This window comes from Bacillus sp. ISL-35 (assembly GCF_018613355.1).
GTDB lineage: Bacteria > Bacillota > Bacilli > Bacillales > Cytobacillaceae > Mesobacillus.
In genome coordinates this window covers 173,015-288,357 of record NZ_JAGGQK010000007.1, presented here as the reverse complement: position 1 = coordinate 288,357, position 115,343 = coordinate 173,015, and the positions used below count along the sequence as shown (strand labels likewise).

At 41.8% G+C, this 115,343-nt stretch carries 118 protein-coding genes, 1 pseudogene and 1 riboswitch (2 of these 120 running past the window's edge); of the genes and pseudogenes, 105 read left to right on the top strand and 14 right to left on the bottom strand.

The genetic code is table 11. The annotated features are described in order from the left end of the window. A protein-coding gene (locus tag J7E38_RS12825) for a response regulator transcription factor (RefSeq protein WP_214707920.1) crosses the window boundary here: on the top strand, positions 1-255 show its end. 432 nt of this gene lie to the left of the window's left edge; the window shows 255 of its 687 coding nt (coding positions 433-687); its start codon lies beyond the left edge, outside the window; it ends in the stop codon at positions 253-255. Next, complete coding sequence (locus tag J7E38_RS12820) at positions 239-1,648, top strand: HAMP domain-containing sensor histidine kinase (RefSeq protein ID WP_214707918.1); 1,410 nt, start codon at positions 239-241, stop codon at positions 1,646-1,648. The genes J7E38_RS12825 and J7E38_RS12820 overlap by 17 nt, the downstream gene beginning before the upstream one ends. 31 nt (positions 1,649-1,679) lie before the next feature. Here the strand turns inward: J7E38_RS12820 and J7E38_RS12815 are convergent, their stop codons facing one another. After that, on the bottom strand, positions 1,680-2,693 hold the full coding sequence (locus J7E38_RS12815; RefSeq protein WP_214707916.1) for a UvrB/UvrC motif-containing protein: 1,014 nt from the start codon (positions 2,691-2,693) through the stop codon (positions 1,680-1,682). 294 nt (positions 2,694-2,987) lie between these two features. On the opposite strand from J7E38_RS12815, the gene proC reads away from it, so the two are divergent. Continuing rightward, entirely contained in the window at positions 2,988-3,836 is an 849-nt protein-coding gene (gene proC, locus J7E38_RS12810; protein WP_215038516.1) for a pyrroline-5-carboxylate reductase, read from the top strand. 42 nt (positions 3,837-3,878) lie between these two features. Here the strand turns inward: proC and J7E38_RS12805 are convergent, their stop codons facing one another. Beyond that, on the bottom strand, positions 3,879-4,313 hold the full coding sequence (locus tag J7E38_RS12805) for a hypothetical protein (RefSeq protein WP_353049951.1): 435 nt from the start codon (positions 4,311-4,313) through the stop codon (positions 3,879-3,881). A 212-nt stretch (positions 4,314-4,525) separates the two neighbouring features. On the opposite strand from J7E38_RS12805, the gene J7E38_RS12800 reads away from it, so the two are divergent. The 15 genes from J7E38_RS12800 to J7E38_RS12730 all read left to right on the top strand — a co-directional run bounded on the left by J7E38_RS12800 (position 4,526) and on the right by J7E38_RS12730 (position 18,623). After that, on the top strand, positions 4,526-6,247 hold the full coding sequence (locus tag J7E38_RS12800) for an ABC transporter ATP-binding protein (RefSeq protein ID WP_214707909.1): 1,722 nt from the start codon (positions 4,526-4,528) through the stop codon (positions 6,245-6,247). Positions 6,248-6,314: 67 nt separating this feature from the next. Then, positions 6,315-6,545 (top strand): hypothetical protein, encoded by a 231-nt coding sequence (locus J7E38_RS12795; RefSeq protein WP_214707907.1) that lies wholly within the window; start codon positions 6,315-6,317, stop codon positions 6,543-6,545. A gap of 168 nt (positions 6,546-6,713) precedes the next feature. Then, positions 6,714-7,097, top strand: coding sequence for a GntR family transcriptional regulator (locus J7E38_RS12790; protein WP_214707905.1), 384 nt, complete (start codon positions 6,714-6,716; stop codon positions 7,095-7,097). After that, positions 7,097-7,999 carry an ABC transporter ATP-binding protein gene (locus tag J7E38_RS12785; protein WP_215038514.1) on the top strand — a complete coding sequence of 301 codons (903 nt, stop codon included), beginning with the start codon at positions 7,097-7,099 and terminating at the stop codon, positions 7,997-7,999. Before J7E38_RS12790 ends, J7E38_RS12785 begins: the two co-directional genes overlap by 1 nt. Next, positions 7,980-8,726 carry a hypothetical protein gene (locus tag J7E38_RS12780; RefSeq protein ID WP_214707901.1) on the top strand — a complete coding sequence of 249 codons (747 nt, stop codon included), beginning with the start codon at positions 7,980-7,982 and terminating at the stop codon, positions 8,724-8,726. Before J7E38_RS12785 ends, J7E38_RS12780 begins: the two co-directional genes overlap by 20 nt. Further along, positions 8,723-9,415: a hypothetical protein gene (locus J7E38_RS12775; protein WP_214707899.1), complete on the top strand. Its 693-nt coding sequence runs from the start codon at positions 8,723-8,725 to the stop codon at positions 9,413-9,415. Before J7E38_RS12780 ends, J7E38_RS12775 begins: the two co-directional genes overlap by 4 nt. 106 nt (positions 9,416-9,521) lie before the next feature. Then, positions 9,522-10,580 (top strand): aromatic acid exporter family protein, encoded by a 1,059-nt coding sequence (locus J7E38_RS12770; protein WP_214707897.1) that lies wholly within the window; start codon positions 9,522-9,524, stop codon positions 10,578-10,580. A 201-nt stretch (positions 10,581-10,781) separates the two neighbouring features. Next, complete coding sequence (locus tag J7E38_RS12765) at positions 10,782-11,732, top strand: ABC transporter permease (RefSeq protein WP_214707895.1); 951 nt, start codon at positions 10,782-10,784, stop codon at positions 11,730-11,732. Then, a complete protein-coding gene (locus J7E38_RS12760; RefSeq protein WP_214707893.1) occupies positions 11,725-12,675 on the top strand; it encodes an iron chelate uptake ABC transporter family permease subunit in 951 nt (316 codons plus the stop codon). The genes J7E38_RS12765 and J7E38_RS12760 overlap by 8 nt, the downstream gene beginning before the upstream one ends. Next, positions 12,672-13,433 (top strand): iron ABC transporter ATP-binding protein, encoded by a 762-nt coding sequence (locus tag J7E38_RS12755; RefSeq protein WP_214707891.1) that lies wholly within the window; start codon positions 12,672-12,674, stop codon positions 13,431-13,433. Before J7E38_RS12760 ends, J7E38_RS12755 begins: the two co-directional genes overlap by 4 nt. 18 nt (positions 13,434-13,451) lie before the next feature. After that, a complete protein-coding gene (locus J7E38_RS12750; protein WP_214707890.1) occupies positions 13,452-14,387 on the top strand; it encodes a siderophore ABC transporter substrate-binding protein in 936 nt (311 codons plus the stop codon). Next, positions 14,387-14,689, top strand: coding sequence for an antibiotic biosynthesis monooxygenase family protein (locus J7E38_RS12745; protein WP_214707889.1), 303 nt, complete (start codon positions 14,387-14,389; stop codon positions 14,687-14,689). Before J7E38_RS12750 ends, J7E38_RS12745 begins: the two co-directional genes overlap by 1 nt. A 428-nt stretch (positions 14,690-15,117) precedes the next feature. Then, positions 15,118-16,716, top strand: a complete 1,599-nt coding sequence (locus J7E38_RS12740; RefSeq protein WP_214707887.1) for an aspartate:alanine exchanger family transporter — start codon at positions 15,118-15,120, stop codon at positions 16,714-16,716. Positions 16,717-17,113: 397 nt separating this feature from the next. After that, on the top strand, positions 17,114-17,686 hold the full coding sequence (locus J7E38_RS12735; protein ID WP_214707885.1) for a helix-turn-helix domain-containing protein: 573 nt from the start codon (positions 17,114-17,116) through the stop codon (positions 17,684-17,686). Beyond that, complete coding sequence (locus tag J7E38_RS12730) at positions 17,664-18,623, top strand: alpha/beta hydrolase (protein WP_214707883.1); 960 nt, start codon at positions 17,664-17,666, stop codon at positions 18,621-18,623. The genes J7E38_RS12735 and J7E38_RS12730 overlap by 23 nt, the downstream gene beginning before the upstream one ends. An 80-nt stretch (positions 18,624-18,703) precedes the next feature. On the opposite strand, the gene J7E38_RS12725 is transcribed toward J7E38_RS12730, so the two are convergent. After that, positions 18,704-19,558: an amidohydrolase family protein gene (locus tag J7E38_RS12725; RefSeq protein ID WP_214707881.1), complete on the bottom strand. Its 855-nt coding sequence runs from the start codon at positions 19,556-19,558 to the stop codon at positions 18,704-18,706. An 11-nt stretch (positions 19,559-19,569) separates the two neighbouring features. Next, complete coding sequence (locus tag J7E38_RS12720) at positions 19,570-22,608, bottom strand: GNAT family N-acetyltransferase (RefSeq protein WP_214707879.1); 3,039 nt, start codon at positions 22,606-22,608, stop codon at positions 19,570-19,572. Between the two features lie 220 nt (positions 22,609-22,828). On the opposite strand from J7E38_RS12720, the gene J7E38_RS12715 reads away from it, so the two are divergent. From J7E38_RS12715 to J7E38_RS12705, 3 genes are all read left to right on the top strand, one after another. Further along, positions 22,829-23,332 (top strand): methylated-DNA--[protein]-cysteine S-methyltransferase, encoded by a 504-nt coding sequence (locus J7E38_RS12715; RefSeq protein ID WP_214707876.1) that lies wholly within the window; start codon positions 22,829-22,831, stop codon positions 23,330-23,332. A 360-nt stretch (positions 23,333-23,692) separates the two neighbouring features. Continuing rightward, positions 23,693-24,193 (top strand): flavodoxin domain-containing protein, encoded by a 501-nt coding sequence (locus tag J7E38_RS12710; protein WP_214707874.1) that lies wholly within the window; start codon positions 23,693-23,695, stop codon positions 24,191-24,193. A 299-nt stretch (positions 24,194-24,492) separates the two neighbouring features. Next, a complete protein-coding gene (locus J7E38_RS12705; protein WP_214707872.1) occupies positions 24,493-25,758 on the top strand; it encodes a hemolysin family protein in 1,266 nt (421 codons plus the stop codon). A gap of 61 nt (positions 25,759-25,819) precedes the next feature. On the opposite strand, the gene J7E38_RS24115 is transcribed toward J7E38_RS12705, so the two are convergent. The 4 genes from J7E38_RS24115 to J7E38_RS12690 form a co-directional block, all read right to left on the bottom strand. Next, a complete protein-coding gene (locus J7E38_RS24115) occupies positions 25,820-25,951 on the bottom strand; it encodes a hypothetical protein (protein WP_285291729.1) in 132 nt (43 codons plus the stop codon). A 36-nt stretch (positions 25,952-25,987) separates the two neighbouring features. After that, positions 25,988-26,851 carry a permease gene (locus J7E38_RS12700; protein WP_214707870.1) on the bottom strand — a complete coding sequence of 288 codons (864 nt, stop codon included), beginning with the start codon at positions 26,849-26,851 and terminating at the stop codon, positions 25,988-25,990. Positions 26,852-26,878: 27 nt separating this feature from the next. Then, positions 26,879-27,049, bottom strand: a complete 171-nt coding sequence (locus J7E38_RS12695; protein ID WP_214707868.1) for a hypothetical protein — start codon at positions 27,047-27,049, stop codon at positions 26,879-26,881. Between the two features lie 74 nt (positions 27,050-27,123). Then, positions 27,124-27,456, bottom strand: a complete 333-nt coding sequence (locus tag J7E38_RS12690) for an ArsR/SmtB family transcription factor (RefSeq protein ID WP_214707970.1) — start codon at positions 27,454-27,456, stop codon at positions 27,124-27,126. A gap of 202 nt (positions 27,457-27,658) precedes the next feature. Here J7E38_RS12690 and J7E38_RS12685 point away from each other — a divergent pair, with 202 nt between their 5' ends. The 7 genes from J7E38_RS12685 to J7E38_RS12655 all read left to right on the top strand — a co-directional run bounded on the left by J7E38_RS12685 (position 27,659) and on the right by J7E38_RS12655 (position 32,044). Next, entirely contained in the window at positions 27,659-28,030 is a 372-nt protein-coding gene (locus tag J7E38_RS12685; RefSeq protein ID WP_214707866.1) for an ArsR/SmtB family transcription factor, read from the top strand. After that, positions 28,023-29,024, top strand: coding sequence for a permease (locus tag J7E38_RS12680; RefSeq protein ID WP_214707864.1), 1,002 nt, complete (start codon positions 28,023-28,025; stop codon positions 29,022-29,024). Before J7E38_RS12685 ends, J7E38_RS12680 begins: the two co-directional genes overlap by 8 nt. Before the next feature lie 19 nt (positions 29,025-29,043). Next, the gene (locus J7E38_RS12675; RefSeq protein ID WP_214707862.1) at positions 29,044-29,274 is read left to right on the top strand and encodes a thioredoxin family protein; all 231 of its coding nucleotides are present in this window, start codon (positions 29,044-29,046) and stop codon (positions 29,272-29,274) included. Positions 29,275-29,472: 198 nt separating this feature from the next. Beyond that, positions 29,473-29,817 (top strand): ArsR/SmtB family transcription factor, encoded by a 345-nt coding sequence (locus J7E38_RS12670; RefSeq protein ID WP_214707860.1) that lies wholly within the window; start codon positions 29,473-29,475, stop codon positions 29,815-29,817. 15 nt (positions 29,818-29,832) lie between these two features. Further along, the gene (locus tag J7E38_RS12665) at positions 29,833-31,128 is read left to right on the top strand and encodes an arsenic transporter (protein ID WP_215038507.1); all 1,296 of its coding nucleotides are present in this window, start codon (positions 29,833-29,835) and stop codon (positions 31,126-31,128) included. An 18-nt stretch (positions 31,129-31,146) separates the two neighbouring features. Continuing rightward, the gene (arsC, locus tag J7E38_RS12660) at positions 31,147-31,566 is read left to right on the top strand and encodes an arsenate reductase (thioredoxin) (protein WP_214707858.1); all 420 of its coding nucleotides are present in this window, start codon (positions 31,147-31,149) and stop codon (positions 31,564-31,566) included. A gap of 49 nt (positions 31,567-31,615) precedes the next feature. Then, positions 31,616-32,044: a protein-tyrosine phosphatase family protein gene (locus tag J7E38_RS12655; protein ID WP_214707856.1), complete on the top strand. Its 429-nt coding sequence runs from the start codon at positions 31,616-31,618 to the stop codon at positions 32,042-32,044. 482 nt (positions 32,045-32,526) lie between these two features. Here J7E38_RS12655 and J7E38_RS12650 read toward each other — a convergent pair whose 3' ends face one another. Then, on the bottom strand, positions 32,527-32,967 hold the full coding sequence (locus J7E38_RS12650) for a hypothetical protein (protein WP_214707854.1): 441 nt from the start codon (positions 32,965-32,967) through the stop codon (positions 32,527-32,529). A 3-nt stretch (positions 32,968-32,970) separates the two neighbouring features. Beyond that, a complete protein-coding gene (locus tag J7E38_RS12645) occupies positions 32,971-33,315 on the bottom strand; it encodes an ASCH domain-containing protein (RefSeq protein WP_214707852.1) in 345 nt (114 codons plus the stop codon). 181 nt (positions 33,316-33,496) lie between these two features. On the opposite strand from J7E38_RS12645, the gene J7E38_RS12640 reads away from it, so the two are divergent. From J7E38_RS12640 to J7E38_RS12355, 58 genes are all read left to right on the top strand, one after another. Next, on the top strand, positions 33,497-34,042 hold the full coding sequence (locus J7E38_RS12640) for a sigma-70 family RNA polymerase sigma factor (RefSeq protein WP_214707850.1): 546 nt from the start codon (positions 33,497-33,499) through the stop codon (positions 34,040-34,042). Continuing rightward, complete coding sequence (locus J7E38_RS12635; RefSeq protein WP_214707848.1) at positions 34,023-35,024, top strand: anti-sigma factor; 1,002 nt, start codon at positions 34,023-34,025, stop codon at positions 35,022-35,024. Before J7E38_RS12640 ends, J7E38_RS12635 begins: the two co-directional genes overlap by 20 nt. 260 nt (positions 35,025-35,284) lie before the next feature. After that, the gene (locus J7E38_RS12630) at positions 35,285-36,319 is read left to right on the top strand and encodes a GGDEF domain-containing protein (RefSeq protein WP_214707846.1); all 1,035 of its coding nucleotides are present in this window, start codon (positions 35,285-35,287) and stop codon (positions 36,317-36,319) included. Positions 36,320-36,461: 142 nt separating this feature from the next. Next, positions 36,462-37,127, top strand: a complete 666-nt coding sequence (gene sdaAB, locus J7E38_RS12625) for an L-serine ammonia-lyase, iron-sulfur-dependent subunit beta (protein ID WP_214707844.1) — start codon at positions 36,462-36,464, stop codon at positions 37,125-37,127. Positions 37,128-37,154: 27 nt separating this feature from the next. Next, the gene (gene sdaAA, locus J7E38_RS12620) at positions 37,155-38,060 is read left to right on the top strand and encodes an L-serine ammonia-lyase, iron-sulfur-dependent, subunit alpha (RefSeq protein WP_214707842.1); all 906 of its coding nucleotides are present in this window, start codon (positions 37,155-37,157) and stop codon (positions 38,058-38,060) included. A 135-nt stretch (positions 38,061-38,195) separates the two neighbouring features. Further along, positions 38,196-39,356, top strand: coding sequence for a murein hydrolase activator EnvC family protein (locus J7E38_RS24310; protein WP_214707840.1), 1,161 nt, complete (start codon positions 38,196-38,198; stop codon positions 39,354-39,356). 96 nt (positions 39,357-39,452) lie between these two features. Beyond that, the gene (locus tag J7E38_RS12610) at positions 39,453-39,818 is read left to right on the top strand and encodes a MerR family transcriptional regulator (RefSeq protein WP_214707838.1); all 366 of its coding nucleotides are present in this window, start codon (positions 39,453-39,455) and stop codon (positions 39,816-39,818) included. After that, complete coding sequence (locus J7E38_RS12605; protein WP_214707836.1) at positions 39,815-41,482, top strand: acyl-CoA dehydrogenase family protein; 1,668 nt, start codon at positions 39,815-39,817, stop codon at positions 41,480-41,482. Before J7E38_RS12610 ends, J7E38_RS12605 begins: the two co-directional genes overlap by 4 nt. A gap of 264 nt (positions 41,483-41,746) precedes the next feature. Next, the gene (locus J7E38_RS12600) at positions 41,747-44,137 is read left to right on the top strand and encodes an immune inhibitor A domain-containing protein (RefSeq protein ID WP_214707834.1); all 2,391 of its coding nucleotides are present in this window, start codon (positions 41,747-41,749) and stop codon (positions 44,135-44,137) included. A 223-nt stretch (positions 44,138-44,360) separates the two neighbouring features. Next, a complete protein-coding gene (locus J7E38_RS12595; protein ID WP_214707832.1) occupies positions 44,361-46,289 on the top strand; it encodes an asparagine synthase-related protein in 1,929 nt (642 codons plus the stop codon). An 18-nt stretch (positions 46,290-46,307) separates the two neighbouring features. After that, positions 46,308-46,451, top strand: coding sequence for a paeninodin family lasso peptide (locus J7E38_RS12590; protein WP_215038505.1), 144 nt, complete (start codon positions 46,308-46,310; stop codon positions 46,449-46,451). 136 nt (positions 46,452-46,587) lie between these two features. Further along, complete coding sequence (locus J7E38_RS12585; protein WP_214707829.1) at positions 46,588-47,529, top strand: hypothetical protein; 942 nt, start codon at positions 46,588-46,590, stop codon at positions 47,527-47,529. After that, positions 47,513-47,806 carry a lasso peptide biosynthesis PqqD family chaperone gene (locus J7E38_RS12580; RefSeq protein ID WP_214707827.1) on the top strand — a complete coding sequence of 98 codons (294 nt, stop codon included), beginning with the start codon at positions 47,513-47,515 and terminating at the stop codon, positions 47,804-47,806. Before J7E38_RS12585 ends, J7E38_RS12580 begins: the two co-directional genes overlap by 17 nt. Before the next feature lie 29 nt (positions 47,807-47,835). After that, positions 47,836-48,294 carry a lasso peptide biosynthesis B2 protein gene (locus J7E38_RS12575; protein ID WP_214707825.1) on the top strand — a complete coding sequence of 153 codons (459 nt, stop codon included), beginning with the start codon at positions 47,836-47,838 and terminating at the stop codon, positions 48,292-48,294. Between the two features lie 16 nt (positions 48,295-48,310). After that, positions 48,311-49,489, top strand: coding sequence for a nucleotidyltransferase domain-containing protein (locus J7E38_RS12570; protein WP_214707823.1), 1,179 nt, complete (start codon positions 48,311-48,313; stop codon positions 49,487-49,489). Between the two features lie 10 nt (positions 49,490-49,499). Then, positions 49,500-51,293: an ABC transporter ATP-binding protein gene (locus J7E38_RS12565; RefSeq protein ID WP_214707821.1), complete on the top strand. Its 1,794-nt coding sequence runs from the start codon at positions 49,500-49,502 to the stop codon at positions 51,291-51,293. 158 nt (positions 51,294-51,451) lie between these two features. Beyond that, positions 51,452-52,162, top strand: a complete 711-nt coding sequence (locus J7E38_RS12560) for a YveK family protein (RefSeq protein ID WP_214707819.1) — start codon at positions 51,452-51,454, stop codon at positions 52,160-52,162. Next, the gene (locus J7E38_RS12555) at positions 52,149-52,805 is read left to right on the top strand and encodes a CpsD/CapB family tyrosine-protein kinase (protein ID WP_214707818.1); all 657 of its coding nucleotides are present in this window, start codon (positions 52,149-52,151) and stop codon (positions 52,803-52,805) included. Before J7E38_RS12560 ends, J7E38_RS12555 begins: the two co-directional genes overlap by 14 nt. A 248-nt stretch (positions 52,806-53,053) precedes the next feature. Further along, the gene (locus tag J7E38_RS12550) at positions 53,054-53,194 is read left to right on the top strand and encodes a hypothetical protein (RefSeq protein WP_214707816.1); all 141 of its coding nucleotides are present in this window, start codon (positions 53,054-53,056) and stop codon (positions 53,192-53,194) included. Positions 53,195-53,214: 20 nt separating this feature from the next. After that, on the top strand, positions 53,215-55,041 hold the full coding sequence (locus tag J7E38_RS12545) for a polysaccharide biosynthesis protein (RefSeq protein WP_214707814.1): 1,827 nt from the start codon (positions 53,215-53,217) through the stop codon (positions 55,039-55,041). A gap of 12 nt (positions 55,042-55,053) precedes the next feature. Then, entirely contained in the window at positions 55,054-55,938 is an 885-nt protein-coding gene (gene galU, locus J7E38_RS12540) for a UTP--glucose-1-phosphate uridylyltransferase GalU (RefSeq protein ID WP_214707812.1), read from the top strand. Between the two features lie 4 nt (positions 55,939-55,942). Then, a complete protein-coding gene (locus tag J7E38_RS12535) occupies positions 55,943-57,103 on the top strand; it encodes a glycosyltransferase family 4 protein (protein ID WP_214707810.1) in 1,161 nt (386 codons plus the stop codon). Further along, positions 57,088-58,191, top strand: coding sequence for a glycosyltransferase family 1 protein (locus tag J7E38_RS12530; protein ID WP_214707808.1), 1,104 nt, complete (start codon positions 57,088-57,090; stop codon positions 58,189-58,191). Before J7E38_RS12535 ends, J7E38_RS12530 begins: the two co-directional genes overlap by 16 nt. A gap of 13 nt (positions 58,192-58,204) precedes the next feature. After that, positions 58,205-59,089 carry a glycosyltransferase family 2 protein gene (locus J7E38_RS12525; protein WP_214707806.1) on the top strand — a complete coding sequence of 295 codons (885 nt, stop codon included), beginning with the start codon at positions 58,205-58,207 and terminating at the stop codon, positions 59,087-59,089. 16 nt (positions 59,090-59,105) lie between these two features. Next, entirely contained in the window at positions 59,106-60,179 is a 1,074-nt protein-coding gene (locus J7E38_RS12520; RefSeq protein WP_214707804.1) for an EpsG family protein, read from the top strand. 72 nt (positions 60,180-60,251) lie between these two features. Next, complete coding sequence (locus J7E38_RS12515; RefSeq protein ID WP_215038553.1) at positions 60,252-61,340, top strand: glycosyltransferase family 1 protein; 1,089 nt, start codon at positions 60,252-60,254, stop codon at positions 61,338-61,340. Positions 61,341-61,368: 28 nt separating this feature from the next. Continuing rightward, the gene (locus J7E38_RS12510) at positions 61,369-62,568 is read left to right on the top strand and encodes a glycosyltransferase (RefSeq protein ID WP_214707800.1); all 1,200 of its coding nucleotides are present in this window, start codon (positions 61,369-61,371) and stop codon (positions 62,566-62,568) included. 14 nt (positions 62,569-62,582) lie between these two features. Then, on the top strand, positions 62,583-63,668 hold the full coding sequence (galE, locus tag J7E38_RS12505) for a UDP-glucose 4-epimerase GalE (RefSeq protein ID WP_214707798.1): 1,086 nt from the start codon (positions 62,583-62,585) through the stop codon (positions 63,666-63,668). A 15-nt stretch (positions 63,669-63,683) separates the two neighbouring features. After that, on the top strand, positions 63,684-63,830 hold the full coding sequence (locus tag J7E38_RS12500; RefSeq protein WP_214707796.1) for a YwzD family small protein: 147 nt from the start codon (positions 63,684-63,686) through the stop codon (positions 63,828-63,830). A 27-nt stretch (positions 63,831-63,857) separates the two neighbouring features. Further along, positions 63,858-64,472, top strand: a complete 615-nt coding sequence (locus J7E38_RS12495) for a sugar transferase (protein ID WP_214707794.1) — start codon at positions 63,858-63,860, stop codon at positions 64,470-64,472. Continuing rightward, positions 64,469-65,113 (top strand): acetyltransferase, encoded by a 645-nt coding sequence (locus J7E38_RS12490; protein ID WP_214707792.1) that lies wholly within the window; start codon positions 64,469-64,471, stop codon positions 65,111-65,113. Before J7E38_RS12495 ends, J7E38_RS12490 begins: the two co-directional genes overlap by 4 nt. Further along, complete coding sequence (locus J7E38_RS12485) at positions 65,114-66,295, top strand: aminotransferase class I/II-fold pyridoxal phosphate-dependent enzyme (protein ID WP_214707790.1); 1,182 nt, start codon at positions 65,114-65,116, stop codon at positions 66,293-66,295. It begins immediately after the preceding gene. A gap of 26 nt (positions 66,296-66,321) precedes the next feature. Beyond that, the gene (locus J7E38_RS12480) at positions 66,322-66,669 is read left to right on the top strand and encodes a helix-turn-helix domain-containing protein (protein WP_214707789.1); all 348 of its coding nucleotides are present in this window, start codon (positions 66,322-66,324) and stop codon (positions 66,667-66,669) included. Positions 66,670-66,741: 72 nt separating this feature from the next. Beyond that, on the top strand, positions 66,742-67,944 hold the full coding sequence (locus tag J7E38_RS12475) for a glycosyltransferase (protein WP_214707787.1): 1,203 nt from the start codon (positions 66,742-66,744) through the stop codon (positions 67,942-67,944). 3 nt (positions 67,945-67,947) lie between these two features. After that, on the top strand, positions 67,948-69,138 hold the full coding sequence (locus J7E38_RS12470) for a glycosyltransferase (protein ID WP_214707785.1): 1,191 nt from the start codon (positions 67,948-67,950) through the stop codon (positions 69,136-69,138). A gap of 31 nt (positions 69,139-69,169) precedes the next feature. After that, positions 69,170-70,345: a glycosyltransferase gene (locus tag J7E38_RS12465; protein ID WP_214707783.1), complete on the top strand. Its 1,176-nt coding sequence runs from the start codon at positions 69,170-69,172 to the stop codon at positions 70,343-70,345. Positions 70,346-70,364: 19 nt separating this feature from the next. After that, positions 70,365-71,339 carry a glycosyltransferase family 2 protein gene (locus J7E38_RS12460; protein WP_214707780.1) on the top strand — a complete coding sequence of 325 codons (975 nt, stop codon included), beginning with the start codon at positions 70,365-70,367 and terminating at the stop codon, positions 71,337-71,339. Beyond that, positions 71,336-72,235, top strand: coding sequence for an SP_1767 family glycosyltransferase (locus J7E38_RS12455; RefSeq protein ID WP_214707778.1), 900 nt, complete (start codon positions 71,336-71,338; stop codon positions 72,233-72,235). Before J7E38_RS12460 ends, J7E38_RS12455 begins: the two co-directional genes overlap by 4 nt. Positions 72,236-72,254: 19 nt before the next feature. Further along, positions 72,255-73,796: a lipopolysaccharide biosynthesis protein gene (locus J7E38_RS12450; RefSeq protein WP_214707775.1), complete on the top strand. Its 1,542-nt coding sequence runs from the start codon at positions 72,255-72,257 to the stop codon at positions 73,794-73,796. Positions 73,797-73,846: 50 nt separating this feature from the next. After that, positions 73,847-74,947: an acyltransferase family protein gene (locus J7E38_RS12445; protein WP_214707773.1), complete on the top strand. Its 1,101-nt coding sequence runs from the start codon at positions 73,847-73,849 to the stop codon at positions 74,945-74,947. A 373-nt stretch (positions 74,948-75,320) separates the two neighbouring features. Further along, positions 75,321-75,785 (top strand): metallophosphoesterase family protein, encoded by a 465-nt coding sequence (locus J7E38_RS24110; RefSeq protein ID WP_214707771.1) that lies wholly within the window; start codon positions 75,321-75,323, stop codon positions 75,783-75,785. A 65-nt stretch (positions 75,786-75,850) separates the two neighbouring features. After that, positions 75,851-76,264 (top strand): hypothetical protein, encoded by a 414-nt coding sequence (locus J7E38_RS12435; protein WP_214707769.1) that lies wholly within the window; start codon positions 75,851-75,853, stop codon positions 76,262-76,264. A gap of 76 nt (positions 76,265-76,340) precedes the next feature. Then, positions 76,341-76,796: a VanZ family protein gene (locus J7E38_RS12430; RefSeq protein WP_214707767.1), complete on the top strand. Its 456-nt coding sequence runs from the start codon at positions 76,341-76,343 to the stop codon at positions 76,794-76,796. A 149-nt stretch (positions 76,797-76,945) separates the two neighbouring features. Next, entirely contained in the window at positions 76,946-77,128 is a 183-nt protein-coding gene (locus tag J7E38_RS12425; RefSeq protein WP_214707765.1) for a hypothetical protein, read from the top strand. 43 nt (positions 77,129-77,171) lie between these two features. Next, positions 77,172-77,951, top strand: a complete 780-nt coding sequence (locus tag J7E38_RS12420; RefSeq protein ID WP_214707762.1) for a hypothetical protein — start codon at positions 77,172-77,174, stop codon at positions 77,949-77,951. After that, entirely contained in the window at positions 77,951-78,211 is a 261-nt protein-coding gene (locus J7E38_RS12415) for a PqqD family protein (RefSeq protein ID WP_214707761.1), read from the top strand. Before J7E38_RS12420 ends, J7E38_RS12415 begins: the two co-directional genes overlap by 1 nt. Beyond that, complete coding sequence (locus J7E38_RS12410; RefSeq protein WP_214707759.1) at positions 78,201-78,680, top strand: S24/S26 family peptidase; 480 nt, start codon at positions 78,201-78,203, stop codon at positions 78,678-78,680. The genes J7E38_RS12415 and J7E38_RS12410 overlap by 11 nt, the downstream gene beginning before the upstream one ends. Then, positions 78,656-80,467, top strand: a complete 1,812-nt coding sequence (locus tag J7E38_RS12405) for an ABC transporter ATP-binding protein (RefSeq protein WP_214707757.1) — start codon at positions 78,656-78,658, stop codon at positions 80,465-80,467. Before J7E38_RS12410 ends, J7E38_RS12405 begins: the two co-directional genes overlap by 25 nt. An 18-nt stretch (positions 80,468-80,485) precedes the next feature. After that, a complete protein-coding gene (locus tag J7E38_RS12400) occupies positions 80,486-81,475 on the top strand; it encodes a nucleotidyltransferase family protein (protein WP_251030315.1) in 990 nt (329 codons plus the stop codon). A 32-nt stretch (positions 81,476-81,507) separates the two neighbouring features. After that, the gene (locus tag J7E38_RS12395; protein WP_214707753.1) at positions 81,508-81,825 is read left to right on the top strand and encodes a DUF5658 family protein; all 318 of its coding nucleotides are present in this window, start codon (positions 81,508-81,510) and stop codon (positions 81,823-81,825) included. 138 nt (positions 81,826-81,963) lie between these two features. Further along, complete coding sequence (locus J7E38_RS12390; RefSeq protein WP_214707751.1) at positions 81,964-83,499, top strand: SulP family inorganic anion transporter; 1,536 nt, start codon at positions 81,964-81,966, stop codon at positions 83,497-83,499. Positions 83,500-83,773: 274 nt separating this feature from the next. Next, entirely contained in the window at positions 83,774-84,799 is a 1,026-nt protein-coding gene (locus tag J7E38_RS12385) for an ABC transporter ATP-binding protein (protein WP_214707749.1), read from the top strand. Further along, positions 84,774-85,562: an ABC transporter permease gene (locus tag J7E38_RS12380; protein WP_214707747.1), complete on the top strand. Its 789-nt coding sequence runs from the start codon at positions 84,774-84,776 to the stop codon at positions 85,560-85,562. The genes J7E38_RS12385 and J7E38_RS12380 overlap by 26 nt, the downstream gene beginning before the upstream one ends. An 11-nt stretch (positions 85,563-85,573) precedes the next feature. After that, entirely contained in the window at positions 85,574-86,365 is a 792-nt protein-coding gene (locus tag J7E38_RS12375) for an ABC transporter permease (protein ID WP_214707745.1), read from the top strand. Between the two features lie 117 nt (positions 86,366-86,482). Continuing rightward, entirely contained in the window at positions 86,483-86,839 is a 357-nt protein-coding gene (locus J7E38_RS12370) for an SCP2 sterol-binding domain-containing protein (protein WP_214707743.1), read from the top strand. A 176-nt stretch (positions 86,840-87,015) separates the two neighbouring features. Further along, a complete protein-coding gene (locus J7E38_RS12365) occupies positions 87,016-88,242 on the top strand; it encodes an ATP-binding protein (protein ID WP_214707740.1) in 1,227 nt (408 codons plus the stop codon). A 226-nt stretch (positions 88,243-88,468) separates the two neighbouring features. Then, positions 88,469-89,671, top strand: coding sequence for an HD-GYP domain-containing protein (locus tag J7E38_RS12360; RefSeq protein WP_214707738.1), 1,203 nt, complete (start codon positions 88,469-88,471; stop codon positions 89,669-89,671). A 127-nt stretch (positions 89,672-89,798) separates the two neighbouring features. Continuing rightward, complete coding sequence (locus J7E38_RS12355) at positions 89,799-90,977, top strand: hypothetical protein (protein WP_214707736.1); 1,179 nt, start codon at positions 89,799-89,801, stop codon at positions 90,975-90,977. A gap of 25 nt (positions 90,978-91,002) precedes the next feature. Here J7E38_RS12355 and J7E38_RS12350 read toward each other — a convergent pair whose 3' ends face one another. Then, positions 91,003-92,055, bottom strand: a complete 1,053-nt coding sequence (locus J7E38_RS12350) for a M20 family metallopeptidase (protein ID WP_214707734.1) — start codon at positions 92,053-92,055, stop codon at positions 91,003-91,005. 293 nt (positions 92,056-92,348) lie between these two features. On the opposite strand from J7E38_RS12350, the gene J7E38_RS12345 reads away from it, so the two are divergent. The 5 genes from J7E38_RS12345 to J7E38_RS24105 all read left to right on the top strand — a co-directional run bounded on the left by J7E38_RS12345 (position 92,349) and on the right by J7E38_RS24105 (position 101,891). Beyond that, a complete protein-coding gene (locus tag J7E38_RS12345) occupies positions 92,349-95,819 on the top strand; it encodes a bifunctional 2',3'-cyclic-nucleotide 2'-phosphodiesterase/3'-nucleotidase (protein WP_214707732.1) in 3,471 nt (1,156 codons plus the stop codon). Positions 95,820-96,151: 332 nt separating this feature from the next. After that, positions 96,152-98,542 (top strand): immune inhibitor A domain-containing protein, encoded by a 2,391-nt coding sequence (locus J7E38_RS12340; protein ID WP_214707730.1) that lies wholly within the window; start codon positions 96,152-96,154, stop codon positions 98,540-98,542. A 442-nt stretch (positions 98,543-98,984) separates the two neighbouring features. Beyond that, a complete protein-coding gene (locus J7E38_RS12335) occupies positions 98,985-100,127 on the top strand; it encodes a DEAD/DEAH box helicase (RefSeq protein WP_214707728.1) in 1,143 nt (380 codons plus the stop codon). Positions 100,128-100,244: 117 nt separating this feature from the next. After that, positions 100,245-101,732 (top strand): amidase family protein, encoded by a 1,488-nt coding sequence (locus J7E38_RS12330; RefSeq protein ID WP_214707727.1) that lies wholly within the window; start codon positions 100,245-100,247, stop codon positions 101,730-101,732. 24 nt (positions 101,733-101,756) lie between these two features. After that, the gene (locus J7E38_RS24105; protein WP_260983522.1) at positions 101,757-101,891 is read left to right on the top strand and encodes a hypothetical protein; all 135 of its coding nucleotides are present in this window, start codon (positions 101,757-101,759) and stop codon (positions 101,889-101,891) included. Positions 101,892-102,070: 179 nt separating this feature from the next. Here J7E38_RS24105 and J7E38_RS12325 read toward each other — a convergent pair whose 3' ends face one another. Next, positions 102,071-102,937 carry a YitT family protein gene (locus J7E38_RS12325; protein WP_214707725.1) on the bottom strand — a complete coding sequence of 289 codons (867 nt, stop codon included), beginning with the start codon at positions 102,935-102,937 and terminating at the stop codon, positions 102,071-102,073. A gap of 175 nt (positions 102,938-103,112) precedes the next feature. On the opposite strand from J7E38_RS12325, the gene J7E38_RS23895 reads away from it, so the two are divergent. From J7E38_RS23895 to J7E38_RS12305, 5 genes and pseudogenes are all read left to right on the top strand, one after another. Next, a complete protein-coding gene (locus J7E38_RS23895; RefSeq protein WP_214707723.1) occupies positions 103,113-104,399 on the top strand; it encodes a CBS domain-containing protein in 1,287 nt (428 codons plus the stop codon). 88 nt (positions 104,400-104,487) lie between these two features. Continuing rightward, a riboswitch (SAM riboswitch) is annotated at positions 104,488-104,589 on the top strand. A gap of 68 nt (positions 104,590-104,657) precedes the next feature. After that, positions 104,658-105,800, top strand: a complete 1,143-nt coding sequence (locus J7E38_RS12315; RefSeq protein WP_214707721.1) for a trans-sulfuration enzyme family protein — start codon at positions 104,658-104,660, stop codon at positions 105,798-105,800. 90 nt (positions 105,801-105,890) lie between these two features. Next, positions 105,891-106,238: pseudogene (locus J7E38_RS24470) on the top strand (HAMP domain-containing protein); the annotation flags it as partial. Then, complete coding sequence (locus J7E38_RS12310; protein WP_483297170.1) at positions 106,233-107,186, top strand: methyl-accepting chemotaxis protein; 954 nt, start codon at positions 106,233-106,235, stop codon at positions 107,184-107,186. The pseudogene J7E38_RS24470 and the gene J7E38_RS12310, both read left to right, overlap by 6 nt. 76 nt (positions 107,187-107,262) lie before the next feature. Continuing rightward, positions 107,263-107,841: a YflT domain-containing protein gene (locus tag J7E38_RS12305; RefSeq protein ID WP_214707717.1), complete on the top strand. Its 579-nt coding sequence runs from the start codon at positions 107,263-107,265 to the stop codon at positions 107,839-107,841. 85 nt (positions 107,842-107,926) lie between these two features. Here J7E38_RS12305 and J7E38_RS12300 read toward each other — a convergent pair whose 3' ends face one another. Next, positions 107,927-108,070, bottom strand: a complete 144-nt coding sequence (locus J7E38_RS12300) for a hypothetical protein (protein WP_214707715.1) — start codon at positions 108,068-108,070, stop codon at positions 107,927-107,929. Positions 108,071-108,193: 123 nt separating this feature from the next. Between J7E38_RS12300 and safA the strand changes: the two genes are divergently transcribed. From safA to J7E38_RS12265, 7 genes are all read left to right on the top strand, one after another. Further along, complete coding sequence (gene safA / locus J7E38_RS12295; protein ID WP_214707713.1) at positions 108,194-108,802, top strand: SafA/ExsA family spore coat assembly protein; 609 nt, start codon at positions 108,194-108,196, stop codon at positions 108,800-108,802. 186 nt (positions 108,803-108,988) lie between these two features. Next, the gene (locus J7E38_RS12290) at positions 108,989-109,333 is read left to right on the top strand and encodes a lmo0954 family membrane protein (RefSeq protein WP_214707711.1); all 345 of its coding nucleotides are present in this window, start codon (positions 108,989-108,991) and stop codon (positions 109,331-109,333) included. 44 nt (positions 109,334-109,377) lie between these two features. Continuing rightward, on the top strand, positions 109,378-110,022 hold the full coding sequence (locus J7E38_RS12285; protein ID WP_214707709.1) for a PspA/IM30 family protein: 645 nt from the start codon (positions 109,378-109,380) through the stop codon (positions 110,020-110,022). 127 nt (positions 110,023-110,149) lie between these two features. Beyond that, positions 110,150-110,884 carry a cell wall-active antibiotics response protein LiaF gene (gene liaF, locus J7E38_RS12280; RefSeq protein WP_214707708.1) on the top strand — a complete coding sequence of 245 codons (735 nt, stop codon included), beginning with the start codon at positions 110,150-110,152 and terminating at the stop codon, positions 110,882-110,884. Next, entirely contained in the window at positions 110,881-111,927 is a 1,047-nt protein-coding gene (locus J7E38_RS12275; RefSeq protein WP_214707706.1) for a sensor histidine kinase, read from the top strand. Before liaF ends, J7E38_RS12275 begins: the two co-directional genes overlap by 4 nt. Then, complete coding sequence (locus J7E38_RS12270) at positions 111,920-112,552, top strand: response regulator transcription factor (protein WP_214707704.1); 633 nt, start codon at positions 111,920-111,922, stop codon at positions 112,550-112,552. Before J7E38_RS12275 ends, J7E38_RS12270 begins: the two co-directional genes overlap by 8 nt. Before the next feature lie 83 nt (positions 112,553-112,635). Next, complete coding sequence (locus J7E38_RS12265) at positions 112,636-112,818, top strand: hypothetical protein (protein ID WP_214707702.1); 183 nt, start codon at positions 112,636-112,638, stop codon at positions 112,816-112,818. A gap of 59 nt (positions 112,819-112,877) precedes the next feature. Here J7E38_RS12265 and J7E38_RS12260 read toward each other — a convergent pair whose 3' ends face one another. Then, positions 112,878-113,072, bottom strand: a complete 195-nt coding sequence (locus J7E38_RS12260) for a hypothetical protein (RefSeq protein ID WP_214707700.1) — start codon at positions 113,070-113,072, stop codon at positions 112,878-112,880. Between the two features lie 249 nt (positions 113,073-113,321). Between J7E38_RS12260 and J7E38_RS24100 the strand changes: the two genes are divergently transcribed. Then, positions 113,322-113,477, top strand: a complete 156-nt coding sequence (locus J7E38_RS24100; RefSeq protein ID WP_283904851.1) for an RAxF-45 family protein — start codon at positions 113,322-113,324, stop codon at positions 113,475-113,477. 143 nt (positions 113,478-113,620) lie between these two features. Continuing rightward, on the top strand, positions 113,621-115,343 hold the 5' portion of the coding sequence (gene abc-f / locus J7E38_RS12255) for a ribosomal protection-like ABC-F family protein (RefSeq protein WP_214707698.1). It continues 176 nt past the right edge of the window; 1,723 of the gene's 1,899 nt are visible here — the first part of the coding sequence; its start codon is at positions 113,621-113,623; its stop codon lies off the right edge, out of view.

Here is a 115,343-nt window from a genome sequence, read left to right as displayed (position 1 = left end):
GTAAATGGAGAAAAAGTGGTGCTGACGCCAAAAGATCTCAGTCTGCTGATTTTCCTTGCTGAGAGGCCTAACCGGACATTCACGAGGGAAGATTTGATCGAAAACGTCTGGGGAATGGATTACGACGGGAGCGACCGGGCGGTGGACCTGTCCGTCAAACGGATTCGCCAATCACTGGCGGCTTGGCCTGCAGCACAGGGGGAAATCAGGACATTACGAGGATTGGGGTATCAGTTCAGTGTTTACGACAAATAACAAACCAACAACTCTTCTGAGATATTGGACAACGAGGTATCTTCTTACCCTGGTTGTCGGACTTCTGTTGCTCGGAGCCGGATCGATGTGGTGGATCAGGCAAACTACGCTGGAGAACCGGTTGAATTTAATGGAGTATCTGGCGGTCGAAACAGCGGATCGATACGGACAGTCCACTTCAAATAATGATTATGGCCGTCTTGATCGCAGGCTGCAGGACAGGGCCAGGATCCTTCAAATGGAAAATCAGCCTCAGCTATTCATTACCGATTTGGAAGGCAATATCCTGAATTCGGGGCCGATGAAGGGCGGAGGGGGTCCTCACCACGCATCCGGAGAAGTTCCTGCCTCGGTGTTTGAAAATGAAGATACGATCAACAAGCTGAAATTAAATGGTCAGCAAATCTACACTGTTAAAACTCCAATCATAATGAATGAAGTTCAAACCGGATGGGTAGTTGTGATGCAAAGTGGTGACGAGTTGGCCGATGTCAATCAGGAATACCGGCTGTTGATTGTTTTGTTGCTTGGGCTGGGTTTACTTGGCTGGATTGTCATTTATCTTCTTACCAAAAAAATCCTCAAGCCCATCCAGGATGTCGCACAGGCTGCTGCACAGGTTAGGGAAGGCAATTATGAGATTAAATTGGATTCCAATCCAAAGGAACTAGAAATACACCAACTCGTCACTTCTTTTAAGGAAATGACGAAACGCCTGACACAGCTGGAGCAAATGCGAGCCGAGCTGCTGGCTGGTGTGACGCATGATCTGAAAACGCCTGTTACCTCGATCAGCGGCCTTGTCCAGGCGGTTCGGGATGGAATCGTCACAGGGGAGGAGCGCCAGGAATTCCTGGAAATCACGCTAAAAGAAATCCAGAGATTGCAGAGCATGATTTCCGATTTGCTCGACTTCAATTCCCTGGCTGCCGGTGCCGTTACCATCCGTCCGGAAAACTGCAATCTGAACAAGCTGGTCGAGGATATCGGGCGGCAATGGCAGTTGACACAAAATAAACCTGTTGACCTAAATGTGATCACACCGGAATCAACGGTACACAGAATGACCGATCCACTGCGGCTGCAGCAAATCCTCATCAACCTGTTGAATAACTCATATCATGCTATGGGCGATTCAGGCTCAATCTCCATTATCCTTTCAGAGGAAAGAATAGATGTAAAAGATACAGGTATAGGAATACCAGAGGAAGAGCAGACGCTAGTATTTGAACGTTTCTTCCGTGGTGAGAAGAAAAAACTCAAGGTCAGGGGACTTGGCCTTGGGCTTCCTTTCAGTAAAATGCTTGCCCGGTCGCTCGGGGCAGACTTGATTTTAAAGGAGAGCAATTCAAGCGGCACGACCTTTTCACTACGGTGGCCAAAAGAAACATAAGAAAAGGGCTGCATCTATCTTTGCAGCCCTCTTAAGCGTTTAGTAATTGATTAATAGATTCATCAAGCTTTTCAGATTCACTGTCATCCAGCCATTCTTCTGGAATGACGATGAATCTGGCATTTCCTCCATTTAAATAACTATAGATGATTTGGGCTTCATCAAGTTCCTCCTTGCCAATGACGACAGGTTTCCTTTTATCATTCTCCTGGAAGAAGTAAAGGATGGTGTCCTTTATCTTCTCTGACAGGTGCCTGAACTTCTCTGGGTGGTATTGTTTGCTAAAAATAACGTTATGCCCTTTGATCAGGAAAACCTTCAATGTGCGGTCATTGATCCTTTCAACCACAACAATGTTTTTATTTCCTCCAGTGAATTGAATCATATTTTCCTTATACAAAAGGATGGAGAGTGATTTCATGTAATTCCTGTATTTTGCTGCTTCTTCAAATTGATATTCTTCGGAGGCCTGATTCATTTTCTTCTCTATTTCATCCAAAATCTCTGTATCAAATCCCTGTAGAAAAGATATGAATTTCTCCACGATCCTATTGTATTCCTCAACTCTTGATCCACCTAAACACAATCCATTGCACTTACCAAGCGTATAGTTTAGGCAAGGAGAACCCTTGAGTGGATGAAGGCAGTTAATTTTAAAATACTCCTTCAAGTTCTCGATTGCTTTTTTTACATAAATCATGCTGGTATAGGGTCCAAAATAAATCGTGCCGCCAGCTTCGGATATTTCAGAAGCAATTGAAATTTTCCGGAAAGGTCCGTCCATTTTAATTGCAATATAAGAGTACGGAAGGTGGCTCTTCATTTTCTTGTTAAAAAGAGGCTGTAATTCTTTAATTAGCTTACATTCAAGCAAGAATGCCTCGAATTCCGTATCAGTATGCAAAACATGAAAATCATTTATGTTAGCAACCATCTTTTTGATTTTTTGTGGATGGGCTGCAGAGTTTTGAAAATATGTTTGGACCCGTTTTTTGAGGCTTTTCGCTTTCCCGACATAAATCACTGTGCCCTTTTGATCTTTCATAAGGTAAACACCAGGAGTCAAAGGAAGGTTTTTGACCTTTTCTTTTATATTCATATCCGCTCCCTCAATTGTCTCTTATTTTTAAAACCTTATATTTCTTCATATTTTAGCATAATAGGTGATTAAAACTCTTTATAAGCAAATAAAGGTGTCATTCTTTAGAATGTTCCCGCTTTCATTCACTATCTCGGCCGAATGCTCGCGAATCACCTCGTATCCCTTGAAACTCATCCTCAGGATGTTACGATAAGTAAAGTTGACAAAAAGCAAACGGAAATAAAAATGATGAGGTGAATGCGGTTGTTAAAACATAAAAAAGTAGCATTTTTAGGTGCTGGATCCATGGCGGAAGCGATGATTTCAGGTCTGGTCAAGTCAGGGAAAATGCATGAAAATCAAGTTTATGTTACGAACAAGAGCAATGCAGCGAGACTGGAACGTCTGGAATCCAGATATGGAATCAATGCGATGCCTCAGGCTGAATTGCCATACGAAGAAATAGATATGTTTATTTTAGCGATGAAGCCAAAAGGAGCAGCGGGTGCTCTTGCGGATTTGAAGGATAAAGTAGTTCCTGGCCAGGTGGTTGTTTCGGTTCTGGCAGGCATTTCAACCGGTTTTATGGAAGAAAACCTGAACAGTGGCCAGCAGGTGGTCCGCGTCATGCCGAACACATCTAGCATGATCCAGGAATCAGCCACTGCGATGTCTCCTGGCAGGCATACAACGAACGAAAATATAGAGGATGCAAAAGAATTGTTAAGCAGTATGGGTAAGGTATTCTTGATTGAAGAGGAACAAATGGATATCTTCACTGGATTGGCCGGCAGCGGCCCTGCTTACTTTTACTATTTGATGGAGCACATGGAGCGTGTTGGCAAAGAAAACGGCATGGACGAAAAAATGGCCCGTGAAATCATTGCCCAGACCATCCTCGGTGCGGCGAAAATGATCATCGAAAAGGATGAAACACCAGAGGTCCTCAGGAAAAATGTAACCTCTCCGAATGGAACGACAGCCTCCGGACTGAACGCTTTGAGAAAATACAATGGCGGTACGGCAATTTCCCAGGCGGTCAACCATGCCACGAATCGGTCAAGAGAAATCAATAAGGAACTCGAAGGCGTCCTCGTTCCGTCTTAAGAAAGTGAAAGCTCCCGGCAGATACAGCCGGGAGCTTTCTTTCTACATATACACTCGATAACCACGCCATTTTTCAAATACATACTGGAACCCATACAATAAGTATGCTTTGTAATGCAGATAGAAGAAAAATTGAATATGGCTCAATTTGTTCAGTCTGATGATTTTAATTTTCTTTAGTACATCAATCAAAAAGAACGCAAAGGCGCCGTCGGCAATCGCATTGAGTGTGATGAATTTTTTGAAGTTCCCATCTGAGATCTTCAGAAGCCACATCGACAGCGGCATATAAGGTCCGATGCTAAAAGGAAGCTCATCACGAAGGAATGATTTTCGTTTGTTGTAAAACTTCCACCAGTTTCGCTTGTGACCATACAAATGGTTGATGATCTCAAAAATTACGATAAAAACTCCTGCAACAGAGTAGCGCTTGAAGCTTCTTTTGCCGATGAACAGTAACGAAAGCCATGGAACAATAATCACTACAAGATTAAAAACGAAATGCCTCTTCGCAATCTTCAGATGTCTTCACCTCAAATCCATTTCATTCCTTCTATAAACTAGCCATAAATTAGAAACTTTAATCAGGTATTAAAAGAAGAAATTCATTCAGTTTATTTTTCATAATTATTGAAAAAGTGGCACTCCTTGACATATAATCACTTGAAGATATTAAAGGAGAACAGATTATGATAAGAAGATTTTTTACCTATTACAGGCCGCATCGCAGGCTTTTCATCATTGATTTCAGCAGTGCCGTCATTGTCGCTTTACTGGAGCTCGCATTCCCGCTCGCTGTCCAGTGGTTCATTGATACCTTGCTGCCTGGCGGGAACTGGAACATGATTGTCAGCGTGAGCATCGGATTGCTGCTGCTGTACATCATCAGCACCTTGCTTCAATTCATTGTCAATTACTGGGGCCATAAGCTTGGCATCAATATTGAGACGGACATGAGGCAGCAGCTTTTCCAGCATGTCCAGAAGCAGTCCTTCCGCTTTTTCGATAATACGAAAACCGGCCATATCATGAGCCGGATCACCAATGACCTGTTTGATCTGGGGGAACTGGCACACCACGGACCGGAGGACTTATTCATTGCCGTGATGACCTTCGTCGGAGCGTTTTGGATCATGCTGACCATCAATGTAAAGCTGGCACTTATTACGATGATCATCGTGCCATTCCTTATTTGGCTAATTACGTATTCCAACCTGAAAATGAACGCTGCCTGGAAAAACATGTACACAGATATTGCCGACGTTAATGCCAGGGTCGAAGATAGCGTCTCAGGAATTCGGGTGGTTCAGTCTTTTACAAATGAAGAGTATGAGATTGAGAGATTCACAAAGAACAACCGCAAGTTCCGCCGTGCCAAGTTGACCGCCTATAAGGTGATGTCGTTCAGCTCGTCCGGTATTTATATGCTGACAAGGCTGATTGTCCTCGTTGTCCTGGTTTATGGTGCATGGCTAAGTTTTCAGGGCAGCCTGAGCTATGGGGAACTCGTCGGGTTTGTCCTCTATGTGAATGTCCTGTTTAAACCAATTGATAAAATCAGTGCGATACTTGAATTGTATCCAAAGGGGATGGCAGGCTTTAAGCGGTTTACCGAGCTGATGGACCAGAATCCGGACGTCGTGGATCGCGAGGACGCGATTGAGGTTCCGCATTTGAAAGGGGATATCGAATTCAGGAATGTCATCTTCAGCTATGAAAAGAACAAACCCGTCTTGGACGGAATCGACCTGGAAATCAACCATGGAGAGACAGTTGCGTTCGTTGGTCCGTCGGGTGCAGGGAAGACGACGATTTGCTCGTTGATCCCACGTTTCTATGATGTGAACAGCGGCAGTATCACGGTCGATGGTATCGACCTCAGGGACATGACGAAAAAATCGCTGCGCTCGCAAATCGGGATCGTCCAGCAGGATGTGTTCCTTTTTACGGGGACGCTGCGAGAAAATATTGCATATGGTTCATTGGGGGCCACCCATGAGGATATTGTCAGAGCTGCAAAGCAGGCACATCTCGAGGACTTTATCGCTGCCCTGCCTGATGGCTATGAAACGCAAATTGGGGAACGGGGCTTGAAGTTATCAGGCGGGCAAAAGCAGCGAATCGCCATCGCCCGCATGTTCTTGAAAAATCCGCCCATCCTGATTCTCGATGAAGCGACATCAGCGCTTGATACCGAGACGGAAAGAATCATTCAAAAGGCACTCGCCGAATTATCGAAGAATCGGACGACGCTGGTCATCGCCCACAGACTGGCGACCATCAGAAGTGCCGATCGAATCGTCGTTGTTACCGAGGATGGGATTGCCGAACAAGGCACTCATGATGAATTGATCGAGCAAGGCGGCATTTTTGCCAACCTCCACAGGGTTCAATTCGAAACTTCCATTTAGGGTTGGTTTATTTTACCTATTTTGCTATGATAGAAATAAAATCATGATAGATTTGGAGTGAAGTTCCATGACCGGAGCTTTAACAGGGGCTTTAGGTATCATTATGGTGTTTTCGATTCCGCTTGTCGCCATTGTTACAAGCCATTATCAAAAAGTAGCCAAAATCAAACACAACATGATTAAAGACGAAATCGAGCTTGAAAGACTGAAACATGAAAACTACCTGCTGGAAACAGAAAAAATGAAGCTTGAACTAACGAAGCTGGAAAGCCCTCTTGATAAGATGAATGTATTATAGCAGCTGCCCTCTCGTGTAATGCGAGGGGGTTTTTTATATGGGGAGAAATCCTTGTAATTAAGAAATTTTTATAAAAATGGTTAAATATCCCTTGAGTAAATGCATAATATGCTATATAGTACATTACAACAGTAATGCACTATGTGACCTGTTAGAGGAGGTGCGGGGTTGATCCTTAATTCAGATAGCATGAAACCGATTTACGTCCAGATTGCTGAGTGGCTGGAAACGGAGATTCTCAGCGAAAGTATCAAGAAGGATGAGAAGGTCCATTCACAATATCAGCTGGCGGAAATGCTGAATATCAATCCGGCGACAGCGGCAAAGGGCCTGAATATTTTAGCGGATGAAAACATTCTTTATAAAAAGCGCGGTCTCGGTATGTTTGTATCGGAGGATGCGAAAAAGATTATCAGTGCGAAACGGAGGAACCAGACATTGAAGTCATTGGTGCTAGAGTTGGTGCGGGAGGCGGAGCATCTCCAGGTGACTGAGGATGAATTGATCGCGATGATCCAGGAAGCCAAACGGGACTTGAAGGGGGATACATGATGAGTGTGCTGGAATTCGAAAATGTAACAAAGACATATGGGAAGAAAAAAGCATTGGATGAGCTGACGTTTTCAATCGGGGAAAACAAGATCACAGGCCTGATTGGCAGGAACGGAGCCGGCAAGACGACGATGCTAAAAATCGCTGCTGGTTTCATGCGCGAGAGTTCAGGTGAAGTAAGGGTATTTGGGGAAAATCCGTTCAATAACCTGTCTGTGTCAGCGAACATGATCATGGTGGATAATGATATGAATCTGCCAGCCGCGCTGAGTCTTGACGAACTATTAGAGTCGGCAGCGAGTTTTTATCCTAACTGGGATATGAAACTGGCCAGGAATTTAATGGACTATTTCCGTCTCGACCTGAAGCAGCACCATACCGGACTTTCTAAGGGGATGAAGAATACCTTCAATGCAATTTTGGGGCTGGCTTCCCGCTGTCTCCTGACAATCTTTGATGAGCCGACAAACGGGATGGATGCTGGTGTCAGGAAGGATTTTTACCGAGCGCTGCTAAAAGACTACATTGCCAACCCACGAACCATTATCATTTCAAGCCATCATCTCAATGAAGTAGAGGACATTCTTGAAGACATCCTGCTGTTAAAGGATGGAAAGCAATTTTTGCATATGACGGTTGAAGACCTGCGAGAGTATGCGGTCGTTGTCAGCGGAAAAGAAGAAATGCTGATCGACTGGATTAGTGGACATGAGATATTCCACCGGAGCAATGCCGGTTTTGGCAGGAGTTATGCGGTAATCCGCAACAACTTGTCAGAAGATCAGATTACGGCAGCCATGAAAAACGGCCTGGAGTTCTCGACGATTTCAAACGAAGATCTCTGTCTGTACTTGACCAGCCAGGAGAAAGGCGGGATTGATGATGTCTTTAACAAAAATTAACCTCTGGGATATTGTAAAAAAGCAATTCCGATTCAAATTGAAATCCTACCGGGGAATGTTCACTTCGCTGATGATCCTGCAAATCATCGGGATCCTGTTTTCGCTTGCCGGAGAAGGAGGCGGGGGCGGAGGCTCTGATACTTTCAGTTATGACATGAAATATTATTCAGGGAATATCATCCTTGCCTTCATGATGATCTGGGCGTTCATTTCGGCGATTGTCGTAACGACCCAGGCGTATCGGTTTGATGATTATGCATTTGTGGCCAACAGGCTGAGCAGCCATTTAGCGAATATCCTGTTCCTCGGCTGGGCAAGTATCGTCGGCGGAGTAACATTTTTGCTGGCGAGCCAGTCGCTAAAGCTGTCCGTCTTGTTCCTGCAGGAGCGGGAGCTCATCGAAAGCCAGCGATTATCAACGCTGCAGATGGCAGAGGGCCTGGCCGGGACCATCCTGTATTTGTTCCTTTTCACGGCACTTGGCTATCTGGTCGGGATGCTCGTCCAAAGAAACAGGATTTTTATCATTCTTCTTCCTGCTTTATTCTTCGGAAGCATTTTCATCAATGTGGTAGCTGGCAGCGAATCCACCCTGGTCATTGATATTGGACAAATTTTTGTGAAGGAAACCTCCCTACTGCTGTTCCTGTTAAAGGTTCTATTAACAACAACCATTGCATTTGGATCTGCGATATTGATCTCGGACAGCCTGGAGGTGAGGAAATGAGTCTCGTTTTATTGTTCTTAATTATCATATTGGCCATGATTAGTTTCGTAAGTTTCTCCAATAAGTTCATCAGTCCGAGGTTTATGAACGGGAGTGGCACCACAAAAGTTTTTACAGGCTATCTAATTGTTTTGCTTTGCGCTGGAATTATTTCCTTCATTGTTCCAAAGGGGGAATCCTATCAGGGAGATTATTTGACAGATCAAGAAATTCAGCAAAATGAACGATATAACGGCGATATTTATTCGATTGTTGAGTCCGGAAAAATTGAGGAAGCAGAAGGGCTTACGAAGATGAAATCATGGGAATTTCCGTTGGAAGGAAAGTCTTTGAATATCAATGCGTTGAGCATCAATGCCTCGGTATTCATCGAGAAGGTAAATTCTCTCGAAAATCAGGTCAAAGTGACCCATTACACCACTTTTTCATATATAGATAACATCGATATCACGGATCGTTTCACTTCACCGGAAATCCAACTGACTGAGACAACTCTGAAAGTCTTCCCTCAAAAACCCGTGAACGTCAAACTTGTAAAGTACGCGAACGCCTTTCCTTTTAACCAGTTCGCTGAAGATGGGGAGCAGTTCAACGGCGGGTATGGGATGATGCAGGGACTGGACTTCATCTATATCAAGGTTCCAATGGAGACCGAAGTCTCTGGCAATGGATATGTGATCAACGAATAGGAAACTCCTCTTTGAGGGTTTTCTTTTTTTATATGTTGTTTTCTTATCTCCTGATCCTTACGTTATAATGATACAGTATAAGGTTTTTTAAATGAGGAATGAGAAAATGGCTTTTTTGAAAAAATTCAACTTTGTTGGGGGCAGGGTCCTTAAAACGGGGATTGCTGTCTTCATTACTGCACTGATTTGTGACCTGCTCGGCTGGCCGCCTATGTTCGCAGTCATCACGGCCATTGTGACCATCGAACCAACAGCGGCTGATTCCATTCGAAAAGCATATGTCCGATTCCCGGCATCGGCGATCGGCGCAGGGTTTTCCGTCGTGTTCAATTTTGCATTCGGGCACAGCCCGCTTACCTATATGCTCGTTGCTGTCGCGACCATCATTGCCTGTCACCGGCTGAAGCTTCATGATGGGGCTTTGGTGGCGGTATTGACAGGAGTGGCGATGGTTTCAACCGTCAATGACCACTATTTGTCGAGCTTTTTCATCCGCCTAGGGACGACATTGACAGGGCTGACGGTCTCGACACTTGTGAACCTTCTGGTGATCCGGCCGGATTACTCCAGATCCATCAAGGCAAAAATCCAGCAACTGGTTCATGAGACAGGGAATCTGATTGCCAGCAGAGGAACAGAAATCACCAAGCATCAGCCTCTGCACCGGGAAACAAAATCAGACTTCCAGAGAATTATCAAAGAGATGGAAAGCATTGAAACATTGTGCAAATACCAAAAGAAAGAATGGAAGCTGCATCAATTCGACCGGAAGAATATGCGGAATATCCACTATGATTTCAAAAAGCTGACGATTTTGAGGCAAATCCATTACCACGTCGGAAATCTTTTTTCGCTGCCTTCGATTCATCTAACTGAGTCAAAAGCGAGTGTAGTAGAAGCGATGGTAAAATCAATCAAGGCCGCACTCCATCATCCAGATTTCTTGCTGGACGAGGAGCATGATGCCATCGTCAATGAATTGCTCAGCTTATTAAGACATGAAGTAGATGAGAGGGAGGCAGACGCCGACCGGTTCTCCGAAGAAACGATCATCTACTATGAACTGGTATCGATCCATGACCTGCTTGAAGAATTGAACCATATCCACCAATTCGAAATCAGGCATCAAAAATTGATCGAAAAATCATTGGAAGTAAGCTCCTGACAGGGGCTTTTTTTCGTTCCAGACACTAGTTAACTACTAATCAAATGCCTGCTTTTAAGTGACACCTCCTCCATACTATTCCAATCTAATTGAAAAAAATTCTCATTTAGTTATTGACTTTTATTAAACAGAGCATTTAATATTTAAATAGGTTAACTGATAATGATTATCATTATCTATCGATGAATTAGGAGCATGGCCATGAAAAAGCGTTATTTGATTGCCTCTTTGATAGTTCTTTCATTGCTTTCTCTCTTTGTTGGAGTCAGCAGCATCACGCCAATTGAGCTTCTGGATTTCCAATCTGAAGCAACGGAAATCTTCCTAATCAGCAGGGTTCCGCGGCTGATTGCCATTCTGCTTGCCGGAGCAGGGATGAGCATCGCCGGATTGATCATGCAGCAGCTAAGCCGGAATAAGTTTGTGTCGCCAACAACGGCAGGTACACTCGATGCGACGAGACTGGGAATCCTCGTTTCGATGCTGTTTTTTGCAAATGCTTCCACGATCGAGAAAATGCTGGTGGCGTTTGTGTTCGCACTTGCCGGAACATTTTTGTTCATGCAAATCCTTGACCGGATCAAGTTCAAAGATGCAATTTTCATTCCGCTCGTCGGGATGATGCTGGGTAATATCCTATCATCCATATCGACATTCTTTGCTTACAAAGCAGATGTCATCCAGAACATGTCGGCATGGCTGCAGGGAGACTTTTCGATGATCATGATGGGCCGTTACGAGCTTTTGTACATAAGTATTCCGATTCTGGTGATTGCCTACTTGTTCGCCAATCGCTTCACGGTGGCGGGAATGGGTGAAGATTTTTCGAAGAATCTCGGACTCGCCTACAAGCGTGTCGTCAATACGGGATTAATCCTGGTGGCACTGATTACAGCCACCGTCGTGCTGACGGTCGGAATGATTCCGTTCCTCGGCTTGATCATCCCAAACATCATCTCGATTTTCAAAGGCGACCATCTGCAAAAAACATTGCCGCACACAGCACTGCTGGGGGCGAATTTTCTGCTCGTCACAGATATCCTCGGTCGAGTACTGATTTATCCTTATGAGATTTCCATCTCCTTGATGGTCGGCGTCATCGGCAGCGGAATCTTCCTGTACCTGCTGTTTAGGAGGAAGGCCTATGCGTAATTCCGTAAAATTAATCATCCTTGCTTTGTTCGCTGTTGGTGCCAGTGCCTTGTACTTATTCCATGACCTCAATGGCAGCTTTGATTATGCTCTGCCAAGGCGGGCTTACAAGGTGGCGGCGATGTTGATCACCGGAATTGCGATTGCCTACTCAACGGTCGTATTCCAGACGATCAGCCACAACCTCATCCTGACACCAAGCATCATCGGACTGGATTCGCTTTATATGCTGCTGCAGACTGTGCTGATTTTCTTCCTTGGTTCCGGTCATGTCACAGTCGTCAATAAACAGGTGAACTTCATTCTGACAGTGGCCATCATGGTTGTGTTCGCCCTGCTGCTCTACAGGCTTCTTTTTAAAAAAGGAAATCAGCCAATCTACTTCTTGCTGCTGGTGGGTATCATCGTCGGAACGTTTTTCTCAAGCATAACGACCTTCCTGCAGGTGCTGATTGACCCGAACGAGTTTCAGATTGTGCAAGACCGGATGTTTGCGAGCTTCAATAATATCAACACGGATCTGGTATGGTTGGCGGTTGCCTTGATCATCCTGCTGATCCTATATGCATGGAGGTTCACGCCCTATCTCGATGTGCTGTCACTTGGCAGGGAGAACGCGATTAACCTTGGAGTCCCCTATGACTCTATCGTAAAAAAAATGCTAGTGCTCGTTGCCGTATTCATTTCGGTGTCCACCGCCCTAGTCGGACCGCTGACGTTTTTGGGCTTGATTGTTGCGAATCTATCCTATCAAGCTTTTAAAACTTATAAACACAGCGTCCTCATCAGCGGTGCGATTTTAATCAGTGTGATTGCCCTGGTTGGCGGCCAGTGGATCGTGGAAAGAGTGTTCACGTTTTCCACCACGCTTAGTGTCATCATCAATTTCATCGGAGGCGTGTATTTCATTTACTTACTGCTGAAGGAGAGTCGATCAACATGATTTCAATTCGTTCACTGTCCAAATTTTACGGAAAGAAGAGTGTCGTCGAGGATGTGACGGTCACCATCCAAAGAGGCCAGATCACTTCGTTCATCGGTCCGAATGGCGCCGGGAAATCGACGCTGCTTTCAATGGTCAGCCGGCTGCTTGATGCTGATTCCGGAGAGGTGCTCATCGACCAGACCGATGTTAGGAAAATGAAGTCGAATGAATTCTCGAAGGTTGTCTCGATCCTGAAACAGTCCAATTACATGAATGTCCGCCTGACCATCCGTGAACTCGTTTCTTTCGGAAGGTTTCCCTATTCAAAGGGAAGGCTGACCGATGAGGATGAGCGGTTCGTTGACCAGGCGATCGACTATATGCACCTTAGGGATATGCAGGACCGTTACCTGGATGAATTATCTGGTGGGCAAAAACAGCGAGCATTCATCGCGATGGTCATCGCCCAGGATACCGAGTATATCCTGCTTGATGAACCGCTGAACAACCTGGACATGAAGCACTCCGTCCAGATTATGAAAATCCTGCGCCAGCTGGTCGATGATCTCGGAAAAACGGTCGTCATCGTCCTCCATGACATCAATTTTGCTTCCGTATATTCAGACCGGATTGTTGCCTTGAAGGATGGCAAAGTCATCAAGGATGGCCCAACAAGGGAAGTCATCCAGTCAGACGCATTAAAAGAAATTTACGATATGGATATCCCAATCCAAGAAATGAACAATTGCCGGATTTGCGTTTATTTTAATTCTTAGTAAAAGGGGAGAAATACCATGAAAAAAATCTATCAATTTGCTTTAGTTTTATCGATGTTATTCGCATTGGCAGCTTGTGGCTCTGAGGAAAAAGCAGAAACAGCATCAGCTGGAGAAACAAAGGAAATGACCATCAAGCATGAGTACGGGGAAGCTACAGTCAAAAAGAATCCAGAAAAAGTAGTCGTTTTCGATTTCGGTGTGCTGGATACACTTGATGAGCTGGATGTGAAGGTGACCGGTGTTCCACAGGCAATCGTTCCTGAGTACCTAGAGAAATATGCAGGCAAGGAATATACGAATGTCGGCAGCCTGAAGGAGCCTGATTTTGAAGCCATACATGCCATGAAGCCTGACGTCATCTTCATTTCCGCAAGACAGGCGGAACTGTATGATCAGTTCGCAGAAATCGCTCCAACCGTATTTGTCGGCATGGACTACACGAATTACATGTTCTCTTTTGAAAAGAACATGAAGCTGATCGGCGAAATTTTTGATAAAGATGATGTTGTTGCTGATAAATTGGCGGTCATTAATGCAAGTGTCGATGAAATCAATAAAGAAGCATCCGCTGCAGATGAAAAAGCATTGCTCGTGCTCGCGAATGAAGGAAAGGTAAGTGCATATGGCTCCGGGTCACGTTACGGATTCATCCACGATGAGTTCGGCTTCAAGGCAGCAGATGAAAAAATCGAAGCATCCACCCACGGCCAGAGCATCACATTCGAATACATCCTTGAGAAAAACCCAGGAATTTTGTTCGTCATCGACCGCACCGCAGCTGTAGGAGGCGAAGTCGGCGCGAAGGAAACCATCGAAAACGAGCTCGTGAAAAAGACAGACGCTTTTAAAAATGGAAAGGTCATTTACCTGGACGGAACCAACTGGTACCTAAGCGGCGGCGGTTTGCAGTCACTAAAGTCAATGATCGAAGAAGTGAGGTCGGCATTGTAATGTTTTATCAAATGAAGAGGTTGCTTGTGAAAGAGGGACATTCCGGCCAGGTGGTTGAACGCTTTTCGAAAAAGGGCATGCTGATTGAAAAGCAGCCCGGCTTCCTTGATAAACAGGTTCTCGTAAAAAAAAGCCGCCGAGGCGATGAAGAAGTCCTGGTGATGATCAGCTGGCAAGCAGAACAGGACTGGAAAAATTGGGAGAAGCATCCCGACCATATCGCCGGACACAAAGCTAAAATGGTCCAGCCAAAGCCAGACTATATCCTCGAATCCTCCCAGGATGTTTATGAAGTGATGTAAGAGACTCAATTTAGAGTCTCTTTTTTAATTGGAAAAAATCCGCATTTTTTTCCAATTCGCTATATAAATGAAAAAGTCGCTATAAAAATGAAAAAGTCGCTATAAAAGTGGAAAAGTCGCTATATAAATAGAAAACTCGCTATAAAAGACAAAAAGTCGCTATATAAATTAAACTTCCGCTATAAAAAGTTCGGCAGCACGAAAAATCGGCTTTTAAAAGAGAAGGTTCCTCGCAATTTTAAACTCAAACTTCAATAATTTTCGTTTATGTTACACTCCCTGGAGGAAAATGCAAAGAAAAACGTTTTCACCAAAGGGATGTTGTTTTTGTAATAAATTCGTCAATGTCTTGGTTAGGAAATGGCCATTTGTCGTGCTATTCTATGTTGTGTAGATTTTCACAAACGTACTATTTGGAGGAATCATCTGTGGACGGCATAAAAGGTTTGCTTGAGGAACCGTTAATTTTATTATTTGTGATCTTATTTCTCGGCTCTGCACTAGGGGAAATTAAAATACGAGGACTTAGTCTCGGAACGTCTGGTGTATTGCTGGCAGCTATGGTGTTCGGACATTTCGGCTATCAGGTGTCAGCGGTCATCCAGCAGCTGGGACTTGGCTTATTCATCGTGGCAGTGGGCTTGTCAGCAGGACCGCGCTTTTTCCGGATGATGAAAACGAGTGGAATTGTGTTTGGCATCATCAGCTTGCTGATCGTTCTGGTTGCTTCGATTACGACGATTATTGTGTCCAAGCTGTTCCATCTGTCGCCGGCATTGAGCATCGGCATCATGACCGGTGCGCTGACAAGTACACCAGGTCTTGCTGCCGCACTTCAGGCCACTGGCGATCCGCTTGCGTCTGTCGGCTACGGGATTGCCTACCCATTTGGCGTCCTGGCAGTGGTGCTGTTCGTGCAGCTATTGCCGCGCGTGCTGAAGGCCGATCTGGCGGAGGATCTGAAAAAGAAATCAGGCCCTGTCCGCAATGATGAGTCGCCCGAGGTCATGACGATAGAGGTGACCAGCCCTTCTATTAACAAACGAACGCTAAAAGAGCTCAAGTTTAATCGGAACAATTCGGTCGTCATCAGCCGGGTCATCCGCGGCGACCGGAATATCATTGCTCTTAATGATACCGTTATTCTGGTGGGGGACAGGCTAGTCGCTGTCGGATTGCCAAACGATTTGAAAAAGCTTTGCGAAGATATCGGCCGTGAAGTGGAGACGAACACGGTAAACCATGACAATGTAGAGCTTCGCAAAGTGACCGTGGATGCGCTTGAATTGATTGGGAAGACGATCAAGGAACTTGAATTAAGACGCAAATACGGTGTCACAGTCACAAGAGTTGAACGAGGCGGTTTCGAATTCAACCAGAATCCAAAATGGCGCCTTGAACGCGGCGATGTCCTGACGCTGGTCAGCAGCAAAGACCGGTTGGATGACGTCGAAAAACTGTTCAGCAGAAAAAAACTGACAGTGACCAATATCCATATTTTATCGTTGAGTCTCGTACTGCTGCTCGGCGTACTTGCCGGGATGGTGCCGATTCACTTCCCGAAACTAGGGACCATCACATTCGGCGTCGCCGGTGGACCTTTATTCATTGCCCTGATCATCGGCCACTTCGGAAGACTGGGACCAATCCATGCCCGCTATTACCAGCCGTCGAATCAGGTCATCCGTGATATTGGTCTAGTCCTATTCCTTGCAGGAGCAGGTACAACCGCCGGAAAAGGTATCGTCCAGGTCATCCAGCAGGAAGGCTTCAATCTCGTCATCGGCGGTGCAATCATCACAATCCTGCCAGTAGTCGCCGGCTTTTTCATCGCAAGAAAGCTTTTCCGGCTCAGCATCATTCACTCATTAGGCGCATTATGCGGCGGAATGACAAGCACACCCGGACTTGGCGCAGCCAACCAGCTGATGGACTCCGAAGACCCATCCATCGCCTATGCCGCCGCCTATCCATTCGCGCTGATTTCAGTCGCGATTGCATCACAGGTTTTGATTTTCTTTTTATAAATAATTGAAAACTCCTTCCGGATTGAAATCTAGTGGGAGTTTTTTTTATTGGGCTATGGCGTGGTGGACACACCAGTTGCAGCTTATGACGGACAAAAATAAGAGAAAAAACGAAGAAAGTGTCCATCATCGACGTCATGACGGACAAAAATCAGGGAAACGACGAAAAAAGTGTCCATCATCGAAGCCATGAAGGACAAAAATCAGGGAAACGACGAAAAAAATGTCTATCATCCAAATCATGACAAACAATCATATAGAAAAAATCCGTCCATCTCGAACCAAATAAATTTTTATTGAATTTACTAAACAATATTGACAATATTTTCAAAAGGAATTATATTATCATTATTGATAATGATAATAATCGCAATCTATAATACAGCAGGTGATCACGATGAAGGAAACGAAAGCAGATTTGATTTTACATCCAGTACGAATGAAGGTTCTTCACACGCTATCAAGCGGGAGGAGGAAAACAGTCCAGCAGATTGCCGAGAAGCTGCCGGAGGTGCCACAGGCGACTTTGTACCGCCATTTGAAAAAGCTGCTTGATGGAAAAATCATTGAAGTAGTAGAGGAAAACCAGGTAAGAGGAACGCTTGAGAAAGTGTATGCCTTGCCTAAAAATAATGAAGTTGTTTCAAGGGAAGAGGTGCTTAAAGCCGGACCGGATGAGCATCTGGACTATTTCATTAAGTTCATGGCGAATGTATTGATGGATTTCGAGTCCTATATCCGCCAGCCAAATTACGATTTCCAAAAGGACATGGCGAGCTTCAGGACGGCAAGTCTATATGCGAGCGATGAGGAATATAGTGAGTTTATCAGGAAGTACGTCGAATTGATCACGCCGCTACTCCACAATGAAGAAACACCAGACAGGAAGAAACGGACCGTGACCAATATTTTAACAACCCATAATCCAATTGAAGAGGGGAAAAAGGATGATGAACGTCCAGATGGTTAAAGAGGAAATCGCATTTAAGAGTGATGTGATGTTAAAAGGAACATTATTAGTGCCAGATTCGGGGAAGGAAACTTATCCAACCATTATGTTTCTTCCGGGGTCAGGCAAATTGAATCGTGATGGCAGCACACCGAATGGGAAATTCAAATTCAACCTTTATAAGGATTTGGCGGAGTTGTGCACTTCACTTGGCTTTGCCACGTTCCGCTATGATAAAAGAGGGGTTGGCGAAAGTGAAGGGAATTACCATGCTGCCGGGCTCTCTGATGCACTGAAGGATGGGGAAGCAGCGCTGGATATGCTGGCGGCTCACCCGAAGGTCGACGGAAGCAAGTTCATCATCATGGGACATAGCGAAGGATGCATGGTGGGTACGGCCCTGAACGCAATCAGGCCTGCAGCAGGACTTGTCCTCCTTTCCGGCGGCGGTGAAACGCTTAAGGAAGCGCTGGATCGGCAAAGACAGCTGCTTTTCGAAGAGATGAGAGAAAAGAAGGGTATCCAGGGCTTCATCATCAAAACGTTCAACACCCTCGATAAAGCTGAAAAGCAAGCACAGGGAACCTACCAAAAAATGATTCAATCCGATAAAGATGTGACGAAAACACTGGGCTTCATCAAGATGCCGGCCAAGTATTTCAGGGAGCATTTTGCGCTTGATATCGAAGCGGCTTTGGCGAAAGTGACGTGTCCTGTACTGGCGATCAATGGCGCAAAAGATTTCCAGGCCAATCCTGAAAAGTTGAAGCGCATTGAGCAATTTGTCCAGGGTGAACATGAAATCCATGTTGTCGAAAACATGGACCATGGCCTGAAGGAGCAGCTAACACCAATGACTCCATCAACCTATAAGAAAGATTATTTAAAAACAATCGGCAAACCGATCCACCCAGAGGCAGTTAAACATCTGACTTCCTGGCTTCAAAGATATCTTTAATCATAAAAGTCCCATTACCATAGCGGTAACGGGACTTTTTCGTGTTTTATAGGAAATAATCTACTTACTGAACGATTTCTCTACTCAACAAACGGCTTGATTTTCGGAAACACCTTGAGGGCGTTATTGTAAAATACATCCTCATGATGCTCCGGCGGGATCAGGTCCTTGATAAAATCGATGTACGGTCCAATCGGGATGAGCGGCCAGTCTGTGCCGAACAGAAGTTTATCGTAGGAATCGGCGAATTCCAGTGCGTGGCGCAGGTGGTCGAGGAAACGCCCCTGGCTTCGCTTATCCAAAGCCTCCTTCGTCCCGACGATCAATCCTGACAGATCGGCAAAAACATTCGGATTCTTATAGATGATTTCCGCACCTGTCAGCGTCCATGGATCCCCGAAATGGGCCATCATGAAATTGATATCACGATTATTGACCGCAACCTCGTCAATGGCCATCGGATGGGAATACTTCAGATAGCCGCGTTCAGAATACGTATCGCCAGTATGGAAAACGACCGGGAGCTGGTATTTTGCTGCCAGCTTATAGACGGGTTCGTACACATCGTCATAGGCATAAAACGGATAGTATCCAAGATAAATCTTGATCCCGACTGTCTTCGGATTCTGCAATTCAGCCTCAAGTCGGGTGAGGGCTGTCTCATCAAGGTCGTATGGATTCACCCCGGCACACCAGAAGATATTAGCTGGGACCTCATCCTCCAAATCCAAGCCCATCGGCGTCCGGGCTTCATAATCCGGAAACCCCATCTTGTCGGTTTCGGTCAGCCCCATGCCAATCCCGAGAACCACATTGGCCTCATTGAACTCCTGAAGGATGCCGGAAGCGGAATAGTCGACGAACGACAGCTTCTCGGCTGTTTCATAAAAGGATTTTATTTTTGATAGATGGATATGGGCATCGATGATTTTCATATTTTCTCCTTTTAAAATTGAACTCTTCTCAGCTTTTTCAACAGATTTGCTGACAGTTTACGATCATCAAACAGCAGGAACAGCGGAGCGCTTTTTTCAAAATGGCCCTGGTGTTTGGAAGCGAGCTGGAGCACTTCTTTATTCGTATAAGCCTCGGTAATTCCTGCATCGTTGTTTGGGATAAGATAAAGCTTTTCAGGCGAATGAATTGATTCGAAATAGGAGTCGCCATCAAGCAGAAGCGGAATCTCCTCACTGCCAGCTTGGTAGGAGCGCATGGTTTTACCCTCATCAACGGAAATGCTGAAATCCGCGAGATTATCGGCCCCAGCAAAGATGTCCGTCATCCACACTTCCTTGGAAATATTTTTGCCGCCATCATTCACGACCTCGGCAAAAGAAGCGACTACCGGCACGCCTGGAAGCAGTAAATAGTATTGGACATACTGAACGCCATTCCAGTCTTTATGCTCCTTGAATTCGGTGGTAATCGCAAGGCCGATCCACTTGTTGCCGTCATTGTCCTTCCGTTCGACCACGGAAGCGGTGCTGCTTTCTTTTAACAATGAGAAGGTGTTGATTCCGTATGGAGCTGTCTTCATGCCGCCAGCCCATGGATTCCACCAGCTCTTCGCCTTCGGTTCAGGATAAGAATGGGCGAGCCATTCCTGGCCGTTCACCTGGAGGGAGAAGATTCCTGGATAAAAATCCGGGTCTGCCTTCATCTTAATGACACCATTATCAACAGTGAAACCACCGCCTTCAATGCCAGAAGAAACCGTGCCAGCAGGGGACAGCAGCATTTCTAAGAATCTTGCCTCCGTTCCGTTTCCTTCATACGAAGCATCGATGATGGAAATGGGATTCCATTGCAGTTGGGAGGTAAGGGAATAAGCCGTCTTCTCCAAATCAGAGGTGATGGCATGACTTTCATTTCCCACGGCAAGTGTGCCATCCAGGTAGCTGTTTCGGTATGTTTTTAACGTAAAAGTTGGCTCGGCATCAGGCCGGACGACAAGTTGCTCCGCCTGGAATCCGAATTCAGCCGTCGTCTCCGGCTTTTTAATTATTGGAGTCTGCTTTGCATAGGCAATAAATTCCTCGAAATTCTGAAAAGCCCCAAGTGAGAGCGTGATTGTTTCTGAAACAGCCTTCGCACCTGGTTCCATTTTGCCGAATTGATCTTCAATGACAAACTGCCAGCCCTCAGGAGCAGCGTTGCTTTTTTCAGACCAGCTCAACCCGATTGGACCTGAAGAACCTTCAGAAAAATACCAGTTTCCTGTAATCATCTTTGAATCCAAGTCGCCGAACTCGATGATCCGGTTCCCGGAAAAATGGACAACCTGATTGTCGAGCGGGAAATAGGCCTCTTCGATTTCCTGATAGACTGGTTGGCTGAAAGCTACGTTCTCGTGAACCACTGTCCCGCGATTTTCGATTTCCGCCCATGTATGGACGAGACCATCTCCAAACAAACGGTATGTCTGATTTAAAATAAGGCCTTCCATTTCACCTGATTCCAGCTTGATTTTCAGATCGATGGAATCATCATTTGCTTCCCAGGTGACAGATTCCGGACTTTTTTTCGTGAACTCGAGTGAATAGGGTTTCCCTAGCTTTGGTGTCAGAAATGCAAATGGCTGCTGTCTTTTGGCATTTCTGGCAGCGGTCGTCAACAGGTCCCGCTTGCGGACGTTGATTTGCCCGAGACCATTGAAGATATGCCAGAAATCCTTCGCTTCACCGCCGAATTTTTCACCTAGTCCTTTGAAGGGAACAGAAATGTTTTGTTCGAATATCAGTTGATCACCGTTTTCTTTTATAGCGGTAATCTTCAGTTCAGGATTGTAATAACCGTGTTCTTTTACCGTTAGAGGAATTGTGATGGTTTTACGTCCACTCGCAGGCACATTTACGCGGTACGTATCATGCTCTAAAACTACCTGTTTTGTATCAGGGAATTGTAAAAGGAACGCCGCGTCATCCCGCAGATTGTTTTTTACTTCTACTTGAATAGTAGTTTCTTTGTTTAGAAAACTGAGATTGCCGGAATAGCTGGCTTCGATTTTTGCCGGATCGATCGGGAAGACTCCCAGCTTCAGCTCACATGCAAGCCCATTCACCAAAACCGTTGCATTGACGCTTGGATGTGTCCGCCAATTGCTCGGTTCTTCTCCTTTTCTAACGGTAAAGGCTGCCGAAATGGTAGATTCATCGTGTACTACTAAATCTGAATCGAGTTGATAAGAGATGCGATCTTCGGCGCCGCCGCTTGCTTTAAAGCTAAGTGGCTCACCGCTCTTATTCACAATCCTGATTTCAAATTTTCGTTCTTCTTCCTGGATGATTTCATGGTCGGCCATCTTCATTTCAAGAAGGAAGTCATCCGTTTCAACCAGCGACATGCCACGGCTCGTTCTCTCGAATTGAACCCGGGCATTGGTGTTTCCGTTCTGCCAGCTATATTCATAGAAGGTAAAACCATTTTCTTTGATTCCGTCCGGCTTCACGTCTATCATTCTCGTACTGTCCTCATACCAATTCAGCTTTTCGAACACTGGCTGCAACAGCGGTGTATTCAGCACTTGCGGTATGAAATTCATCAAATGAGTCGAGTCATCCCGGTCTTCCCAGAAAAAGCCGCATTTTTTATAGAGCGGTACAGCCTTCGTATTCCCGGCCCATGTGTAAAGATCAAGCCGAGGCCAGCCAAGTTCCACGGTTTTTTCCAGCGCCTGGAGCACCAGCTTCTTGCCGATCTTGTGCCCTTGATAATCCGGGCGGACATTGAGCAGGGGAATATACAGCGAACCTGTATCCTCCTTATACTCCGACAGACCGCAGTAACCGACGACTTCTTCTCCGTCCAGCGCCAGGTACAGCTCGATATTGTCCGAGTTCGCTTCCTTCTTTTTGACCTGCTCCTCCGTCATGACGCGCGTATCGCCGCCCCAGCCATCACGGCTCAGGTTCCACATCTTCGCGACCCCTGCCGCCAATCCTTCGTGGTACTTCTCAATTTGAATCACCTTGTTCAATTGTGTCACGTCCATTCTCCTCTCTTAACTACGGGCCGTCTTCCTTTTTAGATAAAATAATAAGCTGCTTTGTTGCATTGTCCATGTTTATAACCTCCTTCGATTTGATGGGAGTGTACAAAGCACTCCATCTCCATCGTAAAGGGAAATTTTACTAGTGTAAAGAAAATTCAATCTATTTAGTTTACAAGATTTTTCGATATAATGAAGAAAAAAGGAGTGAGGCTTCATGGAGCAAACGATTCATTGGGGAATCCTTGAATTTGAGCAAGGCCAAATTTATATTGCAGCAACGCCTAACGGCTTATGCTATGTCGGATCGCCAGAGGAAGACTTCGATTATATGGTAAAACGGTTTCCAGCGGCGGACTTCGCAGAGAATGCAGAAGCACTGGAACCATACGCACGTGAATTAAAGGAATATCTGGAGGGAGCACGCACTGATTTTTCCCTGCCGGTAGATGTAAAAGGAACCCCATTCCAGGAAGCCGTCTGGACAGCATTGAGGGAAATTCCCTATGGTGCGACGTATACATACTCCGACATCGCCGAAAAAATCGGCAAGCCTGCCGCAGTAAGAGCAGTCGGAACCGCAATCGGCGCAAACCCGATTCTGATCACGGTACCCTGCCATCGAGTGATTGGAAAAAATGGGTCGATTACTGGATATCGTGGCGGGATTGCCATGAAGCAGCATTTGTTGGAGCTGGAGAACGTACAAAGTAAGGGTTAAGGTGCCGAAGTTGCAGGGTTATAAGGATTTAGTCACCGGTGAAGCCAACATGTGCCCGAAAAAAGGGGAAGTCATGAATTTCGGTCACAAGTGAAGGCAACATATGCCCGAAAAGAGGGGAAGTCGCAGATTTCGGTCACAAGTGAAGGCAACATGTGCCCGAAAAGAGGGAGAGTCGCAAATCTCGGTGATAAGTAGAGCCCGCTGGACCTGCGTAGGTAAACTATTAATAACTTCATAATGATAAATATGAATTGTAAGAAATCTGCCATACATCTCTCACACTTTTTCTGCAGCCAAAAGCTATAATGAATCCAAATGGACGGTTGCAGAATACCAGAGAGTGATGGGGGCGATCTAATGAAGAGTTTGATTGTTTACTGCTCAACACATGGTACGACAGCAAAGGCGGTGCATGGTTTACGAAAGCGGATTGAGGGGGATGTCATTGCCATCAATCTTGATAAAACGAAGCTTCACTCGGATTTGGAGCTGTTTGATTCGGTGATGATTGGCGGGTCCATCCATGGAGGCAGCATCCAGGGGAGGGTCAAGAAATTCATGAAGGAGTATGAGGATGTGCTCCTGAGGAAGAATCTAGGATTATTTCTCTGCTGCATGAGGGAAGGGAAGGAAGCGCAGGAACAGTTTGAAGCCGCATTTCCGGCAAAACTGAGGGAAGCGGCAATCGCTAAGGGGATATTCGGCGGCGAGTTTATTTTTTCGAAAATGAATTTCTTTGAAAAAATCATCGCGAAAAGTGTGACCGGCGAGACGGAGGATTTATCAAGGTTCGATGTGGAAGCAATCCATGAGTTTGCCGATGCTTTCAATCGGAACCATAAATATTTACCTGTTTAGAATCGGGGGCTTTCATTGAAGCCTTCGGTTTTTTTATTAGAGTCAGTCTGCATATTCGTGCGGATACCCCTATCTGGCCGTGGTTCGGCATTTGCCATATCTCGGCAACCGCCTGATACCAGTGATCAAATTGGTGAATAAGAATAAATTGACAGGCGAAGAAATGAAGAATCTCGGATTATGAAACCTTTGTGCCGGGTAAACCGTATATGAATTATGCTGAGTTGGAGTATTTGATTTATTTGTGCCAGACAAGTAAAATATATTCTGACAAATTTTTTTTCGGAGAGTGAATTTTTTTGGAAGTTCCCATAGGTTTAGTCATTTTATTAGGTGTTTTAATTCTTTTGTCTGCCTTCTTTTCATCGGCAGAAACCGCTTTTTCCAGCGTCAACAGAATCAGGCTGCGAAACTATGAGTCTGAGGGCCGCGCTGGCAGCAAGAATGCTTTGTATATTTCCGAGAACTTCGATGACGCGCTGTCTACAATTCTAGTAGGTAACAATATCGTGAACATTGCGGCGGCGAGTATTTCATCTAAGGTAGCTGTCGATCTGTTCGGAGCAAGCACTGGTCTTATCATCAGTACTTTTGGTATGACAATCTTGATCCTGATTTTTGGTGAAATTTTGCCAAAGTCGATTGCGAAGGAACATGCAGAAGTGTATTCGTTAAGAATTTCCGGTATCCTGCTGTTGCTGATAAAAGTCCTGACGCCGATCAATTTCTTGTTCAGTAAATTGAAGGCATTCGTTTCACGGATGTTCTCGAAGGATGGAGAAGTCCAGCCATCTGTCACTGAAGAAGAAATCAAAGTGATGGTGGACATCAGTGAAGAAGAAGGCGTCATCAACAACGAGGAGAGGGAGCTTGTACACCGTTCCCTGGAATTCAACGATGTTCTTGTCGGCGAAATTTTAACACATCGAATGGATATGATTACAATCGAAGTAAACCAGTCCATCGAGGAAATCAAGCAGATTTTCCTTGAAGAACGCTTCTCACGGATTCCGGTTTATGAAGATAATATAGATAATATCATCGGCTTCTTGTCCGAACGGGAGTTTTTTGCCGAGTTGATCCAGAATAAAGAAGTCAATGTGCGTGAAATGCTGCGCCAGCCGATGTTCGTGGTGAAGTCGATGAAAATCGCCACGCTGCTGCCTGAGCTGCAGAGAACGAAGAGCCATATGGCCATTGCTGTCGATGAGTTTGGCGGCACGAGCGGCTTGATCACCCTCGAAGACATCCTTGAAGAACTGGTCGGCGAAATCTGGGATGAGCATGATGAGAAGGTCAACATCATGACGAAGATCGATGAAAACACATATGAATTCGATGCGGCTTATGATCTTGATGATTTTGCCGAATTGTTCCATGTACCGATGCCGGAAACGTCGTATCATAACCTCGGCGGCTGGATTTTTGAAACATTGGAAAGCATTCCGGTAAACGGTGATACATTTGTTTACGAAAATCTGCGGATCATCGTCAAGGAAGTAGAAAATCATCGCATTCGTAAAATAAAAGTGGATATCATGCCCGTTTTAGAGGTGGAAGAGTAAAAAAGAAGGTGGAATCAGGCTGTTTGATGCCTGGCTCCACCTTTTTGTTACTGTATAAAAGTTAGCAGCAAGCAGTATTCCCGCCGCAGCAAGCTTCGTTTTTCTCTTCTGTTTCCTGGACTTCCTTGATTTCTACGCCGCAGCAATCAGACTTTGAGTTATTCCCCATTAGGATTTTGATAAAATTAGCCATTGATTTCACCTCCTTTCATCAATAAATTTTGATTAATTAAACGAAGTAGAACACAAACCCAGAGATGGTGGACATCGTGATCACGGATGCAATGAATGCTATGACAAGCTGTTTTTTAAAGATTGATTTTAGCAGGATGACTTCCGGCAGGCTGGCGCCAGCTGAGCTGATCATCATCGCCATCACCGGGCCAAGCGCCATTCCTTTTAAAATCAGCATTTGCGAGATAGGAATCATGCTTGATAAGCGGATGTACAATGGGATTCCGGCGATGGCAGCTACCGGGATAAGCCACCAGGCGTCGTGACCGAACCATTGAGTAATGAACTCCGTTGGAACGAGTCCGTGGATGACCGCGCCGATTGCAGCACCAATCAGCAAGTAGGGATATACGCTTTTCATCAGCGACCAGGTTTCATTTAGAGCGAACCGCCAGTTGAATTTTTGGTTGCTTTCTTCATATCCAGACATGATGACATTTTTGACGTAACGTTGGAATCCGAGCTTATCAAGGGTGAATCCGATTGCAATAGAGAAGACGCTCGTAATGACTGTGTAAATGATGGTAACCTTCCAGCCCATCACGACACCCATGATCGTTAAAATCGTCGGATCTAGCACCGGAGAAGCGAAGAGGAAAACCATGACGATTGAGAACGGGATTTTCTTTTTCAGCATATTAACGACTACTGGTATCGTGGAGCAAGAGCAAAACGGTGTGATAAACGCAAACAGGATGGCAGCAATGCTGGCAATCATTTTACTGCTGCCGGTTAGCTTCTTCTCGATTTTTTCGTAGGGGATGTATCCCTGGAGCAGGCTGATCAAGAAGGATATCCCGATAAAAAGCACAGTCAATTCAAGGGCGATCCAGAAAAAGCTTTTAAGAAATTCAATCATCTTCCTCTACCTTCTTCCTTTGTCATTTTATGCGTTAGCTGGAACGGGGCAGCATTTTGGCTGCTTTTTTGAAGTTCGTGCTGGCCAAGAGAATCGCTTAGTTTCCGGCTGTTCAAAAAACTTCCATGCATGTCGGGCTTTCCTTTCAACTTCCCGCTGTTTTAACTGCGCCATTGTTTGATAATCTTGATAAAACATGTATATCCTCTCCTTAATCAAAATATGTTGATTTATTTATCGAAAAAAATTGATTAAACATTTGAAAAGTAAACCTAACAACAGTTGCTAGGTCTGAAAAGGCAACAAAGCTCTGGAGATAGCAGGTGGTTGATCTCTGTGGTGTTTACTGTGTAGTAGCTCCAGGTTCCCTTCGTTTCTTTTTGGATCAGATTGGCATCAAGCAAAATTTTCAAATGGTACGATAATTTTGATTGGGGCATGTCAATCAGTTCACTTAGATCACAAACGCAGCTGGAGTCTTGCTGGCAAAGAAGATTGAGGATGTGCAGGCGTTTTTGGTCGGCAAGGGCTTTGAATTTCTTCTCGTATTTTTCAAAGGTGCTTTGTAGCGGCGGTTCCTTAGGTGCTTTAGTGTCCGCTGTCAGGTCTGTTAAAGGAATGAATTTTTCCACTTTCAGCTCTCCTTAATCAAAATCTCTTGATATATTGTATTATATTTCCTTCCAAACCATTTTGCAACCGTTAAATCAAAATTTTTTGATTAATCTTTTTGAGTCAAAAAAATTTCATGAATAAAACTATAAACCTAGAAAAATAGTTATATAATACAAATGGGAGGTGCAGTGGATGGGTTGCAGAACAGGATGGGACATTAAATCGTCAGAAACCATGCAAGGAATTATTTCTAAAGCCGAGAAAGAATTCCCTAAAGTAAATGAATCGGAAGAGCTTGAAAGCACGGCAGCATTTTTCAAGGCGCTCGGAGATGAGACACGGCTAAAAATCATGACTTTATTATGGTTTGAGGATTTATGCATGTGCGAGATAGTCGATGGGTTATCTGGAGCGGCATCGACGGTCAGCCACCATTTGAAGATCATGGAAAAGGGCAGGCTCATCCAATCAAGGAGAGAAGGCAAATTCACCGTCTTCAGTCTGAATAAAGAAAGGCTTGCACCTCTGATTCCATTTATAAAAGAAGGCGATCTAAATGTTTAATGAATTGGCCAACTGGCTTGTCGTCGATGTTTTCAACATGGAGTTATCCTCAAGACTTGGAGGTGCACTCCACTTTTTCATCTATGACACGACCAAAATTTTATTTTTACTTGCTGTGATGATTTTCACGATTTCATTCATCAGGAGCTTTTTCCCGCCCGAAAAAGTCAAAGAATGGCTTGAAGGCAGAAGAAAGGGAACTGCCAGTGTCATGGCAGCCTTCCTTGGTGTCCTGTCACCATTTTGCTCTTGCTCAACCGTGCCATTATTTATTGGCTTTGTCGAAGCCGGAATCCCATTAGGCATCACCTTCACATTTCTGATATCATCGCCAATCGTCAATGAAATCTCGCTGGTCATGCTGTTTTCCATGTTCGGCTGGAAGGTTGCACTGATTTATGTACTTGCCGGTATGATTCTGGCGATTGTGGCGGGAGCTATCATTGGCAAGCTGAAGATGGAAAAACAAGTGGAATCATATGTATATGAAATCGCGGCTGGCCAAGAACGAATCCATATGCTTGAGGGAGACTCCAGAACGTTCGCTGAAAAAATCAAGGCGCTATTCACCCGGGAGGAGCTTAAGGAAAGAACTACTTTTGCAGCCCGGAATGTTGTGGAGACAGTTCAGAAGATTTGGCTGTATCTCTTGATTGGGATTGGGATTGGCGCGTTTATCCATGGTTATGCCCCGCAGGAACTGCTCGTCAAATATGCTGGAGAAGGCAATTTCTTCGCGGTGCCGATTGCGACGATTTTAGGTGTACCGTTGTATTCGAACGCTGTGGGTTCTTTGCCAATTGTTGAAGCATTATTGAACAAAGGGGTAGGTGCGGGTACGGCGCTGGCCTTTATGATGGCCATCACAGCATTGTCCCTGCCAGAAATAATTTTGCTCAGGAAAGTAATCAAACCAAAGCTGATTGCTGTATTCACCGTCGTCGTGGCAACAGGGATCATCATCATTGGCTATGGTTTCAATGCAATTTTATAATGACAAGGAGGAAATGAAGATGAATATCAAAATACTAGGTACAGGATGCAAGAAATGCCAGGAACTTGAAAAAAATACCCGCACGGCTGTCGAAGAGTTGCAGCTTGACGCACAGGTAGAAAAAGTTGAAGACATCAAGGAAATCATGAAATACAAAGTCATGAGTACACCGGCCCTGGTCATTGATGAAAAGCTGGTCTCCACAGGCAAACTGCTTTCTGTAAATGAATTGAAGGCTATGCTGGCTTAAACAGATCATTGCAGTGTGTGAAACGCTTTGGGTAGACCCAGGGCGTTTTTATATTGAGTTAAATAGGTTCCGTTGCATTAGACTGCAATAACAGAAATGGAGATCTTTACAAAACCTTAATATTTGCTTATATGAAATAACATTGACCATATAAGCAAATCATTATATGATGATACAGTAATTGGAGGTGGAGAGTAATTGACCAAACAAAGTATTGAGATGGATCAGGCTGCTGCAGTGTTGAAGCTGCTTGGTGACAAGACTCGTTTGACAATCATGAGGATTCTGGCTGATCAGGATTGTTGCGTCTGTGAGTTCGTAGCGATATTCGAGGCGAGCCAACCGGCCATAAGCCAGCATATCCGCAAGCTGAAGGACGCAGGTCTGGTAAAAGAAAGCAGGAGGGGGCAGTGGATATTTTACTCACTGAACCGGCAATATGAACATTTCGAATTTGTTCAATTGCTCTTGGATGCACTGCCAAGCCAAGAAGAAAAATTATTGGATCTTGAAAAACAGGGAAAACGGATTTCCTGTGAATGATGGAGGGTATGAAAATTGTCAACAGCAATCATTGCATCACTGATCTTTCTCGTGACGCTGACATTGGTCATCTGGCAGCCTAAAGGGCTGAGCATCGGCTGGTCTGCTATCGGTGGAGCGTTAATCGCGTTATTATTCGGCGTTGTTACTTTCCAGGATGTGATCGACGTAACAGGAATCGTCTGGAATGCAACTCTTACATTTATCGCACTAATTATTATTTCACTAATCCTAGATGAAATTGGATTCTTTGAGTGGGCGGCTTTACATATGGCGCGGACTGCAAAAGGAAATGGAGTCAGGATGTTTGTCTACGTTACCCTGCTGGGCGCAGGTGTGGCCGCGTTATTTGCCAATGACGGAGCTGCACTGATTTTGACTCCGATTGTCCTGGCGATGGTACGGAACCTGAAATTTGAAGAAAAAATGGTGTTCCCATTCATCATGGCGAGCGGGTTCATTGCCGATACGACTTCATTGCCGCTTATCGTCAGCAACCTGGTGAATATCGTCTCTGCTGACTATTTTGATATTGGATTCGTTGAATACGCATCACGCATGATCGTGCCGAACTTCTTCTCGTTGGGCGCAAGTATTTTGGTTTTGTATTTATTTTTCCGAAAAAGCATCCCGAAGAACTACGAGATGTCACATTTGAAAAAGCCTGCGGAAGCAATTAAGGATCTGAAAATGTTCCGCTTATCATGGATTGTGTTAGGAGTCCTGCTTGTCGGCTACTTCGCAAGCGAATTCCTGAATATCCCGGTATCGTTCATTGCCGGCATCGTCGCGATTTTCTTCTTGATGATGGCGAGAAGGAGTCCGGCTGTCCACACGGCTACGGTTGTAAAAGGGGCTCCGTGGGCAATCGTGTTCTTCTCGATTGGCATGTATGTTGTCGTTTACGGTTTGCGTAATGCCGGATTGACAACTATTCTGGCTGATGTCATCCAGGCGGCGGCCGATCAAGGCTTATTTGTCGCAACGATCGGCATGGGCTTCATCGCGGCGATTCTTTCTTCGGTCATGAACAATATGCCAACCGTCATGATTGATGCGCTGGCAATTGCGGATACTAACACAACAGGAGTGGTCCGCGAAGCTTTGATCTATGCAAATGTCATTGGATCTGATTTAGGACCGAAGATCACGCCAATCGGATCGCTGGCAACCTTGCTGTGGCTACACGTCCTTTCATTAAAAGGCGTCAAAATCTCTTGGGGCACTTATTTTAAAACCGGAATTATCTTAACCATTCCTACTTTGTTCATCACATTGGTAGGTCTATATATTTGGTTGCTAATTATCTAACAAGGGAGCGAATCTACTATGGCTAAAAAAACAATCTACTTTTTATGTACAGGAAACTCTTGCAGAAGCCAGATGGCTGAAGGCTGGGCAAAAAAATATCTTAGTGACGAGTGGGAAGTGAAGAGTGCGGGTCTTGAAGCGCACGGATTGAATCCCAACGCCGTTAAGGCAATGAAGGAAGTTGGAATCGACATCACAAGCCACACATCAGATGTAATCGATCCAGAAATCCTCAACAATTCAGAGCTTGTCGTCACACTTTGTGGCCATGCAGACGAGCATTGCCCTGTTACACCGCCGCACGTAAGACGCGAACACTGGGGCTTTGATGACCCGGCAAAAGCTGAGGGAACCGACGAAGAAAAGTGGGCCGTGTTCCAACGTGTTCGCGACCAAATCAGCGACAGAATCAAAACATTTGCAGAAACAGGAAAATAATATGAAGCCAGGGGGAAACTCCTGGCCTTTTTCAAAGGAGGAAATGTGAATGAGCAAGAATTATCAAGCGCTAGTCCCCGGTCGGATCTTTATTGGCGGGGCAGATGCAATCCCTGAACTGCTTGAAAATGAAAAAGTCGATATGGTGTATGATTTGCGTGCAGAAAATAAAGAGGGGAATTATGATTATCCACGCACTCATCTGCCAATGTATGATAACGACTCACAGCAGGATGAGTCGGTCAAAAAGGCGTTGGATGAGATTGAAGCGGCTTACGAGTCCGGGAAAAATATTTACTTCCACTGCTCAACTGGCAGAACAAGGACAGGCACGCTTGCCGCAGGTACTTTGCTTAAGTTGAATCGAGCAGACAGCATCGAGGAAGCAAAGTCGAAGGCACGAGAAGTCCGCGAAGTACTGAATCTGGATTCCCAATTGATTTCATCCCTTGAAAGAATCTTCCCTGAGAAAAAATGAAGATAACTGACAAAGCACGTGAGCAATTAATGAAGAAACAGGTGTCTTGCATCCGACTGTACTTCGCCGGCATCAGCTGAAGGAGCTCAAAAATTGGACTGGCTCTGGATGAGTCGGACGAAGATGACGAGATCATGCTCGTCGATGGAATCAAGGTCGCCGTGGACCCTTCAATCGAATATGAAGCAAAAACGGTGACAATTGATTATGTAAAAGGTGATTTTGTACTGACAAATAAGAATTTTTGCTGACAGCCCCTTTAAAATTGGTGGCTGTTTTTTCATTTTGTATTGAAAATTGCCTAGCTTAAAGTTTATTTGGCGAAAATCAAAATATATCGACCACATTTTTCATATCAGCGGATTTTGGATTTTATCGACCACATTTTGAATTATATCGACCACATTTCCAATTATATCAACCAAGTCGCTTCATTCCGCTAAAAAAAGCCCAGGCACGCAGCCCGGGCTTCCACATTTCTACTACCACAAATTCGGTTTCACAACCATGAACCAGAGCATCGACATCAAAAGAAAAATGTAGGTCCAGATGGTGCGTTTCAGTTTTGCGGCTAGTTCAATTTTGTTCGCGCCTTCTTCGGCAAATTTCCGAAGTGTTGGCGAGAATGCCCGTGCCAGGAAAAACAGGGAGGCGAACAGAAGCGCCAGAGTTCCGACGATCCACGGTGTTTTCCATGTCCAAGGGCCGAGGATGACAAGCAGCACTCCAGATCCAATCAGCACATGGCCGGCGTGCTTGGACAGCCGCACGACTGACTTCAGCAATGCCAAGTGGGCTTCGAGCTCTCTCCCCACGGCATCAGGCAGTTTTTTTACAATCGGCATCAAAATGAAGAATGGCCCGATTGATGCAATCACGCTTGCGACGTGAAGATAAATGATGATTCGGTACAATAAATCCATTTTTTATTCTTCGACAGGGCTGAATTCATGCACCCATACGCGCATTTGCGGAAGCCATGGCATTCCCGGGTGATAAGATAGGATCGACTGCTTGTACGCCTCGACATTTTCGAAACCTTCGCGCTGTGCATCGGCATCTGTCAATTCGCCAAGTGATTGAGAGTAGACATTGTCCACGACGAATTTCTTTCCTTTTAACTCCATGATTTCGCCTACATCGGCATAGCGGCCGTTACGGCGAGTTGCTGTTTTCTTGCCTTCCAGCACTAAATTAATATCGTCTTCCATTGTGATCAGACGCTCGATCTCACATGTTTTTGGCGGTAAAGCATTGTTTTGTTCAGTCATTGAAAAAACTCCCTTCCGTATGTTCCTATCTAATGTACCATATTTTTAAAAAAGAAAGCCAAGCCATACAACGTGAAAATAGTGTTTTTCGAAGTTTTTCCCAAAACACCGGAAATAGAGTGTAACATTTTACATAGTTCATCGTTTTAGTAGCGAGATTTTAAAAATAAGGGGCAGTTGTATGGACGAAAGCAGAAGGAATGAACTCGAAAATTTGTATAGGAAGTACACGAAGCCCCTGTATTATTTTTTGCTGAAGCTTTCAGGGTCGCCGCACCTTGCCGAGGATTTGACGCAGGAAACATTTGTCCGGGCAACGATTTCGCTTTCTTTTTACGAGAATGAGGATGTAAGGGCCTGGCTGTTCAAGGTAGCGCGCAATGCTTATCTGGATGAATGGCGCAAGAGACAGCGAAGGAAATGGGTGCCATTTGCCGATTACCTTTTTGCAAAGGATGAGATGGCAAGTCCTTATGGGCTTCCGGAGGATGAGGCGATCCAGGCAGAGACTTCCGATGACCTGCAGCAGCTAATGGCTTTTTTGCCGGAACAGTACCGGTCGATCCTCTATTTGCGCGAGGTCGAAATGTTCAGTTACCAGGAAATACAGGAAGCGCTCGACCTGTCGGAGAACCAGGTGAAGGTGACACTGCACAGGGCCCGGAAAAGGCTCGCGCAAATCGCGGAAAAACAAGGATGGAAGGACGATGAACATGGAATGGACTAAAGACAAGGAAAAGAAAATCCTCTTAAAATACCGATTCACATTAACGTTAAAGGTGATCAGGGTCATCCTGGCCACGCTGTTCCTATTCTGGGTGTATATGATGGTTGTGTCCATCAGCTATGATGCGCTCGGTTTGGAAAAAAAACATCTATTTTACAGCCGGCTGGCGATGGACTGGACCCAGCCGAATATGCAGGAGGACTTCGGCGGTCTTGATTCAACTGAAATCACCCCGTTCCTTACGCAAAAAATCTCTTATCCAGTTTTCAAAATGATTGGAAAGGAGCCTGAACTGGTAGGCACAAAACAGTTGGCCAAACGCGTGATCCCGATGTATTCAACCAATACGACGGAATTCCTGAAACCGAAAACGGAAAGTGAATACCATTTTTACCTGCCGGAGCATCCGAAGACTGGGAACAAGCTTGAAGCAAATGAGGATCCGGCGGTCTGGACGAAGCTAGAGAAAGTCCATGAAGGAACGGTTGCCGAGCTTTCTTTTTCAACAAAAGAGTATATGACGCCTGAAGAAATGCTTGGATTTCTGGAACCCTATGATCTCGATGTTCTTTGGATGCCCCTGTACACCGGGGAGCTGAAGAATTATGAAGAAAGCTGGTGGGGAAGCAGTGATTCCTTGTCAGTCGCACCTTTTGGTTTTACAGGTGGACGTGAAGCGAATGACGGATTCACTTCACAGAGCAAATTAAGCCTGGAAAAGAAATTCACTGAGGAAAATAAGAAACTGATGCTGCAACAAATGAAAAACCTCCTGGAAGATGAATCAACCAGCTACCGGGAGAATTTCCTCGGTCTTTCTCATCTTGAAGAGCGCTACGATTTTCTGATGAAGGAAGGATTCCAGGTCTACGGCGCAGTCGTAACCGGACCGGTGAAAGAACTGCTTAAGCTGAAGGAAAACGAGCAGATTCAGGGTGCGAACCTTGGAGATATGACTTACTGGAATTGGGCAGAGGAATAAAATGAAATTTATGAAGAAGCAGGAGTCTTTTCTAGGACTTTTGCTTCTTCTTTTGCAGTTGGAAATATACTAAAATAGTGTTTTCTAGTACAATAGAAGTAGAAGGTGGACAGCTGTTTATCGGTGTATTTTTCGTCTAAAACACCCATTTATTTCAAATTAAAAATAATTACTTTCGAGGGAAAGCTTGAGCCTTTGTGGCTGTCAGGCATAGCGTGCTGGATCGTGATCGATGTCTGGCGGCTGGGGAGATGAGAAAGATGTTTACTAACTTTGATAGTATTGATGAGCTTAAACGAAGCGTCTACATGTGGCTGCTGCCAATCATCACGATCGCCCTGGTCATCAATAGCTTCTTGAATAATAATAGCCTGTTGGACACAGTCCTTAATACGATGCTGATCAGCTGGTTTTCGGTCAGCTGGGTGCTAGCTTATATAAACAGGGGAATCCGTATAGGTGAATGTGTCACTCTTTTTTTGGTAAGTGTGTACCATGTTTCCACCATGTTCGATGTCGTTACAAATGATCTAAAGGCAAGTGGCGGATCATTAGGAGATTTCATTGTCTGGATGCCGCTGATTATCATGTTCTTCTTTTTGGTGCTAGGGATAAAAAAGGGACTTTACTACTCCATTTTCATCTTCATGATTACACTGGCAATCGGAGTGATTTACAGCGGTCAGATGAATTCTGAATCAATCGATTCACTTACACAGTTTCATGCGGCGAATATCGTCTATATACTTGTTCTCTTTTACGCGCAGAATATGTTCCGCGCTTTTACAGAAAGAGATTTGCTTAAGAAGTATGCCTATCTCGATTCGCTGACCCGTGTGGCCAACCGGCACCAGCTTGATATCTGGCTCGAAGATGAGCTCAAGGCTGCGGAAGAGGAAGGAACGCCATTTTCTATCATCTTTTTCGATATCGACCATTTTAAAAAGGTTAATGATGAGTTCGGCCATAAAATCGGCGACTGTGTGCTCAAGGAATTGTCTGCTATAGTCTCTGGCAATCTAACAGACGGAGACCTTTTCGGCCGCTGGGGCGGAGAGGAATTCATGCTGATCATCAATGATATCGGCGGACAAGCGTATGAAAAAGCCGAGCATTTCCGCAAGATCGTCGAGAACCATTGCTTTAAAGGAGCAGGCAGTCTGACTGCGAGCTTTGGAGTGACAGAATTCCAGTCCGGCGATAATATTGATTCATTGCTGAACCGTGCCGATGAAGCATTATATGCCTCGAAAAACTGCGGCAGAAATAAAGTCAGCGTGAAGGAACCATCCTGATTGATCGGGATGGTTTTTAAATTTCCAACAATAAATGATTAAACTATATAGATAATGTGGTAAGATAACTATGGCTAGGATTCTTTAAAAATAATAGTATATGAAATCGCTTTCAATAGATTGGTAAAAGGAGCAGTGCACCATGAAATATCGTTCTGCATTTGATATTATAGGTCCGGTGATGATCGGGCCATCGAGTTCGCATACAGCCGGCGCTGCAAGGATTGGCCGCGTGGCGCGCACATTGTTAGAGAAGCAGCCAACGAAGGCCGTCATCTCCCTGTACGGCTCTTTTGCTAAAACTTATAAAGGACATGGAACCGACTTGGCACTTGTTGCCGGGATCATGGACTTTGATACATTTGATGAACGGATTCCAGACGCTTTGAAAATCGCGGAGCAATCTGGGATCGAAGTGGAATTCATCACCGAAGATGCGGTCACAGAGCATCCGAATACAGTAAAAATAAATTTATACGATGGACAGGGCAAGGAACTTGAAATTGTCGGGATTTCCATCGGCGGCGGAACGATTGAGATTACCGAAATCAATTCGTTCAAGCTGAAGCTGTCCGGGGCCAACCCGGCGATTCTCGTCGTCCATCATGACCGATTCGGGCTGATCTCGGCCGTGACATCTGTTTTATCAAAATATCAAATTAACATCGGCCATATGGAAGTTTCCCGCAAAGACAAGGGAGACATCGCCGTCATGGTCATCGAAATGGACCACAAACTCGAAGACGGAGTTTATGCAGAGTTAACTGCCCTTGATGGCGTTGACCAGGTCATCCGTCTCGTTGACTAAATTTGATTAACATCAGGAGGGCAAGCCATGTTTCGTAATGTTGCGGAGCTTGTTGAATTAGCTGAAAAAAATAACGTGAAAATCGCCGAAATCATGATTCGGCAGGAAATAGAAGTTTCAGGCCGTACCCGCGAGGAAATCATTGCCCAGATGGACAATAATCTGCAGGTGATGGAACGAGCTGTGGAAAGAGGTTTGAACGGCGTTAAATCCCAGACCGGTTTGACCGGCGGGGACGCGGTCTTGCTGCAAAACTATATCGCCAGCGGAAAATCCCTGGCGGGTAATCTATTATTAGATGCCGTCAGCAAAGCGGTCGCGACGAATGAAGTGAACGCAGCAATGGGCATTATCTGTGCGACACCGACCGCAGGATCAGCAGGCGTCGTACCGGGGACACTTTTTGCCGTAAAAGAGAAATTGAACCCGACACGGATGGAAATGATTGAGTATCTGTTCACGACCGCTGCATTCGGATTTGTCGTCGCCAACAATGCGTCAATTTCCGGAGCAGCCGGCGGATGCCAGGCAGAAGTCGGATCAGCTGCCGGAATGGCTGCCGCTGCAATCGTTGAAATGGCTGGCGGAACACCGCAACAGTCATCAGATGCCTTCGCAATCACGCTGAAAAATATGCTTGGATTAGTCTGCGACCCTGTCGCCGGACTGGTTGAAGTTCCATGTGTAAAAAGAAACGCGATGGGTGCTTCGAACGCCATCACTGCTGCCGACATGGCACTTGCCGGCATCACTAGTCGAATTCCATGCGACGAAGTCATCGGCGCGATGTACGCCATCGGCCAGACGATGCCATCCGCATTAAGGGAAACAGCAGAAGGCGGACTTGCCGCAACACCAACAGGCCGAAGACTGGAACAAGAAATTTTCGGGAAGCCAAAAGAAAAGCTGGTAGACTATCTGATTCAGAAGTAAGCCACTCTCAATCGAGGGTGGTTTTTTACTTTTTCTCGAACCCAAAAGTCGACAGATTTAGCACCTTCTCTTCTGTATACTGGATAAAAGAATACATAGATTCAGTCATGGAGACTTGAATAACGGAGGGAAAGGGTGCTTAAACGAAGTGTATTTCTCGCGGTGACGATTGGACTTGCTGGAATGAGTGCAGCCTATGCTGAAACAACGGAGGATTTGCCCGAAATCCGTCAAAAACGTTTCGACCTGAAGCAGGATTTCACTGAGAAAGAAGAGCAAATTGAATCAATGGATGCGGCAGAGCAAAAATATCTTTTGGAACTGAAGGCATTGGATGACGAGGTGTCGGAGATTAATCAGGATATCCGGGACCTGCAAAGCATCATGGTTGAGTCAGAGAGCACGGCAGCGGATTTGAAAAATGAAATCGACAAGCTGGCCAACACCTTGCAGCATCGAGAGCAATTAATCAAAGAGCGGCTGCGGACGATGCAGGCGCAGGACGGATTAGGCTTGTATGTGGATCTGATTTTTGATTCGAAGAATTTATCCCAGCTGTTCGATGCGGCAACCGCTGTCAGCACCTTCATTAAAGCAGATAAAGATTTATTGGCAGTGCATCAGGCAGACCTTGAATTGAAGAAAAAGAAGGAATCAGCGTTAGAGCGGAAAATTGTTTTGCTGGAAAAAGACCAGCTTGAATTGGAGTCGCTGGAGGCTGAATTGCAAAAGAAGGTAAAAGAAAAACAGCGCTTGCTTGATTCGGTCCAGAAGGAAAAACAGGAAAACGAATCCGAGCTGATGGACATGTATGAAGTCTATGTCAATCTGGCATCCCAGGAGATTGCGATTTTAAAAGAAAACCAGAGAGTGGAGTTTAGCAGTGCTCAACCAGAAGATGGTTTTGTTATCCCTGCCAGGGGCGAGCTGACTTCCGGGTACGGTCCCAGATGGGGGAGACTTCATGCAGGAATAGACATTGCGGATGAATCTCCGGACTCGGTCGTTGTCGCTGCGGCATCCGGGACAGTCATCCGCTCATACTATTCTGCTACTTACGGAAACTGTGTCCTGGTCACCCACAAGATAGAAGGAAGGACCTTCACCACCCTTTACGCACACCTGGATAAAAGCACAGTCACAACCGGGAAGAGCATCAAGAAAGGGGAAATGCTTGGCTACATGGGAAATACCGGTGACAGCCGCGGCAAGCATCTCCACTTCGAAATCCACGAAGGCCAGTGGAACTATGAAAAATCAAACAGCGTCGACCCACTCTTATATGTGAAAAAATAAGCCAGGTTTCCTTTGGGAATCTGGCTTGCTCTTTACGTTAACGTCAATGGTATAATTTATTTACTGATTATTCTGTTAAAAGTAGAGGTTTTGCTTATGTATTCGATTTCTGATTTGGCCGAGGAGTTTGGAGTCACTACCCGAACAATCCGCTACTATGAAGAACTGGGTCTTTTGAATCCAGCCCGTTCTGAAGGCGGCCGCCGCGTCTATTCCAGCAGCGATCTGGCAAGGTTAAAGCTTGTCCTTCGAGGGAAAAGGTTTGGTTTTTCACTTGAGGAAATCAAGGAGATGGTGCTGCTATTTGACGAAGATCGCTCAGGTGAAAAACAGCTGAAGCGGACGATTGAATATGGGGAGGAGAAACTGGCAGAAGTGAATGAAAGAATAGCAGAATTGGTTGAGATCAAAGAAGAAATCGAAAAGCTGATGACTGATTTTAAAGGGAGGCTAAGTGAATGAATTTTTACGAGGAAGAACCGCAATTTCGAGCATTGCTGAAGGAGTTATTAGATGAAGAATTCTTTGAGTACGCAGATCGGGAGCTGCTGGCGTTCGGCGAAAAATGCGCCAATGAAATCGACCAGCGCGCCAGATTCACCGATCGTGAAGGCCAGCCAAAGCTGATCAAATTCGATGCTTATGGTGACGATATCTCGGAAGTTTGGGTGAACGATGGCTACCGGAAAACCGTCGAAGAATCCTATAATACCGGGATTGTCGGCTATGTTCATAAGGATATCCCCGAATTGGGACGCCATGGGAATTATATCTATTCTTACGCACAGGGCTATCTATTGTCCCAAACCGAAGCAGGCTTTTACTGCCCGGTTACGTTGACGATGGCAACCGCATATTTATTGGACCAGTATGCATCGCCCGAGCTAAAAGAGAAATTCCTCCCCCATGTTTTATCAACAGGAGAGACAACTCTATACGAAGGAGCCACCTTCCTGACCGAACGCCAGGGAGGATCCGATGTTGGTGCGAATGTGGTAAAGGCAGTCCAAACAAGTGAAGGCTACAAACTCTACGGTGAAAAATACTTCGCTTCCAACGCAGGAATGTGTGGAGTCGCGATGGTTTTAGCAAGAAAAGATGGAGCCCCATTGGGAACAAAAGGACTGACACTATTCGCCGTGCCATGGCGCAAAGAAGATGGAAAACTCAATGGAATCCAAATACGCAGACTTAAAGACAAACTTGGAGTTCGCGCAGTCCCATCCGCCGAAGTAGAATTTGACGGAGCAGAAGCTTATGTAGTCGGTGACCCGGCAAAAGGCTTCTATTACATGATGGAAGCACTGAACCTCTCCCGCGTTTGCAACACCGTCGCTTCACTTGGCATCATGCGCCGAGCCTACCGCGAAGCAAGACAATATGCACTGAAACGTGATGCCTTTGGCAAGAAGTTGGCCGATTTCCCAATGATTAAGGATTCTCTTGTAAAAATGGTAGTGAAGCTCGAAGTCGAAACGCGGACAGTATTTAAGTATCTCCCTTTGTTTGAGAAAGTCATGAGGAATGAACCGGGAGTAACAGAAAAAGATATCGTCCTGAACAGACTCTATATCGCCCTCTTGAAGAAAGAAACCGCAGAACAAGCGGTTCACTTTGCGCACGAAGCCATTGAAATGCACGGCGGGAATGGGTATATCGAAGACTTTGTAACGCCACGGTTGTTGAGGGATGCCCAAGTATTGACCGTTTGGGAAGGGACTGCGAATATCCTTGGGCTGGAAGTATTGAGGTTGATGGAGAAATTTAATGCTGGGGAATTGTTTTTGCAGGAGATGAATGAGCGGATTGCTGGAATGAACGGAGAGCATGTCGACCAGGTTCGTGATGGAATAGAGCGACTCGAGAAACTGCTGGTGTCTCTTCGGACGGCAACACATGATCACAAAACTTTTCATTCTAAGCGAGTGGCTGAATTGATGGTGAAGATTTTTGAAAGTGTGAATGCGTTGGAGTATGCTGCAGGTGGGGATGAACGGGCTCAAAAGGTAATGGAAGTTTTTATTGAGGATACATGGGGTACACCGTCCAATTTTAATCAAGACATGAAATCTGTAAACTATTTTGATGAAATTGTTAATCTTATAGAAAAAGTAGAACTACCGTAAAAAAAAGTACCAGGACCAACAAATGGTCCTGGTATTTATTTTCTGACAAGTTTAGCGAAGATAAAAGGAAATCGATGATGGAAATTGTTGAAATGAATAGAAAAGTAGACTTCTGTATAAGCGGGTATTCAATTAATCGCCAAATTCCCAGAAGATTGATATTTTATGTCAAGAAATGCAAAACGAATCCCCTTGTCCGACTGTAACTTTCAGAATAGTATTTTATTTGCGGCCGCAAATAAAAAGTTTTAGGGAGGGAATCGTTTGAAGAAGATATTAAAAACAAGTCTATCAACTGTAGTACTTGCGGGTACCCTGTTTGCAGGTTTCCCTGGTGCATCATATGTGCCAAAAGAAGTGGATTTCTTACATAAGGCAGAAGCCGAAAAAGGACATTCGCATGGAGCACTCGATTTAGCAATTATGAATGATGAAAAATTAATTGAATCATTTATTAAGAGAGGACTTCTATCAAAAGATGCCTCAGAAGCAGAGAAACAAAAGTTCCTGAAAAACTATTTAGCTTTAAAGGGGAAAGTGACGGATAGCAAAGAGTCAGATCCTTTGGCAGCAAAAGTAAAAGCAGCAGAATCAGGAAAACAGAAGGACTTCAAAAACTTTAATAATGGTCTGCTAAATGGCAAAGGGGAAAAGAAAGGGCATTTGAAGGGTAATCCTGATTCTGTTTCTGAAAGCGATTACAATGGTGATGTGAGAAAGGATAAGGTACTTGTCCTAGCTGTTGAATACTCTGATTTTAGCCATAATAATATCAAACCAAATGAATCTGACAATTATTATGAGGACTATCCACTATCACACTACGAAGATATGATTTTTGGTGAAGAAGGTGTAACTGCACCAAATGGTACGGATAAACTGGTTTCCATGAAGCAGTTCTATGAACAGCAATCAGGAGGAACCTATTCAGTTGATGGAAAAGCCTATGGCTGGCTCAAGGTACCTGGTACTGCAGCATTTTATGGTGCTGACAGAGCAAATGGAGGCCATGATAATGTTACTCCTGGAGGTTCAAAGCAGTTGGTGGTGGATACCTACGAAGCAGCTTTGGCAGCAGGCATTCCATTAGAAGAATATGATTTTGAAGATCCACACGATTTAGACGGTGACGGGAACCTTCTTGAAAAAGACGGTTTGGTTGATCACTTGATGATCATTCATGCTGGCATGGGACAGGAAGCAGGCGGAGGATCATTAGGAGATGATGCTATCTGGTCTCACCGTTCTGCAAAGTTCTACGACAAGGATGGTCTTGGTAAAGGGAAGCCTGGCTTCTATGATTACACAATGATGCCAGAAGACGGCGCGACTGGTGTATTCGCGCATGAATATGGCCATGACCTTGGCTATCCTGATGAGTACGACACGATTTACTCAGGTACCGGTGAAGCTGTTGCCTACTGGTCAATCATGGCAAGCGGATCATGGGCAGGGAAGATTCCAGGAACTGAGCCGACTGGATTCTCTCCAATGGCAAAACAATATTTCCAGTCTTATTTAGGCGGAAACTGGACAAATGATACAGTCGAACTTGATTGGAACGAAGTATCTGCCAAAGGTACACAGGTGTTGCTAGACCAAGCAAATTCACCTAATGGAAAAAATGCAATCACCGCAAAAGTAAATCTTCCGCAAAAGAAAACAGCTATTAACAAACCAGCGACTGGCAGCTACCAATACTGGGGTGGCCAGCAAGATGAAATTGATTCAAACATGGTAACCGATGTTAACTTAACAGGAAAGTCTTCTGCAACATTATCATTTGATGCCTGGTATGATATCGAAGAACAATGGGATTTCGCATTTGTTCAGGTTTCCACTGACAATGGCTCTACTTGGAAGTCATTAGGAAATGCTAATACTCGTTCTGATGTAGTCCCTGAAGGATACCCAACCATCCTTACATCTATGCCTGGATTCACAGGGAACTCAAATGGCTGGCAATCACAATCATTTGATCTATCTGAATATGCAGGTCAAAACATTAAACTCCGTCTTCGCTATGCTACTGACTGGGGAACTTCCAATACTGGATTCTTCGCTGACAATATCAAAGTTGTAGCAGATGGCCAAACTATTCTTGAAGATGGAGCAGAAACACAAACTACACCTTTTACTTTAAACAAATTTGAAAGATCTGACGGAAACAAGTACTCTGACCATTACTATCTGTTGGAATGGCGTAACCATAAAGGTGTCGACACTGGCCTTGCCAATATTCGCCGTGGAAGCTCCTTAATGAGCTATGATGGCGGGTTAGTAGTTTGGTATGTTGACCCAACATACACTGATAACTGGACTGGAGTGCATCCAGGAGAAGGCTTCCTTGGTGTGGTGGATGCCCATCCGGAAACTCAGTTGAATTGGAGCACTGGAACAGCAGCATCGACTCGTTACCATATTGCCGATGCAGCATTTGGATTAAATCCAACTTCGGGATTAGACCTTCTATATCCAGATATGACACTAAACCTTGACTCACAAGAGAGAGTAACATTGTTTGACGACAGCAACAGCTTCCTAAACACATTCATGCCAGACGCAGGCCGCAAGATCGGCAACTACGGCTTGAAGGTTCGTGTCAACGGACAGGCTAAGGATAAGTCTGTTGGGGCGATTGTGATTTATAAGTAAGATTCAGAACCTCTTGTTGCAACTGTAATTAATATAGTTGCACAAGAGGTTTTTTGCTTAAATATTTGTCGAAAGTTGGGTTATAGTGACTGAATAAATTTATTTGAAAATTAATTCTTTTGAACAGGTTGACACTTACAAATTGAGATGGTATTTTAATCATATGTTCTATATAAAGAACGAAGTAATTCTTTATTAAGATGCACCATAGCAGGAGGAAAACATGAGCGCAATTGCAGGAATCATACATTTAAAAAAAGAGCCAGTTCCCTTTGAACATGGTAGGAACATAATGAAAGGCCTTGAAAAGTTCCCGGCAGACGATATCCAAGTCTGGCACAAACACAATGCCTTCATTGGAAACCATGCGCAATGGATCACTCCAGAGTCAGTTGGCGAACAACAGCCATTCTATGATTCCGAAAGGCAATGCGTCATCACTGCAGATGCCATCATCGATAACCGAGAAGAATTGTTCGAAAAGCTGCAAGTTGAGCGGTCAAAACAGAAACACATGCCAGACAGCCAGCTCATTTTGCTAGCTTACTATAAATGGGGAGAAGAATCCCCAAAACATCTTGTTGGAGACTTCGCGTATATGATCTGGGATGAGAGAAACCAGAAACTATTTGGGGCGAGGGATTTCTCGGGGTCAAGGACTTTGTATTATTACAAAGACGATGAGAGGTTTGCGTTTTGTACTACGATTATGCCACTGTTTACTCTACCTGGAGTAAAGAAGGAATTGAATGAGCAATGGCTGGCAGAATATATAGCTAACCCTGGAAGGTTTGAATCAGTTGAACCAGTATTGACTGTTTATAAAAACATTTATCAAATACCACCCTCCCATTCTATTACAATAATCAACAGATCTTTATTCTTAAATAGATATTGTGATTTAATTCCAGGGACAAAAATGAAATTAAAATCAGATGATGAATATATAGATGCTTTTCGTGAAGTATTTCAAAAGGCAGTTGATTCTAAACTACGCACGCATAAGACTGTCGGGGGACATCTAAGTGGTGGATTAGATTCGGGTTCAGTTGCTGCCTTTGCAACAAAAACCCTTAGAAAGGACAATAAAAAGCTTCATACATTCAGTTATGTACCAGTAGAAGATTTTGTTGATTGGACACCTAGAAGTAGAGTGGCTAATGAGAGGCCTTTGATTGAGTCAACAGTAAATTATATCCATGACATCTCACCTAACTACTTAAGCTTTGAGGACAAAAATCCTTATTCAGAGATTGATAACTGGTTAGAAACGATAGAAAGTCCTTATAAGTTTTTTGAAAATACATTTTGGTTGAGAGGAATTTATGAAGAGGCAAGTCGTAAAGGAATAGGGGTATTGTTAAATGGACAACGAGGTAATTGGACCATTTCTTGGGGTTCGACCTTCGATTATTATGCCTTGCTATTTAAAAGTTTAAGGTGGATAAAACTTAATCAGGAAATGAAGGAATATTGTTATCGTTTTGGTACAGGGAGAAAACGTATACTTTCAAATATGAATAGGAGATTATTACCTAAATTTTATCAGTCACAAGATTTGAATGATGAATTCCCTATATACATCAATAAAGATTTTTCTTCTAGAACAAAAGTATATGAAATACTAAAAGACCAGGGGGTAGATATTAAAGGAAAAGTTGATTCTAACGCTTATAAAGTAAAAGAAGATCACTTTCATAAGTTATATTACTGGAATACAACAGGAACTTATGGCACTAAGTTATCTTTACGCTATGGTCTTGTCGATAGAGATCCAACAAATGACTTAAGGGTAGTCCGCTTTAGTTTGTCTGTTCCTGAAGAACAATATGTTCAGAACGGATTGGATAGAGCCTTAATTAGAAGAGCAACAAAAGGGTATTTGCCCGATGATATACGATTAAATATGCGCAAAAGAGGTATCCAAGGTGCTGACGGAGTACATCGGATGACGTCTATATGGGATAGATTTATAGACGAAATTGAAAAATTAAAAAGTGATTCCTTAATGACGGGAATGATAGATATTAAGGTAATTGATAAGTGTGTTGCTATTATAAAAGATAACCCTAAACCTGAATTAGCATTCGAATTTGAATTTAATATACTTATGCGAAGTTTAATTTTATATAGATTTATTAAGAATCTTTAATTGAAGGGAGGTGATATGATGAAAAAAGCTTGGATTAAACCAGAATTAGAAATACTTAATATCCAAATGACTATGGGTGGACCAGGGCTTAGGACCCCTGATGCAGTCCAAACAGATCCTGATGCACCAGATCATGACGATGAAGTGCTCCATCATAGTTAATCTTTAATTGTACTTAGGTCTCTGCCCTTATATTAAAAAGTATAAGGGCATTTTTTCAAATATCTCCCTTTAATTGCTCTTCCAATCATTGAGGAGTAAAGGATGGGAAAAGTCGAATAAGGTTTCCGGAGGTAACATGTTAAGTACTTTTAAAAAAACTGCTTACAGAGGTTTTAATTTTGTTTTTCTAAGTGAAATAGCATTGCCTGAATTACAAGTTGTTAATGGCATAGAGGAAAAAGCTGATATCTTAATAGAATTAGCTGATTTAAAAGATGAATGGAATGAATTAGCAAAATCTAAACGTTACTATAATGTAACAGGAGAGAAGATTTGGTTTTATATTCCTTATACTGCAATTTATTGTGTATGTGGTGGAAGAAAAATTATTGTTTCACCAATGGATGGTTCTCATGAAGAGAAAATCCGCCTTTACATTTTGGGTTCATGTATGGGTGCCCTTTTAATGCAAAGAAAAATCTTGCCATTACATGGTAGCGCTGTTGCCATTGATGGAAAAGCTTACGCAATTGTGGGTGATTCAGGTGCTGGGAAATCGACCCTTGCTTCAGCGTTATTAAGCAGAGGGTATCAATTATTAAGTGATGATATTATACCTTTATCCATATTAAAAGAGAATATTCCCGTTGTCACTCCTACTTATCCTCAGCAAAAACTATGGCGTGAAAGTTTAAATGCAATGGGAAATATGAATAATGAATATCAACCTATTTTCGATAGACAAGAAAAATTTGCAGTTCCAGTAAGTACACAGTTTTCATCCCAATCAATTCCTTTAGCGGGTATTTTTGAATTAATAAAAACAGATACCGATGAGGTGAAAAAATTTCCTATATCCGGTTTGAGAAGTCTCCATATATTGTTTTATCATACTTATCGTAATTTTTTGATTGATGAAGCGAAATTAAGGGAATGGCATTTTGGTGTAACTGCAAATATAGCTAATAGAATTCCTGTTTTCCAACTTTGTCGACCTAGCAGCAAATTTACGGCCCATGAATTAGCTACTTTAGTTTTAAATAATTTGGGGGAGAATGAATATGATGAAAAATACTAAAATCGCACTTAATCAAGAAGTAGTACAAGGAAAAGGAAATATTGTCAGTGACATGGGGGGAGAAAAAGTGATGTTAAGTATCAACAATGGTAGGTACTATAATTTAGGTGAAGTTGGCGGGGGGATATGGGATATTATCCAGGAACCTATGGAAGTTAAAGATCTGGTGTCTATATTGTTAAATAAATATGAAGTGACCCAATTGCAATGTGAAGAGCAAGTGGCATTGTTTTTAAGTATGCTATTGGATGAAGGGTTAATAAAAGTTATTAATTAGAATAGTAAGCTTTTAGAAGGGGATATAAAATGAGGTTTTTAACAATGCTAAATACCTTTGTTTATCTGAGTACAAAAAAAAAGTTGCTTTTTATAGAAGCATTTCTTTTTTTAGGATGGGCTCGCATTCTAAAGATGCTCCCTTTCTCTAAAGTAGCTCCTTCCTTAGGAGATAAGATGAATGAAACACCGTACAACTCAATTGATTCCCATAGTATAGAAATCAAAAATGTTTCCTATGCAATTCACATAATGAGTAAATATACATTTTGGGAAAGTGAGTGTCTTGTTAAGGCAGTAGCTGGAATGAAAATGTTAAAAAGGCGAAACATTGATAGTACTTTATACTTAGGGATTGCTAAAGATGCTGCTGGAAAAATGATTGCCCATGCATGGCTAAGAAGTGGTTCATTTTATATTTCAGGTTCTGAAGGGATGGAAAAGTTCACTATCGTGGGAGTGTTTGCTAAGAGAATAAAAAGCAATTAGTTAAAAGGGGAAAGGTATGAATAAAAATCTTAATCTTAATTTAACGAAAGTGCCTAAAGAACTTAAGTTAATACTTGAAATTGTTAAAACTGAGAATTTGAGTAATATTTCTATTGAATTGCAATATGGAATTGATTGGGAGTTGTTTGTTGAACTTGCTATACATCACCGACTCTATCCTTCGTTATATTTAAAACTAGCAAATATAGATTACAATTGGATACCTGGAAAGACCGTCGAAACTTTACATAATTATTATATAAAAAACACTTACAAGATGCTCCAATTAAGTGGGGAAATGGAACAATTAAGTCAACTATTATTAAAAAATGAAGTACGTCCGATTTTTTTAAAAGGGCCTGTACTTGCTGCAGATCTTTATGGAGATATTTCTATGCGAACTAGCGGGGATCTTGATATTTTAATCCCAATGAATGACCTACAAAGAACAAATGATCTACTTGAGAGTCTTGGATATAAGAAGGATGAGTACATACAAACTGTGTTAAATGATTGGACATGGAGGCACCATCACTTCACATATTATAATTCAACCAAGCGTATAAAAGTTGAAATACACTGGAGGCTTAACCCAGCTCCAAACAAAGAACCAGGATTTTCTGAACTCTGGAACAGAAAACGGAAAAGTAACATTACCTTCTACCCTATATATTTCTTAGGTAAAGAAGACTTATTTTATTTTCTTGTTACACATGGAGCGCGTCATGGCTGGTCACGCTTAAGATGGTTATTAGATATCCATCAGATTATGAAGCAGGAATTAGATTGGGACAGCATTAATAAATTGTTGAGAAAATTTCAAGCAACTCGTATTGGGGGGCAATCGATAATATTATCATCTCAATTGTTTAACACAACTTTAAATAAAAACAAACACATATTCATAAAGGGGAAAGTCCCACACAGGTTAGCACAGGAAGCAGTATTTTATTTAGAAAACATGGTGAATTTACATACAGCCCCTGTTTCTGAGCATTTTGCGAAATACCACTCAAATCACTTATTTTCGTTAATGTCTTTATCACAAAAAATTATTTTTCTCTTAAGTTTCCTACACCCATATTATATAGATGCAGAAACATTTCCTTTGCCTAAAAACCTACATTTTCTTTATTATCCGTTACGTCCTATTCTATGGATGTGGAGAAGAAAAAAGAAACAGGTATTATCCTAGGGGGATTAAGTTGAAACAAGTCATATTCTTTTTAAAAGAGTTATATTCTTATGCTGGAAAAAAGCTTTATTTTAACCTGATGGGCATGGTGTTGGTCAGTATTTTAGATGGGGCAGGATTATTATTGTTGATCCCGGTAATTAGTTACAGCGGGATTTTAAATTTAGAGGGTGGAAATACAGCAGTCACAACAGCCACCGACTTTTTAAATCATGTACCAAATACACTTGGCCTCTCTCTTATTCTTTTGATTTTTTTAATAGTTAACATCATTCAAAATTTACTTCAGCGATATGTTACAATTCAAAACGTTAAGGTTCAGCAAGGGTTTGCACGTTACCTGCGAGTTGAGATATATAAGGATTTATTGCAGGCGAACTGGGAGTTTTATGTTAAACGAAGGAAGTCGGATCTTATTAATACGATAACTGCCGAATTAGGACGTGTGAGTGCTGGGACGAATATGTTTTTACAGTTAATTACTGCTATTGTATTCACTTTAATCCAAATAGGATTTGCTTTTTTACTGTCACCTAAAATTACCATATTTGTGTTATTGAGTGGATTGATATTATCCATTTTTTCTCGAGGTTTCATAAAAAGGTCTCGCCTGATTGGAGGAAAAACCTCTGAAATGGGAAGAACCTATTTGGCTGGAATTACTGATAACTTTAATGGTATTAAAGATATTAAGAGTAATAACCTTGAACAATCAAGAATGAATTGGTTTTGGGCAATTACCCAGCGAATTCATGACGAACAGATGGATTATATAAAATTAAAAACCTCATCACAATTCTATTATAAAATGGCATCTGCAGTTTTCATCTCTTGTTTTATTTTCTTATCCGTTAACATATTTAATTCACAGGCTGGGCAGCTAATGTTGATTATTATCATTTTTACAAGACTTTGGCCGAGAGTAACTGGAATCCAGTCAAGTTTAGAGCAGATGGCGACAACTGTCCCTGCACTAATATCTGTTATTCAGTTGAAAAAGGAATCTCAAGCAGCGAAGGAAATAGATGTTTTGAACTTCCAAAAAATAAAGCCTCTCAGTATAAACCATGGAATTGAATTTAAGAATGTTTTTTTTAGATATAGTCAAAGTGAAAATATATTTGCCGTTAATGGAATTAATGCTTTTCTTTCCTCAAATTGTATGTCAGCTGTCATAGGGAGGTCAGGTGCTGGAAAAAGCACTTTTATTGATCTGCTAATGGGGTTAAACAAGCCTGAAAAGGGCTATATTCTTATAGATGACGAACCTTTAACCCAAGATAATTTACTAGCATTAAGGAAGTCTATAAGTTATGTTCCACAAGATCCGTTTTTGTTTAATTCAACAATAAGAGAAAACTTATTAATTATAAACCCAAAAGCGACCGATGAACAAATCTGGGAAGCACTTGAGTTTGCTGCTGCTGATTTTGTAAATATGTTACCTCAGGGATTAGATACTTTAATTGGTGACCGTGGTATCAAACTATCTGGTGGAGAAAGACAACGTCTTGTTTTAGCCAGGGCTATTTTAAAAAAACCATCTATTTTAGTACTTGATGAGGCAACCAGTGCTTTAGATAGTGAGAATGAGGCTAAGATTCAAGAAGCATTAGAAAAACTGAAAGGTAAAATGACAATTATAGTTATTGCTCATCGCTTATCAACAATCAAAAATGCTGACCAGGTAATTGTGTTGGATCAAGGCAGATTAATTCAGCAAGGTAGATTTTCACAATTAGCCAATGAGAAAAAAGGAATCTTTAGCAAGCTATTATCTAAACAAATGGAAGCTGTAAATTAATGGAGAGAAAAAGTTGAAAAGTTTGTGATAATGTATTGACGCGTTCTTTATACAGAACTAAAATAGGTATATATTATTAGTTATTGAGAACTTATATTTTTTTGATCTAAATGTTCTCTATCTAGAACAAACTAAGTTTTAAGGTGGGTTAATGAGCAATGAATAATTCAAAAAAAGGGATTGCCAAAGAAATCAATATTAAAGAAATTTTCTTAGTTATAAAAAAACGTCTTTGGATCATTGCCATTATTACTGCCCTCGCATCAATTGCTGGATATTTATATGGTGAAAAGGACATCACCCTTCTGTATCAATCTTCGGCTCGGATCATTATAGGAAAAGAAGCTGACATGAATACTCTTCAGGTAATACTAAAAGATCCAGTAGTACTGGAGAAGGTCGTTGAGAAACTGGAGTTGAATCGAAGTCCCGAGTCTCTTGCCAATCAGATTAATGTTGGTATTCTTGATGATTCAAAGGTCGTTAATATAGGCGTGATAGATACCGATCCGAATAGAGCAGCTGAAATCGCTAATACGACAGCGGAAGAGTTTAAGACTGAGATAACCAGATTGCTTGATTTTAGTGATATGGAGATATTTTCACCGGCAAAAATCAATTCCACCCCAATTAATGAGGAAAAAAGCAAATCGGGAATTATCGGACTGGTTTTTGGTCTATTTGCAGGTATAGGATTCGTTTTCTTTTTGGATTCACTAGATGATACTGTCAGATCCCAAAAGGATGTAGAGGATTATCTTGGTCTACCTGTAGTAGGAAGGATTTCAAAAATGACTAAAAAGAATATTAAGAAGCAAAGTATTCATCCTATAGACTTCCCACGAGGTGATTCAGGTGTTCCGAAGTAAACGAAGGTCAGCAAATGCAAATCAAAAAAGAAATTTAATTGTTTATTCCAATCCAGATTCAATCATAGCTGAACAATTTAGAACGCTTCGGACCAATATTCACTTCTTGACTGGTGGTAAAAAGAGTATCTTGCTTCTAACATCTCCTGGCTCGAGTGAAGGGAAATCCACAGCTGCAGCGAACCTTGCTTTATCTATGGCGCAGCAAAAAGAAAAAGTGCTGTTAATTGATGCGAATCTTAGGGATCCAAATATACACTATATCTTTAAAATTTCTAATGGTAAGGGATTAGCGGATGTACTATCTGGTCAAGAAGAATTAAAGAATGCTGTGTACAACACGGAGATTGGGAACTTGGCAATATTGACAAGCGGGCAGCTGGATTCTAACCCGGCTGAACTACTTGGTTCAGAATCAATGCAGAAGTTATTTCAACAAGCATTAGAAGAATATGATTATATCTTTATTGACTCCCCTCCTGTATTGGAAGTGACAGATACAAAATTACTGGCAAATAAAAGTGATGGTGTAATCCTTGTTATAGGGGAAGGAAAAACAGCTATTGAAAAGGCAACAGAAGCTAAAAAGGCACTTGAGTTCGCTAAAGCAAAAATTTATGGCGTCATATTGAATGAGATGTAGAAACAGTTATTTTTTTAGTATTTTTGTTCGTTATTAAGAAAATATTGTTTGTTTTGTGGTGATGTCTCCTAGCCGATATCAAAGGAGGCACTCGGTCATGCTGTGGGTTGAAAAAACCTTAGACGCTCTGGTCGTCAAGAGTGTGATGTGAGGAGGGGTTAAATGCCCCATTTTATTATAAAGTTTTTACTTATTTGTTTTCTGAAAAGAACAAATAGGTAAAAACTTTATTTTTAAGGAGGATTCGTATGAAGGAAATAGATAAGTTTCCGAAATCGGTGAAAAAAGCAGTGAGGTACATAAAGCAGGACGCCAGCAAAGAGCAGTTAGAAGAAATCAGGAAGTTGATCGACTATGCTATTGAGCTTCGGAGTGTGAGGTTAGATTAAAAGAAGAAAGGAGGCAAAGCATGACATATAGACAGAGGCTTTCGTTATTTATCCTTATTGATTCAGTAATTGTACTGACAGCGATTTTCTTTAGTCACTTTCTAGTACGTGGAACGATCAATACTTCTCCATGGTTTTATTTGATAAGTGCTACAGCCATTTTGATAAGCCATCATTTATTTTCTTTTAAATTCAAACTTTATAAAAAAGCCTGGGAATATGCAAGTGTCGGAGAATTAATCATCATCCTGAAAACGGCATCGGCTTCAATTCTGACTGCAGCAGTTTTCCAGGGAGTCATACTTAACGAAATTTTTATAAGGCGGTTGTCGGTAACGTGGCTGCTTTTAGTTTTGATTATTGGCGGCTCAAGGTTTTGTTGGAGAATTTACAGGGATTTATATTTGAGTCGTTTAAATTTTAGCAAGAGGACACTAATTATTGGTGCAGGTTCTGCCGGAACAATGGTTGCAAGGCAGCTATTAAAGAGCAAGGAATCGGATCTACAGCCTGTTGGTTTTATCGATGATGATGCCAAAAAGCACCACTTGGATATTATGGGCATACCAGTCCTTGGAGGAGTAGACAAAATCGATGTCATTGTAAAAAAAATTAAAATTGACAATATTGTCATTGCGATTCCTTCGTTAAGCAGGAAAGAACTGAATGCTATTTTTAAAGAATGTGCAAAAACGGATGCAAAGACGCAAATCCTGCCAATGCTGGAGGATCTAATGACCGGCAAGCTGTCAGTTAACCAATTTCGCGATGTTCAGGTTGAAGATTTGCTGGGAAGAGATCCAGTTGTGTTAAACGACGATAAAATTTCTGAGGACATCTCAAACAAAGTTGTTCTTGTAACTGGTGCTGGAGGATCAATCGGTTCAGAAATCTGCCGGCAGATTGCACAATTTAATCCGGATAAATTAGTTCTGTTAGGACACGGTGAAAATAGCATCTACTCAATCGAAATGGAACTCAAAGAAAGTTTTAGTGGCTCAAACATTGAATTTATTCCTGTAATTGCTGAAATCCAGGATGCCAAAAAAATGATGGCCGTGATGGAGACTTTCCAGCCGGAAGTTGTTTATCATGCGGCCGCCCATAAACATGTTCCTTTAATGGAACGTAATCCTGAAGAAGCAGTGAAAAATAACATGATTGGCACGTTGAATGTTGCAAATGCTGCAAGCTGGCATGGGGTGAAAACATTCGTAATGATTTCATCGGACAAAGCAGTTAACCCGACAAGCGTGATGGGCGCAACAAAGAGGCTGGCTGAGATGATTGTACAGCATATGGATGAGAGCAGTAACACAAAGTTTGTTGCCGTCAGGTTTGGTAATGTCCTTGGAAGCAGAGGAAGTGTGATCCCTCTCTTCAAGCGGCAAATCGAAAAAGGCGGTCCTGTCACCGTGACGCATCCAGAAATGGTGCGTTATTTCATGACGATTCCTGAGGCATCAAGGCTGGTGATCCAAGCAGGAGCTCTGGCGCAGGGAGGAGAAATCTTCGTCCTGGATATGGGAGAACCTGTGAAAATAGTAGACCTGGCCAAAAACTTGATTAAGCTATCAGGTTATTCTATAGAAGAAATCGGAATAGAATATACAGGAACAAGACCTGGTGAAAAGCTATATGAAGAGCTTTTGAAGGATGATGAAGTAGGAGAGCATCAAGTGCACCCAAAAATTTACGTAGGAAAAACGTCAGAATTATATATATCCGAGATAGAAGAAATTATCGGCACCTTCTCAAGTATGGAAAAAGAAGAATTGAGAGACCGTTTGTTAGCATTAGCTAATAATACGTTTGCCGATTCTCCGATTATGTCAATTTCAGTTTAGGGGTGGAAGTAGATGAAAGTAAAAAAAGCGATTATCCCAGCTGCTGGCCTGGGAACAAGGTTCTTACCGGCAACAAAAGCGATGCCAAAAGAAATGCTCCCGATTGTTGATAAACCAACTATTCAATATATCGTTGAAGAAGCGATAGAGTCAGGAATTGAGGATATTATCATTGTTACTGGCAAAGGGAAAAGAGCGATTGAAGACCATTTTGATCACTCCTTTGAATTAGAACAAAACCTATTAGAAAAAGGGAAATTCGAGTTACTAACTGAGGTCCAAAAGTCTTCAAAACTCGTTGATATCCATTACATTCGCCAAAAAGAACCAAAAGGGCTTGGCCATGCGATCTGGTGTGCTCGGAAATTTATCGGGAATGAGCCTTTTGCAGTTCTCTTAGGTGATGATATTGTCCAGGCGGAAAAACCTTGCCTCCAACAAATGATGGAACAGTATGAAAGATATAATGCTTCGATCCTTGGAGTGCAAAAAGTGAACCCAACTGAAGTATCAAGATATGGGATTGTAGATGGAAACTGTATTGGTGACCGATTTTACAGTGTCAGCGGTTTAGTAGAGAAACCAGCGATTGAAGAGGCTCCATCAAATCTGGCAATCATGGGCCGCTATATTCTGAATCCAAGGATTTTTGATATTCTGGATCAGCAGGAACCGGGTGCTGGTGGAGAAATACAACTAACGGATGCGATCGCCGGTTTGAATGAATATGAAGCGGTTTATGCGTACGATTTTGAAGGCACCAGATATGATGTTGGTGAAAAAATGGGCTTTATTAAAACGACGATTGATTTCGCCTTGCAGCGCGATGATCTGCGCTCAGATTTGCTAGATTACTTTTCTTCGATTTTAAATCTTGAAAAAGCAAGGCAGAGTTAAGATTATGGCTTTGAAAAAGAGAATTTTATTATGTGCTACGGTTGATTACCATTTTAATGCTTTCCATTTGCCTTACATGAAATGGTTCAAAGAGCAAGGTTGGGAGGTACACGTTGCTGCTAAAGGTGATATGGAACTCCCTTTTGTCGATAAAAAATATGATTTGCCAATACAAAGGTCGCCATTCAGCCTGCAAAATATGAAGGCATATCAACAATTAAAATCAATCATCGACCAAAATGACTATCAAATCATTCATAGCCATACACCAGTTGGCGGAGTTCTGGCCAGACTTGCATCCAGGGCAGTGCGAGAAAAAGGAACGAAAGTATTTTACACAGCTCATGGTTTTCATTTCTGTAAAGGTTCACCAGCATTAAACTGGGTAATCTATTATCCTATTGAAAAATGGCTGGCAAGGTATACCGACTGCCTGATTACCATTAATGAAGAGGATTTCCACAGAGCAAAACAGCATCAATTCAAGGCAGACCGTATTGAACATATTCATGGAGTTGGAGTAAACACAGAAAAATTCAGGCCCGCTGAAAAAGAATTTAAAAAGGAATTAAGAATCGCCTACGGCTACAACGTTGGCGATTTTATAATGTTTTACGCGGCGGAATTCAATAAAAACAAGAACCAGCAATTGTTAATTCGAGCCCTGGCACAAATAGTAGATGATGTTCCAAAAGCTAAGCTGTTATTAGCTGGAGAAGGACCTTCATTGCAGGAGTGTCGCAAATTGGCAAAAAAACTAGCTGTTGAAGATCAGGTTCATTTTTTGGGATTTAGGAAGGACATTGAACAGTTACTGCAAATATCTGATGTTGCTGTTGGATCGAGTTTTCGAGAAGGTCTCCCTGTGAATATTATGGAAGCCATGTCATGCGGCTTGCCGGTAATCGCATCAGTAAACAGAGGACATCGAGAACTAATTACAAACCAGCAAGAAGGCTGGTTAATCAAAGAGTCTAACCCACGGATGTTTGCTAAAAAGATGAAGCTGTTAGCAAAGGATCCAGCTCAAAGGGCGGTAATGGGATCAAATGGCCGCAGGCTGATCATCAACAAATTCAGCACAAACAAAATACTTCAAGAGAAGAGTGCAATCTACAAACCACTTATGACAGAAACGGAGGAGTCACAGTGGGCAGTCCTTTAAGAGTTTTACATGTAGTCGTCAACATGAACCGTGGTGGGGCAGAAACGCTGCTGATGAATCTGTATCGAAATATCGATCGCTCAAAAATACAGTTTGATTTTTTAACCTGTAAAGAAGGTGTGTTTGATGAGGAAATAAAGCAACTGGGTGGGATAGTATACAGGATTCCTTATATAACTGATGTGGGGCACTTCAAGTATAGAAAAAATCTTGAGGAGTTTTTTAATTCCCATCTTGACTATAAAATTGTCCATTCTCATCTTGATAAAATGAGTGGTTTGGTGCTACAAGCTGCCAAAAAAGCAAGGATTCCTGTAAGAATCTCACATAGCCATAATACAAGCAGCGAAGGGAATTTAGCCGCTAAACTTTATAAGTGGTATATAGGACAGTTAATTAACCCAAATGCGACAAACTATTATGCATGTTCTCAGATAGCTGGAGAATGGCTTTTCAATGGAAGATCTACATCAGCTTCCATTTTAAAGAATGGAATAGATATTAAAGAGTATAAGTACTCTCATCAAACAAGAAGAGAAGTAAGAGCGGAAATGCAAATACTTGATAATCAAATAGTATTCGGACATGTTGGAAGGTTTGCTTACCAGAAAAATCATAAATTCCTGATTGAAGTGTTTGCCGAATACTGCAAAAGTAATAATGATTCTATCTTATTACTAATTGGGGATGGGCCATTAAGGGAAGAAATCGAAAAGAAAGCCTTTGACCTAAAAATTCATAATAAAGTCAAATTTTTAGGAGTACGCTCTGACATCCCTCGAATATTACAAGCTCTTGACTTATTTATATTTCCATCTTTACATGAAGGGCTGCCAGTATCATTAATAGAAGCGCAGGGTGCGGAGTTACCTTGTTTCATATCTGAACAAATCTCTAAAGAAGTAGATATGGGAATGGGCCTTGTTGAATTTCTTCCATTAAATAATAAAAGGGTATGGGTTGAGGAAATCAAAAAAAGAGGATCTTTTACGAATAGAGGAAAGTTAAATCTAGACCCTATAATACAAAAGGGATATAACATAAAAAATACTGCTTCTAAGCTCGAAGAATTTTATTTATCGGTATAGGGGGTGAAGCGAGATGAAGTTACTAACGGTGTTTACTCCTACATTTAACAGGGCTTATTGTTTACATCAGTGTTATGAGAGTCTGGTACGCCAAACCTGCAAAGATTTTATGTGGCTGATAATCGATGATGGATCGACAGATAACACAAAGGAATTGGTTGATAAATGGAAAAAGGATAACCTGATAGATATTGAGTATATCTGGCAAAAGAATCAGGGAATGCATGGAGCACATAATACTGCTTATGAGTCTATTAAAACGGAGTTAAATGTCTGTATAGACTCAGATGACTATATGCCTGATGATGCGGTTGAAAAGATCAAAACCATGTGGAAGAATCGTGGCAGTGAAAAGGTTAGTGGGATTATTGGTTTAGACTCATACACAGATGGAAGAGTGATAGGAACGAAACTTCCGAGTAAGATAATGACATCCACGCTTTTTGACTTGTATCACAAATATGGGGTTTCTGGAGATAAAAAGTTAGTTTATAGGTCCAAACTTACAAAGAGATTTCCTTATCCAATCTTTGAACATGAAAAATATGTTGGGCTAGCTTACAAGTACCACATGTTGGACCAGGAGTATGAGATGCTTCTGATGAATGAGGTTTTATGTTGTGTAGAATATCTTCAAGATGGTTCATCGCTTAATATGTTGAGGCAATACCGAAAAAATCCAAAAGGGTTTGCATTCTACAGGAAAGAACTTATGAAATTACCATTCGCGAATCACGAGTTTAAGTTTCGACAGGCTATCCATTATGTTTCCAGTTGTCTGCTGGATAAAAATTATCTATTTATTAAAGAAGCACCAAACAAGGTCATAACCACGGTAGCCGTGCCTTTAGGAATAATACTGTTTGTATTTATTAAGACAAAAACAAGAACGGTTTAATTGAAAGGAATAGAAAATGGAAGTTCTTTGGTTAAATCTTTTCATTGTCTTTTTTTTCTCGTTAATGGCAAGGTATTTTGCCATACCTGTTTTTAATACTGCTTCAATGACTACGATTTCATTGCATAAAATATATGTTATAGGATCACTATTATCACTAGCTCTAGTATCAGGTCTTCGCTCAAACATAGGTGATACTTACTTTTATAAGCATGCATTTGAAGTGAATGATTTTACATGGGAACAAGTGAGGAATCAAGAGAATATAGGCTTTTGGATCTTTCAAATGTTTTTGAAAAAATTCTCTGACGATCCACAGATTTTGATTTTTACTGCTGCAATTATTACAAATATACTCATTATTTTTGTGTTTTCGAGGTATTCAAGGCATTTTGAGTTAAGCACGTTTGTTTACATCACAGGCGGACTATATTTAGTTACAATGAATGGAATTCGTCAAAGCCTTACCGCCGGTATTATTTTTATGGCCACACGGTTTATCATAAGTGGAAACTTCTTCGCCTACGCCTTGATCGTCTCATTTGCTTCTACTTTTCATGAGAGTGCACTCATTCTTCTGCCTATTTATTTTCTGGTTCGGTACAAAGCCTGGTCCAGAGCAACGTTAATGTTATTGGTCATTGCTGTTGTTATTGTGTTAGGATTTGATCAGTTTTCGTCGATCCTTTTCTCTAGCTTAGAAGATACACAATATGGCCATTATAAAGATTTCCAGGAAGGGGGAGCCAATGTAATCCGTGTTGCAGTTTTCGGGATTCCTCTTATCATTGCATTCTTCGGAAGAGAAAAGTTAAGAGATATATTTCCTGAAAGTGACTACATAGTCAACATGGCACTTATTGGCTTAGTTTTTATGATTGTATCAACACAGAATTGGATATTTGCCAGATTTAATATTTATTTTGAACTATACCAGCTTATTTTAGTAGGGTGGATCGTAAAGCTCTTTCATGAAAAAGAACAGCGGTTAGTTTACTTAGGTATAATTGTCTGTTATTTCCTTTATTACTATTATGAGAGTGTTATTAGTTTAAATATTCTCTATAAGAGCGACTATATCAACTTTTAAATTTCTTGATGATAGGGGGGATAAATAGTGGAAGAAAAACATATCGATAGGGTCTTGCATATAGTAAGCGTGATGGATCGAGGCGGGGCGGAAACATTGCTTATGAATGTATATCGAAACTTGGATAGAAGCAAGCTTCAATTTGATTTTATTGTCCATCGGGCTGACCAAGGAGATTATGATAATGAAATCCGACAGTTAGGCGGAAAAATTTATAACGTTCCCAGTTTGGGAAACTTTGGACCGGTTTCATATGTTAAGAAACTAGCGGAGGTCATGTCCTCAAAGTTCTATATTGCCGTTCATTCACATACGGACTATCAAAGTGGATTTCCTGCCCTTGCAGCAAAAATTGTAGGAATTCCGCATCGGATTTGTCACTCTCACAGCAATAATTGGCCAATGAATGACAGCTTCAAACAAAAACTTTTACTAAAGGGTTTCCAGGCACTAATTAAATTCTCAGCAACTCAGTATTGCAGCTGCAGCCAGGAGGCTGGAGTTTTTTTATTTGGCCAACAAGCAGTTGATAAGAATCAAGTAACAATCCTGAAAAATGGTATTGATTTAAGCCAGTATCTCGATGAAACCATTACTAAAACAAGTGTGATCAGAGAATTAGGTCTCGATCAGGATGCGAAGATCATCGGTCATGTTGGAAAGTTTTCAAAATCTAAAAACCAGATTTTTATTCTAAAGGTTCTCAAACAACTGGTTAATAAAGATAAAAGGTATGTGGTTCTGCTGGTTGGAGATGGTCCATTAAAAGAGAAGATTGAACAAGAAGCAGAGAATATGGGCCTTTCCAAACATGTTCGTTTCTTAGGGGTACGGTCAGATATTCCTAGACTTATGAAAGCTTTCGATGTTTTTCTTTTCCCTTCTATTTTTGAGGGCTTCGGTATTGTAACAGTTGAGGCCCAGATAAGTGGAACTCCATGCATCATGTCGGATTCGGTTCCAATAAGCACAGATATGGGGCTTGGCCTGGTTAAGTATTTAAAACTAGAAGAGAATCCTGAAAAATGGGGAGAAGGAGTAGAAAAGGCAATCAATATGCAGAGGCCAGAAAAAGATACTTTAGTTAAAGCGCTGTCTGACAAAGGTTTTAGTATTCAACAAAACATTGAGGAATGGATGAAGCTTTACAGAGTTGGTTAGTAATCTACTATATTGGGCGGAGTGATAAATGAAGAAGAAGGTATTGATTGCCTCATTCGACTTAGAAATTGGCGGGGTAGAACGAAGTCTGATTGGGTTGCTGAACAGCATTGACTATCAAAAATATGAAGTCGATCTAATGCTCTTTAAGCATGAAGGAGAGTTCCTTTCGTTATTGCCTGAAGGACCTAACTTGCTCCCGGAGAATCCAGCTTATAGTACATTCAGAAAATCAATTTCACAAATCATCCGAGATGGCCGATATCCTATTGCTGTTTCAAGGTTATTAGCCAAGTATTTAAGCGGTATTAAAGGAAAATTAATGAAAGTGGAGGAACCAGGATATTTAACGATCCAATATGGCTGGGAGCTTACACGTCCATTTCTGCCTGAATTATCAAAGGAGTATGATCTTGCGATTGGTTTCTTATGGCCGCATCATTTCATCGGGGAAAAAGTAAAAGCGAAAAGAAAAGTCGGCTGGGTCCATACGGATTATTCCAATATTTTTATAGATAAAAAGACAGAAATGAAAATGTGGAGAAATCTAGACCAAATAGTCGCAGTTTCTGAAGAATGTTCGAAGACCTTTTTAAATGAGTTTCCACATTTAAAAGAAAAGACAATGGTTATAGAAAATATTCTTTCTCAGGATTTTGTAAGACAGCAATCTGAAATTCAGAGTGCGCAGGAGATCGAAAAAGAACCAGGCAAAACCGTTATAGTGTCTGTTGGCCGGCTTTCTCATGCGAAAGGGTTTGACAATGCAATCAGGGCATGTAGGCAATTAGTCGATAAAGGTTATGATATTGCCTGGTATATTGTAGGATATGGCCCGCTGGAAAATGAGCTGCGCAAGCTAATAACTGAGTTAGGGCTGGAAAATCATTTTTTCCTTCTCGGTAAAAAAATGAATCCTTATCCTTACATAAAAGCATGCGATATATACGTCCAGCCTTCAAGATATGAGGGGAAAGCAGTAACCATTCGTGAAGCGCAGATACTTGGAAAACCAGTTGTCATTACTAACTTTCCAACGGCAAAAAGCCAGGTAAAAGATGGGGTAGATGGACTTATTACTCCAATGAAAATCGGAGGAATTGTCGAAGGACTCCAAAAGTTACTTGATAATCCTACTTTAAGAGAAGAGTTGATCAAAAATACAAGGTCAATGGATTATGGAAATGAAAATGAAGTCCAAAAGATTTACAGCTTAATAGATGCATAAACGGAGGTGGATCCATGCCAATTCTAATAACAGGCGGTGCAGGCTATATTGGCAGTCATACTTGTGTTGAGTTACTAAATGCAGACTATGAAATAATCGTTGTCGATAACCTGATGAATAGCAAAAAAGAATCATTAAACAGAATCAGTGAAATTACCGGAAAGAGCTTTCCGTTCTACCAGGTTGATTTATTGAATGAGCAAGAGCTTGAAAAGGTCTTTATTGAAAATGAGATTGAAGCTGTCATTCACTTCGCCGGTCTTAAAGCTGTTGGTGAATCTGTTCGATTGCCGCTCAGGTATTACCATAATAATATCACCGGTACAATCAATCTATTAAATATAATGAAGAAATACGATGTGAATAGACTGGTTTTCAGTTCCTCGGCGACAGTTTATGGAATGCCGGATAGAGTTCCAATCTCAGAAGACTTCCCATTAAGTGCACTTAACCCATACGGCCGAACGAAGTTAATGATTGAGGAAATATTAACAGATCTTTATCAATCTGACCAAAACTGGAGCATCGCCTTATTGAGGTATTTCAACCCAATCGGAGCTCATGAATCCGGTATGATTGGAGAGGATCCAAATGGAATTCCCAATAATTTAATGCCATTCATCACTCAAGTGGCTGTTAGGAAACTGCCAGAGCTCAGTGTCTTTGGCAATCAGTACCCAACAGCTGATGGAACTGGAGTCAGAGATTATATTCATGTAGTTGATCTTGCAAAAGGACACTTGAAGGCACTTGAAAAAGTAGCAACAAGCAATGGAATTGACTCGTATAATCTGGGGACTGGAAAAGGATATAGTGTACTGGAAATGGTAGAAGCTTTTGAAGGTTCGGCTGGCGTGCCTATTCCATATAAAATTGTCGAGCCGAGAACAGGAGATGCTGCTATCTGTTTTGCTGATCCAACGAAAGCGGAAAAAGAACTATATTGGACAGCAGAAAAGAATCTAAGAGAAATGTGTGAAGATTCATGGAGATGGCAATCGAAGAATCCGAACGGATATGAGGAAAACTTAACACAAACAGTACCTAGCAATCCGCACTTATCTAAAAGTGGGGATTTTTTTATGTTAAAAAATGAATGAGAAGAGGATTAAGCAATGAATGTACAGGAAACACAACAACGCTTCAAGGAATTGCTGCAGGAGATTTATATTAGGGGTCAATTAATTGAGGACATCAATACCGAAGAATTGATCTTAGAAATCCAAGAGAAGCTCACATTAGTTTTAGAGAATAAACATTAATCTTAACCATTGCTAGGGGTTGCAAAAATGAAAAGGCTCTTAGATTTAATTTGTTCAATTTTACTCCTTGTTGCATTATCACCCATCATCTTGTTCACTGCTGTATTTGTAAAAGTCAAACTGGGAACACCAGTCATTTTTAAACAGAAGAGGCCAGGATTAAATGAAAAGCCCTTTTATCTTTATAAGTTTAGGACGATGACAGATGAGCGAGACCGAAACGGAAGGCTACTTTCAGACAAAATCCGTTTGACCCCAGCTGGCCAATTTTTAAGGAAGTACAGTCTAGATGAATTGCCGCAGCTGATCAATGTATTAAAAGGAGATCTTAGTCTGGTGGGGCCCAGGCCGTTATTGATGGATTATCTTCCTCTTTATTCTCAGGAGCAGGCAAAACGCCATCTTGTTAAACCCGGAATTACAGGGTTAGCTCAAATCAGCGGCCGAAACACCTTATCCTGGGAAGAAAAGTTCAAATTAGATGTTTGGTACGTTCATAATCATTCCTTTCTTCTTGACTTGAAGATTTTATGGAGGACAATGTCCAAAGTAGTCCAATCAGAAGGAGTCACACAGCCTGGTAATGTGACAATGGAGCCGTTTAAAGGATCGAAATCTATTGTAAAAGAGGGGCATGGATGAAAATTGCCATTATCGGTCAGGGAGGACATAGCAAAGTAGTTCGAGATGTCATTAAGGCGATGGGAGATGCAGCAATAGTCGGCTGCCTCGATGATAAATTTAATGCTGAATTTTTCCATGAACAAATTATTTATGGTCCAGTGAATGCTTCCAAAAGTATTGTTGAGGATTTCCCTGAGGTGAAATTTGTTGTTGCTATTGGAAATAACACCGTTAGAAAGCAAATTGTAGACCAGCTAGGATTTCCCGAAGAGTTTTATGCAACTCTGATTCATCCGACTGCTCAAATAAGCTCAGATGCTATTGTCGGGCCCGGGAGTGTCGTGATGCCATGTGCAGTTGTAAACTCGGATGCTCAGCTTGGAGCACACACGATCATTAATACATGCGCAGTTGTCGAGCATGATAGCAAAATTGAGAATTTCGTCCATATCTCTCCGAACGCCACTTTGACCGGAAATGTCACGGTCAGAGAAGGAGCGCAGATTGGTGCGAGCGCTACTGTTATCCCAGGTATAGAAATTGGAAAATGGGCAATAGTCGGAGCAGGTGCAACAGTGATTCATAATATTCCACCAAACAGCACGGCAGTTGGTGTGCCGGCGATTGTGAAAATAAGAGAAGTAACTGGGGGTGTATAAATGATTGATACTAGAGTTCAAAAAAGAATCTATCTCTCCTCACCGCATATGAGCGGGAATGAAGAAAAGTATATAAAAGAAGCTTTTAATACAAATTGGATCGCCCCTCTGGGACCAAATGTAGACGCATTTGAAAAGGATATAGCCGCATATGCAGGAGTCAATGAAGCAGTAGCTGTCAGTTCTGGAACGGCAGCGATTCATTTGGCTCTTTCTTTATTGGGAGTAGAAAAAGGGGATACAGTATTTTGCTCCTCATTAACATTTATCGCAAGTGCTAATCCAATTTTGTATTTGGGTGCTGAGCCAGTATTTATCGACTCAGAACCTGAAACGTGGAATATGTCCCCAGAGGCTTTAGAGAAAGCATTTATGGATGTAGCATTGAATGGAAAGCTTCCTAAAGCAGTGATTATTGTGAATCTATATGGACAGAGTGCAAAGATGGATGAGTTGACTGCGTTGTGCGACCAATATGAGGTGCCAATGATTGAGGATGCTGCAGAATCCCTTGGTTCATTTTATAAAGGAAAACCAAGCGGCTCGTTCGGATGCTTTGGGATTTTTTCTTTTAATGGCAATAAAATCATCACCACTTCTGGTGGCGGTATGCTCGTGTCAAATGATACCGAAGCAATCCATAAGGCACGTTTCCTGGCAACACAGGCAAGAGACCCAGCACCTCATTATCAGCACAGCAGAATCGGCTATAACTATAGAATGAGTAATATTTTAGCTGGAATTGGCAGAGCGCAGCTGGAGGTTTTGGAAGAAAGAGTCGAAGCAAGGAGAGCTATTTTTGAAAGGTATCAACAAGAGTTATCTGCATTACCCGGCATTCAATTTATGCCAGAGTTAAACGAAACCTATTCTAATCGTTGGCTTACAGCAATGACGATTGATGAACATGTAGCAGGACTTTCAGTAAGTGATTTAATAGAGGGGTTAGCTAAAGAAAATATTGAAGCAAGACCTGTATGGAAGCCCCTTCATATGCAGCCACTGTTCAAAGGTGCCCAGTATTTTACACATGGTGAAAAGGAAAGTGTCTCAGAACAATTATTCACCAACGGAATTTGCCTGCCTTCAGGTTCCAATATGGAGGAACTAGACCAATCACGGGTCATTAATTGTATTAAAAACTTTATTAATGTAAAAGAGGTTGAAAGAAAAATAGTTTAATATCCAAGAATAATGAGGTAACCCACATGATTGGAAAAAATTTATCTGAACTCAGAAGAAGAAAGGGGCTGAGCCTTTCTGAATTAGCTGATCGATCCGGGATTTCCAAGTCATATTTAAGCAATATAGAACGGGATGTACATAAAAATCCTTCCATACAAATTCTGGAGAAGATATCGGATGTTTTAGATGTAGACCTTAAAGCATTGTTGATAAGCGGTCATATTACAGAAAAGGTTCGCCACGATAAAGAGCTTTACGAATTTGCAGAAGAACTGAAAAAAACAGGGATTAAGAAAGACAATATCCGTGAATACAAACAGCTTATTGATTTTATAAAGTGGCAGAATGAAAAAGTTAATCAAGAAAATTAAGGATATCTAATATTCTATTATTGACTCTCAACGATAGGGTAATTGAAATGAGTAGAATGCGGAGATGTAATAATGAAAACTAGAATATTATTTGTTATTGACTCGTTAGATTGTGCTGGTGCTGAAAAAAGTCTTATAAGCTTATTATCTTTATTAGACTATAATAAGTTTGAAGTATATCTAAAGATGTTTGCATATGGAGGAATGTTAGAAAACTCCTTGCCTGAGCAAGTGAATTTACTAGAACCACTATCATATACAAAATTCGCAAATTTAAGTATTAAAAAGGCCATAGAGTATTCATTTAAAAAAAGAGATTATAATATGCTTTTTACAAGACTGAAATACTCATTAGCAATTCGAAAAAAACAATATAATAACGAACAAAACTCAAGGATATTTTGGAAACTCACAAAAGGTGTCATCGAAGAAGACCCCACCTTATATGATATAGCAATTAGTTATGCACAAGGTGTACCTACATTTTATGTTGCTGAAAAAATTAATGCCAAGAGGAAGTTTGCATGGGTTAATAACAGCTATCGTCTAGATGAAATTGATCAAATTTTTCAAAGAAAGTTTTATGATCAATATGAAAAGATTATCGCTGTATCAGATTCTGCAAAGACAATATTTCTAGAAACATTTCCGATGTACACCAAGAGAATGGAAGTACTTTACGACATTAATAATTATGCTTTAATTTCATCATTATCTGAGCTTGGTGAAGGGTATGATGATGATTTTGATGGACTAAGAATTCTTACGATAGGGAGGTTTCATTATCAAAAAGGATATGATATAGCAATAGCAGCCTGCAAAAAGCTTAAGGAGAAAGGTGTCAAATTTAGATGGTATGCATTAGGAAAAGGTCCCTTAGAATTAGAGATAAAAAAGTTAATTCAACATAATGGTTTAACAAATGAGTTTAGATTATTGGGAGTGAAAGCCAACCCATATCCTTACATTAAAAATGCTGATATTTATGTACAGACTTCCAGGTATGAAGGGTTTGGCCTCGCGATAGCAGAGGCTCGTATGCTCAATATCCCAGTGGTGACAACTAAATTCGACGCTGTTTTTAATCAAATGGTTGATCAAAAAAATGGCCTGGTAGTAGAAATGAACCCAGATGGTATAAGCAATGGAATTATACAATTTATTGAGAATAAAGATTTAAATAGACGAATAAAACGTTATCTTACTTTAGAGAAGAAGGGAAATGTTGAAGATATTGAAAAGTTTTATCAACTTTTACAAAATGTTGGTGAATAGAATATGCAAAAGAAAATATTATTCATGGTAATTAATATGAATGTAGGCGGAACGGAAAAAGCTTTATTGAATTTGATTGAAACAATGCCAAAGGAAAAGTATAACATAAAAATATTAATGCTGGAATTTTCTGGGGGGTTCCTGAAGTCACTTCCTGAATGGGTTAAAGTGGAGGAAATAAAAGGTTATGAAAAAATGAAAGAAATTCTTCATACTCCTCCGAAAAGGATTATACTAAATTTCATTAAAAATAAGAAATTTATGAAGGCTGTATATTATCTTTTGATATTTCTAATTGTCGCAATTAAGAATGAGAGAAGTCTGCTTTTTGCTCACCTTTTGCGGCACCAACCTATTGAAAATAATGAATATGATGTTGCAGTAGCTTATGCAGGTCCAATGGACTTCATAAGCTATTATATTACAAAAAAAGTGAGGGCCAAGAAAAAGTATCAATGGATTCACTTTGATGTAAGTGAAATCGGTTTCAATGTTCAATTCGCCACTAAATTGTATAAAAACTTTGATAAAATTTTTGCCGTTTCAAGAGATGGTGTAAATCAATTAATTAGATTAGTACCTTCTATTAAGAATAAAACTGAAGTGTTCACGAATATTACAATCCCAGAAAATATTGTTAAACTCGCAAAGATAGGGGGGGGATTCCAGGACAATTTCAATGGGATAAGGGTTTTAACGGTAGGACGACTCAGCAAAGAAAAGGGACAGGATTTAATTATTCCAGTTTTAGCTCATCTAAAATATGAGGGATTTAATATACGCTGGTACTGTATTGGTGATGGTAATGCTAGGAATGAATATGAATCCATGATAAAGGAATACGGTATTGAAGATGAATTTATATTAATGGGAGCAAAGCATAATCCTTATCCTTTTATGCAACAGTGTGATATATATGTTCAACCATCCAGACATGAAGGATATTGTTTAACATTGGCAGAAGCCAAATGTTTCAATCTCCCGATTATTAGTACTAAATTTGCAGGAGTAAGCGAACATATAACACACCTAAAGACGGGATTAATTACGGAAACTAACTCTACAAGTCTTCATCAGGCTGTAAGGGAAGTAATAAAAAATTCAAAATTGAAAAATGAACTTATATCTAATCTTAAGACTGAGAATCTAAACGAGGCAACTATTATCCGAAAGAAAAAGTTTTCTAATCTTTAGTTAGCTGTTTTTTAATAAAGGGGCTGAGTAAATGAAGAAGAAGATCCTCTTCATGCTGAGTAGTATGAATATTGGAGGGGTAGAGAAGTCTTTCCTATCACTACTATCAACAATAGAAAAGGAAAAGTATGAAATAACCCTCCTATTATTAGAAAAAAAGGGTGAGTTTCTTTCCTTTGTTCCAGATTGGGTGACAGTAAAAGAAGCATCTTGGTTTATTACAATAAAACCAGTGATTTTACAGTCACCATACAAGACGGTTTGTGAATATTTTATAAATTGGAATCTTCATAGAATTCCCGGTTTCATCATCACCTATTTCATTTCAGAGAAACTTGATGATAGATATCTTTACTATGAACATGTCATGAAGAATGTTCCTCCAGAATCTACAAAATATGATTTAGCAATAGCCTACCAGGGACCTACTGATATTATTGATTTTTATATTTCTAATAAAGTCCAAGCAGCCAAGAAAATATCATGGATCCATTTTGATGTATCCAAGCATCAAATAAATAAAAAATTATATAAAAAATTATACGGGAAATTCCATGATTTAGTAGTGGTTTCGGATGAAGCAAGACAACAGTTAGTACAACTAATCCCATCTGCAGAAGGGAAGACAAGAATCGTTCCTAACATTATCAATGATGAGTTGATTATAGAGATGTCAAAAGAAGCAATAATCTTTGATCCGAAATATAAAGGTTTGAAGATTTTAACAGTTGGAAGGCTGTCTGAAGAGAAAGGGCAAGATTTAGCTGTAAGGGTGTTATCGAAGCTAAGAGAGAATGGTTTTAATGTTAGGTGGTACTGCATAGGTGAAGGGAAATACAGGGAAAAGCTAGAGAGTTTAATTAAAGAGTTTGGAATCGAAGAAAACTTTATTCTACTAGGATCAAAAACCAATCCTTATCCTTATATGGCTCAAGCAGATATATATGTACAAACATCAAGGCATGAAGGATATTGCTTAACTTTAGCCGAAGCAAAGTGTTTGGATAAACCAATCGTAACCACTAACTTTATTGGTGCTTTTGAACAAATCATCGATGGGGAGAATGGCTATATAGTAGATTTAAATGAAGATGAAATTTATTCAGCAATTAAACTGTTCATAGAAAATAAAGAGATTAGAGATAACTTAAGTAAAGTTTTATCAAAGAAAAAACAGAAGAGGGAGCAACCACAATTTTCTGTTTAGAAGAAGGGGGTTAATAAATGTGAATCCAAAGATAAGTATCATCGTTCCAGTATATAAGGTTGAAAAGTATTTACATAAATGTATAAATTCTATCCTGGCTCAAACATTCACTGATTTTGAATTGATATTAATTGACGATGGTTCACCGGATAACTGTGGGAGAATCTGTGATAAATATGCTAGGAAGGACTCAAGAGTTTCTGTCATCCATAAGGAGAATGGTGGGCTAGCATCTGCTCGTAATGCTGGTCTTGATATTGCAAAGGGAGAATATATAGGATTTGTAGATAGTGATGACTGGATTGAATCAGATATGTATGAATTACTCTATGACCTATGCACAGAAAACGACTGCGATATTTCAAATATCAGCAGTATTATTTATTTTAAAGACAGAATACAGAAAAATGGTACTCATCCACTAATTGTACATCAGAAGTCGGAAGCAATGAAAGCGATGCTTGTGGGAGATCTGTATGACGAGGTAGTTTGGACAAAGTTAATTAAAAGGACTCTATTAGAGGATATCCGCTTTTCGGAAGGGATGGTTTATGAGGATACAGCATTTACTTATAAAGTGATTCATAAGAGCAAAAAGGTCTGCAGTATTGGTGCTCCTAAATACCATTATATAAAAAGAGAAGAAAGTATTATGGACAACGCCAAGAAGAGTATTAGAATTGATGCGGTCTTGATCTACGATGAAATGTTTAAGTTCATGGAGAAATACTATCCAGATTTGACATCGTTAGTTAGTTTAAAGCTCGCAAATAGCGCATTGGTAATTATGAATGCCATATCAGGTCATGATGAATTCAATAAATACAAAAATCATTTTAAAACGGTAACCAATATCTTGAATTCATATTACAGTACATTGATGCGGTTAAAAGAGTATCCAAGGAATGTAAAAATTTTATTGACAGCAGCTAAGTGTCATCCAATCTTTTATAAACTTTTAGTCAATCAATTACCGAGGAGAATGCAGGCATGAAATCTATCATTCTCAAATTTTACAATGATATCTTTAAAGTGTATGAATCAATTATTATCATGAGAAATAAATTTATATCCCTTACAGTCAAACCTCCTACAGTGAGAACAACTGATGAAACCTTAACCAAATTGATTGAAGAGAAGGCTTCAATAAGCAGATTTGGTGATGGGGAATTCGCTTTAATGAATGGGAAGGATTTGCTTTTTCAACCGTATATCCCATTATTAGCGAGACGCTTGAAAGAGATTATAAAAAATGATCAAGAAAAACATTTGGTGGGTATTCCAAATGTTTTTTTGAATTTGGATTGGTGCAGTGATAAAGCTAGTGCTTATTGGAATAGGTATCTAAATATAAATAGATTTAAAATCTATAGAATGATAAATTTTAACAATGTTTATTATGATTCGCTGGTGACACGACTTTATATTGACCACAAAGATAAAAAGCTAGCCAAAAAAAGGTTTAATAAATATAAACAACTATGGAATAACCGAAGTATTGTCATAGTAGAGGGAGATAAAAGCCGGCTTGGAATAGGGAATGATTTATTTAATGGGGCAACATCCATTGAAAGAATCATTTGTCCATCAACGAATGCCTTTGAAAAATATGAAGATATCCTAAATGAAGTTATAAAGCACGATAGATTAAAACTAATACTTATTGCGCTTGGCCCAACCGCAACAGTATTAGCATATGATCTTGCGATTCTAGGATATCATGCAATTGATATAGGACACATTGATATTGAATATGAATGGTTTTTACAGGGAGCTGAAGAAAAGGTTCCTGTAAAAAGTAAATATATAGGCGAAATTCCTAATGGAACAAATGTCCAAGATATAGAGGATCAGAGGTATAAGAAAGAAATCATTGTGGAAGTAGTGTGAACGAGATGGTAGTTGAGAGATGAGAACAGAACATTCAATAAAAAATATTTTCATAGGAATTCTGTCTCAAGTAGTTTTAGTTTTATTAGGTTTTATTTCTCGCAAGATTTTTGTGGACAGCTTAGGTATTGAATATCTTGGAATAAATGGTTTATTGACAAATGTACTATCGGTAATGGCATTAGTGGAGAGTGGGATAGGAATAAGTATTGTTTATAATCTCTATAAGCCTCTCGCAGATGGTGATGAGACAAAAATTATAGCTTTAGTTCAGGCGTACAAAAAAGCATATGGAATCCTTGCGTTAATAGTAATAATCTTTAGTGTATGTTTATACCCATTTTTGGGTGTACTTATGAAGGATGGCGGTAATATTGAGAATTTGGGATTAATTTATTTCCTATTTGTATCCAAGAATATCGTTTCTTATTTGAATGCACATAAATGGTCCTTGATAAATGCTGATCAAAGGGGATATGTCCTTGCAAAAGTAAATCTTTTGTTCCAAGTGATTACAATGATTGCAAGGATTGGAATACTAGTAGTAACAAACAGTTTCATACTGTATCTGGTAATAGAAATAGCATTGTATATAATTCAAACCATTTATAATGGGAAGATCGTAAATAAAAGATATCCCTATATTAAAACAAAAGAGAAGTATTCTATGGATATAAAAACAAAAGAAAATTTAATTGAAAATGTAAAAGCTATGTTCTTGCATAATATTGGGGGATTTTTGGTCTTTGGTACAGATAATCTTTTGATTTCTTCATTTATTAATGTAGCTACAGTAGGTCTTTACTCAAACTATGTAATGATAACCTCACAGCTTTTTTCCCTGGTTAATCCTATACTTGGGGGGATAGGAGAGAGCGTAGGGAATCTAATTGCTACTGAAGATGGAAATAAGAACTATTCAATATTCAAAGTTTCCTTTCTCATTAATTTCTGGCTTATTTCCTTCTGTGTTATATTTTTGTATAACTTATTAGAACCATTTATAAGTTGGTGGTTAGGTAAGCAGTTTATTTTGAATCACCTTTCATTTATTTTTATTTTAATTAACTTTTACTTAACTGGAATGCGTACAGCAATCGCCACCTTCAAAAATAAAGCTGGCTTGTTTACACAAGATAAATATGCGCCAGTAATTGAGGGCTTGATTAATTTGATTTCTTCACTGATTTTGGTAAAGTTTTATGGGCTAGCAGGAATATTCATGGGAACTACTATAAGTACTTTACTGACAATCTTTTGGACTCAACCCCTGATCGTGTACAAAAAAGTATTTAAGGTCTCAGTTAAGTTTTATTTCTTAAAATACTTTATATATCTATTAATTACTGTTATTATAGGCTATTTAACTAAACTAACTAGTTCAATCATTATACAGGGAGAAAGTTTTATATCTTTGATTGGAATGGGTATAATATCCATTTTCATCCCTAATATTTTCATTTTAATTATTTTTTATAAAACTAAGGAATTTAAATATCTTATTGAAAAGATAAAAGAAATTAGAGTAATCAAAAAAAAAACAGGAAGTTTCGAGGGATGAATTTTATAGTTAATAAAGGTTTCTAAAATGAACAAACAGGAGAGCTGAAAATGAATATTAATACTATAAACTCAGTATTTTGGATTCGAGCAATAGCTTGTATAGCAGTTGTAATGGGACATAGTATACAATTAACTAATGTTGAATTTAAAAATTTTAGTAATGACTTTTATAGTTTATTATTAAATTATCTGTTGGCAGCAGGGTTGTTTGGTACACCTGTTTTTGTATTTATCTCCGAATTATTACTCTCAAAAAAGTATCCAACCCAATTGCCAGTTGGATTTTTTAAAAAGCGGATTGCTTACATTTTCTTCCCTTATCTCTTTATGAATGTGGTCTACGCATTTATTAAGATTGAATCATATAATGTGATAGTTATTATTGTTGAAATACTAAAAAATATTTTTTTAGGCCATTCAGTGCTGTATTTTATATTAATAATCTTTCAATTTTATTTACTACATTCTATACTTAATAATTTTCTTAATAGATATTCTCCAGTCGCCGTCTTATCCGTTTCTTTTGCAATTAATATGCTATATCTAGCAATCTTTAATTTTATGGATCCACCTAATAATTCTATTGCAAAAGAAGTATGGAGATATGGTTACTGGTTACCGTTCGTAGGTTGGCTATTCTATTTTACTTTAGGCTTTTACTGTGGTAAATATTTTGATAAATTTGTTTATTTATTAGGTAAGTATTCAAAAACGGTATTCGCACTACCTCCATTAACGTTTTTTCTTTTTATTATTATCAATAAGTTTGACCTTATTAATTATACAACATCTAAGAGAGTGGATATGGTTCCATATACAGTAAGTATAATATTTTTGATTTTTCTGGTTTCAACCCACTTCATTAAGACAGTTCCGAAAATTGTAATGATTATTAGTAATTATTCATTTAGCATTTATTTATTGCATATGCTAATTATTCATCTTATTGAACTATTTACGCCACCAATTATGCTTAATAAACTAAGCTATTTAGTAATTGTGATGGTAATCAGTGTTTGTTTTTCAATCCTCTTATCATATTTAATTAATAAATTCACCTTTGGTAAGTATATTGTAGGAAACATTAATACATACAAATCTTATACAGCTAAACATAAATTTAAGTCTCCTAGAAGTATAAAGGTTTAATAGAATATTAATAATAATTAATCGGTTGCAAAATATATGTTAAAAGGAGTATAAGTTTGGTAAGCAAATGTGGTTGGTTTTAAAGGAGAGAATTAAAGTGGAAATTGCCATGACGCTTGAAGCTGTACTGCAGGATGTTGGGGACGGAATGTCAATAAGATTTATATATTGGTGATATATGTTACAGAGGACCAGAACCGCAGCGTTCACTCGATTTGGTGAGAGAGCTAAATACAAAGGTTATTAAAGGAAATGCTAATGAATGGGTGGTTCGTGGTGTCCAACAGGGAGAGGTGCCTGCTCAGGCACTAGAACTAATGAATAAAGAAAGAGACTGGACTGTATCTCAGTTGGATACGGAGAGTATAGATTCTTGCCTGCGGAATTGAAGATTGAGATAGAAGGTGTGCGAATCCATGCTCATCATGCCACTTCACAAAGCTTGTTTGATATAGTACTCCCTGACGAATCTGAAGAAACTCTTATAGAGTCTCAAATGGTTCAAGATGCGGATATCTATGTATACGCTCATATCTTTAAGCCATACATTAGGTTTACGGATGGGAAGTGTATTATCAACACAGGCAGTGTGAGTCTCCCATTGGATGGATTAAATAAAGCATCTTATGCAATGGTTGAACTAGATGGTTACAATTATCAAACAGCAATTATTAGAGTTGATTATAATGTTGAAAAGGTAATTGATCAGTTTAGCGGCACAGATTATCAGAACAAAGAATCTATGATTAAGGCTCTAAAGAATGCAAGGGTTAAGAAATTAATAATTATAGTTGTTTATATTCTTGGAGGAGTAGAGTTCACATTAGGGGACTGGTAAAAGGGTATGATGTTAAGTGGATATAAAATAACAAATCGAGGATTATTGATTTAGGAGGTGAACTTGTGAAGAAGTTAAGAAAGGGTATTTTTGTTAGCTTATTATTTATTTCAATATCAATTCCTACTTTAGCGATTGCAACTGAAAATAATAAATCTTATTCAGACGAAAAATCATTTCTGTCATTCTTTGATAATTTGTTTAGTGCACTTTTTGGCGAAAAGAGTTATGCAAATTACGATGAAGATGAATATGAATCTTTTAATTACGACAAGTACACCGGTGATAAGGATTGGTATTATATTGGCGATAAGAAAATTAATAAAAAAGACTGGGAGAAACACTTCAAGAAGAAACACCTTCCTAAGGGTGAGATTGAATCGAAGGATATTTGGAAAAAATGGTATTGTTACGATGATGATTGGGATGACGATAACTGGGAAGAGTGGGACAAAAAGTGGTGGAATCGGTGGCATTGATGCAGCAATTTTTTAACTGGCTATTATTGAAAGTCATTGTTTGGTCTATTAAGACTTAATTTAAAGGAAGGTACTAATGCTGTTAATTATTAAAAGATTGTTTTTTATATTATTAACCATTGGCTATATGAGCTTTATTTGGATTCAATCAAGTTATTTTGATCCTGAAAGTATAGCTGGTTTTTCAAGTTCGTTAAGCCACTCTGTTTTTCTGCTTATAGGTGCTGCTTTTGAGATTGCTCACCTTTTTCAATTTGGCTTGTTGTATTTATGCATAGTCGTCGTCTTCCTTAGTTTTGGCAAGTTACGAACCTGGCATGAGGTTACTGCGGTATTAATCGCTCTAGCGTATGGAATGGTTGATGAGCTTCACCAGTTGTATGTACCGTTTCGATCCTTTTCAATAGGAGATCTATTGAAAGATATAATTGGAATTGTTGTTTTTTGGTGGGTGGTGCACCGAAGTTATTTCTATAATGAAGGTTCAAAATTAGGTCGCTGGTTAAGAAGTTTTTACTTGAATTTAAAATGAATTAAAGAATTTGTCGAATATATTTTCTTTAAAAAGAACAAATGTTGTTTTATAATTCAAAGGAATAGTAATTTTGCAATTGAGCGGTTTTCTAGCTCATTTATTTTTAAATTCGTCGTTCTATATAATGAACAAAGGAGGGATAGAATATGTCAAAAAAAAACGTAAAAATCCGCCCCCTAGTATTAAGTCACCAACCAGTTCAATTTGAAACGTCGCAAAGCTGGAATAAAGGACGTGGACCTGTTTCAGGGGATGACGGAAATAGTGATGGAGATAAATATAAACATGACCCTTTTGATCCCAAAAAGGATCATAAAAATAAACCATAAAATCCTCCCCAAAGGTTTTCTACTAATTAAAATGGAGATTGTTATGAAGAGTTATTTATGTGTGATAGGAGAACATACAATTGAAATTTCAGTTTCTAGTTCTATGTATGCAAAAATTAACAAGCTTTTTAAAAGTATTAAAAGTACAAATCAAATACCTGGTATTAAAATAGAAATCAAATTTGGTTATGGTAGGCCATTTGTCGATTATCTTGTCTCTATTAAAAAGGACGCAGACAAAATTTACTTCCAAAGATCTGACTACCTAATCGATTCCACCCCAGACTATACTTCAGCTACCATCCACGTCCACGACGAGCTAGCCTTAAAGCACGCTCTAATGAATCTCTACAGCTCCTACATCGTCTACCACAACTGGGGTTTATTAATTCATTCATCCTGCGCAATCGAGGATGGCAGGGCGCATATCTTTGCTGGTCATTCGGGAGCGGGGAAATCGACTGCTGCAAGGCTATCGGAACCACGTGCTCTTTTATCTGACGAAGCCACAATTGTTAAAATCTCAGAGAATGGCATCACTGTATTTGATTCGCCTTTCCGAAGTGAATTACAATCCACCGGTTATCAACAGCCAAGATCTTTAGCTGGAATCCAGCTCCTGCACCAGGCGGAGAGTAACAGAATAGAAATGATACGGAAACCTGAGGCGCTATTATCCCTGATGGATAAGGTCTTTTACTGGAGCCATGATACCGCGGAGACGCAGCGTATTATGGGTCTATTGCGTACATTGGTAGAAAAGGTTCCGGTTTATGAACTGTATTTTCGTAAAGATCCTACATTTTGGGAGCTGATTTCATAATGGTTCAATTTATTCAAAAAAATAGTTTTGAGGCGACCCAGATTGAGGATGAGTGGATCATTCTTGATACTGATCAATATACGGTCACTAGGGTGAATGATCTTGGAGGCTTCTGTTGGTCGAAGCTTTGTGAGGCTCAGACGGTGGATAGTCTGCAAACTGCTATTGATCAGGAATACGGTGCAGAATGCGAAAAAGATTCGGTTGTTAAATTTTTAACCGACTTAGAAAAGTGCGGGCTGATTCGCCATGCTATTTGATCAAGAAACGATTCTTTTTTTAAAAGTTGCAATTGAGAAAGATGGTTTTCTTGAATTGCCTGCTGATGGTAACAGCATGTTTCCGTTGATCCAGAGAGGGGATGTATGCAGATTCAATCCATGCAGTCCTGGCTCTTTGGTGAAGGGAGACATTATTTTATTCCACACGGATCAGGGGCAATTGATAGCCCATCGGTTAATCAGCAAGGAAGCAAACAAATACCTTTTCAAAGGGGATACTAATCTGGGATCTGACTTGCCTGCCACACCTGAACAAATCATCGGTAAACTTACTACTATTAAAAAGCAAAGATACGATGTCTCTATGCAATATTCCTCAGTAAAACTATGGGGAAATTTGATCATGTCCTTGCCTTTTTTGTCAGGAATCCTGAGGAAATATCTTAACTGGAAATCTCATTATGCAGAAATGTGGAGTACGCTATGGCGAAAGTTAAACAGTTTATAACGATTGCGAGTCAATACTTTTCAATGAAGGATATCCGAAAAACCTTTTCGATGTTGAAGCCTTTTTTTCTTAGGCATTGGAAGGCTTATTCGGCACTCCTTTTTTTATTAGGATTTGATATCTTTTTTACGATTGCTTTTGCCTGGTTTTTCGGGAGTATTACCGATGCGGCGATCCGCAGTGATTTTGAGGAATTAAAAAGACTGATTCCGATTGGGGTTGGGCTTACTGTTCTAAATATCATTTCGAATTTCTGTGATATTTATTTTGAAACGATTGCTTCAAACGGCTTGAAAAAGGATTTGAAAGAATATTTATTCAAGCATATTCTCAGCCTGCCTGCAGGTGTTGCCTCTAACCTTCGTTCCGGCGATCTTCTTTCTTATTTTACCAATGATATTCATAGCATTGATGGTGTTACTGGCAGCAGTTTGATTAATTTAATCCGCCTGCCGCTCACCTATATTGCCGTCCTCATTTATCTCTTCCAAATAAACTGGGCTTTGTCCATGATTAGCATTCTGATTGCTCCAATAGCGATTGTGGCGGGCGCGGGATTTGGCTTGCTGCTAAAACGGAATGGGCGCAAGCTTCATAGTTTGATTGCTCAAATCAACAATACTTTAAGTGAAACTTTCCAGGGTTTCCAAGTCATACGCTCTTTTACGCTTGAAAAGAAAGTCTTTGAAAAGTTTACTCGGGAAAATGATGATTATTTTAAATTAGAGCTTGAAAACGCGAAGCTGCAGGGCTGGTATTATTCAGGCGGTTATCTAATCAGTTCAATGGTATTCTTGACATGTCTGTCACTGGGTGCTTATTTTGTCTACCAAAAAGAGATGTCGATAGGCTCTTTATTGACTTTTACCAATCTCGTTGGCTATCTTGTTTATCCGCTGACTGGCCTGGCTGGACAATGGGCTGGTTTCCAGAGATCGATCACAGCTATTGAGAGAATCATTGAATTGGTCGAAAAACCTGTCGCTTCTTTAGAATTACCAGCTTACTTGCCTGCAAAATCCAACATGAAATCAATAGAGTTTAAGGATATTTCATTCAGTTACGATGAAAATAAAATGATCTTTTCAAACTTGAGTCTGCAAATTCCACCAGGAAAAATGGTCGCTCTAGTAGGTCCAAGTGGAGCGGGGAAAACGACGTTGTTCAATCTGCTTCAAGGTTTTTATCAACCGCAATCAGGACAAATTTTGATTGATGGAATTCCGACTGAAGAAATGACAATTTCGGAGTTAAGAAGCGCCATTGCCCATGTGCCGCAGGAGACATTTCTATTTGCTGGGACCATTCGTGATAACCTTTCGTTAGCTAGAGAAGGAATTTCAGAGGTGGAAATGATGGAGGCTGCAAAACAGGCCTGCATCCATGACTTTATCATGGGACTCCCACAAGGATATGATTCGGAGATTGGTGAACGGGGGATAAAGCTGTCTGGTGGACAAAAGCAGCGAATCGCGATTGCAAGGGCCATTTTGAAAGATGCACCAATCCTGCTCCTCGATGAAGCGACCTCTGCTTTGGATAGCAATACTGAATCAACGGTCAAACAAGCACTTGAACATTTAATGAGAGGAAAGACGACCATTGTGATTGCCCACAGGTTATCCACAATCCAGAATGCTGACCAAATTATTGTGCTGGATGAAGGGGAAGTAGTACAAACGGGAACTCATGAGGAGTTAATTGTAGAAAATGGACTTTACAGGAAGTTGAATTCATCTGTGCTGAAGCCTAAAAGTTCTGAACATCTATACTTGGTATCTAAGTGATTGGAGTTTTGCAAAGTGATGAATCAATTGGTATCAGCATTATATATAAATGAAATTGAGTTGCCAGGTGATGAAGTCTATTATGAGCAGCTTTTAAAAAATCAGGATATAGACTCAATCGCCCCTCAGCTCTATCAATTATTAAAATTACAAGGAAAGCTCGATCGAGTACCAGACTTTTTCCGCCAATACCTAAAAGAGAAATACTTTCAAACCATGCAGATTAATTTATTTGTAAAACACGAAACAACTCAGCTTCTCAATGCATTCGAAGAGCGAAGTATGAAAGTCATCCCTCAAAAGGGTGTTGGCTTTGCTGAAGCCTATTTCAATAGTTTGGGTGCAAGGAAGACATCTGATATAGACCTACTTGTGAAGGTACAGGATATTGATGCAGCTGTGAAATTAGTAAACCAACTAGGTTTTACAGTTGAAGAGGAGAGAATTCCTGGTCATTTTCATTGCAGTTACAGTAAGAAGCTTCCTGGATCAGAAATTCCTTTGGTGGTTGAACTGCATTGGGATCTGTTGAAGGAGTCGACAGCGCAGTTTAATATAGAAGAATTCTGGCAGGCAGCAAAGCCATTAGGTCAATATTCTTCGGTTAAAGAGTTATCACGTATCCATGTATTTTACATGATTGTTCTGCATGGATGGCGCCACAATCTTGACTCTCTAAAGTATTATTTGGATATCATTCAACTGATTCATTTTTTAAGGGATGACTTGGATTTTGATCTATTAATAATAATGACTGAAAAGCACAAAACAAGAAAAAGGATTATACGGACGCTTTCTTCTGTATATCAAGAGTTTCCTTTTCTGGATTACATCAAGCCTTTTCCATATAAATCTTCCAGAAGGTACTTGGAATTCGGCAAAAAAAAGAATGGCAGCAGCTTTTACAAAAAATATACAGATTATGTCGATTATCAATATTTTAGCTATGATACCCCAAGCCACACGATTAGGGAAATAATTGCTACGATCCTTCCTGCCAAGAAATAGTGTTATGAGCGGTGGTGCAAGGGAATAATAGTATGAAAAGGAAGGTGAATTACTTGGTCCTGTTATTCTATTATCTTTCCCTTCTTAACCTTGTTGATACAGCCTTGACAGTTGCCGGGGTTGAAAGCTCACTAATAACTGAAGCCAATCCATTGATGGAGAGGATCTATTCGATTGACATCGGACTATTCATTGCGTTAAAAGCTCTTCTTTCTGTGGCTTTAGTATTGCTTATACTGTATAAAAAAGTACCAAAATCAAAGCTTGTAAAAGGTCTTACAATGTTTGCGGCTGCTAGCTACACAGCCGTCATTGGCTTGCATAGCTTCTGGCTGGTCCATCTTGTTTGACCAGTCAGAGTATTTGTTTTAACTCCTCACAAATATCCTCGAAATGTTCATTTATTTTTACTATTTTCATATTCAATAACCATTTTAACAGGCGTATAATTTTTCTTATAAATGTATAAGAAAGAAGGCGTATCGTAGATGTTTCAGACGCTCAAGCGTGAGCTTTTGGCCGGGATTACGGTTTCGGTTGTTGCGCTGCCGCTGGCATTGGCTTTTGGGATGCAAGCGACGGGGAATTCTGATGGTGCCATCATTGGTTTGTATGGTGCTATCATCACTGGTTTCTTTGCGGCTTTATTTGGCGGGACGAAGAGCCAGGTCACAGGTCCGACTGGGCCGATTACGATTATTTTTACAGGGATTGTGGCGACTCAGGGTCTGGAGTATGCGTTCATTGCCGCATTCATGGGTGGGCTGTTTCAAATTGTCTTTGGGTTGCTGAAGGCCGGGAATTATTTGAAGTTCATCCCATTACCGGTAGTTAGCGGTTTTATGAATGGGATTGCCATCATTATTATCATGGGGCAGCTGCAGTATGTGACGGGCAGCTTTTTGGTTGTGCTGTTGACGATTGTCTTTATGCTGTTTGCGATGAAATGGATTAAGATTATTCCACCAAGTCTGATGGCGTTGATTTTAGGAACAGTGGCGGTAATACTTCTGGAAAAAGTGGTTCCTGCCGTACATTTTACCCTGCCATTTATCAATGATTTCATATTCTTTGATAGTGTAGATAGGATTGGGGAAATTCCAAAAGGGCTGCCTCAGTTCCATCTGCCAATTGCAGACTTAGGAACGATCATTCAGTTGATTCCGGCGGCATTAAGTATCGCAGTTCTTGGATCGATAGACTCTTTGCTTACGTCTGTCGTCATGGACAATATGACAGGTACGAAGCACAAAAGCAATAAAGAGTTAATTGGCCAGGGGATCGGCAACACGCTTGCTGGTTTGTTTGGTGCGATGCCTGGTGCTGGAGCCACAGTTCGTTCTGTAGTCAATTTACGCAGCGGAGGCCAAACCGCTTTGTCAGCGATGGTTCACAGTGTAGCCTTGCTGCTGTTCATGCTAGTATTCGGACCGCTGGCGGAAGAAATTCCACTGGCAGTACTAGCGGGGATTTTAATCATGACTGGTATTACAATGTTCGATTATGACAGCTTGAAAATCCTCAAGGATGAGCCTCGCACTGACGCAGCCGTCATGCTGGTGACGATGATCTTAACAGTAGTCATTGACCTGATGGTAGCGGTTGGTGTTGGGATTGTGATGAGTGCACTGATTTTCATGAAGCGGATGAGCGATGAAGGCTTCAAAATAAACAATAAAACGCAACAAGGTTTAAAGATTTACACGCTGGAAGGACCGCTGTATTTTGGCGCGACAGAACTGATTACCAAAACAATTAGTTCGGATAACAGCCAGGGAATTGTAATTGATATCGAAAAAGTCACCATAGTGGATGCTTCTGGAGCTTTGCTTCTTCTTCAGCTTAAGGACCAGCTCAAAGAACGCGGCCAAACACTATATCTCGTCGGCAACGATCTTGATCTTGGCGGAATCCTGCGGAAGATGAATATATTCCATGAGTTCGGTACACAGGGACATTTTGAAACCATGGAAGAATTAATTACTTATTTAAAGTTTAATAACAGATTAGTTACTGGTGCCTGAGAAAAACTCAGGCACTATTTATTTTTTTATAAAAATATTGCCAATTTTTTCTTTTACAGGTACAATATGAAAGTATTAACTTAAGGAGGCAGTCGAAATGATTGATTTAAACCAAGCAACTAAGACAATTTCATATGTTTTACCTTCGGCCTGCCTGTATTGTGTGTAGTAGCGCTTATTTTTGTCATGTAAAATAACTGCTAAACCATAGACTGGGATGTCTGTGGTTTTTTTGTGCCTAAAAATCGAATGTATGTTCTTGGAGAGTGATATTGTGATTACTGTTGAAAATTTGAAAAAGGAATATAAATTGGTGAAGCGTGACCAGGGTCTTAAGGGTGCGGTCAAATCGCTTTTTAACCGCAAGTATGAAACTAAGCATGCGGTGAAGGGGATTAATTTTACGATTGTACAGGGGGAGACGGTTGGCTATATTGGTGCGAATGGTGCGGGTAAGTCGACGACAATTAAGATGCTGACGGGAATCCTGACACCGACTTCTGGTAAGGTGACGGTGAATGGGCTGGTGCCATATGAAAACCGTCAGAAGAATGCCGTGAATATCGGGGCGGTCTTCGGGCAGCGGACTCAGCTGTTCTGGGATATTCCGGTTCGTGAATCCTATAATCTGTTAAAACATATTTATGAGATTCCGGAGCAGGAATATCAAGAAACAATCGCAATGTTTACTGAGGTACTGAACCTGGAACCATTGCTCAGCATTCCGGTCAGACAGCTTTCCCTCGGACAAAAAATGCGCTGTGAATTGGCTGCGGCCTTTCTTCATAGACCTAAAGTTGTTTACCTGGATGAGCCAACGATCGGTCTTGATATTGCGGTAAAAGTGAAAATCAGAAAGTTTATAAAAGAAATGAATCAGCGCTGGGGCACAACAGTGCTGCTGACTACACATGACATGCAGGACATTGAGGAAATTTGCGACCGGATCATCATTATTGATGGCGGTACGATTTTGTACGATGGCGGGCTGGAGCAAATCAAAAAGCAATTTGGGCAAAAACGTGTGATCCACTTTGAACTGGCTGACAAGGAAAAATTTGTGTTGCCAGATCCACTCAATGGACAGGTGGAAATTTTACCGAACGAAGAAGAAACGAAGGTCAGTCTGTCTTTTGACCATGAGACTGTTAAAAGCTCGTTCGTCATTTCAGAAATGATGGGCATGTATGAAATTGGCGATTTGAATATTGCAGACCCGAAGATTGAGACGATCGTTGAGGAACTGTACAACAAGCAGGAACAGGGGGGAGAGCATGAGAAAGTATTGGCAAATAGCTAAAGGGCGGATGCAGGAGAACACGGCTTATTCTGCCTGGTACTGGGCTGGGACCGCCTCGGCCGTAATGAGGCTGTTGATTATTTACTTCTTCTGGCAGGCGGTCTACGCAAACCAGACGACGATTGAAAATATCAATCTGGAAACGATGCTGACGTATATTGTCATTGCGATGATGCTTCAGGGGTTTGTCGGCGGTGTCGGCAATGAGCTTGCGGAAAATATTAAGGACGGCCAGGTCGCGATCGAGTTGATGCGTCCGTACGATATGATTTTTAAACTATTCGCGGTTGATATTGGATCGAAAATCATGTATTTAATCCAGGGGACACTGCCGATGGTGCTGATTGCTTACTTCTTCATGGATTTAAGCTTTCCAACATCACCTGAGACGATCATTTTATTTATCCTGAGTGCATTAGTAGGGATCTGGATCGGTACGTTCTTTGATTTCCTTGTCGGTGTGCTTGCTTTCTGGACGGTCAATGTTTGGGGAGTCAGGGTGCTGAAGGAATCCTTGATTACGTTTTTCTCCGGGGCGCTGGTTCCAATCACGCTTTTCCCTGATTGGCTGAGAATCATCACGGAATTCTTGCCGTTCCAGGCGATGGTCTATCTGCCGGTTTCGATTTATTCAGGCCTCATAAGCGGGACGGACGCTTATATGGCATTGGGAGTCCAGCTTTTCTGGCTCGTGTCTTTATATGTTTTGGTTAGGGTAATCTGGTCGCAGGCGATTAAACAGATTACGATTTTCGGAGGATAGGAGGCGATTGGATGCGTCGTTATACGAGATTATATTGGGAGTTTGCGAAGAGCCATATGAAGGTGATGATGGAGTACCGAATCGATTTCTTGATCGGTGTCGCCTCGGTTATGCTCGAGCAGTTCGCTTCGATCTTTTTTGTAAAAGTGGTTTTCGACCACATTGAGCAGATCAATGGCTGGTCGTTTTATGAGATATTGTTCATTTACGGAATAGCGGCGACGGGCCGGTCGATCCACCAGATTTTCTTTGATAATCTTTGGACACTTGGCTGGCAGTATATAAGGCCAGGAAAGCTGGACCGGTTGCTGATCAGGCCGGTCAATCCTTTGTTCCATGTTGTGGCGGATCGTCTCCATCAGGATGGCTTTGGCCAGCTGATCATCGGGTTGATCATTCTCGGAACAGCGATTCCACAGCTTGACCTCGTTTGGGGAGCGACGGAAATTGCGATGCTGGTCATCATGATCATTTCATCCGGATTAATTTTCGTGGCGATCAACCTATTTTTCGCGACATTCAGCTACTGGATGATCGACAGTCTTCCTATTGTATGGGCAGTCTTTAACCTCAGTGACTTTGCGAGATATCCGCTGACGATTTATCACAAGGGAATCCGCATGTTCCTGACATGGATCATACCTTACGGGTTCACAGCATTTTTCCCGGCAGCTTATTTTATCGATAAGTCTGGCTACAAGGAGTTCGCGCTCTGGACTCCGGTTGCTGCAGTTGTTTGCTGTGTGATTGCCTATGCTTTCTGGAACAGGGGGCTTAAAGCTTTTGCAAGTACAGGAAGTTAAACTAAAAGCTACCCTATAAATGTAGGGACTTTTTGCTGAACACTTTCATTATCGTATTGCCTCATAGGACTTCAGTCAGGTAAGATGGAAAAAAGTAGATTGATAGGGGTGGCAAGGATGTTGGAAAACAAATCAATCAGAGAAGTGTGGCAGGAAATCGAAAAGGTCATGACGGAAAACCCTGAACCGATTCAAGGTATGAATACGGTCTATCAATATGACATCACGGGTGATGACAGCGGAACATTCCAATTGCTGATCACAAATGGAACGGCACGCGTTGTTGAAGGAACAGAAGCAACACCTGATTGCACCCTGAAGCTGTCAGACCAAAACTTCAAGAAAATGATCATGGGCAAGCTGAACGGAACAGCAGCCTTCATGACAGGGAAACTCAAAATCCAGGGCAGCATGGGACTCGCGCTTAAACTTGAAGGAATCTTAAATGAATACAATCTGAGTGAAACAGCATAAAGCAGGATGGACCAGGCAATTAATCGCCTGGTCCATTTTTATTCCATAAAAGATTCCTTTCAATCTATAAAAAATATTTATTGAAAATCTCCTTCCTGATTAGACAAAAAGTAACAAGATGTGACACATCCTGCTATAATAAGGCTATCAAGTTTTAAGATTTAAGGAGATTCCGTATGGAACCATTCAAAAAAAATTCGGTTTTAGTTTATGAAGAAGTAAAAGCAGTCAAGTTCTTTTTGTGGACTTTTTATATTATATTAGTTCCTTATGATTTCACAGTTTATTATATATATCCATATTTTAACAATGTAAAGACAGGGTTGCCATATGGAGGGCTGGGGTTCTATTTTCATTTGCTATTGTTTGCTTTGCTTCCTTTGGCCATCTTCATAATTAAAAAGGGGCATCCTGAAAAAGTGAAATATATGTATTTCGCTGCTTTTATAATATTGGACACGATCAATAATATTTTAATTTATTGGGGTACTAATCGAGAGTTCAATAGTGGCCATATTCTTGAAGTATATTTCATTTTGTTTTCGCCTATGTTTGTCAGTAAAAAATTCTTTTGGATTATTACATTGGGCTTTTCTCTTAAGTATCTAACAGTGGGTTTGATTTACCAATCTGCTAAGGTCCTATTCGCGCTAGGCTTGATTCTCTTTATTGGCATAATTGCCTGGATTTTACTTACTCGTTTCCAATCATATATAAATGCTATTACCTCAATGTTTGAGGATATGAGACAAAAAGAAAAATTGGCGGTTATTGGTCAAATGGCAACAGCAATTGCTCATGAAATTAAAAACCCTTTATCCTCTTTGAAAGGTTTCACTCAATTACAGCAAGAAAAGGATAAGGGCGATGAACAGTATTACCCAATTATGTTAAATGAAATTGATAGAATTAACTCGATCGTTAATGACTTGTTGATTTTAGGAAGACCAAATACAGCTGTTAAAACGCCGAAAAGTCTAATGGGGATTACCGAGTATGTTGTATCCGTTATTGATCCGCATGCTCACAGGAAAGAAATTAATATTGAATATGACGTTGATAATACTATTGTACTTTTATGTGACGAAAATCAAATAAAGCAGGTATTTATCAACTTAATTAAAAATGCGATAGAAGCAATGCCAGATGGGGGAATGGTGAAAATAGATTCCCAAGTTAAGAGTGATCGAGCTTTCATTTCAGTAAGGGATGAAGGGTGCGGGATTCCTCCTGAAAAACTCGCTAAATTAGGAGAACCATTTTATACAACCAAGCAAAATGGAAATGGTCTGGGCCTGATGGTCACGAAAAAAATTATTGAAGAACATGAAGGTACTTTTAATATTGAAAGTGAGTTAGAAAAAGGAACAACTGTGATTATATCTTTACCCATCGCCAAGTAAAGTTATAGTTGTATAATGAAAAATAAACCAATAAATAAACCAAAAGGACTATTTTATTAAATAGTCCTTTTGGTTTATAATGGAGAAAATTGTCGAATCTTGCTAATTTGGTCTAGGTCATAATGCTCATTTTATTCTTATTTCAATAAAACTATTAATATGTCAAGAATAATGGCGATATGAAGGAAAAATACATAGGTTTGTAGACAGAAAAAGAGGTAGTATCATGCAGAATTCTTTTGAAGAGCCATCTTTGTATCATGAGGAAAAAAGAGCATTAAAATGGTTTATAACTTTATTTTATATATTGTTCATTTCCTTTGAGATTTTCTACTATTACATAAATCCGACTTATGTTACGCACAAGGATGTTTTAATTTTCTCGAACAATAGATATTATTACCATCTTTTAATCCTAATGTTATTACCTGGTGTGTATCTATTGGTGAAAAAAGGGGAACTTTATTCAGTTAAGTTTATTTTTTTTCTGGGATTTATAGCAATTACAATACTCAATGATTCAGTAACATACTTAAGCAATGATGTAGCCTATGACGGGGGAAATATCGTTGAGGTGTTTCTCATACTCTTTGCGCCTATTTTTGTGAATACTGCTTTTTTTTGGACGGTTTCACTTGGAACTATTTTTAAATACTCATACATAGGACTATTACTTAATACAACCGTAGTTTTATTCCCGATAGCAGTAATTATAATCCTATCGATATTAGGGTTCATAATTTTAAGAAGATATCAAGGATATGTGAAAGCTATTAAAGAATCCTATGATAATCAATTATCTGGAATTGTTAAGGGTGTAATTGCAACACTTGAGTTAAAGGACCCTTATACCAGGGGTCATAGCGAAAGAGTAGCTTACTATGCAAACTCACTAGCTGAATCTACTGGCAGATTTACAAAAGATCAACTGCGTTCCTTTACATATGCATGTTTATTACATGATATTGGGAAAGTGAATATCCCTGATTCAATACTTATGAAGCCTGGAAAATTGACAAAAGAAGAATACGAGATTATTAAAACACATCCAGCGGTAGGGGCAGAAGCTATTGTTAAGGTGAATGGATTAGGAGACAGTATTGATATTATCAAATCTCATCACGAAAGGTGGGATGGCAAGGGATATCCTGAACAATTAAAAGGAAATGAAATTCCTTTTTCAGCAAGAGTAGTATCCATTGCGGATGCTTTCGATGCTATGACATCCTCTCGATCCTATCGTTCAGCCATGCCTTTTGACGTGGCGTACAACAGGATAATAGAAGGTCAAGGTACGCAATTTGATCCTGAACTTGTTGAAAAGTTTAAGGAAGTTTTTCCAGAATGGGCTGCATTCCATAAGAGTTCAGAATGGAATGAAGATCATTTTGTTCAAAAACATAATTGTGTAGAGGAGGTGAGGGCATGAAAATCCGTAAGCTAAACAAAATTAAAACAACCTGCTGGTGGTGTCCATTTTCTAAACAATAATGAAGGAGGGGGATGTTAAGTTTCTGGAAACATCCCCTTTTTATTACTTTGATAAGGTGATGGGTATGGATCTTACCTATGAAACTCATGTTACACTTAAACAACTAGCTATTCGAAAAGATCAAAAACATTATATTGTTGAAGATGTATTGAATGGTGAATTTTACGAAATGCCCGAACTATGTATTGTTGCTATCGAGCTAATAAATCAAAGAAAATCCCTTAATGATGTGGAAAAAGAATTGACCGTTAGATTTCCTGATGAAGAAATAGAACTATTTGATTTTGTCTCTCAACTCCTGGAATTGGACTTAGTCAGCGAAATTAACGGTGAAGAAATGTTAAAAAGTTCGTCAAAGAAGGACCAATCGGGTTATTCATGGATTCCAAAAAATCTAGGCCGTTTTTTCTTCAATTCTTTCAGCTCTAATCTTTATCTAATTTTACTCATCGCAAGTATAGCTTTAATCCTATACAACCCGGCATTATTCCCTCACTACTCCGATATCTTTGCTTTTGATCTCATGCTGCAAAATATTATTGCATGGCTGGTGATTACTTTTTTTCTTGTCCTTCTCCACGAATTCGGCCATGTCCTGGCGGTCAGGTCAGAAGGGCTGCCTGCTAAGATTGAAATCGGACATCGGCTCTTTTTAGTGGTTTTGGAAACAGATATGTCGCAGGTCTGGAAGCTGCCGGCTGAAAGGCGGAATAGGCTTTATCTCGCGGGGATGTATTTTGATTTTGTTGTGTTATTTCTGGCGTTGCTGGCTCAAATGTTTACAAGTGAAGATTCGCTCATCATGGGTTTATTGAAGCTGGTGGTGCTGGACACGTTCATTCGCCTGGTGTATCAGGCTGCTGTTTTTATGAAAACGGATCTTTACTATGTGATTGAGAATAAGACGGGCTGTTATAACTTGATGGAAAATGGACGGAACTTCCTGGCGCAGTGGCTTCCCTTTTTGCAGGTACCGCAAACGGAAACATTCGACGGTGAGGAAGGGCTTGTCCGTACATATGCAGGTTTCTACCTGGCCGGCATCCTCTTAACCATCGCCATCACCGTCTACTACTACATACCGCAAGTGATTTTCGCGGTAAACGATATTATGTTGCCGGGCTTTATTGAGCCGGTGAATAGTCTTCGTTTTTGGGACTCGGTTGTCTTTTTGCTGCAAATCGTTTTAGTTTTGGGGTTATTGATTTTTTCATGGACGAAGAAATATCGTTTTAGCAGTTAAAAAGACAGCCGGGTGGCTGTCTTTTTCAGTAGGTTTTAACATAATCAATTAAAATCTCTTTATATTTTTCAAGCGATTCCAGCAATACAAATTCATCGTCACCGTGCCAGTTCGCTCCACTTGGGCCGAACTCAATTGCCGGGATTCCATGGGCTGCAAAAAATTGGGTGTCTGCTGCACCGTGCTGGCCAAATAGGATGGCTTCACCATCGATATGCTTTTCCAAGACCGGTTTTAGCTGGGATATGAATGGATTATCAGGTTTTGTCGCGACAGGGATTCCCTTTAATCCAACAGTAACTTTACCATCCGAAATACTTTCGATCTGCTGGATGATGGTATCAGGTTTTTGGCCCGGAAGATAGCGGATATCAAGGGACATGATGCACCGATCCGGCACTTTATTAAAAACTTCACCGCCTGAGATGATAGCAAGGTTAATAGATGGCGATTGGTAAAATTCCGAGCTTTCTTTTGTAAAAGGTAATTGAAGAAGTTTTTCGTAAACCTGATAGGCTTTGACGATTGCGTTCTCGCCTTCCCATGGACGGCTGCCATGAGCTGATTTTCCTTTCACTTCGACTTCAAGTCTTAAGACACCTTTTGCCTGAAGGGCGATTCCGAGCTGGGTTGGTTCCGAGGCAATCACGAAATCCCCACGATAGCCATTTTCGACAAGGTAGCCTGTGCAATTTTGCCCGCCGATTTCTTCATCAGAGACAATCTGCAGCTGGATTTTGACACCAGGTTTCTGATCCCGTAATTCCTTCATTGCGACCATCATCGCGGCAACACCAGCCTTCATATCGGCTGCGCCCCTGGCGTGGAGTTTTCCATCCTTCTCAATGGGGATGAACTGCTCCTTTTTTCCGCTGACAACATCTACATGGCCATTCCATACGATTGTTTTATCGCCTTCGCCAATCTCACATACGAGCATTTTATACCCATTATTCTCAATCAAACTTGGCTTCAATTCTTGCTCAATCAGCCATTGCCTGCAAAACTCGACTGCCTGATTGGCCCCTTCCATGGTGGAGCTGTCAATCAGGATCAATTCTTTTAATAATTCTTTCACTCTATCAACACTCCTCGAAAAGGTTCTACAAATACATTACCACTCTATGATTGTTTCAATCTTATAAATCAATTGTAGTCCTTTTGGCGGAAAAATAGATAATTATAATATTCGCAATTGCCGACATATATCGAGGGGTTTCCGCAAAAGTAAGTAAATATTACCTATTAAATAGCTCGAATTTTACAAAAAGTTTAGAAAAGTCAGGTCTATCAGTCCATTTCCTTCTACATGAATCCTACTATAATTAAACTCGTATGCTACCAAATTAATTATTAAGGAGATGGATTTTCTTGAAGAAGCCTTTGCGCCAGTTAGGAAAAACCGTTGTTGCTACGACAATGGCATTGTCAGTATTGGCAGGACCTGTTTCTTATAAGTCATTTGCGGCAGGTAAGCCTGATAAAGCAGGAAAACATGAAGTACAGCTGCGAATCATGGGGACTACTGATATTCATACACATTTATATAACTATGATTATTACAAAGATGCATCAACGAACGAATTTGGTCTGGCCAAGACGGCTACCCTGATTAAGCAGGCAAGGGCTGAAGAAGAAGGGAAAAATAATCTCCTTTTTGATAATGGAGACTTGATCCAGGGAAATCCGCTGGGAGACTATAAAGCCAAGGTTGATGTACTGGAAGACGGTGAAATGCATCCGGTCTTTGAAGCTATGGAACTATTGGATTATGATGCGGCTACAGTCGGCAACCATGAATTCAACTATGGTCTGGATTACCTGGATGAAGTGCTGGATGACGCGCCGATGCCATATGTGAATGCAAACGTGTTCAAGGATGATGGTGACGATAATCCGGAAAATGACGAAAACTACTTCAAGCCATACACCATTTTTAACAAAAAAGTGACTGATAATAGCGGCAAGACACAGGTAATCAAGGTTGGTGTTGTCGGTGCTGTAACACCGCAAATCTTGCAATGGGATAAAGCGAACCTTGATGGCAAGGTTATTACAAAGGATATCGTAAAATCAGTAGAAGCACAGATTCCAAAAATGAAAGAAGAAGGCGCTGACATCATCGTCGCGCTATCCCACTCTGGAATTGGCGATGAGAAAGTAGTGGAAATGGAAGAGAACGCGGCATACGACCTGTCACTTGTTGACGGCATTGATGCAATCATCACTGGACACAACCACTTAACTTTCCCTGGTGATTTTAAGAACCTTCCTGGCGTAGACGCAGCCAATGGTACAATCAATGGAGTGCCGGTTGTCATGGCTGGAAACTGGGGCAACCAGCTTGGTGTTATGGACTTAACGATCGCTAAAGAAAAAGGCAAATGGAATGTTAAGAATTCTAAGGCTGAGCTAAGAGCGATTTATGATAAAGCAACAAAGACTCCATTAGTGGATGCTGACAAAGAAATTTTGGAAGCTGTAAAAGAAGACCATGAGGGCACTGTAGATTATGTCCGCCAGCCTGTTGGGGAAACTGATGCTGACATCCACAGTTACTTCGCGCTTGTACAAGATGATCCATCAATCCAAATCGTAACGAATGCACAAAAATGGTATGTGGAAAAGCAGGTAAAAGGTACGCCTGATGAAAATCTTCCAATCCTATCTGCGGGTGCTCCATTCAAGTCTGGAAGAGGCGGTGTAAGTGATTACACTTATATTCCAAAAGGAACGATTGCAATCAAGAACGTGGCAGATCTTTACTTATATCCAAATACCGTTTCGACAATCAAAATTAAAGGAAGCGATGTAAAAGAATGGCTTGAAATGTCTGCTGGACAGTTCAACCAGATTGATGAGGACATTACAACAGAACAGCCGTTAATCAATCCGAAGTTCCCGGTATATAACTATGATGTTATTGATGGTGTTACTTATGAAATCGATGTGACAGAGCCGGCTAAGTACGATGATAAGGGAAATCTGGTTGACGCTGATGCAAACCGAATCAAGAACCTTCAATACAATGGCCAGCCAATCGACCTGGAGCAGGAATTCCTTGTTGTAACAAATAACTACCGTGCTACTGGAACATTCCCAGGTGTGAAAAATCAGACAGCAGTAGAAATGTATCCAGATGAAAACCGCCAGGCGATCATCGATTATATCCGTGAAGTTGGAACAATCGATCCATCTGCTGACAATAACTGGAGCTTTGCTGGTGTGAGCAAAGATTTAAATGTTACTTTCAACTCAACTCCTGATGCACAAAATGCGTTGCCTGAAAGTGGTTTGATTAACTATGCTGGTGAAGCAGCAAACGGCTTTGCTAAATACCAGCTTCATTTGCCAATTGGACTTCAGCTTTTAGGAATCAATGATTTCCATGGCCAGCTGGACACTTACAATTCTAAAATCAATGCTGGCGGAGTGGATTATCTTGCTGCTTATTTGAAAGAACGTGAAGCGACAAATCCTAACACATTGCTGCTTCATGCTGGTGATGCGGTAGGAGCAAGCTCGCCGGTATCCGCTTTGCTGCAGGACGAGCCTACGATCAAGATTTTGAACGAGCTTGGTTTTGACGCAGGTACTGTCGGCAACCACGAGTTTGATGAAGGCGTTGAAGAAATGCTTCGCTTGATCGATGGTGGAAGCCATCCGAAAACAGTGGATAAGTATGGCGAATTTGAAGGCGCTGACTTCCCATATGTTGCTGCTAACCTTGTATACAAAGAGACAGGTGAGAATGTCTTAGATCCTTACAAAGTTATTGATGTGAACGGAATTCCGGTCGGAGTAATCGGAGTAGCTTTATCTGACACTCCAAGTATTGTTATCCCAAGTGCTGTTACAGATGTAAAGTTCACAGACGAAGCGGAAGCCATCAACCGCTATACTGAGGAGTTAAAAGCTCAGGGTGTAGAAACAATTGTTGTATTAGCACATAACCCATCAACTTCTAACCCTGATGGATCAAACGCTGGAGAAGAACTTGTTGAGATCGCTCAAAATGTGGATGATGAAGTAGATGTGTTATTGGGTGGGCATAATCATGCTTTCACAAACACTAAAGTAGATGGCAAAATTGTCGTGCAGTCTTATTCTTCAGGTACAGCTTTTTCTGATGTAGACTTATTGATTAACCCTGTTACGAAAGATGTCATGGTTGGTAAGTCTGAAATCGTGACGACATACCGTGACCAAATCCAACCAGATGCTGAAATCAAAGCGATGCTGGATAGCTATGTAGCTGATGTCGCACCGATTCTGAATGAAGTAATTGGAACAACACCTTCTTATATTAGCCGTGACACAAGTGCTGCTGGTGAATCAGCAATGGGGAACCTTGTAGCTGACTCAATGCGCTGGCAGACAGGCACTGATTTTGCTTTCATGAACTCAGGCGGCGTACGTGCTGACATTGACCAAGGTGAAATTACTTGGAAGGAAGCTTTCACTGTACAGCCATTCGGAAATGACCTTGTGAAAATGAACGTGACTGGTGAAGTCATCAAGACTTTGCTTGAGCAGCAATGGGGCAGCAAGGTCCGCATCATGCCGATTTCTGGTTTGAAGGTCACTTACGATGACTCCAGAGCTGCAGGAGACCGCATTGTTTCGATCACGAAGAATGATGGCACACCTGTTGAGATGGATAAAACTTACTCCATCACCGTCAACAACTACATGGCAGGTGGCGGGGATGGCTATGCAATCCTGGCAACAATCACTGATAAGCAAATCGATGTAGTCGATTTGGACGCTTTGGTAAACTATATTAAGGCGCACGGGGAAGTTAATCCTCAAATCGAGGGCCGTGTAACGAAGTTAAACTAATAGTTTAGAAGGGAGCACTTTACCCGGGTGCTCTCTTTTTTTGTAAAAAAGTTCTAGTTCCTTAGAATCAAATTTCGAGACGCGAAGAAAATTTCCCAATATATAAGTTCATGAAAATAGTTTTATTTACACATATTTCTGAGATGAAAACAGGAAAAAGGAATCAGTTTATTTTTATAATGGGTAATTTCGACAAAAAATACAAAAATTTATAGGTAAATATTATTATATTATAAAAATTTACAATATTTCAAAACCTTGCTACAATTTCAATCAGATTCTTCAGAATATATGAATAATCGAAACTTGGAAAATAGCAGGGGGTAATCTTTTTGAAGAAGAAAAATACGTTGAAGGTTCTTTCCAGCGTAGCGGCAAGTGCAGTCTTTGCTTCCACATTATTTGCTGGTTCATTTGCGGGGTCACCAGCAACTAAGACTGTAGAAGCTGCCACAGCTCTGGAATCAGCGCCGATTGATTTGAATATCGTTGACCAGGATCGCCTGGCAAAGGCGTTGCAAAAGCGCGGTCTGATTTCTAAAGGAGCTTCTCAGAAAGAAGTAAACAAGGCAGTCACTGCTTATATCGAAAAGAAGCAAGGTGAAAAGCCTGGCAAGTCCGATAAAGCTTTGACAAAAGAAGAGAAGGCTTTTGACAAAAAGGCCAAAGACTTTGTTTCAAAACAAAAGGACAAGCTCGCTAAGCAGCTTGATAAAGGTCATGAAAACTTCAAAAAAGGAAAGCCGACGGGAGCAGTAAAGGTAGACTCTGCTAAGCAGGCTAACTACAACGGAGACGTTCGTGAGGATAAGGTTCTTGTCCTTCTTGTAGAATATGCGGACTTCCCGCACAATAACATCGATCAAGAAGAAGGCTATATGTGGGCCGATGACTTCAATCGCGAACACTATCAAAAAATGCTGTTCGGTGATGAGGACTTCACACTTTTTAATGGTGAAAAGGTAAAGACATTCAAGCAATATTATGAAGAGCAATCAGGCGGAAGCTACACAGTTACAGGCGAAGTTTCCAACTGGCTGAAGGTGCCTGGTACAGCTGCTGAGTATGGCGGTGACAATCCTGATGGCGGCCATGATAATGCTCCTGGAGCAAAGGGTGCTCGCGGACTTGTTAAGGATGCATTGGTAGCAGCAGCTGAATCTGGAATCGACTTAGCTGAATATGACCATTTTGATCAGTATGACCTCGATGGTGATGGAAACCAGAATGAGCCAGACGGCCTTGTTGACCACTTGATGGTTCTGCACTCTGGTGTTGGACAGGAAGCTGGCGGCGGCAAGCTTGGTGACGATGCAATCTGGTCACACCGCTGGGTAGTCGGCAACGCTCCTTTCCGCGTACCTGGAACAACTGCTGCAGTTCCTTACTGGGGCGGACAAATGGCGGCATTCGATTACACTGTAGAGCCTGAAGATGGCGCAGTAGGTGTATTCGCTCACGAATTCGGACATGACTTAGGTCTTCCAGATGAGTATGACACTCAGTACACTGGACAAGGTGACCCTGTAGCTTCTTGGTCAATCATGTCAGGCGGAAGCTGGAATGGAAAAATCGCTGGAACAGAAGCACCAAGCTTCTCTCCGCAAAATAAAGAATTCTTCCAAAAGACAATGGGCGGCAACTGGGCCAATATTACAGAAGTGAATTACGAAGATATTGATTCTAAAGGTCTTGCAACAGTTATTGACCAGAGTGTGACAAAATCAAAGAACCCAGGAATTGTAAAAGTAAACCTTCCTGGTAAAGAAGTGAAGGGAATCCAGACAGAGTTTGGCGAGAAGTACTACTACAGCCAAAAAGGCGATGATCTTCATACAACACTTGTAACACCTGAGTTAGATCTAACAAACGCAACTAGCGCTGAATTCTCATACAAAGCGAATTATGAAGTTGAATTTGATTACGATTATGTATACGTTAATGCAATTGTTGATGGCAAAGAAGTAGAAATCGACAAAATCGGTGATACAAATGTTGCTGGTGGAATGGATACTTCAGAAGGCAAATGGATTGATGTAAAGTACGATCTAAGCGACTATGCTGGCAAGAAAGTACAACTTGCTTTTGAATACGTAACTGACGGCGGCCTTGCTCCAGAAGGTTTCGCAATGGACGAGCTTAAGCTGACAGTTGACGGTGAAGAAGTTTTCGTTGATGGCGCTGAAGGCGATGCAGCTGTAACACTTGATGGTTTCATCCAAACAAACGGTACATTCTTCAAGGACCACTACTACTATCTGGAGTGGAGAAACTACGCTGGTTCCGACAAAGCTTTACTTGAAGGACGCGGAGTGAAGTACAACACTGGTATGGTCGTATGGTATGCGGATGATTCATTCACAGATAACTGGGTTGGTATCCACCCGGGTGAAGGCTTCTTAGGACCAGTCGATTCACATCCAGAAGCAATCGTAGGTACGCTTAACGGTAAGCCTTCCGTTTACCAAAGCACACGCTACCAGGTAGCAGATGCTGCATTCTCTATGGATCAGACACCTGCATGGTACATCAATTCTCCATCTCGCGGAATCTTTGATTATAAAGGTCTTCCAGGGGTAACTGAATTCGATTCTACCAAGTCTTACATGAATGACTTAATTCCAGACGCAGGACGAAAAGTTCCAGCTCAATTCCCGATTAAGTTCAAGGTAATCGGCGAAGCGAAAGACAACTCTGCTGGTGCAGTTTGGATCCATAAATAAAACTTTAAGACATCGGGCGACTATTCGTCCGATGTTTTTTAATTTTAAAATAAATTGTGTGTAGATAACTATAGTGGTTGTCTTAATCCAGCACCAGCGCCTAGCCCCTCGAGACGCTTCGGTCCTGCCTGAAGTCAAAGAACGACTTCACTGTCAATCCCTCCAGCGCTTGCGCTTTTTGTTCTGAATTGGAAAAAAACGCACGGAATTTCCAGTTTGCCAATAAAAGTTGGAAATCGCCAATATATTAAGAATTTCGCCAGAAAAGCTATGAAATCGCCAATAAAATTATATTTTCGCCAATAAAGTTGTGAACTTCGCCAATAAAATAAAACCGAGTCATAAACTAGATGAAAAATCGTGATTCAGCGGGGGAAGACTGGACTTATAAGCAGGTTTTAGCTAGTATCAATACTAGAATGTTTACGTGAAGGAGAAAATCATGTCAGAAACCCAACCAATAATCGCTCAATTGAACCCTTTCCTGCAGCAGGCCTGGGAGAAGGCCGGATTCGAGGCGATGACTTCAGTCCAGTCGACAACGATCCCGTTAATAATAGAAGGAAAAGATGTTGCCGCTGAATCGCCGACAGGTACGGGCAAAACTTTAGCGTACCTGCTTCCTGTTTTAAATAAAATCGATGCGAAGATGCAGAATACACAGGCCGTAATTCTTGCCTCATCACAGGAACTTGTCATGCAGATCCTCGCTGAAATCCAGAAATGGGGAGAAGGCAGCGGAATCAAATCAGCAAGCCTGATTGGAGGTGCTAATCTGAAGCGCCAGATTGACAAGCTGAAAAAAAGCCCGCACATCATCGTCGGAACTCCTGGACGCACGAATGAACTGATCAAGCAGAAAAAGCTGAAGATGCATAAGGTCCACACCATCGTACTCGATGAAGGCGACCAGCTGCTGACACCGGAACATAATGAAACGGTGAAAAGTATCGTGAAATCGACTCTTGCTGATCAAAGGCAGCTATTACTTTTTTCAGCCACACTGCCTGAGGCTGTAGAAAAATCAATCAACAGGCTGGCGAATGATCCTGAAATCATCAAGGTGAAGAAGGATGACACCATTGATGCAGCCAAAGTCGAGCATATTTACTTCCGCAGTGAGCAGCGTGACAAGATCAAAATTCTTGAGAAAATTGCGCGTCTTGATGGAACAAAGTCGCTCGTATTCATTAAGGATATCCCTAATCTGATCATTGCTGCTGAGAAGCTGAATTTCAAGGACATCCCGGTTGGACAGCTGCATAGCGAACTGGCCAAGCAGGAGCGCCAGAAATACTTGAATAAATTCCGCGAAGGCAGCAGCGAGATGCTGCTCGTCACTGACATCGCGGCTCGCGGCCTTGACATTAAAGGCGTAACCCATGTTGTCCATTACGATTTTCCACGGGAACAGGACAAGTACATCCATCGCTCTGGCCGTACAGGCCGTTTTGGAGCAGAAGGAACCGTCATTTCGATCGTCAACGAGCGAGAAGAACGTGATCTGAAAAAATTCTGCAAGGCGCTGAATATCGATCCAGTGCTGAAGGAATTTTACGGTGGCAAAATTGTCGACGCTGAATAATAGCAAAATCAAGCTATAGGCTCTGGTCCTATAGCTTTTTTTCTATATATAAAGGGATTTCTGTAAAATCTAAAGAATATATATTCTGAAGTTTATTTTTGGAAGGAACTGTTGAACATGAAAAACCCACGTTTACATACATTGATGGAAGAATGGCTTCCGGAAGCGTCGATCGATGATATGCAGGGAAAAATGGAAAGCGGTGAGCTGACATCGCATGATCTTGTGCTGATGTATCAGGCGAGGATCGCTGCTTTTGATAAGACGATCCACTCTGTGCTTGAATTGAATCCAGATGCCCTGCATATCGCGGCTGCAATGGATTTGGAGCGAAAACAAAAAGGTCCAAGAAGTCCGCTGCACGGCATCCCGGTCCTGGTCAAAGACAATATCGATACAGGCGATAAAATGCATACAAGTGCCGGCTCGCTGGCCTTGAAGGATTCAATTGCCACGAAGGATTCGTTTGTTGCGTCCAAACTTCGGGAGGCTGGCGCAGTCATCCTCGGAAAAACAAATATGACTGAGTGGGCTAACTTCATGGCTAATGGCATGAAGAGCGGCTATAGTTCACGCGGAGGACAGGTGCTCAATCCTTATGGCCCTGGCAAGTTTGAGGTTGGTGGATCTAGTGCGGGTTCTGGTGCGTCGATTGCAGCGAATCTTGCGGCAGCTGCTATTGGTACGGAGACCGACGGTTCAATTTTAAATCCATCCTCGCAAAATTCATTGGTTGGCATTAAGCCGACAGTTGGCCTGGTCAGCCGCAGCGGCATCATCCCGATTGCCCACACCCAGGACACGGCAGGACCGATGGCTAGAACCGTAAAGGATGCGGTGTATCTTTTAGAAGCGATTGCCGGGCTGGATTCGCAAGATCCGGCAACAATGGTAAGTTTACCTGAATTCAACCATGACTCTCTTTTCGATAAAAAAGCATTAAAAGGAACAAAAATTGCTGTTGTCCGGGAAGAGTATATTGGCCAATGGACCGAAGAACAGGAGCAAATTTTTCAAAAAGCGGTTGAAAAACTGGAGGAGCTTGGCGCGGAAGTTATAGAAGCGGCAATCCCGGCAGCAAAAGCGAAATGGGGATACAATGTTTTAAGCTATGAATTCAAAGCTGACCTGAATGCCTACCTGAACGGATTGGCACCGAATGTTCCAGTCAGGACGCTTGCTGATGTCATTGCCTTCAACTATGAGCATGGTGAGAAAACGCTGAAATATGGCCAGCAGGTGATGCTCGGATCGGAAGCGACAAGCGGAACCTTGACGGAGGCAGAGTATCTCGAAGAACTCGAATTCAATCTTTATATGGCCAGGGAACAGGGAATTGACTATGCCCTGAAGGAATACGGAGCGGATGCGGTGCTTTTCCCGATGGATGGCTCTACGATCGGCTCAAAAGCAGGATATCCTTCGATTACAGTACCGACCGCTTACAGTGAAGAAGGAGAACCAATCGGAATCACTTTTTCGGGCACAGCCTTCAGTGAACCTTTGCTGATCAGGCTCGCCTATGCCTACGAACAGGCAACCAAGGTCCGCCGCGCACCCGAACTTGGAATAAACGCCAACGAAAAAATCCATACTACACCTTGAATCCATTAAAAGGAGCGAGGAAGCATGGGTAAGCAAAAGCTAGGCAACGGAAACGCCCAGCGCAACAACAACAAGAAAAAAGGCAATAACACACCAGAAGAGCTTGTTGAATTCACAACCGGCCAGAAAGAGAAGAAATTCAATAATCCGATTGATTAACAAAAAAGCATGTGACGGTTTTAAAGTCACATGCTTTTTGATTTCCTGATAAATGTAAAATGTAGAGATTATCGGTTATTTCGTAGAGATTCTGCATTTAAGTGTAGAGAATAATGCAAATTCCGTAGAGAATAATCCGATTTCGTAGAGAATATGTGAGCTTTTGTGGAGATTCCCTATTAATGCCCGCTGCCCTTATCAAAATTACTCCCTGATACATCGGCCACATTCTCGATCGCGACGAGTGCGTTCGGATCGATATCATCTACAACCGAGCGCAGAGTAGACAATTCAATCCGGCTGACAATAATGTAAATAATTTTCTTCGGTTCGCTTGAAAAAACGCCCTGGCCCTGAATATAGGTCATGCCGCGTCCTAATTGCTTCAACAAGGCTTCGGCGATTTCTTCCGGGACATCGGAAATGATCGTTACTGATTTTAACTCTTCCATACCCTCGACAACGACGTCAATCATCTTGAATGCAATGAAATAAGTGATGATCGAGTACATGGCTGTTTCCCAGCTGAACACGAGCAGTGCAGCCAAAAGGAAAATGAACAAGTTCATGATCATGACGATCTGCCCAACGGACACGGTGCGTTTCTTGCTGACAAGGATCGCGATGATTTCGGTGCCATCAAGCGCTCCGCCAGCGCGGATGACGAGACCGACGCCTGTTCCAAGGATGACGGCACCGATGATGGTTGCCAAAAATAAATCATCTGTTACCCGGTCATAGTGGTGGAAATAAGCTGTCGCTCCGGATAAAATAATGACGCCGTACAGCGTCCGAAGGGTGAATTTCGTTCCCATCCTCTTATATCCGATATAAAGGAAAGGCAGATTGAACAGGATCAGGAAAATACTCATCGAGACGTTGGTCAATTCCGCTGCGATAATCGAAAGGCCGATTACACCTCCATCAAGGATGGCGTTGGGGACGAGGAACATATCAAGCCCGAATGCGGCGATGATCGCCCCAATCGTAATCGTCACCAGCTGTGTAACCTCTTTTATGACTCTTTTTTTCTTCGTTGCTGCCACTGAATATCAAACCCTTTTCTATAAAAATCTACTATCTAATTGCATTGTATGTACTATACTTATTGTATCAAACTTAAAAGTCATCTGGAAATTCTACATGATATATCCATGATTAGTAAAAGTACGTTTTGGGGTAATGAGTAGGGAAGTGATTCGAAACAACGGAGGGACCATTTTGGCTAACGAAACTCAGGTTAAACATAGATCCAACAAGCAACAGACCACATCGAAAAAAAGGAAAGATCAACACAACAGAAAAACGAATAAAAATCGCGGCAACAACTCATATCTTCGCACCAATCCAAGACCGGCAGTAGACGATAACCGCCTCAAGCGTGTCGATGAGAACGTTGACGATCTGCCGAAAAAAGATACCAGCAAAACAACAAAGCAGAATAGAAGCAAAGCAACAAACCAAGATCAAGGTAAAACATCAAAACAAAGAAGCAGCAAAATAACCACTAAAGATAACAGTAAAACAACAAAACAAAACAACAGCAAAGCAACTAATCAAGATAACGGTAAAACACTAAAACAAAACAACAGCAAAGCATCAAACCAAGATAACGATAAAACACCAAATCAAAACAACAGCAAAACAACAACCCAAGCTAACGCTAAATCAACGAATCAGAACAGCACAAAAGCCACAAACCAAAACAGCGACAAATCAAAAAAACAAAACAACGGCAATGAAAAACCGCAAAAAACTTCTGATCCTCAGGCCTCTTCTGAAAACCAGGGGGTAAAGCACAAAGAACAGTCCGGCAAGTTTGAGACGGCTTTTAACCGAATCCATAAAGCGCTGAAGGAAATGGTGAAGGGGACGGACAGCGATGCGTTTGTCGAGCTGCTGTACTCTGGCTATAAGAATCATTCATTGGTCCGCAAGTATAAAAGTGAGCTGCATCAGTTTGCCAAGCTGCGGAATGCGATTGTCCATGAGCGGGTGAATGCGGACTATTATATTGCTGAGCCGCATATTGAGGTGGTTGAGCGGATTGAGGAAATCGCGAAGGAGTTCGAGAAGCCGCAGACGGCGTTATCAATCGCGACCAGTCCGGTGTTTTACTATTATGAAGATGCTTATCTTAAAGATGTGCTTAAGGTCATCAACAAGTTTGATTTTACGAGATTCCCGGTATATGACAAGGAAGATAAATATGTAGCCCTGCTGACTTCGACGGAGATCATCCAGTGGATGGCGAAGCATTTTTCCGACAGTGTCGTTCATTTTGAAAATGTTCAGATCAAAGAATTGCTGACGAAGGGGAAAAATTATTTCGTCACGTTTGTGGATGAGGAAGCATCTTTATACCATATTGAGGAATTATTCGAGCGTTACCATACGAGGGGCAAGAAGCTCCAGGCGGTCATCATCACGGAAACGGGCGACCGCCACGGAAAGCCAATCGGTGTCATCACACCATGGGATTTGCTTGACAGTGATCCCGAGGACTGACTTCACAAATCTTTTGAAAATCGTTCATTGACGAGTTTACAGCGATATTGATATACTTCAGCTAATATTATTGATTTTAAATGAATAACTCTTATCCAGAGTGGCGGAGGGACAGGCCCTGCGAAGCCCGGCAACCTTCTTTCTATTAGAAAGGTGCTAATTCCTGAAGAACGATTTCTGAAGATAAGAGAGGCTGAGCAGTTGAAACCTCTCCTTATTTGGAGAGGTTTTTATATTTTATAAAAGCAGGTGGATGAAATGAACAACAGGTTTGAAACGGAAGTACTTCATTCAGTACATACGAAGCAGCAGGGAATTAAAAGCAAGGCGACGCCGATTTACCAGACTTCGGCTTTTACTTTTAAGGATCTTGATGAACTTGAGGGTTTTTATCAGGGTGAGGGGAATTATCTGTACTCCAGGGTTGGCAATCCGAATACGGATGAACTCGGACAAGCGGTAGCGGCTCTTGAGCATGCCGAGGATGGTGTGGCAGCTTCTTCAGGCTTGGCTGCAATTTTGGCAGGTGTCCTGGCAGTGGTGAAAAGCGGCGACCATATTGTGGCCGCGGATGATGTATATGGCGGAAGCTTCCATATGCTAAAAGCAGAGCTCGAGCGCTTCGGGATTGAAACGACATTCGTGCCGTTCTCGGATTTGGGCAATGTCACAAACGCCATCAAGCCTAATACGAAGCTTCTATACACAGAGTCGATCACAAATCCGCTGCTCCGCGTTGAAAAGCTGGATGAAGTCATCGCGCTGGCAAAGAAGAGGAACCTCGTTGTATTAGTTGATAATACGTTTGCGACTCCGCTCCATGTCCGTCCATATGAGCTCGGTGCTGATCTTGTGGTCCACAGTGCGACAAAATACATTGGCGGCCATAGCGATGTCACTTCCGGCGTCATCGCTGGCAGGAAAGAACTGATTACCGAAGCACGGGCGAGAATCGTCAACCTCGGGGCGAATCTGAGTCCGTTTGAAGCATGGCTGACATGCAGGGGCTTGAAGACGCTGGCTTTAAGGATGAAGGCTCAATCTGAGAATGCGAGATTGCTTGCTGATCGTCTGCGTGAAAATAAGCAAGTCGCAAAGGTTTATTATCCATTCGCAGAAGCTGAACATGGCTTTGGGGCCATGGTATCGATCGAGCTAGCGGGGCATGTGGATACAGACCAGTTTTTCAAATCGCTTGGCTGGGTAAAAATCGTTCCGACACTGGCAGGCGTTGAAACCACCGTTTCCCACCCGCTGAAAACCTCCCATCGCGCACTCCCTCCTGAGGCGCAGGCCGAACTTGGCATCACTTATCGCCTGGTAAGGATTTCGGTCGGAATCGAGCACGGAGAGGATATCGTTTCCCAGTTTGAAGCCGCCTTGGCAAAAGCTGTTGAGTAAGATGAAAAATTTTCCGGAAATGCCGATATTATTATAGAGAGATCATTCATCCCCAGTGTTCGCGCTGGGGATTTTACAGGAGAGGATAGTATGCGGGACCTTTCGTTAAAAACAAAGGTGTTTGCCTTTTTTGGCATGTTATTTTTTGTTTATGCCATTTCGACAATGTACAATTTTTATCTGCTGAATTCATTCAAAGGAGACTCTGATACGGCCGAACTGGTATCCAGGAGTATGTACTCGACAGCCATTGCGGGATCGCTCATCTCGATAGGCTGCCTTGTTTTCATTATTATTTTATTCAAAAGGGTCTTTAAGCCCATCGATCGCCTCACACAAGCGACACAGAGAATTGTTCAGGGCGATCTGGCGGTGAAACTGGCAAGTGATTCAAGTGATGAGATTGGGAAGCTGACCTCCCATTTTGCTGAGATGATCAGTCAATTACGGCATCTCGTAGCTCAATGCCAGGATAATACGCAGGTTCTGCATGAATCTGCAAGAAAGCTATTCGAGAGTTCTCAGGTCCATGAAAATGAAAGCGAGAGAATCAAAGCTTCCATTCTTCAAGTCTCTGCCGGCGCTGAACAGCAGCAGGGCCATTCGGTTGTGCTGAGTGATATTGTTGATAATATGGTGCAAAGAATCAGCGAGATTGCTCAACTATCCAATATGATTGAAACAATGTCCATGACCAATGCTGTGAAAAGTGAAGAAGGCCAGAGACTCATCAGTGAAACGAGCAAACAGGTCGGGCACATGGATCAGATTACGAGACAGGCTGCCAGGGATGCTGAATCACTGGCTGAAAAAACGAATAAAATCGATGAGATCGTCAGTATCATTTCCGGAATTGCCAACCAAACGAATCTGCTGGCATTGAACGCGGCCATCGAAGCTGCGCGTGCCGGGGAGCAGGGGAAGGGGTTTGCTGTCGTAGCCGGTGAAGTGCGACTATTGGCTGAACAATCGCTTCAAGCATCCCGGCAGATCCAGGAAACGATCGAGGTCGTCCGCAGCGACATTAAACAAATGGTGGATGTCATGTCTGGCGGAAGCGTGGAAGTACAAAAGGGCAGCAAGTTATTCGGCAATGTCCAAATCCAATATAATGAGATGCGGGAAGGGATTCTGTCCATCCAGGATGAAATTGGCACCATCAGCCAGTACACTGCAGATTTGAATCAGCAGACAGATAAATTATTGACGATGAATCATGAAACGAATGCCATTTTGCAAACAAATGCAGCCGGAATTGCTGAAATGGCTGCAGGATTTGAAAATCAGGGAGAGACAGTCAGGGAATTGACCTTGACGGCTGAGAACCTGACACAAGTCTCTTCGTTGTTGAACAAAACCGTATCCGTCTATACTCACCGCCAATAATCGTTCGACATCAGGTTTACACCTCCTGTATGCGGGTATCTTTAAAAGGACTACTCGTCTAAAGGAGGCTTTTATTATGTTTGAACATGAAAAACATCTTGTTGGAGTATATGATAACGAGCAAGACGCAATCCAGGCCGTTGAGGACCTGAAGAGGCAAGGGTACAATACCGATGATATCTCTGTTATTAGTAAAAACGACGAAGAGGTTGATCACGTAAACGAAGCAACCGGTACAAAGACTGAGGAAGGTCTTGCTGCAGGTGCGGCAACAGGCGGCATATTGGGCGGCCTTACTGGATTACTGGCAGGCATCGGAGCACTAGCGATTCCTGGAATCGGCCCAATCGTGGCTGCAGGCCCGATTGCTGCGACACTTACAGGTGCTGCAGTAGGCGCAGGTGCCGGCGGATTGGCCGGAGCATTGATCGGAATGGGTATTCCGGAAGATGAAGCAGAACGCTATGAAGGCTATGTAAAAGAAGGTAAAATCCTTGTAGTCGTCGAGCGTGACGAGAACAGAGTTGGCCTGAACGATGGGACGACAACGACAACAGCTGGTTTGGACGGAACAAGAACGAACAACCCTGTTGATGCACCGCTCACTTCGGACAACCCTGCCAACACTCGTTTTGACAACACACGTGACTTTTAATTCATAAAAAAGGCTGCCATTTGGCAGCTTTTTTTATGGGCACAATTTAAAAAGCTGGCTGCATCAATTTAGCAGCCAGCTTTTGCTATTCTTTTTCCCTTGTATCCAGTAAATCGATCCGGCTTGCATCATCGAAATCAAAAGCAGAGGTAATGAAAAACATTAAAGTGCCGCCAAGCAGGCCGAGACAAATGACATAACCGATCGTTATAACCCATAGATATCCCATAATCCTCATTCCTCCCTTGATAAAACTATATGCATCGTTAAAGTGATGTTTTCTTGTAAGTTCAAGATTCAACTGTATATTTTTATCAAATATTCTCATCCTATCAGTTGAGGAGGAGTGGATATGGTAAAAAAGATCATACTGGCCCTTGTTTTAATGTGTATGGCTATTCCCACTGTATCGTTCGCACAGCAGGTCTATACGGTTAAGGAGGGGGACTCTTTATGGGAAATATCCGTCAGGTTCAAGGTTGGCCTTTCGGAAATCATCGGTGCTAACCCGCAATTCAAGAATCCTAGCTTGATCTATCCTGGGCAGAGGGTCAATATTCCTAATCTAAGCGCGACAAAGAGTATCGAAAGCCAGGTCATCCAGCTGACGAACCAGGAGCGGGCGAAGAATGGACTGAAGCCGCTGGCAGCCGATTGGCAGCTTTCAAGAGTTGCGCGATACAAATCTGCAGAGATGAGAGATAAAAGTTATTTTTCTCATACAAGCCCTACATACGGCAGTCCGTTCACCATGATGAGGAATTTTGGCGTCAACTACCGAAGTGCCGCTGAAAACATAGCAGCTGGGCAGAGGACTCCAAATGAAGTAGTCCAATCGTGGATGAACAGCCCCGGACATCGCAAGAATATCCTCAGCCCTGCATACACCCACATTGGCGTCGGGCATGCAACAGGCGGGAATTATGGGCATTATTGGACCCAGATGTTTATCGCAAAATAAGGAACGGAAGAAATACCCCGGTGAAGCTGTCACCAGGGTATTTTTTATGGACGGAAACGCAAGAGGGACGACCGGTCCGGTATCCTGCTAAGCCTCAGGACCTACCTTAAAATCAAGCTCAGGCACGTTATGGATTTTTTGCGGCAGAGGTAAGATGAGTACATAAGAGATAAGGAGGAATTGAACATGAAAAAAATTGGTTTACTGCTTGCCGGTTTCATCGCTGCCATGGTGCTGATGTCAAACCTTGGTCCGCTTGTTGGTCTCGGCGTAAGCTTGCTGGTGCTCTACTTTGTCATCAAGCAATTTTTAAAGACTCACTCGACAGCTGGAAAAATCGGCTGGGGAATAGCCGGGTTCATCATCCTGATGGCCACAGCTTCAAACGTACCTGCCATCCTGGGAATCGCAGCTGCATACGTCCTTTACCTTGTTTACAAGAACTGGGACAAAAAAGATGAGGCAATCAAAGAAGACAACGATCCATTCGTCAACTTCGAAAAGCAATGGGCAGAATTAAAAAATAACTAGGCTTTCGAAATACTAAATTACACGAAAAAAAGGAGAGATTGTAAATGGCTAATCTATTAACAAGAATCAAAAACACTGTTATGTCAGATCTACATGAGGCACTGGACCAGAAGGAAAAAAAGAACCCGATAGCGCTGCTGAACCAGTATCTTCGCGAATGTGAAGCAGAAACGGAAAAGGTCAGGAAGCTGCTTGAGCGTCAGGGCCAGCTGAAGGAACGGTTTGCCCGTGAATACCAGCAGGCACTTGAAATGGCAGAAAAACGGAAGCATCAGACGGAAATCGCGATGAGAGCCGGGGAAGCGGAACTTCAGGAGTTTGCCAGCAGGGAGCAGGTTCAATACGAAGAACGCGCGGCTAGGCTGAAGGAAGCGATGGAAAATGCGGGCAAGCAGCAAATGGAGCTCGAACGTAAATATGAAGACATGAAGCATCGATTGAAAGATATGCACATCCGCCGTCTCGAATTGATGGGCCGTGAAAATGTAACTCGTGCCAACTACCGGATGGACCAGGTGCTTGACCACAGCAACGGCTCCGACAAAGCCTATTCTAAGTTCACAGATATGGAAACCTACCTTGATCAGCTAGAAGAAAAGGTGAACAGCAACTATCACCGGAATACGATTGACGCAAGGATTGCTCAGCTTGAAAAAGAGTACAAAAATGAAGAAACCCATACTATTTAATAGGCAAAACATGGTATTCTATAAAGGCGCAGGCAGCTGCGCCTTTTGGATATCACCTCTTTTGAACTTCAACTTTATTCCACTCTAAACATAATCCCAAATAATTTAACGGAAGGGGGAAAACAGCATGTTGAAAAATATGAAAAATGATTATGTCAGCTGGATTGTGATTACCGGAGTCATCCTGCTTTTGCTGGAAGTTTCTTTTTTCAATGAAGGGCTGATTTTCTCCCTTTTGGCAAGTGGAGCGATGATCTACTTCGGACGCTCTTTAATGCCGAAAAAATCAGGAAAGGCACTGTTCTGGGCTGGGTTATTCTTTTTCCTGAGCAGTGTTTTCAGCATGATGACCTTCAGGTTTTTTCTGTTGGCGGTACTGATCTATCTGGTCTATCAGTATATCCAGTCAAAAAAGAAGCCCGAAATGATCACGCCAGTTTTACAAGAGCCTGAGAAGGAAATCAGCCAGGAAATGCTGATTGAAAAACCGCCGCTTTTTAAAAATCGCTTGTTTGGACATCAGGAAACGCCTTCACATGTATATGATTGGGATGATGTCAACATCCAGACCGGAATTGGCGACAACGTGATTGACTTGAGCCTGACGGTGCTGCCAAAGGGCGAGACAGTGATTTTCATTAGGAATATCATCGGGAATGTAAAGGTGTATGTGCCATATGATGTAGAAGTCACCCTCCGCCATTCATCGGTTGTCGGCTCTGCCGAAGTTTTCGGACATCAGGAAGGCAGGGTGCTGAACCAAAGCCTATTCGTGCAGACACCTGGCTATGAAGACGCTGGGCAAAAGGTGAAAATCTTTACCTCGATGATCGTCGGGAATATCGAGGTGAAACGCATATGACAACTGCCATGCGCCAAATCTTATGGGGGTTGACCTTTGGAATCATATCGTTTATTGCGCTAACACTGTCTTATTGGCTGGCTTTCCCTGCAGCTCGCTTTTCCGATTTATGGAACCGTGAGCTGATGGACATTCCGTTTGTCATCTTCACATTCAGCATCAGCGTTGTGCTTGGCATCGCGTTTGGCATGGCTTCAGGCATATACTGGCGCAAGCAGTTCAAAACGGTGGACAGCTGGCTCTTCCAGCTCGAGGAAGGGCAGCAGCCTGAAATTGAAGCAAACCAGGCATACGCAGAAATCACATCGGTCTCGAAACGTGTCAGCAAACTGTATAAACAGATCTCAGAAAAAGCGATGCTTTCACAAAGGCTCGCAACCGAAAAAGCGGAGGAGCAGGAATCGCGGATCCAGGAGATCATTTCCCAGGAGCGCAACAGGCTTGCTAGGGAGCTGCATGATTCGGTCAGCCAGCAGTTGTTTGCGGCATCGATGCTGATGTCAGCGATCAATGAAACAAAAGGACCTTCAGAGGAACGGGAAGCCAAGCAGCTGAAGATGGTCGAGGAAATGATCCATCAATCGCAGCTTGAAATGAGAGCGCTGCTTCTGCACCTCCGGCCGGTCGCGTTGAAAGGGAAGAGCCTGCAGGAAGGAATTGAGGAACTGCTGCTCGAATTAAGACAAAAAGTCACCATGAATATCAACTGGAAGGTCGAGCCGTTTCCGCTTGATAAGGGCGTTGAGGACCATCTGTTCCGGATTTTGCAGGAGTCGATTTCGAATACGCTGCGCCATGCAAAGGCGGATCAGCTGGAAGTGCTGCTGATCCATCGTGATGATAAGGTCATTTTGCGGGTGGTTGATGACGGAATGGGCTTTAATGTCGACGAAGCAAAAGCGGGATCATACGGGCTCCAGAACATGCATGAACGTGCAGGGGAAATCGGCGGGACATTGAAGATCGTAAGTGTTGAAAATAAAGGGACCAGGCTTGAGGTCAAGGTTCCAATTTTAGTGGTGGCGGGTGAGAAGAATGATTAAAGTAGTGTTTGTGGATGACCATGAAATGGTGCGGATCGGAGTATCATCGTATCTATCGGCCCAGCCGGATATCGAGGTGATCGGTGAAGCGGATAATGGCAAGTCGGGTGTCGAGATGGCGCTTGAACTGCGGCCGGATATCATCCTGATGGACCTGGTCATGAAGGAAATGGACGGCATTGAAGCGACAAGGCAGATCATTGAACAGTGGCCTGAGGCGAAAATCATCATCGTGACCAGTTTCCTCGATGATGAAAAAGTGTACCCTGCGCTTGAGGCCGGTGCGACAAGCTATATGCTAAAGACCTCGAAGGCCAGTGAAATCGCCAATGCGGTGCGGGTTACATACTCCGGCCAGCCTGTGCTTGAGCCCGAAGTGACCGGGAAGATGATGATGAAGATGCGCCAAAAGAACAGCGTCGAATTGCATGAAGAGCTGACCGAGCGCGAGATGGAAGTACTGAAGCTGATTGCCGAGGGCAAGACGAACCAGGAAATCGCCGATGAACTGTTCATCGCCTTAAAGACCGTGAAGACGCATGTCAGCAATATCTTAAGCAAACTGCAGGTGCAGGACCGCACCCAGGCAGTGATCTATGCGTTCAGGCATTCACTTGTAAAATAACGACGTTCTTTTGCAATTTCCTATTGTAAACTGAAACGAACAATAATCATACGAAAACAGCCTAAGATAAGGAGGTCCAGAGCATGGAACCATTTTTCGGGGTATTCGGCCTGTTAGGAGTATTGATTTCACTCGTCCTTCCACTGGCCATGATCATCCTGTTCGTCATGCTGGTGACAAGCACAAAAAGACAGGAAGCATTAATGAAGGAAATTCTTGAAGAGCTGAGGAAGAATCAGCCAGATAAAAGCTTTTTGAATCGATAACCATAAACACAAGCAGGAGCCATTAAAAAACAAAAAGAGGCCAATGGCCCCTGGTGAAACTAATTAGCTTTCTCTTCGATTACATCTAACTTCATAAGCATTTCGCTTAACGCAATGGATATGACTTCCCGTTCTTCAAATTCATTTGGATAATGGGAAGCACTATTTATATAGTTATGCTTTTCAGCTAACTTTTCTTTTATTTTTTTACACATCCAGAGCTGGTAATCTGAAAGTTCCACGTGTCTAAGCATTGTCACCCACTCCTTCGTTAGTTATCCTTACCCGGTGTCCAAGCTCGGTTAAACACTTTATCCACAAGAATATCAGCATGGGAAAAATTGATAAAAAGCCCATAATGACAGCTTCCAATACCATTCAATCAAACATTTGATTATTTGAATTTACAGAAAATGGGCCGCTTGCAATTCAGGAAAAACTTGCTAAAATAATTATCAGATTGTAAAATGAAACTAACTATTAAGGAACGGAGGTGAGGAGAGATGATCAAGACTGTTTTTGTACGCGGATTTTGGAATGAATTCCTATATTTTTGTCGTGCAAAATTTGCTGTTGCAGCTGTCAACGGGATACGTATGCCCTTTTTTAACAGCTCAATATCAAAAACAAACGGTACGATCATCTCTTTTCCCGCTTAGGTGAATGGGGAGGGCACACAAGTCCTCCTTTGTATTCATGGAATCTAAAAGCCAGGAGCAGAGCCATCTGCCCCTGGCTTTTTGGCGTTTACCGATAAACCAGGTTCAGGAGAAGAGGGGGATCGATTTAGGAGGAAATCATAATGATCACATGCAGTGTTAACCATATAAGCAAAATGTACGGCGGCAATTTGATATTTGAAGATCTGTCGTTTGAGATAAATGAAAAGGACCGAGTTGGCCTTGTTGGACCAAATGGGTGCGGCAAGACAACATTGCTGCGTCTTGTTGCCGGCATTGAAGAGCCGGACAATGGGCAGATTCACTGGAAGAAAGGCTTGAAGATTGGCTATCTGGCACAGATACCAGAGTATGAAGCAAGCATGACGGCGAGAGATGTTTTGGCGACAGCCTTCGATGACTTGCTGGATGTTCAGGATGAGTTGAAGCAGATGGAAATGGAGATGGCAGCAGCCGGAGAGGACTCGCATAAGCTTGAAAGGCTGCTGGCAAAATACGGCGTTCTCCAGGAGAGGTTCGCTCTTGGCGGCGGTTATGAAATGGAAGCGAATATTGACAGAGTCGCCAACGGTTTAAGAATTGCAAGCCTGCTGGATTCCAATTTCAACAGATTGAGCGGCGGAGAGAAAACAAAGGTTGGCCTGGGACTGAGCTTGCTGCGGAATCCGGAGCTGCTGCTTCTCGATGAGCCGACGAACCATCTAGATATTGTGGCTGCCGAATGGCTGGCAGAATTCCTGAAAGACTATGATGGCACCGTCATCATCATTTCCCATGACCGTTATTTTCTTGATGAAACGGCGACAAAAATCCTCGATATGGAGGATGGGGAAATCAATCTCTATCACACAAACTACTCGGGATTCGTAAAGGAAAAGGAATCGAAACTACTGCGTGAATTCCAGGCGTATGAAGAGCAGCAGCGAAAAATCAAGAAAATGAAGGAAGCGATCAAAAGGCTGAGAGACTGGGCAAACCGTTCGAATCCTCCAAGCTCGGCGCTTCATAAGCGGGCGACGAATATGGAGAGGGCGCTTGCCAGGATGGAAAAGCTTGACCGGCCAGTTTTGAACAGGAAAAAAATGAACTTTGAACTTGAGACTGGAGCTCGAAGCGGAAAAGATGTACTTGTTTTCAAGGAAGTAAAAAAGTCTTTTGGCAGCAGAGAGCTTTTTGACAGCATCCATCTGCAGCTTAAATATCAGGACAGGGCGGCGATTGTTGGCGAAAATGGCTCGGGAAAAACGACGCTGCTAAAATTCATCAGGAATGAAATGGTACCGGACCAGGGAGAAGTCCGGCTCGGCAGCAATGTCAAAATCGGCTACCTGTCTCAGCATATGGAGCTGTCGAGTAAGGATGGATCCGTACTGGACGCGTTCAGGAGTGAAGTCGTCATGAATGAGGGGGAAGCGAGGAATGTGCTCGCAGGATTCCTGTTCTATGGGCCTGACGTTTTCAAGAAGGTGTCCCAGTTGAGCGGAGGAGAACGGATGAGGCTGAGGCTCGCCCAACTGATGCATCAGGACCTCAATTTCCTGATTCTTGATGAACCGACCAACCATCTGGATATCGACTCCAGGGAGGTGCTGGAGGAAGCGCTCGAAGACTTCGAGGGAACACTGCTGGCCGTTTCCCATGACCGATACTTCCTGAATAAACTCTTTGACAAGATATACTGGCTGGAAAGCGGGGAATTGACCGAAATAACCGGCAACTACGACCGGGCGAGGGCCAAGATGGAAGAAAAACGGAAGCTGCGAGATGATGCGAGGCCAGAGGCTGAACGTCTTGTAAAAGAGCCTGTTATCAGGGAAAAGCCTGTTAAGAAAACACCTGCTGTTC

Excerpts from the sequence above, each read along its gene's own strand:
- J7E38_RS12650 (WP_214707854.1), bottom strand. The coding sequence starts at position 32,967 with ATGGATTTATTGTACCGAATCATCATTTATCTTCACGTCGCAAGCGTG.
- J7E38_RS12375 (WP_214707745.1), top strand. The coding sequence starts at position 85,574 with ATGCGTCGTTATACGAGATTATATTGGGAGTTTGCGAAGAGCCATATG.
- J7E38_RS12570 (WP_214707823.1), top strand. The coding sequence starts at position 48,311 with ATGAATAAAAATCTTAATCTTAATTTAACGAAAGTGCCTAAAGAACTT.
- J7E38_RS12520 (WP_214707804.1), top strand. The coding sequence starts at position 59,106 with ATGGAAGTTCTTTGGTTAAATCTTTTCATTGTCTTTTTTTTCTCGTTA.
- J7E38_RS12765 (WP_214707895.1), top strand. The coding sequence starts at position 10,782 with ATGAAAAAGCGTTATTTGATTGCCTCTTTGATAGTTCTTTCATTGCTT.
- J7E38_RS12370 (WP_214707743.1), top strand. The coding sequence starts at position 86,483 with ATGTTGGAAAACAAATCAATCAGAGAAGTGTGGCAGGAAATCGAAAAG.
- J7E38_RS12685 (WP_214707866.1), top strand. The coding sequence starts at position 27,659 with ATGGGTTGCAGAACAGGATGGGACATTAAATCGTCAGAAACCATGCAA.
- J7E38_RS12575 (WP_214707825.1), top strand. The coding sequence starts at position 47,836 with ATGAGGTTTTTAACAATGCTAAATACCTTTGTTTATCTGAGTACAAAA.
- J7E38_RS12510 (WP_214707800.1), top strand. The coding sequence starts at position 61,369 with ATGAAGAAGAAGGTATTGATTGCCTCATTCGACTTAGAAATTGGCGGG.
- J7E38_RS12635 (WP_214707848.1), top strand. The coding sequence starts at position 34,023 with ATGAACATGGAATGGACTAAAGACAAGGAAAAGAAAATCCTCTTAAAA.
- J7E38_RS12335 (WP_214707728.1), top strand. The coding sequence starts at position 98,985 with ATGTCAGAAACCCAACCAATAATCGCTCAATTGAACCCTTTCCTGCAG.
- J7E38_RS12485 (WP_214707790.1), top strand. The coding sequence starts at position 65,114 with ATGATTGATACTAGAGTTCAAAAAAGAATCTATCTCTCCTCACCGCAT.
- J7E38_RS12425 (WP_214707765.1), top strand. The coding sequence starts at position 76,946 with ATGTCAAAAAAAAACGTAAAAATCCGCCCCCTAGTATTAAGTCACCAA.
- galU (WP_214707812.1), top strand. The coding sequence starts at position 55,054 with ATGAAAGTAAAAAAAGCGATTATCCCAGCTGCTGGCCTGGGAACAAGG.
- J7E38_RS12410 (WP_214707759.1), top strand. The coding sequence starts at position 78,201 with ATGCTATTTGATCAAGAAACGATTCTTTTTTTAAAAGTTGCAATTGAG.
- J7E38_RS12535 (WP_214707810.1), top strand. The coding sequence starts at position 55,943 with ATGGCTTTGAAAAAGAGAATTTTATTATGTGCTACGGTTGATTACCAT.
- J7E38_RS12755 (WP_214707891.1), top strand. The coding sequence starts at position 12,672 with ATGATTTCAATTCGTTCACTGTCCAAATTTTACGGAAAGAAGAGTGTC.
- safA (WP_214707713.1), top strand. The coding sequence starts at position 108,194 with ATGGTAAAAAAGATCATACTGGCCCTTGTTTTAATGTGTATGGCTATT.
- J7E38_RS12715 (WP_214707876.1), top strand. The coding sequence starts at position 22,829 with ATGGAGCAAACGATTCATTGGGGAATCCTTGAATTTGAGCAAGGCCAA.
- J7E38_RS12275 (WP_214707706.1), top strand. The coding sequence starts at position 110,881 with ATGACAACTGCCATGCGCCAAATCTTATGGGGGTTGACCTTTGGAATC.
- J7E38_RS12710 (WP_214707874.1), top strand. The coding sequence starts at position 23,693 with ATGAAGAGTTTGATTGTTTACTGCTCAACACATGGTACGACAGCAAAG.
- J7E38_RS12430 (WP_214707767.1), top strand. The coding sequence starts at position 76,341 with ATGCTGTTAATTATTAAAAGATTGTTTTTTATATTATTAACCATTGGC.
- J7E38_RS12815 (WP_214707916.1), bottom strand. The coding sequence starts at position 2,693 with ATGAAAGATCAAAAGGGCACAGTGATTTATGTCGGGAAAGCGAAAAGC.
- J7E38_RS12400 (WP_251030315.1), top strand. The coding sequence starts at position 80,486 with ATGAATCAATTGGTATCAGCATTATATATAAATGAAATTGAGTTGCCA.
- J7E38_RS12475 (WP_214707787.1), top strand. The coding sequence starts at position 66,742 with ATGAAAACTAGAATATTATTTGTTATTGACTCGTTAGATTGTGCTGGT.
- J7E38_RS12610 (WP_214707838.1), top strand. The coding sequence starts at position 39,453 with ATGTATTCGATTTCTGATTTGGCCGAGGAGTTTGGAGTCACTACCCGA.
- J7E38_RS24100 (WP_283904851.1), top strand. The coding sequence starts at position 113,322 with ATGATCAAGACTGTTTTTGTACGCGGATTTTGGAATGAATTCCTATAT.
- J7E38_RS12305 (WP_214707717.1), top strand. The coding sequence starts at position 107,263 with ATGTTTGAACATGAAAAACATCTTGTTGGAGTATATGATAACGAGCAA.
- J7E38_RS12360 (WP_214707738.1), top strand. The coding sequence starts at position 88,469 with ATGCAGAATTCTTTTGAAGAGCCATCTTTGTATCATGAGGAAAAAAGA.
- J7E38_RS12415 (WP_214707761.1), top strand. The coding sequence starts at position 77,951 with ATGGTTCAATTTATTCAAAAAAATAGTTTTGAGGCGACCCAGATTGAG.
- sdaAA (WP_214707842.1), top strand. The coding sequence starts at position 37,155 with ATGTTTCGTAATGTTGCGGAGCTTGTTGAATTAGCTGAAAAAAATAAC.
- liaF (WP_214707708.1), top strand. The coding sequence starts at position 110,150 with ATGTTGAAAAATATGAAAAATGATTATGTCAGCTGGATTGTGATTACC.
- J7E38_RS12500 (WP_214707796.1), top strand. The coding sequence starts at position 63,684 with ATGAATGTACAGGAAACACAACAACGCTTCAAGGAATTGCTGCAGGAG.
- J7E38_RS12730 (WP_214707883.1), top strand. The coding sequence starts at position 17,664 with ATGATGAACGTCCAGATGGTTAAAGAGGAAATCGCATTTAAGAGTGAT.
- J7E38_RS12645 (WP_214707852.1), bottom strand. The coding sequence starts at position 33,315 with ATGACTGAACAAAACAATGCTTTACCGCCAAAAACATGTGAGATCGAG.
- galE (WP_214707798.1), top strand. The coding sequence starts at position 62,583 with ATGCCAATTCTAATAACAGGCGGTGCAGGCTATATTGGCAGTCATACT.
- J7E38_RS12300 (WP_214707715.1), bottom strand. The coding sequence starts at position 108,070 with ATGGGATATCTATGGGTTATAACGATCGGTTATGTCATTTGTCTCGGC.
- J7E38_RS12330 (WP_214707727.1), top strand. The coding sequence starts at position 100,245 with ATGAAAAACCCACGTTTACATACATTGATGGAAGAATGGCTTCCGGAA.
- J7E38_RS12470 (WP_214707785.1), top strand. The coding sequence starts at position 67,948 with ATGCAAAAGAAAATATTATTCATGGTAATTAATATGAATGTAGGCGGA.
- J7E38_RS12445 (WP_214707773.1), top strand. The coding sequence starts at position 73,847 with ATGAATATTAATACTATAAACTCAGTATTTTGGATTCGAGCAATAGCT.
- J7E38_RS12560 (WP_214707819.1), top strand. The coding sequence starts at position 51,452 with ATGAATAATTCAAAAAAAGGGATTGCCAAAGAAATCAATATTAAAGAA.
- J7E38_RS12595 (WP_214707832.1), top strand. The coding sequence starts at position 44,361 with ATGAGCGCAATTGCAGGAATCATACATTTAAAAAAAGAGCCAGTTCCC.
- J7E38_RS12265 (WP_214707702.1), top strand. The coding sequence starts at position 112,636 with ATGGAACCATTTTTCGGGGTATTCGGCCTGTTAGGAGTATTGATTTCA.
- J7E38_RS12405 (WP_214707757.1), top strand. The coding sequence starts at position 78,656 with ATGGCGAAAGTTAAACAGTTTATAACGATTGCGAGTCAATACTTTTCA.
- J7E38_RS12315 (WP_214707721.1), top strand. The coding sequence starts at position 104,658 with ATGAACAACAGGTTTGAAACGGAAGTACTTCATTCAGTACATACGAAG.
- J7E38_RS12455 (WP_214707778.1), top strand. The coding sequence starts at position 71,336 with ATGAAATCTATCATTCTCAAATTTTACAATGATATCTTTAAAGTGTAT.
- J7E38_RS12725 (WP_214707881.1), bottom strand. The coding sequence starts at position 19,558 with ATGAAAATCATCGATGCCCATATCCATCTATCAAAAATAAAATCCTTT.
- J7E38_RS12750 (WP_214707890.1), top strand. The coding sequence starts at position 13,452 with ATGAAAAAAATCTATCAATTTGCTTTAGTTTTATCGATGTTATTCGCA.
- J7E38_RS12480 (WP_214707789.1), top strand. The coding sequence starts at position 66,322 with ATGATTGGAAAAAATTTATCTGAACTCAGAAGAAGAAAGGGGCTGAGC.
- J7E38_RS12550 (WP_214707816.1), top strand. The coding sequence starts at position 53,054 with ATGAAGGAAATAGATAAGTTTCCGAAATCGGTGAAAAAAGCAGTGAGG.
- J7E38_RS12655 (WP_214707856.1), top strand. The coding sequence starts at position 31,616 with ATGAGCAAGAATTATCAAGCGCTAGTCCCCGGTCGGATCTTTATTGGC.
- J7E38_RS12365 (WP_214707740.1), top strand. The coding sequence starts at position 87,016 with ATGGAACCATTCAAAAAAAATTCGGTTTTAGTTTATGAAGAAGTAAAA.
- arsC (WP_214707858.1), top strand. The coding sequence starts at position 31,147 with ATGGCTAAAAAAACAATCTACTTTTTATGTACAGGAAACTCTTGCAGA.
- J7E38_RS12395 (WP_214707753.1), top strand. The coding sequence starts at position 81,508 with ATGAAAAGGAAGGTGAATTACTTGGTCCTGTTATTCTATTATCTTTCC.
- J7E38_RS12590 (WP_215038505.1), top strand. The coding sequence starts at position 46,308 with ATGAAAAAAGCTTGGATTAAACCAGAATTAGAAATACTTAATATCCAA.
- J7E38_RS12580 (WP_214707827.1), top strand. The coding sequence starts at position 47,513 with ATGATGAAAAATACTAAAATCGCACTTAATCAAGAAGTAGTACAAGGA.
- J7E38_RS12285 (WP_214707709.1), top strand. The coding sequence starts at position 109,378 with ATGGCTAATCTATTAACAAGAATCAAAAACACTGTTATGTCAGATCTA.
- J7E38_RS12630 (WP_214707846.1), top strand. The coding sequence starts at position 35,285 with ATGTTTACTAACTTTGATAGTATTGATGAGCTTAAACGAAGCGTCTAC.
- J7E38_RS12515 (WP_215038553.1), top strand. The coding sequence starts at position 60,252 with ATGGATCGAGGCGGGGCGGAAACATTGCTTATGAATGTATATCGAAAC.
- J7E38_RS12700 (WP_214707870.1), bottom strand. The coding sequence starts at position 26,851 with ATGATTGAATTTCTTAAAAGCTTTTTCTGGATCGCCCTTGAATTGACT.
- J7E38_RS12735 (WP_214707885.1), top strand. The coding sequence starts at position 17,114 with ATGAAGGAAACGAAAGCAGATTTGATTTTACATCCAGTACGAATGAAG.
- J7E38_RS12760 (WP_214707893.1), top strand. The coding sequence starts at position 11,725 with ATGCGTAATTCCGTAAAATTAATCATCCTTGCTTTGTTCGCTGTTGGT.
- J7E38_RS12380 (WP_214707747.1), top strand. The coding sequence starts at position 84,774 with ATGAGAAAGTATTGGCAAATAGCTAAAGGGCGGATGCAGGAGAACACG.
- J7E38_RS12695 (WP_214707868.1), bottom strand. The coding sequence starts at position 27,049 with ATGTTTTATCAAGATTATCAAACAATGGCGCAGTTAAAACAGCGGGAA.
- J7E38_RS12585 (WP_214707829.1), top strand. The coding sequence starts at position 46,588 with ATGTTAAGTACTTTTAAAAAAACTGCTTACAGAGGTTTTAATTTTGTT.
- J7E38_RS12450 (WP_214707775.1), top strand. The coding sequence starts at position 72,255 with ATGAGAACAGAACATTCAATAAAAAATATTTTCATAGGAATTCTGTCT.
- J7E38_RS12680 (WP_214707864.1), top strand. The coding sequence starts at position 28,023 with ATGTTTAATGAATTGGCCAACTGGCTTGTCGTCGATGTTTTCAACATG.
- J7E38_RS12675 (WP_214707862.1), top strand. The coding sequence starts at position 29,044 with ATGAATATCAAAATACTAGGTACAGGATGCAAGAAATGCCAGGAACTT.
- J7E38_RS12420 (WP_214707762.1), top strand. The coding sequence starts at position 77,172 with ATGAAGAGTTATTTATGTGTGATAGGAGAACATACAATTGAAATTTCA.
- J7E38_RS12640 (WP_214707850.1), top strand. The coding sequence starts at position 33,497 with ATGGACGAAAGCAGAAGGAATGAACTCGAAAATTTGTATAGGAAGTAC.
- J7E38_RS12775 (WP_214707899.1), top strand. The coding sequence starts at position 8,723 with ATGAGTCTCGTTTTATTGTTCTTAATTATCATATTGGCCATGATTAGT.
- J7E38_RS12390 (WP_214707751.1), top strand. The coding sequence starts at position 81,964 with ATGTTTCAGACGCTCAAGCGTGAGCTTTTGGCCGGGATTACGGTTTCG.
- J7E38_RS12545 (WP_214707814.1), top strand. The coding sequence starts at position 53,215 with ATGACATATAGACAGAGGCTTTCGTTATTTATCCTTATTGATTCAGTA.
- J7E38_RS12495 (WP_214707794.1), top strand. The coding sequence starts at position 63,858 with ATGAAAAGGCTCTTAGATTTAATTTGTTCAATTTTACTCCTTGTTGCA.
- J7E38_RS12270 (WP_214707704.1), top strand. The coding sequence starts at position 111,920 with ATGATTAAAGTAGTGTTTGTGGATGACCATGAAATGGTGCGGATCGGA.
- J7E38_RS12260 (WP_214707700.1), bottom strand. The coding sequence starts at position 113,072 with ATGCTTAGACACGTGGAACTTTCAGATTACCAGCTCTGGATGTGTAAA.
- J7E38_RS12290 (WP_214707711.1), top strand. The coding sequence starts at position 108,989 with ATGAAAAAAATTGGTTTACTGCTTGCCGGTTTCATCGCTGCCATGGTG.
- J7E38_RS24105 (WP_260983522.1), top strand. The coding sequence starts at position 101,757 with ATGGGTAAGCAAAAGCTAGGCAACGGAAACGCCCAGCGCAACAACAAC.
- J7E38_RS12745 (WP_214707889.1), top strand. The coding sequence starts at position 14,387 with ATGTTTTATCAAATGAAGAGGTTGCTTGTGAAAGAGGGACATTCCGGC.
- J7E38_RS12795 (WP_214707907.1), top strand. The coding sequence starts at position 6,315 with ATGACCGGAGCTTTAACAGGGGCTTTAGGTATCATTATGGTGTTTTCG.
- J7E38_RS12770 (WP_214707897.1), top strand. The coding sequence starts at position 9,522 with ATGGCTTTTTTGAAAAAATTCAACTTTGTTGGGGGCAGGGTCCTTAAA.
- J7E38_RS12605 (WP_214707836.1), top strand. The coding sequence starts at position 39,815 with ATGAATTTTTACGAGGAAGAACCGCAATTTCGAGCATTGCTGAAGGAG.
- J7E38_RS12355 (WP_214707736.1), top strand. The coding sequence starts at position 89,799 with ATGGATCTTACCTATGAAACTCATGTTACACTTAAACAACTAGCTATT.
- proC (WP_215038516.1), top strand. The coding sequence starts at position 2,988 with ATGCGGTTGTTAAAACATAAAAAAGTAGCATTTTTAGGTGCTGGATCC.
- J7E38_RS12310 (WP_483297170.1), top strand. The coding sequence starts at position 106,233 with ATGATCAGTCAATTACGGCATCTCGTAGCTCAATGCCAGGATAATACG.
- J7E38_RS12785 (WP_215038514.1), top strand. The coding sequence starts at position 7,097 with ATGAGTGTGCTGGAATTCGAAAATGTAACAAAGACATATGGGAAGAAA.
- J7E38_RS12780 (WP_214707901.1), top strand. The coding sequence starts at position 7,980 with ATGTCTTTAACAAAAATTAACCTCTGGGATATTGTAAAAAAGCAATTC.
- J7E38_RS24115 (WP_285291729.1), bottom strand. The coding sequence starts at position 25,951 with ATGGCTAATTTTATCAAAATCCTAATGGGGAATAACTCAAAGTCTGAT.
- J7E38_RS12800 (WP_214707909.1), top strand. The coding sequence starts at position 4,526 with ATGATAAGAAGATTTTTTACCTATTACAGGCCGCATCGCAGGCTTTTC.
- J7E38_RS12525 (WP_214707806.1), top strand. The coding sequence starts at position 58,205 with ATGAAGTTACTAACGGTGTTTACTCCTACATTTAACAGGGCTTATTGT.
- J7E38_RS12490 (WP_214707792.1), top strand. The coding sequence starts at position 64,469 with ATGAAAATTGCCATTATCGGTCAGGGAGGACATAGCAAAGTAGTTCGA.
- sdaAB (WP_214707844.1), top strand. The coding sequence starts at position 36,462 with ATGAAATATCGTTCTGCATTTGATATTATAGGTCCGGTGATGATCGGG.
- J7E38_RS12465 (WP_214707783.1), top strand. The coding sequence starts at position 69,170 with ATGAAGAAGAAGATCCTCTTCATGCTGAGTAGTATGAATATTGGAGGG.